This is a genomic window from Pseudomonas sp. AC355, assembly GCF_979258205.1.
Map to the genome: position 1 here is coordinate 3,406,425 of NZ_OZ409843.1, position 115,343 is coordinate 3,521,767.

The window sequence follows — 115,343 nt, forward strand, 5'->3', positions numbered from 1 at the left end:
GCGCGCAACGCCAGTCCGGGAATTTCCAGGCGATAGCGCTGCCCTTCGCCCCCACGGGTCTTGCTGATCGCGCCAAGGGTGAGCATCAGGGCAGAGTCGACAGGGGCACGCGATACAGCGCGTCTCCCGGAGACGCATCGCCGAAACGCACCCAGTTGGCGGTGTCGTTGTGGAAGGTCTCATAGAGCTGGATCTTCGAATCCAGCTCGTCGATGAAATCTTCCTGCTCGGCCACGCTGAGCGACAACCACAGATCCTGGCTCATGTTCAGCACCTTGCTGCGGTAGGGCAAACCATCCAGATACTCACCTAGCACGCCGCTCTGGGCCAGGTTGGCGCCCTTGACCATGGCCGACGGATCGCGACTCATATGGGCACTGGCACTGGCGATTTCCTGGAAGAAATCCTTGGGCGAGCTCTGCGTACGCCGCGCCGCATCGACCACCATGCGCAGCGACTGCTGCAGATCGTTGAGCTGCAGCTTGGTCAGCAGCACGCAGACCTGGAAGGCCGGCAATGCAGGATCGGTGATATCACGATCGCTGGTTCACGCAGTGACTACCTGGGGCGCCCGCGCCTCGGATTGATGGCCGAGGAAGTCCATGTGCATGGCGTAGCCGACCGCAGCGGACTTGTCGGCGATGCTGGCGCCGCCCTTGGGCTCGGGCAGACTGTTGTCGCTGCGCACCTGATGCACCAGATCGGCGAACGCGCTGCCGATCTCCGTCACGCGACTGCCGAAGGCATTCACATCACCGCCGGCCACCGGAACGTAAAGATCGCCGATACGCGGGTTGGGGTCGGCGGTGAGGCTGCGGTACTGCTGCTCGGCGAAGCCGTGATTGCGCTTGCCGGTGGCGGTCTTCAGGTGCAGGGCATAGATCTTGATCTGCTTGCGTAGCGCCGCCTCGCGTACCTCCGCCTCGTTCATTTTGGTCAGCCCCAGCGGATCGCTCTTGCGCAACGCGCCGGCATCGCTGACCAGCAAGATCAGACGACCGCCGTAGCCATTCCAGTCCATGCCGTCGACGGCCTGCATGACGCCGGCGAAGGCGTCTTCGTTGAAGTCATGGCTGGACACGTCGGTGGCTTTGATCTGCTGCGCCAGCTGCAGAAAACGCTCGGGATCACGCCCCTGTTCCAGAGACACGAGTGTCTTGGCGGTGTACTCCAGGCCCGGCGTCTTGGCGGTATTGCTGCGGAAGCCGACCATGCCGAAGCTGACGCTGTCCAAATCGCCACGATTGGCGATCTGGCCCTGTAGTTCGTGGACGACGTCGCGTACGCGGTCGATATAGGGCTGCATCGACACCGAGGTGTCGACCACCAGCACGATGGCCGTTCTGAACCCCTCCGGCATTGCCGCTGGCGCGCTTTCACCCTGGCTCTGCTGGGCATTGCCCGGGTCGATGGAGGCCACATTGAGCAGTTGCAGCGGCTGGCCGTTGGCGTCGAAGGTTTCCTCCGAATCGAAGATCGGCAGCAGGTAGAACTGATCCTGCGGCACCGCACTGCCGCCAGGCTCGACCGCCACCACGTTGTGGCCGGTACCCTTCAGCGCTTCACGCAGCGCCTCGCGAGCGCGGGCCGGCTCGGCCAGCAACTGCTCCAGGGCCGAGGCGTCACGCACGAACATCACCGGAGCGCGACCGGAGCGTTCGGTGAACTTGAGCACCAGACTCTGCTTCCAGTCGCTCACCGCCGTGGCCGGCAACCAGCCATCGCGGCGCCCGTCGCTGGAGGCACCGATCTGCAGCCACGGCTGGCCGTCGATGTCCTGCCGGGCATACACGTAGAACACCGAAAACGCCGGCGTATCCTTGCCGCTGCTGGCACCGGCCGTATCGGCCAGCTTGGCGCCAGGCTTGCTCAGCACGCGCTGGAACAGGGTCTTCTTGCCCGGCATGAGCAGCGGGCGATCGCCACCATCACTGTCCACCACCGCCGAGATCGGCCCGGCCTCGCCACTTGGCTGTGCCTGGGGCTGAGCCGGCTCGCCGGCTACCGGCGGCGAGGCTGGCGGCGTGCTGTCGGAGCCGAACAGCCAGTAACCACAACCGGCCAGCAACAGCATGCCGGCCAGGGAGGCACCGAGGATCAGCGGCCTCCTGCTGGAGCCTACGTTGCCTTCACGTACCGATGACGCCAGCGGCGAGGGCTGTGGGCGCGGCGGCGGCACGGCGGTATCCGCAGCGGGTGCGTGGGTCGGTATTTCCACGGAAACCGCTGCCAGCGGCGGCACGCTGGTGTCGCCCTTGACCTCGGCGACGGGTGGCAGCACCAGCGGCTGGAACAGGGTGGCATCGTCGGCGGCAGCGGCTGGCATCTGCAGGCGATCGAGCGCGGCAATCAACTGCGCCGCATCAGCGAAGCGCTCGTTGGGATCTTTGGCCAGCAGGCGCTCGAGAATCGGCTGGTAGCGGCCATGCACCATGGGCAGCGCCGGCAACGGCTCGGTCAGATGCGCCAGGGCCGTGGACAGCGAATCACTGCCGATGTAAGGCAGCTTGCCGGTGAGTATTTCGTACAACACCACGCCGAGGGCGTAGAGATCGGCACGGCCATCGATATCCAGACCACGTGCCTGTTCCGGGCTCATGTAGCTGGGCGTACCGACGGCGAAACCGGCCTGGGTGAACTGGGTGCGGTCGTCCAGCGCCTTGGCGATCCCGAAGTCGCTGAGTACCGCCGTACCGTCAGCGCGAAACAGGATGTTGGCCGGTTTGACGTCACGGTGAACCATGCCCTGGGCATGAGCGTAACCAAGGGCCGAGGCGATCTGGCGAATCCATACCAGCCCCTGATCGATACTCAGACCCGCGCTGATGCGCTCCTTGAGCGTACCGTTGGGCAGGTATTCCATGGCCATGTAGTAGAGGCTACCGACATTGCCGATGTCGTGAATGGTCACGGTATTCGGGTGCGACAGCCGCGCCAGGGTCTTGCCCTCGCGCAGGAAGCGCTCGCAGAAGGTCGGATCCGCGGCCAGCGAGGCCGCCATGATCTTCAGCGCGACCTTGCGGTCGAGGGAACGCTGTGTAGCCAGGTAGACCACGGCCATCGCACCATCGCCCAGCTCGCGTTCGATGTCGTAACCCGGTATTTGCATGTCCATGCTATTGGTCTTCCGAGGCCATCCCGAGATGATCGGGCGCGGCAGCAATTGAGTATTTGGCAGATCGATGTGCAACAGTTGGCCGCCTAAGCGGCCTTGATCACCACGGCGGTAATATTATCCGGAGCGCCTCGAGTCAAGCCAAGGTGTACCAGGCTGCGCACCATCTGGTACGGATCCTCGTGTCCCAGCACCTCGCGCAGTTCGTAATCCTCGACCGTCTTGTTCAGGCCATCGCTGCAGAGCAGGAAGGTGTCGCCAGGTCGCACGTCCAGGCGTGCGCTTTCCAGTTGCAGGTCATCCTGAACGCCCAGGGCACGGGTGACGATATTGCCCATGGGGTGGCTGCGCGCAGCCTCTTCGTCGAGCAGGCCGCTGTCGACCAGCTCCTGCACGTAGCTGTGATCACGGCTGATCGGTTGCAGGCCACCGTTGCGCAGCCGATACAGGCGGCTGTCCCCGGCCCACAGGCACAGCGCTTCGGCACCCCGTGCGGCGAGCACCACCACGGTGCTGCCCATGGTCGCCCCGCCACGCTTCTCGGCCTCTATACGCACCTGTTGATTGACGTGATCCAGGGTATCGATCAACGCCCCTTCGTAGGTGCTCAGCACGGCACTGGGCGGCAACGCACGCAGGCTGTCGATGATCAGGCTGCTGACGTAGTCACCGCTGGCGTGCCCGCCCATACCGTCGGCGACAGCCCACAGGCCGTTGTCCGGGGCATCCAGGCAGGCATCTTCATTGACCTGGCGCACCATGCCGACATGGGTATGACTGGAAGAGTGGTACCGGGTAACGCTCGACGGACTCATGCCTCGCCTCCAGCGGACTCGCTGAGCAGACGACAGAACGCCTCGGCCGGGGGCAGCCCGGCGAAACGTACCAGGCCGGGCGCGACACGCTCGGAACCGCGCCCCCACCACAAGCTGGCGCCACTGCAGGCCTGCTGCATCAGGGCCAGACCACGATCCCGCGGGTTATCCACAGACCAGATCGCCGCGCCGCTGGCATCCAAACGCTGGGTGCTGCCAGTTGCCAGCAGCGGGCTGCCCAGGGCGCCGACAGCGCGCTCGAAGGCTTCAGCATCGGCATCGGTTTCCAGAGTCGAGAGCAACAGGGCCTCGGCACGTTCGAACCAGTCGTCGCTGTCGCTGAGCAGGTGACCGATATCGGTCTGCGGCGGCAGCGGCAGCGCGATGGTCAGGGGAAAGTAACGACCGACGCGGTCGACGCTGGGCATCATCACCCCGCAAACGGCTTCCTGACCGAGCAGGCCAGGCGCGATCGCAAAGCGCCAGAGCGGGCTGACCAGATAGGAATCCAGCCAGGCTTCGCCCAGGGTCTGCCGACTGGCGGTGAGGCCTGCCGTCAGCCAGTTGTCCCAGGCTTCGATGAAGCCCGGCGCAAGACCGCGATGAATGAAATCGCCACGTACGGCCAGCTTGCCGTAGAAACCCGGGTTACTCACAGACGCTCCGGCAGGCTGAAACCGCTGACGACCTGGCGGCGGAATGGATTGAACGCACTGCTGGCCCGCAGCTCGCTGGAAATGCTGGCGTTGTCGACGCGCATGCGCAGGGTGAATCGGTCAGGTGAATTGCCCTGGGCGAGATCCGACTGATCGAGCAATCGGAACCAGGCCCAAGGCCCTTCCAGGGTGATCCCCGAACGCCCGGTGACCGAGGCCGGTGAAATGTTCAGACGTACCACGCCGGTGCCATTGCTGCTCGGCCACTGCATGGCGACCGGTCGCGCCGGGCCGTGATCGTAGCTGAACTGCTGGCCATCGAGGTCAAGCTGGAACTGCTCGATGCTGGAGTCCATCGCCACCGGTCGCAGCTCGAAACGCACCATCGGCTGGGTACCACCGGAACGGAAGAACGCCTCGCGAATGGTTGCGGCACGCTGGAAGGTCTGCAGCACGCCGCTGCCAATGCCGAGCTTCTGCGCAGCACCCGGCTGCCAGCGCCAGGTGCTCGCCGAGGTATCCACGTACGGCTGCAAGTACTTGCGGAAGTAGCTGTCGAGCACCCCGCCCTGGCCGAAGAAATGACCGAAATCGTCCAGGGTCGCATCCCGGCTGCTGCCACGATCCAGCGGGTAGCGCCCAGCCAGCGACTGGCGGTACACCGACACCACCTCGCTCATCCAGGCGGCATTCAACTGGTTGCGGATGCCGCCCATCATGGTACCGGTGGTCGAGCCGACCACCGACTTGAGGAATCCCTGTACCAGCGGCGGCTGGCGCTCGGCACTCAGGCGCACCTGATCGGCAGCAGCCGTGGTCTGGTTGCGCGACTCGCCCAGCAGTGCCTCGCCGCTGGCGCCACTCATGGCACTGACCTGCACATAGAGTGCATTGAGATCCTGCAGCAGGGCATCGATGGCCGGAGTCTGGCCATCGGCGTCTGCGACCAGACCGTTGAGTTCGGCGAAGTGAGCGGTGATCGGATCCATCTCGGTGGCCAGGGCATTGACCACGCCCTCCTCCGACTGGCCGACCAGGGAACCGAGCTGCTGCTTGAGGCGGTCGACGGTATCGTCGCCACGCTCCTTGAGCTTCTCGGCGACCAGTCGCTCCTCCTTCTGCAGATCGGTCTCCTTGGCGACCGCCTGGAGCAGCTTCTTCAGCGGCGACGCCGGCCCCGACAGCACGCGCAGCACGTCCGCGGCCTGGGCCACACTGGTCACCGGCACGAAGTCGATATCGGCGAGCAGCGCATCCCATTGAGCCATGTAGTCCTGCACATAAAGGCGCCGGACTTCCAGCGCGAGGGCGGCGGCATTCTGTCCATCGTCCAGGCTGCGACCGAGTACCCACTGCTCCTCGGCCAGGGTACCGGCCTGGCTGACGCTGCCGACCAGAAAGGCCTCACGGTAGCCGCGCTGGGTATAGAAGCCGCTGAGCGGCTCGTTCAGCGGTTTGCCACTTTTGCGGGTGAACACCAGCGCGGCATCACGGCCGGCAGCATCGCTGAGGCGGAAGTCCGGGATGCCCTCGGGCAGCTTCTGGCGCTTCACCCGGTCATAGGCGCGCTGCGCCACGGACAGCCGCTGCAGACGCCGGCGCACGTCTTCGACCAGGTTCTCGTCGAGGCGCACCACAGGTGGCTGGCGGTCATACAACGCGACCAGATGCTGATTCAGCGCCTCACGCTGTTCCGGCAGCAGATCCCGCGGCAGGCTGCGATCCCAGTCGAGGGCGATCCAGGCCTTGATGAAGTCCGCATCGTAATGTTCCGACTCGCCAAGCATCAGGTAGGCCTTGAGGCCTTCGTAGAGAAAATCCGAGTTGCCGCCCGTGCGCAACTGTTCTTCCAGACGGGCCAGCACCCGCGGCGCCATGACTGCGATCAGCAGCTTGCGGTAGACACTGGAGGCTTCGCTGTCGAGCATGTCGCCCTGGTAGAGGCCAAAGCCCTCGGCCCAGCCCGGCGCATCGCCACTGACATTGCGGATGGCATTGAGCAGCGGCTGTACCGCCAGAACGTCGCGCTGCGCCGGGCTCAGCGCCTGCAGCTCGCCACGCAGCGGCTGAACGCGGGCATCCACAGCAGCGATATAGGCCTGGTTGGCACGGAAGCTGGCGAACCATACCGCGGCCGTGCCGAGTACCAGAATCACAGTTGCGGCAATCACTCCCCGTGCCAGCCAGCGCTTTTGCCGTTCCACCTTGGGGTTGGCACCGACCAGGCCGCGTTCGCCAAACACCACGTCACGCAGCAGGCGTTCGATGAAGTAGCTGCGCCCGGTACCGGTCTGACGGGCCAGGTGCTGACGGTCGAGGCTCATGCTCTGCGCCATGGCACCGATCAGACGGTCGATCGGGCTGCCTTCCTGGGTGCCGCTGGTCAGATAGACGCCGCGTAGTAACACCCGCTCCTCGTAAGGGTTGGGCTTGAACACGCCGTCGAGGAAGCCGGCCAGCGCCTCACGCAGCGCGGCGAACTGTTGCGGGAAGCCATAGATCAGGTCGCGCCGCGCAGGGTCTCGCTCCTGCTGCAGGCGCTCGACCAGGCGCTCGTTGAGACGCAGTTCCAGCGCATCGAACTCGCTGCGAAATACCTGCAGCGGGCCCTCGGCACTCTTGCCATCGTCGAGGTTGAAGGTCATGCCCCAGACCTGAGCACGCTCTTCCTTGCTCAGGCCGTCGAAGAACTCCATGAAGCCGGGCACCAGATCCAGCTTGGTGAGCATCACGTACACCGGGAAGCGTACGCCGAGCTGGGTATACAGCTCCTGCACACGGGCGCGAATGGCCACGGCATGGGCCGCTCGCTCGCTGTCGCTGCCGAGCAGCAGATCGGACAGGCTGATGGCGACGAAGGCACCATCGATGGGCCGCCGCGAGCGCTGCTTTTTCAGCAGGTCGAGGAAACCCAGCCAGGCGGCCTTGTCGACGGCGGCATGGCTGTCCTGAGTGGTATAACGCCCGGCGGTGTCGAGCAGCACCGCCTCGTCGGCGAACCACCAGTCGCAGTTGCGTGTGCCGCCAACGCCGCGTACCGCCCCGGCGCCCATCTGCTCGGCCAGCGGGAAACGCAGCCCGGAGTTGGCCAGCGCGGTGGTCTTGCCGGAACCGGGCGGGCCGATGATCACGTACCAGGGCAGCTCATAGAGGTTGCGCCGCTCACCGCCACCGAGCTTGGCGCGCTTGAGCAGGCCCAGGGCTTCGTCCATGCGCTGACGCAGGGTGGCCAGTTCTTCCGCGGTGGCCACGCTGGTCGGGTCCGGTGCAACTTCCACCAGGCCCTGCATGACCCTGGCGGCATTACGCCGCGCCTGGATGATGCGCATCACCCGCCAGGCCGCCCACAGGACGAACAGCAGGATGATCAGCGTCCAGCGCACCGTGCTGCTGGCCAGCGGCTCGAAACCGCCGATGGCGATCAGTGGGCCCACGAACCAGATCACCAGGCTCAGCGCCAGCAACCCCAAAACCGGCATGACCCAGCGGGCCATGAAACCGAACAACGCCTTCACTCGACGCCCTCCGCAAAGACTGTGATTTCGACCCGGCGGTTACGCGCGCGGCCCTCCGCCGTATCGTTCGAAGCCTTGGCTTCGGTGTCGCTGCGCCCCTCGGCACGGAACCGCGCGGGCTGGCCCGTCTTGGCCGCCAGCACGTCCATCACCTGTTGGGCACGATCCTGGGAGAGCTTCCAGTTGGACGGATAACGCAGCGTCGCGATGGGCTGGTTGTCGCTGTGCCCGGTCACCAGCACCTGGCCGTTGACCTTGCGAATGGCTTCGGCGATGCGCAGTAGCAGCGGTTGGAAGTCGTCGGCAATCGACGCACTGCCGGAGGCGAACAGCTGATCCCCGCGAATGGTCACCACGGAACGGTCGACAGCGTCTTCCACCGCCACCTTCTGCGCACGAATTTCCTCTGCCAGGAAACCGGCCAGGCGTGGGCGCTCGACGACGCGGGGCTGCTGCGCCGGACGGTCGATGGTCTGAACCGGCACGTCGCCAAGCGCATGCAGGTTACGGAATACCGGTTCAGCTTCGGCGGCCAGCTTCATGCGCAGGCCGAACAGCAGCAAGAGCAGGATCGCCAAGCCAATGGCCACCGCCACCCACGGCGGCAGGAACTGGCGCAGGCGGTCACGGGCGACCACCAGGCCGCGCCAGTGCGGCGACAACTCGCGTTCGATCTCGCCCCGTGTGCTGCGAATGGTCGCACTGACCCGCTCGCGCAGCGCATCGAGCTGGCTGCGGCCATCCTGCATGACCCGGTAACGCCCTTCCAGACCGAGGCTGATGCACAGGTACAACAGCTCCAGCAGATTCAGACGTTGACGGGGGTTCTGCAGGCAGTGGTCGAGCAGCTGGAACACCTTCTCGCCGCCCCAGGCCTCGTTGTGCAGGGTGATCAGCAGACTCTGCTTGCTCCAGTCACTGGCGCTGCCCCAAGGCGTGCTGAGCACCGCCTCGTCCAGCGCGGTGCAGAGCACGTAACGCGCCAGCATTACTTCATCCTGAGCGACGCCGGCGGCACGCGCCTTGTCCTCGAACTGGCGCAGGTAGCCGAGCAGCTGCGCACGCAGGCTGGCCGGCGCGGGATGGGAGATGGTGCTGCGCAAGCGAGTCAGCAGCGCCAGCATCGGCCCGGCGGCGGCCTCGATAGGATTCAGACCAAGCCCCCGTGCAGCCAGTGGCGGTGCACTGGGCATGGCCGGCGGTGGCGAACCGGCGGAGGTCGGCCGCGAGGGCTCGGCGGCGCGGCCACCGGGGCGCGGCATGATCATGGTGCGGTCGTTGCCCGCCTGTTCGTGTCCCTTGCCGGGCTGACCGGGCAAGGCGCCAAATGGATCGTCGATGGTCATCGCGCGTCAGCCTCGGATGGCCCAGAAGGCCAGGTTCAGACCAGGGAACTGGCCAGCGATATGGAAAGCGAAGCCGCCGGAATGGATCAGTTGCTTCCAGTGGTCGCTGCCCCGATCCAGTTCGAAATAATTGGAGCCAGCGTGATACGGCAACTGCCGTGGTGCGACCGGCAGTGGCAGCAGGCCGATGCCCGGCAACTGCAGGTTGACCAGATCGCGGATGTGCTCCACCGAACCAATTTTGGCCTGCTGCGGGAAGTGCCCACGCAGGCTCTCACCCGGAACGTCCGCACGGACCACCAGGATGAAGCTGGCGGAATCGAGCAGTGACTTGTCCGCCAGCATCGCCACGTGCACGCCGAAGGACTTCTCGACGATGGGAATGGGGATCGCGCGACTGTCGATGACCATCGATAGCGCCTGACGCAGCGCCAGCATCACCGGCGCGAAGGTGGTGGTCAGGTCGTCATGCTCATAAACCGGATACTCGCCCGGCCGCCGTTCGCTGGCCGTGAAGGTGGCGAACTCACCGGCCAGCGCCACCAGCTCGCGGTACAGCACTTCCGGATGCAGCGGCGTGATGCGTGCCAGGTGCGCCACCAGCGGCTGGGCCCGGTTGACCAGTTGCAGCAGCAGGAAATCGGCGATTTCCGAGGCACCACCGGCGCCAGACGCGACCACCCGACCCGCCAGGGCCTCGCCACGCTGATGCAGCAGCCCGAGCAGTTCGTTGCGAAACGCCGAGAGCGGACGCGAGGCGCTGACGTCGAGCAGCGGCGGGATGTAGTTGTCGTCCAATAGCAGGCTGCGGTCTTCGCGCTTTTCCACCACGCGCACGACACCGATGGCCGCGTGCTCGTCAAGGCCGTCACGCTCGGTGATCAGGCGCAGGGCCAGGGAGCCGATGGCCACCGGCGCACGGCTCTCCAGTGAGGCATTGTCGTCACGCACCTCGTGCACGCTGCTCTGATAACGGGCCGAGCCCAGGCTCTCGCCGCTTTCCACGGTATCGCGCACACCGGCACGCCGCAGTGGCAGGGCCAGATAGACGATGCCATCACGCAGACTGTCATCAATGTTCAGCGGGGCAGGCGCCGCATCGTTCTCGGGAATGTTGAACGGTGTGCCATCAGGCAACAGGCCACGCGCGGACAGAATCGCCAGTTTGCCCTGAGTCAGCAACGCGCTGTCGATAAGCACGTGCGAAAAGCCCCAGGCGCCAGGCTGCGAGGCATGGTTGCGGCCTTCGACCAGGGTTTCGATATAGCGATCCTGCTGCTGGAAGTGCTGCGGGCGCAGGAACATTCCCTCCGACCAAACCACACGGTTGTTCCAGGACATGAACGGGTCTCCAGTCACTCAAGAGGGGTCAGCGGCGTGGCGCTGATGGCATAGGCGTCCAGCTGCAGGCGCAAGGCGCTTGCCTGATGGGCAGGAATTTCGATGACCTGGCGCCAGATCGAACGGTCGAGGGCGCGATAGGCCACGACCACGCCAAGGTGGCGAGTGGCATCGTCCAGGGTCAGCGACTTGCGCTGGGTTTCGCCAGGGCGCACCACGAAACGGTCATGTTCGATCAGTTCGCTGGCCAGGGTCGCGTCAGCGCGATCGACCAGCGAGAAGAAGTCGGCACGAGAAAAGGTCGAGGCATTGCGCAACTGGTACACGTGCACCCAGACCGGCGCCGCCCCGCCCGCGAGCGCCGGGTTGAGATCGCGGCTGGCCTGAAATTGCAGCTCGACGGTAGTGGGTACCGGCTTTTCCGGGCCGGACGCACAGGCGCCGAGCAACAGAAAAACCAGCAGGGTCAGAATCCTTGGCATAACGCTTCCTCAATGATTGCAGCAGGCCCGCGAGCGCGGGCCAAATGATCTCAACGGCCTCGCAAGCGTGCGATGTGCTCCTCATAGGCACGACTGAACTCACGGCCGAACAGCTCCTGAAAACCGTCTTCGGCCTCCTGGGAAATGGTTGCGTAGAGTTCGGTGAACAGCTCCCAGTAGTGTGCACGACGACCATTGGGCAACAGCGCCGAGAACCCGCTCGGCTTGTTCAGACGTCCTTCCAGCTCGCGCGGTTCAAACCGTGCCAGCAAATATTTGATCGCTGCCTGAACGCCAGCCATCAGCGCCAACTGATGGGCACGCAGGTCATCGAAACTCTCGCCAACCGCCTGATCGGGCGCCATGAAAGCCTGATTGTCGTGACGCAGCAACATCAGCAGCGCCTCATCGACGTTGGGCGCGAACTTCAGCGGATTGTTCTGTACGGGCTGGATCATGGTCTGCGCCATGCGGAACTCGCCCTTGAGGCTGGCACGCGCACGCAACACGTCGATCAGCCCTTCGACCATCAGCCGATAACTGCGCCCGATGGACTCCATCTGTGCGGCCGCCGCCACTCTGTCGAGACGCAGATGCTGCAGACCAGCACCACGCAGGAAAGCCTCCATCAGTTCGCCATCATCAACGGCCGCGGGCGCTGCAGGTGCAGGTGCAGGTGCAGGTGCAGGCTGAGGCGCCGCGACCGGCTCGACAACCGGCAACGGCTGAACCTGCTGCACCGGCGACTCGTTCACGAAGAACGGGGGGATTTCCACTGCCGGCATCGGTGGCGACTCGGCGAACGGATCCGGTACCTCCACGGCTTCGGCACTGGGCAGTTCGGCGAATGGATCGGGAATCAGTTGAGGTGCCGATGCGGCCCGAAGATCGGCGAAAGGATCCCAATCCGCCGGGATCACCGAAGCCGGCGCAGTCACGGGCGCAGCGGTAGCCGCGACTACGGCAGGTGGCGGCTGTGAGGGCCGTGGTGGGCGGAAATCATGCTGCTGGGCCGGCACGTGATCGGAGACCGATGGCGCCACGGCTGCCGGAGGGCTGAGGAAGTCGAACAGATCCGGCTTGGTATCGAATGGCGAATCGCGCCGTGGCGCTGAAGGCGCGGGCGCTGCCTGAGCATTCACCGGCGGCATCTCGAGCGGCTGCGCACTGCGGTTCAGCAACGCCTCGAAGCTGTTGAACGGATCGTCCGTCGCGCCACTGGTCGGTACCGGCGCTGCGGTCAGGGCAATACCGCTGATCTGCACACGGATCTCGTATTCGCCGATCTTCAGCACTTCGCCATCTGCCAGAGGCTCACTGCTGCCGCGGCGCAAACGCGTACCTGCGGCCTGCAGAATCACCCCGTTGGTGCTGGTATCGGTGATGTAGTAGATACCGTCGCGGTACTGGATCACGCAGTGCTGGCTGGACACCAGCCGCTCGGGATCGGGCAGCACCCAATCGTTACCGGCGCTGCGCCCGATTTTCAGCTCACCCCGATCGAGCTCGACCTCGGCCCGTTGCCCGGGCGTCAGTTTGTGATAGGTGGTGATGACCAAACGCAGCGGCATTGCGGCTCCTTGCAGTGCGGTAAAAAAACCATGTTCTTCGAGGGGTGTCGATATGCCAAACGCACTATTTTTTGCCCTTGGCCAATACTGTTCAATGCCCAAGCGGGCATATATTTCCAAGCGGTTGTGAGTCACTGCACAGAAGAAGGAAATACTGTGCCTCACGACAGTTTCTACCGCCTTGCCCTTGCTTGACAATGATCTGAGAGCACTCGGAGAATGATCCGGATTAGCATCGAACCTCGCCTGAATAGTGGCATTGTGCCGCTTTGCGTGATGAATCCAGTCTGACAGGCAGCTCGCCGTCACTGCTTCATTTCAACTTTCAGGCCTGACATGGAGAGCACCTGACGTGGTGGATGTGTCGCACTTGCTCAACGCAGTATCCGACGAAAACCCATGTGGGGAAGACCTCGAATACGATGCCGATTTTCTCGAACTGGAGCGCCTGGCGCTGGGCCAGCCAGAGCGCCAGATGGGCCAGTCGGTCATCGCGGCCGAGCCGCCGGATTGGCGCCAGGTACGCGAACGCGCCAGCGAACTGTTCGCCCGCAGCAAGGATCTGCGTCTCGCCAACCTGTATCTGCAGAGCGCCATCGCCCTCGAAGGCCTGAGCGGCCTGGCACAGAGCCTGACGCTGGTTCGCGAATTGCTCACCCAGTATTGGGACGGTGTGTATCCGCAACTGGATGCTGACGACGATAACGACCCGACCATTCGCATCAACGCGCTCAACGCCCTGAGCGCCGAGCCAGTGATCGTCCTGCTGCGTGAAGCCAGCATCACCCGCTCGCGCGCCTTCGGCTCGGTGAGCATTCGTGCAGCCCTGAACGCCGTGGATCTGCAGCGATTCTCCAGCGAGACGCTCTCCGCCGACCAGCTGCGCGGCGCCTTCCTCGACACCGATGCCGAGCTGCTCGACAGCACCCGCATTGCCCTCGACGAAGCCAGCGCGGCACTGGCCGATATCGAAGGCCTGCTCAGCGAGCGGGTCGGGTCGGCGCAAAGTGCCAACCTCGAAGTGCTCAAGCAGGTGCTGCGCCACACCCGGCAGATTTTCAACGACCAGGCACCAGCCGCAGGCAATGACTCATCGCCTGCCGCCGACACCGACCAGCAGGCCGACGAACAGCCTTCGCAGGGTGCAGCAGAATACACAGCGCGCCAGGCGCCGATAGCGCCGGGACGCATCGCCAGCCGCGACGACGTGCTACGTACGCTCGATCGTCTGCTGGAATATTACGCCCAGCACGAACCTTCCAGTCCGGTGCCGGTCTTACTGACGCGCGCGCAGAAGCTGGTCACCGCAGACTTCGCGGAAATCGTGCGCAACCTGATTCCCGACGGTATGTCGCAGTTCGAAAACCTGCGTGGCCCCGAATACGACTAACGTGCGGTGGATCTTCAGGGAAGCCCCACGCACATCGCTACCGGCCTATGGCCGACGAAGCCAGTGCACATGCACAGGAGGAGCAACATGAGCAGCAATACCAGCAGCCAGAAATTCATCGCGCGCAACCGCGCCCCGCGGGTACAGATCGAATATGACGTAGAGCTGTACGGTGCCGAGAAAAAGGTGCAGTTGCCCTTCGTCATGGGCGTGATGGCCGACTTGGCCGGCAAACCCGCCGAGCCCCAGGCCGCCGTAGCCGACCGCAAGTTCCTGGAAATCGACGCCGACAACTTCGACTCGCGCCTCAAGGCCATGAAGCCGCGCGCGGCGTTCCACGTGCCCAACGCACTGACCGGTGAAGGCAACCTGAGCCTCGACATCACGTTCGAGAGCATGGACGACTTCAGCCCGGCCGCCATCGCCCGCAAGGTCGATTCGCTGAACCAGCTGCTCGAAGCGCGCACCCAACTGGCCAACCTGCTGACCTACATGGACGGCAAGACTGGCGCAGAAGAGCTGATCATCAAGGCGATCAAGGATCCGGCGCTGTTGCAGGCACTGGCTAGCGCGCCCAAGCCCCAAGACAACGAGCCGCAAGCTTAAGAGGATGTCCCGATGGCCCAGTTGATTCAGGATTCCGCGCAAGCGGCCGCCACTACCGAACAGACCAGCGAATTCGCTTCGCTGCTGCTGCAAGAATTCAAACCCAAGACCGAGCGCGCCCGCGAAGCGGTGGAAACCGCCGTACGCACCCTGGCCGAACAGGCACTGGGCAAGACCGACCTGATCTCCGATGACGCGATCAAGTCCATCGAGTCGATCATCGCGGCGATAGATGCCAAGCTGACCGCTCAGGTCAACCTGATCATGCACCACCCGGACTTCCAGCAGCTGGAAAGCGCCTGGCGTGGCCTGCACTACCTGGTCAACAACACCGAGACCGATGAGCAGCTGAAGATTCGCGTGCTCAACATCTCCAAGCCCGAACTGCACAAGACCCTGAAGAAATTCAAGGGTACCGCCTGGGATCAGAGCCCGATCTTCAAGAAGCTCTACGAAGAGGAATATGGTCAGTTCGGCGGCGAGCCTTACGGCTGCCTGGTGGGCGACTACTACTTCGATCAGTCACCACCCGACGTCGAACTGCTCGGCGAAATCGCCAAGATCTCTGCGGCCATGCACTCGCCGTTCATCTCTGCGGCCTCGCCGACGGTCATGGGTATGGGTTCCTGGCAGGAGTTGTCCAACCCGCGCGACCTGACCAAGATCTTCACCACCCCCGAGTACGCCGGCTGGCGCTCGTTGCGTGACTCCGAGGACTCGCGCTATATCGGCCTGACCATGCCGCGCTTCCTGGCTCGCCAGCCGTACGGTGCGAAGACCGATCCCGTCGAAGAATTCGCCTTCGAGGAAGAAACCGACGGCGCCGACAGCAGCAAGTACACCTGGGCCAACTCGGCATACGCCATGGCGGTCAACATCAACCGTTCGTTCAAGCTGTACGGCTGGTGCTCGCGCATCCGCGGTGTGGAATCGGGCGGTGAAGTACCGAACCTGCCGGCGCACACCTTCCCCACCGACGACGGTGGCGTGGACATGAAGTGCCCGACCGAAATCGCCATCTCCGACCGCCGTGAAGCGGAGCTGGCGAAGAACGGTTTCATGCCGCTGCTGCACAAGAAGAACACCGACCTGGCTGCCTTCATCGGTGCCCAGTCGCTGCACAAGCCTGCCGAGTACGACGATCCGGACGCCACCGCCAACGCCAACCTGGCCGCGCGCCTGCCGTACCTGTTCGCCACCTGCCGCTTCGCTCACTACCTGAAGTGCATCGTGCGCGACAAGATCGGCTCGTTCAAAGAGCGCGACGAGATGCAGCGCTGGCTGCAGGATTGGATCCTCAATTACGTCGACGGTGATCCGGCGCACTCCACCGAAACCACCAAGGCCCAGCACCCGCTGGCCGAAGCCGAAGTGGTGGTCGAGGAAATCGAGGGCAACCCCGGTTACTACAGCTCCAAGTTCTATCTGCGCCCGCACTACCAGCTCGAAGGGCTGACCGTGTCGCTGCGCCTGGTATCCAAACTGCCTTCGGCCAAGGGGGCCTGAGGTTCGTCACTGTGGCGTCCGCTCTCGCGGACGCAGTTGAAACAGAGTGGCAAAAGCCACGAAAGGAGGAATGATGGCTGTTGATATGTTCATCAAGATTGGCGACGTCAAGGGCGAGTCCAAGGACAAGACCCATGCCGACGAAGTCGATGTACTGGCCTGGAGCTGGGGCATGAGCCAATCCGGCTCGATGCATGTAGGCGGTGGCGGCGGTGCCGGCAAGGTCAACATTCAGGATCTGTCGCTGACCAAATACGTCGACAAATCCAGCCCCAACCTGATGATGGCCTGCTCCAGCGGCAAGCATTATCCGGAAGCCAAGCTGACCATCCGCAAGGCCGGTGGCGATTCTCAGGTCGAGTACCTGATCATCACCCTGAAGGAAGTTCTGGTGTCTTCCATCAGCACTGGCGGTAGCGGTGGCGAGGATCGCCTCACCGAAAACGTCACCCTGAACTTCGCTCAGGTGCTGGTCGACTATCAGCCGCAGAAAGCCGACGGCGCCAAAGAGGGCGGCCCGGTCAAATACGGCTGGAACATCCGCCAGAACGTCAAGGTATAACCCCCGCCCGAGCTTCGGGCGTACATCAATGCCCGGCACCACGCCGGGCATTGATGGTTTTGACCATAGCGAATTTTCAATGGCCCGCAACGCACCTCGCTCCACGGCGAGCCCCGCGGGCCTGATGGCTAACGCATTGCAGCGGTAGCCGCGCCAGTACAGGGAACGACGATGACTGCCGAAGAACACCTGCGTAACGCACGGCTCGAAGAGGCACTGAAGGCGCTGCAGGATCAGATTCGAGCGCTGCCTGCCAAGGCTGAGCTCCGGGTATTCCTGTTCCAGTTGCTGGCCGTGATGGGCCAGTGGAGCCGCGCCCAGAATCAGCTGAAGGTGGCCGGCGAACTGGATGCAGCCTGCCTCCCCATGGTGCAGACCTACAGCACCGCGCTGAACTGCGAAGCCCTGCGCGAGCAGGTTTTCGCCGGTAAAACCACCCCCGTCGTTCTTGGCGAACCCGCTGAGTGGGTGGCACCGCTGATCCTGGCCCTAGAGCAGGATGCTCAGGGCAACACCGCCGCAGCCCAGAGCCTGCGCGACCAGGCCTTCGAAACCGCCGCAGCGGTACCGGGCAAGCTCGACGACGTCCCCTTCGCCTGGCTGGCCGATGCCGACCCGCGCCTCGGCCCGGTGCTCGAGCTGATCGTCAATGGCCGCTACGTCTGGCTGCCCATGGAAAACATCGCCAGCCTCAACCTGGAAGCACCCAGCGATCTGCGTGACCTGGTCTGGCTGCCGGCTCAGGTGACGCTGACCAATGGCGGCAGCACCGTGGCGCTGATCCCCAGCCGCTATCCCGGCAGCCACACTAGTACCGACGGTGCGCTGCGCCTGGCGCGCAAGACCGAATGGCAGGACAACGGCCTGCCGCTCGGCCAGCGTCTGTTCGCCTTTGATGGGGGCGAACAGGCCCTGTTCGATGTCCGTACGCTGAGCTTCGATCATGGGAATGCAGCGGCATGGCCGACCTGAAACGTCAGGAACGCCTGCAGCCTGCCCTGCTCGATCGCCTGCTCGACGACGACCCGAGCAACCAGGTGGAAAGCGTCGACAAGCGCGTGCTGACCCTCAACCAGTTGCGCGCCTCGGTGCTGCGCGACCTGGCCTGGCTGTTCAACACCGTCGCACCGCTGACCAGCGACAATGAAGCGCAGACCCGAGCCGGCAGCTCGGTGGTCAACTTCGGCCTGCCGCCACTGGCAGGTCACAGTGCCTCGAGTATCGACATCCAGGCGGTGGAACGCCTGCTGACCAAGGCCATCGCCGACTTCGAGCCACGCATCGTGCGCTCCTCGCTGCGCGTGCGCGCGCGTCAGGAAGCCGAAGAGATGAGCCACAACTCCCTGAGCTTCGAGATCGAAGGCGACCTCTGGGCGCACCCCATGCCGCTTCGCCTGCTGCTCACCACCGAGCTGGATCTGGAAACCGGCCACGTTCAGGTACTACCTGCCGACGCATCACGGAGACGACGATGAACCCGCGCCTGCTCGGCTACTACAACCAGGAACTGCAACACATCCGCGAGAGCGCCGAAGAATTCGCTGGCGAATTCCCGAAGATCGCCAGCCGCCTGACGCTGTCGGGCGTGGAATGCGCCGATCCCTATGTGGAACGCCTACTCGAGGGCTTCGCCTACCTGACCGCACGGGTGCAGCTCAAGCTCGACGCCGAGTACCCGACCTTCACCCACAACCTGCTGGAGATCGCCTACCCGCACTACCTGGCACCGACCCCGTCGATGACCGTGGTGCAACTGTGCGCCGATCCCAACGAAGGCTCTCTGAGTAGCGGTTTTACACTCGAACGCGGTGCATCGCTGCGGGGCCTGCTCGGCAGCGAAGCCCAGACCGCCTGCGAATACCGCACTTGCCAGCCAGTCACGCTCTGGCCGCTGGAAGTGACCCAGGCCAGCTATTTCGGCAACCCGACGACGCAGCTCGGCCGCCTCGCCGCCAGCGAGCCCGGCGCCAAGGCCGGCCTGAAACTGCGCCTGCGTACCGGCGCCGGCCTGCCCTTCAATGCCCTGGATCTGGATACCCTGACGTTCTTCCTGCACGGCGCCGACGAGCAGCCCTTCCGTCTATACGAACAACTGCTCGGCAATGCCTGTGCCCTGTTCGTGCGGGCCGTCGATGGTTCATGGGTCGAGCGCCTGCCGCCCGACAGCCTGCGCCCACGCGGCTTCGATGACCAGGACGCGGCGCTGCCGGTGGTGCCCCGCGCATTTCAGGGCTATCGCCTGCTGCAGGAATACTTCGCCCTGCCGAACCGTTTCCTGTTCGTCGAACTGACCGGGCTCAAACGCGCCGTGCAACGCAATACCGGCCAGGAGCTGGAGATCGTGGTGCTGTTCAATCGCCTCGACAAAAGCCTGGAAAACAGCATCGGCGCCGAGCAATTCCGCCTGTTCTGCACCCCGGCGATCAACCTGTTCGCCCGGCGCGCCGACCGCATTCACCTCAGCGACCGCGTTCACGAACACCAGATCATCGCCGACCGCACACGCCCGCAGGACTTCGAGATCCATTCGATCACCGAAGTCAGCGGCCATGGCAGCGGCCCGGAGCAACCGTTCCAGCCGTTCTATGCGGTGCGCGACCCTTCGCGCTACGGCCGAGAACAGGCCTGGTACAGCCTGCGTCGTGAGCCTCGCGTGCTGTCGAGCAAGCAGCGGCGCAACGGCCCACGCTCCACCTACATAGGTAGCGAAACCTTCATCTCCCTGGTCGACACCAACCAGGCGCCTTATCGGCACGATCTGCGCCAGCTGGGCATCGCCGCGCTGTGCACCAATCGCGATCTGCCGCTGTCGATGCCGATCGGCGGAACGCGCAGCGATTTCACCCTGGAGGACAGTGCTCCGGTGGTCGCGGTGCGCTGCCTGGCCGGCCCCAGCCGCCCGCGTGCCAGCCGCGCCCATGACGCCAGTGCCTGGCGCCTGATCAGCCAGCTGTCACTCAATTACCTGTCGCTCAGCGAACAGGGCCAGGGCGCCGCCGCACTGCGTGAGTTGATGCGCCTGTACGGCGACGCTGGCGACAACGCCCTGCAGCTGCAGATCGACGGCCTGCGCCAAGTCAGCAGCAAGGCCTGCACGCGGCGCCTGCCGATGCCCGGGCCGATCGTCTTTGGTCGCGGCCTGGAGATCGGCCTGGAGTTCGACGAGAACGCCTTCCGCGGTACCGGAGTGTTCCTGCTCGGTTCGGTACTGGAACGCTTCCTGACACGTTACGTATCGATCAACAGCTTTACCGAAACGGTGCTGCGCACCACCGAGCGGGGCGAAGTGATGCGCTGGAGGGCCAAGCCCGGATGTCGGCCGACCCTGTAAACACCTTGGCGGCGATGGCCGAAGCGCCCTGGAACTATGACTTCTTCCAGGCCATGCGGCGCATCGAGTGCGAATACCCAGAGCGCCCGCGCCTCGGCCATTCCGTGCGCCTGGTCGACGACCCGCTGCGGCTTGGCCAGAAACCGGACTGCGGCTTTGCGCCCTCGACCCTGGCCAGCGTCATCCACGACAGCACCGGCACGCCGCGCATCGAGCAGTTCTTCTTCGGCCTCACCGGCCCCAACGGCCCGCTACCGCTACACCTGACCGAACATGCCCGCGAGCGCCAGCGGCACCATGGCGACGCCACCTTCAAGCGTTTTCTTGACGTTTTCAATCATCGCCTGCTGACCCTGTTCTACCGCGCCTGGGCCGAAGCACGACCCACCGTCAGCCAGGATCGTGCGGACGATGACTACTGGTCACCGCGTCTCGGCGCCCTGTCCGGCCGCGGCATGCACAGCCTCATGGGCCAGGGCCCGATCGACGACGCCGCACGCTATTACTTCACCGGCCACCTGGCCGCGCAGACCCGCTATCCGGACGGCCTGCAGGCGATCCTCAGCGAGTACTTCGGCGTGCCAGTGGCCCTCGAGGAATATGTCGGCCAATGGCTGCAACTCCCGGAATACAGCCGCCTGGGCGCCTCGACCTGCACACTCGGCGTGGATCTGTGCCTGGGTACCCACGTGTGGGATCGGCAACACAAGTTTCGCCTGCGCATGGGCCCGTTGAGCCTGGCGCAGTACAGGCGGTTTCTGCCCGATCAGCCGCTGCTCGCCGAGCTGGCAGCCTGGGTGGCCGAATACGTCGGCATGGAACTGGACTGGGACACCAACTTGGTGCTCAAACAGGAGGAAGTACCGCAGGCCAACCTGGCCGGTGGTTACCGACTCGGCTTCGACATCTGGCTCGGGCAACCGACTGAGGACGCCGATGGACCTCTACCTCAGCAGTGGCCACTGCACATTCGCGGAAGCGTGCTGATGGCCAATCAGGTCTTTGCCAACAACATGGAAATCTCCTGCAAGTCGGCCAGCGGAAAATCCGTCGCCGCCTTTCCGGACGTTTGCTTCACCCCGCCGCAGGCACCGCCCACACCTATGGGCGTACCGATTCCCTACCCCAATACCGGGCTGGCGAAAGATCCCAGTCGCGGTACGCGCAGCGTGAAGATCACCCGCAAGGAAGTGATGCGCAAGAACAAGAGCTTCTTCAAGACCAGTTACGGTGATGAGCCTGGCTGCGCACCGAAGAAAGGCATTCTTACCGGCAAGATCAAGGGCAAGGTGTACTTCACCAGTTGGTCGATGAACGTCAAGGTCGAAAGCCTCAACGTCGTCCGCCATATGGATCTGACCACTCACAACCATGGCTCCATGCCCGGCAATACGCCGCCCTGGCCGTACATGGATGAAATAGCCATGGCCGTCATGAACTGTGAGGAGGCCCTGGAACGTACACCGGTAAAAAATCATAGCGAGCAACAGAAGCGCTGCCAGGCCATCAAGCAGGAGACTGGAGTGGAATACCAATCCCACCATGTCATCCAGAATTCGCACTTCTGCTATCCGCGCGGCACCACGCTCACGGAAATCTGCCCAGGGTATGACGAAGCGCTGGCGCCCTGTATCGCGCTAGAGGACGGTACCGATCCGAGTACCGACCACGGCCGGGTATCGCAGATGCAGAAGGCGGATGCCAAGCGCTACCGGGATGCCTATAAGCACAAGCAGACCAGCCCGACCTATCAGGACGCACGAGCCGACGCCAAGCGTCAGTTGATCGAGCCGGGGCCCGGCCCGGGTCTCAGCGCAAACGATGCCGAATGCGTGCTGCGTGAGGTCGACAAGCAATTTCACCAGATGTGCAAAAGCAGCATGCAGAAGCCCAAGCAATTCGAGCTGCGAGCGCCCGGCACTCGTGGAGCAGCGTTGCCGCAGAAAGTCATTGCGAAGAAAGCCCAAAAATCAAAGTTGTTCTGATAAGGACGTTTTCAATGAGCGATTCACGTCAAGTCAGCATCGTCGCCATACATGGCAACGGCCAAGGACAGGCCGATGTTCTGTTGAACGTCTACGAACCACCTCTAGAACCCGACGCGATCATTTCCTGCATCCATAGCGTTGCCTATGACGACGAAGGGCTGAGTGCTACCTCGTTATTCGAGGTCGATCACTGGCTGACCCATATGCATCGTCGGGGTGACTGGATCGCCGCCTGCTCCATGGATGGCCATATCCACTATTTCGATGGCATCCACTGGCAGACGCTACAGACCACGGCAGAAGATGGCTTCAACGCCGTGTTCGTCGCCAGCCCGGGGAGCATTTATGCCGCCGCGCTGGACGGTTCCATACGCCTGATCGAGAACCATCACGAGCAGATCGTTTCAGCGGCGGGCGGCAAGCGCCTCAATGCACTGCACGGCTGTGCCAGCGATTGCCTGTATGCCGTCGGCGATGGTGGGCGCGTGGTTCACTTCGACGGCAGTCGCTGGAGCGAAATCGAGCCGTTCACCAACATCAGCCTGCTGGCTGTGCTGTGCATAGCCGACGATCAGGTCGTCATTGCCGGGGCCAAAGGAGGTCTCTGGATCGGCCATGGCGATATCTGGCAGCAACTCGATGCCGCTGACTACACCATCACCAGCCTTGCTGTGCAGCAGGACCAAATCTGGCTTGCAGCAGGAGCCAACGGTGTATTCAAACTGGACGGCGATCAATTGCAGGAAAGCAAACAAGCCCCCCTGTATCGACTGGCGGCCAATGACGCGCACCTGATGGCGGTTGGCGGAGAGATCTTCGCCTGGTGGGACGGACATCAGTGGCAAGGTTGGCGTTATGAAATCGACTGACCGACCTGCCGTCACCGCAAAGACACCAGATGCAGTAAGCAACGGACATAAGTCATTAGGTAAAGGAGCACACCATGAGTGAAATCAGTCGCGCCGCGCTATTCGGCAAATTGAACAGCGTCGCCTACAAGGCCATCGAAGCAGCCACCGTATTCTGCAAGCTGCGTGGCAACCCCTACGTCGAGCTGAGCCACTGGCTGCATCAGATCCTGCAATTGCAGGACTCCGACCTGCACCAGATCGTGCGTCAGTTCAGCATCGAGCCGGGCCGCCTGGCCAAGGACATCACCGAAGCCCTGGATCGCCTGCCGCGCGGCTCCACATCGATCACCGACCTGTCCTCCCACGTCGAGGAAGCGGTCGAGCGCGGCTGGGTCTACGGCAGCCTGATGTTCGGCGAAAACCAGGTACGCACCGGCTATCTGGTGGTCGGCATTCTCAAGACACCGAGCCTGCGCAATGCCTTGTTGGCCATCTCCCGCGAGTTCGACAAGGTCAAGGTCGAGACCCTCACCGAGCGTTTCGACGAGATCGTCGGCGCATCACCGGAGAACGCTCTGAGCGCCACCGACGGTTTCGATGCCGGTGCGGTGCCGGGTGAAGCCAGCGGCGCCATGGCCCCGGCAGCGATGGGCAAGCAGGAAGCGCTCAAGCGCTTCACCGTCGACCTCACCGAACAGGCGCGCAGCGGCAAGCTCGACCCCATCGTCGGGCGCGACGACGAGATTCGCCAGCTGGTCGACATCCTCATGCGTCGCCGTCAGAACAACCCGATCCTCACTGGCGAGGCCGGGGTGGGCAAGACCGCAGTGGTCGAAGGTTTCGCCTTGCGTATCGTCGCCGGCGACGTACCGCCAAGCCTCAAGGACGTCGAGCTGCGTAGCCTGGACGTCGGCCTGCTGCAGGCCGGCGCGAGCATGAAGGGTGAATTCGAACAGCGCCTGCGCCAGGTCATCGAAGACGTACAGAGCTCACCGAAGCCGATCATTCTGTTCATCGACGAAGCCCACACTCTGGTCGGCGCCGGTGGCGCGGCCGGTACCGGTGATGCCGCCAACCTGCTCAAGCCCGCGCTGGCCCGGGGCACCCTGCGTACCGTGGCCGCCACCACCTGGGCGGAATACAAGAAACACATCGAGAAAGACCCTGCGCTAACCCGCCGTTTCCAGGTCGTGCAGGTGGACGAACCCTCCGAGCACCGTGCGATCCTGATGATGCGCGGCGTCGCCTCGACCATGGAAAAACACCATCAGGTGCAGATCCTCGACGAAGCCCTGGAGGCTGCCGTCAAGCTTTCGCACCGCTACATTCCGGCCCGTCAGTTGCCGGACAAGTCGGTCAGCCTGCTCGACACCGCCTGCGCTCGCGTAGCCATCAGCCTGCACGCCGTGCCGGCCGAGGTGGACGACAGCCGTCGACGCATCGAGTCCCTCGAGACCGAGCGAGCGATCATCGGCCGCGAACAAGCCATTGGCGTCACCATCGGCAGCCGCCTGCTGGACGTCGATACCGCGCTGGCCGAAGAACGCCTGCGCCTGGTCACCCTGGAAACCCGCTGGGCCGACGAGAAGGCGCTGGTGGACGAACTGCTGGCTACCCGTGCCCGCTTGCGCGCCGCTGCCGAGCCGGTGGACGACACCAGCCGGGAGTCAGGCGCCGAACAGCCGGCCCTGAACGACGAGCAACGCGCTGCACTGCGCGATGCCCTCGCCGATCTGCAGCAGCGTCTCAGTGCCCTGCAGGGCGAGGCGCCATTGATTCTGCCGACCGTGGATTACCAGGCGGTCGCCTCGGTGGTCGCCGACTGGACGGGCATCCCGGTCGGGCGTATGGCACGCAACGAGCTGGAAACCATCCTCAAGCTCGATCAGCACCTGAAGAAGCGCATCATCGGCCAGGATCACGCCCTGGAGATGATCGCCAAGCGTATCCAGACCTCCCGTGCCGGCCTGGATAACCCCAACAAGCCGATCGGCGTGTTCATGCTCGCGGGCACCTCCGGCGTGGGCAAGACCGAAACCGCCCTGGCCCTGGCCGAAGCCCTCTACGGCGGCGAGCAGAACGTCATCACCATCAACATGAGCGAGTTCCAGGAAGCGCACACCGTTTCCACCCTCAAGGGCGCGCCACCGGGCTACATCGGCTACGGCGAAGGCGGTGTGCTGACCGAAGCGGTACGCCGCAAGCCCTACAGCGTGGTGCTGCTCGACGAGGTGGAGAAAGCTCACCCGGATGTGCACGAGATCTTCTTCCAGGTGTTCGACAAGGGCGTGATGGAAGACGGCGAAGGCCGTCAGATCGACTTCAAGAACACCCTGATCCTGCTCACCACCAACGCCGGTACCGAGATGATCGCCGGGCTGTGCAGCGACCCGGAGCTGATGCCCGAACCCGAAGGCATCGCCAAGGCACTGCGCGAACCCCTGTTGCAGATCTTCCCGCCAGCCCTGCTCGGCCGCCTGGTGACCATCCCCTACTACCCACTTTCCGATGACATGCTCAAGGCCATCACCCGCCTGCAACTCGAGCGCATCAAGAAACGCATCGAAAGCACCCACAAGGTGCCGTTCGATTACGACGACAGCGTGATCGATCTGGTGGTTTCGCGCTGCACCGAGAACGAGAGTGGCGGTCGGCAGATCGACGCCATCCTGACCAACAGTATGCTGCCGGACATGAGTCGCGAGTTCCTGACCCGTCTGCTCGAAGGCAAACCGCTGAGCGGGGTGCAGGTAACGCAGCAGAACAACGAGCTGCATTACAGCTTCGAACAGACGCCGTGAGCCCCACGATGCTGACTGCGACAGAGGACGCTAGATGGCAATAACCCAGAACGCACGCATGGCCGTCGTCACTAGCCCCTTGGGTGGCGATGTGCTGGTGCTGCGAAGAATGGAGGGCCGGGATGAACTCAGCCGCCCCTTCGCCTACGAACTGGCGCTGATTTCCGAAGATCATGCGTTGCCACTCGATGCCCTGCTGGGCAAGCCGATGGGGCTGACCCTGCAGCTGGCCGACGGCAGCGACCGCTACTTCCACGGCATCGCTGCGCGCTGCAGCCAGGCGGCGGGTAGCGGCCAGTTCGCCAGCTACCGGGTCAGCCTCAAGCCCTGGTTATGGCTGCTGTCGCGTACGTCAGACTGCCGCATCTTCCAGAACAAGACGGTGCCGGATATCGTCAAGCAGGTCTTCCGCGACCTGGGTTTCTCCGACTTCGAAGACGCCCTCACCCGCTCCTATCGGGAGTGGGAGTACTGCGTGCAGTACCGCGAAACCAGTCTCGACTTCGTCAGCCGGCTGCTCGAGCAGGAAGGCATCTACTACTACTTCCGCCACGAGCAGGCCCGCCATGTGCTGGTGCTGTGCGACGCCTATGGCGCACACCGGGCGGCCCCTGGCTACGCCAGCGTGCCCTACTTCCCGCTGGAAGATCAGATGCGCGAACGCGACCACATCTACGACTGGCACCTCAACCACGAAGTGCAGTCAGGTTCGCTGGAACTCAACGATTACGACTTTCAACGCCCCAGCGCACGCCTGGAAGTACGCTCGATCGTCTCGCGACCGCATAGCAACGCCGGGCATCCACTGTTCGACTACCCCGGTGAATACGTCCAGAGCAAGGACGGCGAGCAATACGCACGCAATCGCATCGAGGCCATTCATACCCAGTACGAGCGCGTACAGTTGCGCAGCAACGCGCGCGGGATCGGCGCCGGTCACCTGTTCAGCATGACTGGCTACCCACGCGCCGATCAGAACCGCGAATACCTGACGCTCAGCGCCGACTACCAGATCGTGCAGGAAGCCTTCGAGAACAACACCAGCGACGAGCCGCTGCAGTTCGACAGCCGCCTGGAGTGCATCGATGCCAGCCAGGTTTTCCGCCCGCTGCCACTGACCGTGCAGCCGATCGTGCAGGGGCCGCAGACGGCCATGGTGGTCGGCCCGCAAGGCGAGGAAATCTGGACCGACTCGTTCGGCCGGGTGAAGGTGCACTTCTACTGGGATCGTCACGACCAGTCCAACGAGAACAGCTCCTGCTGGATCCGCGTATCGCAGAACTGGGCCGGCAAGAACTGGGGCTCGATCCAGATTCCGCGTATTGGTCAGGAAGTCATCGTTAGTTTTCTGGAAGGCGACCCTGACCGGCCGATCATCACCGGTCGCGTCTACAACGCCGAACAAACCGTGCCTTACGATCTACCTGCCAACGCCACCCAGAGCGGCATCAAAAGCCGCTCCAGCAAGGGTGGCACGCCAGCGCAGTTCAATGAAATCCGCATGGAGGACAAGAAGGGCGAAGAGCAGCTGTACATCCATGCCGAACGTAACCAGGACATCGTCGTCGAGCTGGACGAGACCCACGCCATCGGCCGCGACCGCAGCAAGTCCATCGGCCGCAACGAGACGGTCGATGTCGGCGCCAACCGCACCAAGAAGATCGCCCGCAACGAGCGATACAGTATCGGCCACAACAAGACGGTGAACATCGGACGCTTCAAGGTCGAGAGCATCGGCATGGCCAAGATGACCAACGTCGGCCTGGGCTATAACCGCAACATCGGCATGGCGATGTTCTCGGCAGTGGGCATGAACCGCACCGATTTCGTCGGCAAGACCTGGGCCGTCTCGGCCGGCGACAAGATCGAGTTCAAGGTCGGCAGCTCACAACTGACCCTGACGCCGGATGCCATCTACCTCAGTGCCAAGGACATCCACTTCAAGGCGCAGGAGTATCTGCACGCCGATGCCCCGTCCGATATCCTGCTCAACTCGGGTACCGCGCAGCCAGCGCCAGAACACAGCGGCAAGGCGGAGCCCCGCTCGCAGGTCGGTGCACTCGCAGCGGTCGCCGGCGTCCTGCGCGGCCTCGGTTCGCAGGCCGCACCGAGCGCCCAGGGTAATGACAAGCGCCCGGGCGCCGAAGCACAGGGCAGCCTCTCGTTGAGGAGCAATGCACCCGCGGCGGCCGATACGCCTGCCGCCGTTACCACCGGCCTCGGCAGCGCAGTGGATCGCATTGCCGCCCAGTCACCCGTGCTGCAGGAGGATCTGCGCTCGCTGCAGGAGCAAGGCTGGGATATCGAATACGGCCCTGCAGGCGCAGGGACATACGTGAGTCAGGAAGGTGACGTGAGCCGGATCGTCATCGACGGCGACATGCGTGGCTCGCCCGCCACGGTAACCCAACTGTTGGCTCACGAGGTGGGCCATGCCACCCACCCCTACGAGGAAAACCTTTCCTCCAAGGCTGCCTACGTCAGCGGTGCCCTGCAAGACGAGGGCGCTGCGGTGCTGAACAACATCAAGGTACAGCGAGAGATCATCGCCAACGGCGGCCCGGACATCAGCATCAATGGTTCGGTAGCCAACCATGCGGCCTACAACGCAGCCTACGACCAGCTCGTCAGCAGCGGCGATAACGCTGCAGCCCGCAAGGCCGTCGGGCAGGTGTGGGGCAGCGAAACCTCATCGGTCAAGGTCGACGGCAAGTTCGTCACGTACAACGATTACTACGGCAGCTGGTATGACGATAACGTCGACGATTAAGCGGCCCTTTTTCAGGCTCTTTGCCTACCTGCTTGTAGCGAGCACGGCAGCCTGTTCAACAGCGAACGAGAACCAACGGATGAACCAAGCCTCTTTCACGCTCTGGCAAACCATCGAGCAACTGGCGCAGCAAGGGCCGCTGACCAAGGCCAAGATCGAGCAGACGCTGGGCAGCACCTTGCAGCTGGACAAGCAGGATGAGCACCGCACCCGCTGGATTGGTGGCGAGGTTGTCCTGCAAGGCAACGTGCGCATCGCGCAGACGGGTTTCACGGTGCTCAACAAGGAGCATGCGGCTCGCCAGAGCACCGTCGGCCTGTTTCTGACCGGTGCCTGCATAGGCCGCCATGACATAGAAGCGCAGTATGGTGAACTGCTTCTGGTCTCGGCCCCGCGTGGCCGCTCACCGCACGAGACGAGCGTTTGGGAAAGCGCACGCCCCTGGGGGCAACTGCGCTTCGCGTTCAAGCAGAACAACCCCGAGTGCCTGCACAGCGTGTCGATCATTCCAGCCGCGCAATCAATACCTGGCGAAGCTTGATTCATAGCGAACGGACATAGCGTGCAGATCGATAATCGCAGTGGTTTCCCCCATGCCTGGTTCGAGAAAACCGGCCCAGGCGGCGTCGTTTACGACGTACTGGTGCTGCGCGGCACCTTCGCGCTGACCGGTAGCTATCTTCCACTACCGCGGGCCGATGTGCAGGCACCCATCGTCTATGCCGATGAGTACGATGGCCATCCCGAAGCCAACCCCCTGCAAAGCGTGCTGCGCCGCGAAGGCGACCTGACGCTGCTCAAACCGGCCAGTGATATCTACGTCACGGGTACCGCCCGTAGCGAAGGCGGTGTCGCCCTACCTGGCTGGCTCGCCGGCATTCGCGTCGGCACACGGCGCAAGCTGCTGCAACTGCACGGCCCGCGGCGCTTCGAACGCCACGGGCAGGAGTGGCGCCTGAGCAGCGCTGAACCCGTCAACCAGGTGCCCCTCGACTACCGCTATGCCTTCGGTGGCTGCTACAGCGTGATGGCGAGCGAACAGAGCCCGGTAGAGCGGGTGTACAACCCCGATAATCCCGCCGGGTGCGGCTGGCTGCCCGGCGAGGCTGACCTAACGGCCGTGTCGCCCGAGGCCCAGACGCAGATACGCCAATGGCTGGAGGGCGTAAGCGAGCTGCCGGCGCCACAGATCGAGGACATCGATGCACCCATCACCAGCCCCCATGACGCTCTGCCGCCACAAGGCTTCGCCCCCCTCGCCCGCTGGAGCCAGGAACGCCTGCAATACGCCGGCACCTACGACGAACACTGGCAGCGCGAGCGCTATCCCCTGCTGCCCGATGACTTCGACGAACGCTTCTACCAGGCTGCGCCGCCTGAGCTGATCCAGCCCGGCTACCTGGCCGGCGACGAATTCATCTCCCTGCTCGGCATGCTGCCTGAGGGTCTGACGCATTTCCGTCTGCCCGGAATCCTAGCGCTGGTGTCGCTGACCCCGTTCCACGGCCGTACCCGACAAGGGCCGCTGGTGCTCGACACCGTGGCCATCGACCTGGATGCACGGCACGTCTCGCTGATCTGGCGCGGCACCTTCGAGCGCGGCGAGCCCTGGCGGCGGCTGGCGATCGGCACGCTGGACGTTCCCCTGGTACAGGAGGACGTGCATGGCACTTGAGATAGACATATCGGCAGGCCGGTACCACAACGCCGACCTGTTCCGTAAGAACTTCGGTATCGACAGCGCCGAACAGGCCGCAGGCGCCCTGAACAATCTGGATAGCCTGTATGCCCGTGGCGGCCACCCCTGGGAAGCTTTCACCGCCAACGGCGAATACTTTCCGGGCCAGCGCGAGAGCTTCGACAAGACCGCCAGGCAGGTCAAGGATCTGTACGACAAAGGGGTCTACAAGGATGGCGAGCTGGCGGAGTCAAAACCGACGGAGGACGGCAAGGATCTCGTGGGCAACGCCCGCCACGCCGCCAACGACAGCCATGAATGGAAAGCCGTCTGCTCGGTACCGGACTTCTGCAAGGTCGGCAATGCCGTGGTGCCCTTCGACAGCTTCGCCACCATTGGCAATCAGACCCAGTCCTCATCGGACGTGAAAGCCCAGGGCGTGCCGGTGTATCGAGTCGGCGACCTGCACAAGGGCGTCCAGGGCGATGCCGGTTCCCACGTGGTCGCCGGTACTTCGCTCGGCGGCGGCTACGTCAAGTTTCTCAGCGGCCAGAACGACGTCAAGGTCAACGGTATCCCGCTGGTGCGCCAGGACAGCACCTGCCTGGTCAATTGCAATGGCGCAGGTATCGGCGGTGCGCTGGGCAAGGTCGTCACTACACAGCGCGGCGCAGATACCCAGGCCGAAAAAACCGCCGAGGAGACCAACCCGGAACTGCAGGCGCTGCTCGACGCCGAAGCCGACGAGCGCTCGCTGTGGGAGAAGACCAAAGACTTCGGATCCGGCGCCTGGAGCAGCACCAAACGCATAGCCGAGGCCAGCGTTGACGACCCGCTGGATACCGGCGTTGGTGTACTCAAGGGCATTGGCAACCTGCCTACAGATCTCTGGAACCTCGGGGTGATGGCCAGCAAATACAGCTCGGCGGCGGGCATCCCGCCTATCGCGCTGCGCGCCCAGGCCATGGAAAAGGCAGCCCTTGCCGCCCACCAGGCCGGTGACCTGACCAAGGCCAACGAACTGGCCAGCCAGGCCAGCAAGATGATGAACGCGGGCTACGCCGGGGATCTGTTCGAGCTGACCAGTGATGCACAGACCGGTGGCTCTGTACTGTCGATGTTCATACCCGGCAGCGTGGTGGTGAAGGGAGCGAGTAGAGCTGGCAAGGCAGCACGTGGAGTGCGAGTTCTGGATGAGGCGGCCGACGCCGAGAAAGCCGCAGATGTAGGCAAGAGTTCGGGCCCTGGGGTGCACGTCAAGGCGGCAACAGGCGAGAAGGCGGCACATGAGGCCATGGTAGGTAAAGGATACGAGCCTCTGGGTAAAACGGACGGCAATTACAAGCCCGGGCAGAACGGCATTGATGGTGTCTACAAGAATTCAAACCCGCCTCCCGAGTACATCATCACCGAGGCGAAGTACGGCTCATCGCAGCTCAACAAGAGATTGGCCGATGGCACAAATCAGATGGATGATGCCTGGGTAAGAAACCGATTGGATGCACAAGTTGGTAAAAGGCAGGCTGATGCCATTCGCGCGTCCATGCGCCGCGGAGATGTTCAAAAGTGGGTACTTCGTGTTGGCGAGGATGGCAAGGTAAACGCCAAGCTGGTTGACAGTGCAGGTAACGTAATCAGAGGCAATGCTGGGAAAGTTCCGAATTTTTAAAGGAAATATTTGATGACTCGTGACAACGTGAAAACGACGGCGTATTTCGATGAATGGATTGATTACGATCAAGATGTAATCCAACAAATACGCGACGAACTAGAGTCCAACTCCTTGGCGCCATATGGCAGGGTTCAAGCGGCATATGACCTTGCCAGGAAAATTCTTGATCGCATCATAATGCGCTACTCAAGAGGGGATAGCCTTACCGGTTTTCGCGATGACCTCGAAAGCCTGTTGGCTGCCCGTGAGCAACTGAAGTTACTGTGCGATGCATTGCCATCGGACGAGCAAAAGAACCGTTTCCAATATGAGCGACTGAGTTTCGACAACTACCTGGATTTCTTCTGGTGGCTCTCTCTGGCCGTCTGTCTCGGTATGGACGAAGCACACCTTGAGCGCGTAATCGCGCTGATCAACAACGCAGGCCAGGACGCGCTACTGGACCGTATCGCCGTGAAACTCGGCGCTCATCAGCGTGCCGTATCCAACGAATTGGTGTTCCCCAAGCAATATGCGCTGTTGCTGCAAGCACTGGATGCGCCTTCGCAAGAGCAATCCAATCTGGTCAAGAAATTCCTCGACGGCTGGTACAAAGGCAACAAGAACCTTGCAGCGTGGTACGACAACCATAAGGGCGAAGACACCGGCTACGTTGGTTATTGGTGCTTTGAAGCCGCACTGATAGTGAAGCTATTTGGAATAGACGATTCGTCTTTCAGAACGCATGCGCACTATCCGGCTGACTTAGTTCACAACACCTGATTTCTATAGCATCGCTTCACCCGCAATCGCCTGCACCGATATGGGATGTGAATCAGTGATTCGTATCGGTCAGGCTGCTAATCAGGCACAGGTCTGCTTCGCCACCATCGGCAATCAGACCTAGTCTTCGCTCGACGTCAAACGTCGGCTACCTGCACAAGGGCCTCTAGGGCGATGCCGGTTCCCACGTGGTAGCCGGCACCTCGCTCGGCAGCGGCTACGTCAAGTTCCTCAGCGGCCAGAACGACGTCAAGGTCAACGGTAGTCCCGTGGTGCGCCAGGACAGCACCACCTGCCTGGTCAATTGCAATGGCGCAGGTGTCGGTGGTGCGCTGGGCAAGGCCGTCACCACCCAGCGCGGCGCAGATACCCAGGCCGAAAAAACCGCCGAGGAGACCAACCCGGAACTGCAGGCGCTGCTCGACGCCGAAGCCGACGAGCGCTCGCTGTGGGAGAAGACCAAAGACTTCGGATACGGCGCCTGGAGCAGCACCAAACGCATAGCCGAGGCCAGCGTTGACGACCCGCTGGATACCGGCGGCGTACTCAAGGGCATCGGTAACCTGCCTACGTATCTCTGGAACCTCGGGGTGATGGCCAGCAAATACAGCTCGGCGGCGGGTATCCCGCCTATCGCGCTGCGCGCCCAGGCCATGGAAAAGGCAGCCCTTGCCGCCCACCAAGCCGGCGACCTGACCAAGGCCAACGAACTGGCCAGCCAGGCCAACAAGATGATGAACGCAGGCTACGCCGGGGATTTGTTCCAACTGACCAGCGATGCACAGACCGGTGGCTCTGTACTGTCGATGTTCATACCCGGCAGCGTGGTGGTGAAGGGGGCGAGTAGAGCGGGCAAAGCGGTGCGTGGGGCACATGCGCTGGATTCAGCGGTCGATGCGGGAGCCGCAGGAACAAAAGCCCAACAAGGTGTACATATTGCGCCTCGAAGCACAGCCTGGACGGAGCTTGCGAAAAAAATCAGAGCCTACATCAAAGATGTCGAAGCTCGCACCGGTCGGAAGATCCCTGAAAACCAAAGAAAATTGCTTGAGCAAGACCTACGATCCAATAAGTACCAGCGCTTAGATGTGGAGGCCGCAGCGGCGCACCGGACTGACTTCAATCGAGTGAAAAACGATTTGATTTCAGAGTGGGAAAAAAATACAAATCAGAAATGGCCAAGGTATAGCGAGGATGTACTCTCGAAAAACGGCTCCGTTATTCGACGTGTTGGACAACCCTACGATGCACATCACTTGATTGAATCCAGCTACGGCGGACCCAATAAATGGTGGAATATGCATCCAGCCAGATTCCCAGATCAACATCAGGGCGGAATACATAGATCGGGCAGCCCGGCCCGAGACTTATTCGAAAAGTGAGAGCAAATCATGAGCATGTACCTGGATTATCAAAATGCGAAGGGCAAAGGTTCCTTAATCGACAGGATGATTCCAATTTCGCCAAATGGTGAGGCCGCTATCCGTGCCATTTACCCAGCCATTCCCAATGACTACATTGACTTCCTGTTGGCTGTTGGAGCAGGAGAGATTGGTGATGCCGCATTCGAGCTCTACAGCGGGCCAGTTGAACCTGAAGAAATCTATGGGGATAGCGATGGCGTCGAAAACGTTCTGCTCATAGGCGATGACCTTCAGGGCTACAACGTGGGTTACGACATAGATACATGGAATGTGGTCGAGATCGACCCGACGAATCGCAGCACTCGGAAAGTGGCATCAAATTTTGAGAGTTTCATACGAACACTTGTCATTACTTACTCCTAATCTTAATAATTTGCATCGAGAAAAAACAATAGATATAAAGTCTGCTTAGACTAGAAACAGGCAATGTCATCTTGGTTAAGTATCCCCGTGATTACCACTGCGGGATGGGTTGCTTTCGTTATATGCCTTCACTATGACAGGACGAGCTACAACGATGATCACTTGAAAGCTGTTCAGCAATACGCACTCTCATCAGCATGTAAGAGCTCCCGACATGTCGTCATGCGTTTGGTTCGGCTCACCGCACCTATGTCGCAACGTTAATCGCAGTACGGGCCTGTTCTAGAATCGTCTCCATGAACAAACCACGCTCCAGCCTCCTGACTGCTCTCTCCATCTTCGCCATCACGGCCTATGTCGGCATATTCCTTGATGCCCGTGGTAACCCGGCCTAAAACAAACCGCTGGAGTGGCTGTTCGCCCCGACGAGCGCTCGCTGTGGGAGAAGACCAAAGACTTCGGTTCCGGCGCCTGGAGCAGCACCAAGCGAATCGCAGGAGCGAGTGCAGACAACCCGTTAGATACCGGCGTCGGCGTGCTTAAGGGCATCGGCAACCTGCCCACCGACCTATGGAACCTGGGCGTGATGGCCAGCAAATACAGCTCGGCGGCGGGCATCCCCCCTATCGCGCTGCGTGCCCAGGCCATGGAAAAGGCCGCCCTTGCCGCCCACCAGGCCGCCCACCAGGCCGGCGACCTGACCAAGGCCAACGAACTGGCCAGCCAGGCCAGCAAGATGATGAACGCGGGCTACGCCGGGGATCTGTTCGAACTGAACAGCGATGCGCAACAAGGCGGCTCTTTCCTATCGATGTTGATACCCGGCAGCGTGGTGGTGAAGGGGGCGAGTAGAGCCGGCAAGGCAGCACGTGTACTGGATACTGCAGCGGATGCAACAAGGGGGCCGACGTAGCATCGGATGCGGGTGGTTTGGGGCGGCGCCTGCCGGAGTCCGCCAAGGAAGCAGAAAAAGCCGCGGATGCAGCCGTGACCGGTGTGCATGTAGCCAAATTGTCAAGCGCTCAGCAATACGCAAAGCTAGTGAACTCAAACAAACGCTGGTCATGGGAAAAAGATTTCCCTGGTGGTGAGGACCTCACCCGAGGGCAAAAGGAGGCGATAAAGCGGCAAGCAATAGCGGAGGGTTTGATACCAGATGTGCCTTTCAAACCTGGCACCAAGTTTCCAGATTTCGAGAAAGCAGAATTGGTTAGCCGGGTCGACCACCTCCCTGAGTATTTGTGGAAAACGGGCGACAAAGCGCAGTTCAAATGGCTGGATAGCCAGATACCCGGAGGTCGCCCTAGCGGGCTCACATGGCACCACTCAGAGCTGCCGGGTAGAATGGAACTTGTTCCGTTTGGGCCGCATAACATCATTACTCACTCTGGCGGTCGGTCTACAGGCATGTGGGCGGCAGGCAAGAGATGAACCAGGAGTTTGTTATGGAATTAAAAACAGTAGGCCAGATTTCAGCGCCCCCTATTGAAGCGACCACTTCACTCGAGCGTTACTGCAGAGTAAAACTGCCTCAGGATTTTATTGAGTTCCTCCAATACGGCAATGGTGGAATCCCCGAAAAAAATCTATTTATCCATGAGGGTACGGACAGACTGATTGAACGCTTTCTACCCGTTATGCTAAACCCTAACTCAGAGGATATAGGTGAGTACGACATATCGGTAGTGATGACAGCGTTGGACTCCCGACTCGGCGATGATCCTGACGAGATCGGCTGCAAGCTCATTCCTTTCGCAGCGCTTTTTTCTGGTGACTTTCTCTGCTTAGATTTTCGGAAAAACGCTGAATGCCCCGAGGTAGTACTTTGGGATCACAACCAATCCGATGATTTCGCTCCGCATACGGAGCCAGTTGCACCCTCCTTCGCCGACTTTAAGACCCAGCTATTCACTTGAAAACCGAAAAAGACTCGGGCATATACAACTACTATCAGTAGACTAAATAGCGTCTACAAGAACTCAAACCCGCCCCCCGAATACCTCATCACTGAGGCGAAGTACAACTCATCGCAGCTCAGCAAGAGATTGGCCGATCGCACCAATCAGATGGATGATGCCTGGGTCATGAAGCGCCTCGATAGGCCAAGACTTATCGACAGCTCTGGCAATGTGGTCAGGGGTAACGCCGGAAAGGTTCCGGGATTTTGAGACAGAGGGGCAGATCAATGCCGCGCGATACGCTAAAGAGCAAAGAGTTCTTCGACAAATGGATTTCGTATGACCTGGAGAGAATGCAACAGAAGCAGAACCGTCTCGACTCTGGAGGCATACCGCTGCCCTACGGCAAGGTAACCGCCGCTGCGGATCTCTGCAATAAGGCGCTTGAAGTCATCGTCATGAGCTATTCGCGTGGCGACCGGGTTGCCAATTTGAGCGGCCATATAGTCAGACTGCTCGCTGAGCGTGAGCAACTCAAAGCGCTGTGCGCCGCCCTGCCTAAGGACGAGCAAAAAAAACGCATCCAATATGAGCGACTGAGTTTCGACAACTACCTGGATTTCTTCTGGTGGCTCTCTCTGGCCGTCTGTCTCGGTATGGACGAAGCACACCTTGAGCGCGTAATCGCGCTGATCAACAACGCAGGCCAGGACGCGCTACTGGATCGTATCGCCGTGAAACTCGGCGCTCATCAGCGTGCCGTATCCAACGAATTGGTGTTCCCCAAACAATATGCGCTGTTGCTGCAAGCACTGGATGCGCCTTCGCAAGAGCAATCCAATCTGGTCAAGAAATTCCTCGACGGCTGGTACAAAGGCAACAAGAACCTTGCAGCGTGGTACGACAACCATAAGGGCGAAGACACCGGCTACGTTGGTTATTGGTGCTTTGAAGCCGCACTGATAGTGAAGCTATTTGGAATAGACGATTCGTCTTTCAGAACGCATGTGCACTATCCGGCTGACTTAGTTCACAACACCTGATTTCTATAGCATCGCTTCACCCGCAATCGCCTGCACCGATATGGGATGTGAATCAGTGATTAGTATCTGTCAGGCAGCTAATCAGACACAGCTCTGCTTCGCCACCGTCGGCAATCAAACCTAGTCTTCGCTCGACGTCAAAGCCCAGGGTGTGCATCGGCGACCTGTACAAGGGCGTTCGGGGCGATGCCGGCTACCACGTGGTCGCCGGTACTTCGCTCGGCGGCACTACGTCCAAGCACACGATCATAAACCCTACAGGTCAATGAAATGACACCCGAAATTCAACAGCTGCAGCAAACCATCGCACAAGGTGTGTACGAAGTGCTGCCAGAGGACGGTTGGACAGACGCTACCTATTCGTTCCAGGCCATTACCCGGTTTTTTTCGGAGACCGGCCACTATCTGCTCAATGACGTAAAAACAGTGTCGTTCGTCGCGGAAGATGAAGTAAGCGATGCGTTTCGCGAGCTACGTACCAAAATGGCAGCCCTCCATGAAAACGGGCATGCCTGGTACACCGCTACGTTCACACTTACCCCTGACGGCAACTTCAAATTCGATTTCATCTACGACGAACTACCTGCGTTCGAGATAATTCCATCTCCGGACAAATGGGCTGACGAATTCCGCACCTACCCACGGCCGGAGTTACAGAATTTTGTTCCACAGCAGCCGAAGCTCTAGGGGTGAAACGACCGAAAATGGTCACAAACCAAAACGGACTTCATGACGTGACTAGCACAGTCGTCTGACTGGTGCAGGAAGCCTCCGATAAATCTCATCAATGGATAGCAATTGCTGACATGACTCGCTTCCAGCGTATCCAGGCCAGCGTTCCAGCAGGCGTCGTGCTCCCCGATGCGCTGCGCCGAATCTGCGACTATCTGGATGAAACCGACTACCCCATCAGCGGCTGCATGCGCCTCAGGCCCGACGACTACGGTGGCCTGCTCGCCTGGTTCGATGGCGACGCAGCCATGGCTGCCAACTTCGCCTGCTTCGGCGCCGGCCCGGATGGTTCGCTGGTCGCCTTCTGGCTGCTCGGCGGCACCGATGCACGCCAGGCGCCAGTCGTCCATCTGGGTTCGGAAGGTTGTGACAATCGGGTGCTGGCGAAGAACTTCGAGGACTTCCTGCAACTGTTCGGCATCGGCTACGGCGAGCTGGGCTTCGACGACCTGAACCAGCCACCCGATGATCCAGGCTCGGCAGAAAATCTGCGCGCCTGGCTGCACGTCGAATTAGGCCTGACCTGTCCGGCAACGGGCGCCAGCATCGTCGAAAAGGCCAACCGGGCATGCCCAGACATTCAACATGCCATCGATGCGTGGTTCAGGAATCGGTACGGCGAAGAGACTTGAGCGTCCATCAGCCAATACCGCTCAGGAAGCGAGAGTCCATGCCGTCTATGAATCTGTACGCCCATTTACAAGCGGTACATGACCAGGCCAGTTTTCTGGTGTTTGTCAGGGCTCTGCTGGTAGACCGACGCGCCGCCATTGAACTGGAGCAAGCATGCAGAGAAAGTGACTGGGCCATGCAAACTTTCTAGAGGGCGCCCTGGCATGGGCCGAAGATAGCGAGTTCGGTGATCGCCAGCACTTGGCTGGAGCGAACCCGTGGCAGCGGCGATCACCCTGATCGACACGGCCCTCATTGCCCACCATCGTGGCTTGGCGCGGCCCCTGACGATCCGACTGGCTCCTCACGCCAACCGCCGCCCAGCGCCCGTGCCAGATTGACGCTCGCCTGCAGGTGCAGCATGCGCAGTCGCGCCGCTTCATCTTCCGCACTGTAGAGGCTGCGTTGCGTATCAAGCAGGGTGAGCAGGGTTTCGGCGCCTGCACGGTAGCGGGACTCGGCCAGGCGGAAGGCACGCTCGGCCTGCAGCAGTACCTCGTCCTGCGCCTGCTGCTGCGCAGCACTGCCGCTCAACCCATTGAGCGCCACCTCGACCTCGGCGAAGGCGGTGATCAGCGCACCGCGATAATCGGCCAGCAGCTCCTCACGCTGCGCCATGGCCAGATCACGGTCGGCGCGCAGGCTGCCCGCGTCGAAGATCGGTGCAGTCAGTGCTGTGCCGAGGGAGTACAGCGGATTGGCGAACAGCCGTGATGCGCTGTCGGCACTGCCGCCGAGCGTGGCGCTCAGGCTGAGGCGCGGCAGGAGAGCGGCGCGAGCGGCCTGCAGATTGGCATTCGCAGCCGCCAGGTTGGCTTCGGCACGGGCCAGATCCGGGCGCGCCAGCAGCAGCTCGCTGGGGATACCGGCGCCGATATCGGGCATGGGCAGTTCGAACAAACGCGCCTGGCTCGCCGGCAATTGATCCACACGCCCGCCGAGCAGCACGGCCAGGGTTGCCAGGCTGTCTTCACGTTGCTGGCTAACGAACGCCAGCTCACGCCGTTGCAGCGCCACCACGCCGCGCTGCTGGGCCAGCTCCAGCGACGTGGCCGCACCGGCGCTCTGCCGCGCCTCGACCGTACCCAGCACGCGCTCGGCGTTTTCCAGGTTGAGTCGAGCGATGCGCTGCCGCTCCTGCAAGCCAACAGCGTCCAGCCAGGCCGAAGCCACTGCGGCGCTCAGGGAAATCTGCAGGGCATCGCGGTCGAACTGGCTGGCATCCCGCGCAAAAGCGGCACTGTCGCGACTGGCGCGCAGGCGCCCCCAGAGGTCGACTTCATAACTGGCGGCAACATTGCCGCTATAGGCATTGCCATCGACCTCCGCGTTGCCGCCAAGCCGTGCCTGACGGTCGGCGCCAAGATTGCCGTCGAGGCGCGGCGACCGTTCAGCACCTGCACGCCGCGCGGACGCTTCGGCCTGACGCAGGCGCGCGACGGCGGCGGCCAGATCCTGGTTGTCACGCAGGGCCTGCGTCATGAAGGCGTCGAGCTCGTCGCTGGCAAAGGCTCGCCACCATTGGTCACGAAGCGCCGGGGCAGGTTCGGCGGCTGCGTTGCGCCAGTGTTCAGGAGCGGTGGGCAGGTCTGCCGGCGCATCGGCTGTCTGGGTGCAACCGCCCAGTAGCAGCGCGGCCAGCAGGCCGGAGATCAGGTGAGGCGTCATCGATAATCCTGTCATTGCACGGCCAACGCGACGACCGGGTCGAGCTGCGCCGCGGTCTTGGCGGGCAGGTAGCCGAACACCAGGCCGGTACCTACCGAGCAGGCGAATGCCAGCAGCATGGCCGACAGCGAGAACACCAGCGGCACGTTCCAGGCGATGAGCAGTGCACCGAACAACAACCCGGTGACCACCCCGACACTGCCACCGACCAGCGTCACCAGCACCGACTCGGTGAGAAACTGGCGCAGGATGTCGCGCTGCCGGGCGCCGGTAGCCATGCGAATGCCGATCTCGCGGGTGCGCTCGCGTACCGTCATGAGCATCACGTTCATCACGCCGATACCGCCGACCAGCAGCGATACGGCGGCGATCAGGCCAAGCATCAGGGTCATGCTCTGCCGCGTCTTGGCCTCGGCCTGCAGCTTGGCGGCGGAGTTGTAGACGCGAAAATCCTTGCGCCCGTGACGTTGCAGCATCAGCGCTTCCACTGCGCTCTGCGCCTCGAGCACCAGGGCACTGCTGCGTGCCTCGATGCTCCCGTAACTCTCGTCGCGCAGCTTCGGGAAGACCCTCACCACGCCTGTGCTATGGGGCACCAGCACCTGCTCATCCGGATAGTTGCCGCCCGCATCGCTGCCCTTTTCGCTCATCACGCCGATCACCTCGAACGGCGAGCTGTTGATCAGGATGATCTGTCGCAGCGGATCGCCTCCATCGGGGAAGAGAGTCTGGTAAACCTCGTGACCGAGCACCGCCACCGGAGCGATTTCCTCATTCTCCGCCGCGCTGAAAAAGCGCCCCCGCGCCACTGGCCAGTGGTGGATTGCCGGCATGTGTTCGCCGACGCCGAGCACTTCGGTCTGCAGCGCTTGCTGGCCATGCCGAATCAAGGCCGGATCGCGTAGCACCGGCATCACCCGCGCCACCTCGCGTAACTCACCGATGGCCTCGAAGTCACTCAGGGTCAACACGCCAATCGGCCCGCCACTGCGCGGCACATCACTGGACACGTACATCATGTTGGCACCCATCACACCCATTTCGGCGACCACTTTCTGCTTGGCGCCCTCGCCGACGGCGAGCATGACGATCACCGAAGCTACGCCGATGACGATGCCGAGCAGGGTCAGCGCCGTGCGAAAACGGTTGATCAGCAACACCCGCCAGGCACCACGCAGCATCTCGTCGAGTTCGCCAAAGAAGGACGCGCCATGATCGCGCCCGGCCAGGCTCATGTCCGGCATTGGTAGGGCATTGATCGGCTGCTGCGGGCCACTGTCGCTGATGATCTCGCCATCACGAATCTCGATGACCCGCCGTGCCTGAGCCGCGACGTCGCGGTCATGGGTAATCAGAATGATGGTGTGGCCGGCGTCGGCCAGCTCGTGCAGCAGCGCCATCACGTCCTTGCCGCTGCGGCTGTCCAGCGCGCCGGTCGGCTCGTCGGCGAGGATGATGCGCCCGCCGTTCATCAACGCCCGTGCAATCGAAACGCGTTGCTGCTGGCCGCCGGACAATTGGTTGGGGCGATGTTCCAGGCGCTCGTCCAGCCCCAGCCGACGCAACAGCGCACTGGCCCGCTCGCGGCGCTGCTCGGCGGGCATGCCGGCGTAGATCGCCGGCACCTCGACGTTCTCCCGCGCGGACTCGGTGGCGATCAGGTGATAGCCCTGGAACACGAAGCCAAACGCTTCGCGGCGCAACCAGGCCAATTGATCGGCGTCGAAGGCGGCCACGTCTTCACCGGCGAAGCGGTAGCTGCCGGCGCTGGGGCGATCCAGGCAGCCGAGCAGGTTCATCAGTGTCGATTTGCCAGAGCCCGAGGTGCCGACAATGGCGACGAACTCACCGGCCTGAACGGACAGACTGACGCCCCGCAACACATCCACCGCTGGCGCACCACCCTCGCCACCATAGGTACGCCGAATGCCCTGCAGCTCGATCAGTGGCGTTACCACTGGAACCTCGACATCCCCGCATCGGCCTGGGCCTCGCCCGTTACCAGACGCTCACCTTCCTGCAGGCCATCGAGAATTTCCGCTACCTGGCGATCCCGCGCGCCGACCTTCACCGCGCGCAGCTCCGGCTGATCCTTGGCAAGAATGCGCACCTGATAATGACCCGGCTTGCCCTGCAAGGCATCCAGCGGAGCGGTCAGCACACCCTTCGCCGAGGCGGTGACGAACACCACCTGGGCGGTCATCTGCGGCATCAGCTCGCCGTCGTCATTGTCCACCTCGAACAGCACGGTGTACTGCACCACTTTTTCCGTTTCGCTGCTGGTGCTGCTGGCTTCGCCCTGGCTGTTGGCCGGCACCGGCGGCGCCGGCAATACCTGACGTACCGTGCTGTGCCAGCGCCGCTCGTCACCGCCCAGGGTGGTGAAGTACAGCGGCAGACCGGCCTTGACCCGGCGGATATCGGCCTCGGAGACACGCGTCCAGCCGGTCATGCTGCGCAGATCGGCGATGCGCATCACCGTTGGCGTCTGATAGGTGGCGTTGAGGGTCTGCCCCTCTTTCACGTCGACACCCAGCACCGAGCCGGCGATGGGTGCATAGATACGGGTGTAGCTGAGCTGCGCCTCGTTACGTTTGAGTAGCGCCTGGCTTTCGGCGATCTTCGCGCGCAGGTTGTCGAGCCGCGCCCTGGCCGATGTGTAGCCAGCGGCGGCGCTCTGCACATCTTCTTCACGGGTGGCGTCGAGCTTGGCCAGGTGCAACTGCCGCTCATGCTGTTGGCGCGCCAGCAGCAACTGCGCCTGCTGCTCCTGCAACTGCGCGCGCAGGCCGTCGAGAGCGGCGCGATCCGCCTCCACCGTGGCTTCGTGCAGGCTGGCGTCGATCTCGGCGAGCAACTGGCCCTTTTCCACCTGATCACCCGGCTCAACATGCAAACGCATGATCTGCCCGGACACCTGGGCGCCAACATCCACCGAATAGCGCGGCTGCAGGGTGCCGATGGCGACCACCGTGGCCTCCACGTCGCCTCGGCCAACCACAGCAGTTTCGTAGACAGGCGTCGGCTCGCCGTTGAACCAGGCCAGAGCGATAACCGGCACGAGCGCGACCGCGGCGAGCAGCCAGCGCCGGCGAATGGGGAAAGGGAAAAACGTCATGACGGGCCCGACCTCTGCCTGAGCATCCAATAACCATCCCCGACGTCAACCGAACCTGCGCTCGCACTCAGGCAAACGAAGGCAGCGTGACACGCCAGGGTGAGGTGCAAGGTGAAAGACGCAACGCGCCCGTGCAGGCGCCATGCAACTCGTGGAGAGCGAAAAAATATCCGGCTCTTACCACCCAAGACGGATGAGCCCGGGAAAACCCGGCGCCTCCAGCCCGAACAAATGAAACAAAATGTTTCAACGCTATAACCACACCGGTAGTGACAGGTCTCGGATCAGGAAAATTCAGCCCCATGACCAGTGCGAATACCTCATGGCCGCTCTTGTCTGGCGAACCGTAGAACCATCACAGCAACGCACGCTGCGCCGGTATATCCTGCCGTCATTGAAAGACGTGCCCCGAAAGGAATCCCCCATGCACAGCAACCCTTACGCCATTGCTCAGGTCGACCCCAGCCCCGCGAGCGAGGCCAGACAGCCGTCCGGGCTGCCCATGCGCCTGTTGATCACCGCGATGCTCTGCTGTGCAGCGGGCCAGATGATCTCCTGGGTCATCATGTGGCTGACTCTGGAGCCCGAATACCTGCAAGCCTACCTGGACGATCTTTGGCAACTGGCGACCTACTGGCTCGGCGCGCTGGCAATCGATGGCTGCAGTGCGCTGCTGCTGACCCGCTATTACCTGCAGCGGCACAATCTGGTGAACGTCACCCGCCCAGGTCGGCTCATCGCGCTCTTCGTCGGCTTCTACTTCGTGGCCTTCGTTCTGGTCGGCCTATTCTTCAGGCTGCTGGTGACTCACTTGATTACATGGATCTACGAAGGCGATCACGGGATATCCCCCACTCTACTGCTGCAACCGTTGAACCTCGTTTCCTTCGTACTGGCGACGTTGTTGCCACTGTGGCTGAGCCTGCACCTGATGCGCCGTACGGGCCAGGTCGAAAGCGGACTCGGCCTGGTCAGCCGCGGCGAGACTGCGCTGGCCTTCGGTCTGCTGTTCTGCGTTATCTACATGAAACTGCTCACGCTGCTGCCGGCCGGCGTCATCAACCCCTACGGCATGGAGTGGCTGCAGGCTGCCAGCAGTGCTTCCGGACTCTTGTACGGGCTGGTCGCCCTGCTCGCCGCCCGCGGCGCGCTGCCGCCGCAGTTGCCGCGTCTGGCTGTCGGTCGTCTGCTGGCAAGCGTGCTGCTATGCATGGGGATCTGGTTGGTCGTGGCGACCGTACTTTGCGTCGTGCTGTTGGTGGCTCTGTATGCCGGCTCGGAGTTCGTGGCCCTGGCGCTGGTGCTGCTGTTCGGGCTTGTGCTGCTGGCGCTGCTCTGGCCACTGACGCGCCTGAGCCTGCGCTGGGTCTATCGCCCAACGTCGGCCTGAGTTGCTTGAGCGGCTTGCGTTGCGGGACAATTCGCGCCGATTCAGGCCAGCGGATATCCATACCATGCAGCAGCGCACCGTTCTCTTCGACCTCGACGGCACCCTGACCGACCCGCGCGAGGGCATCACCCGCTCGGTGCAGTACGCCCTGGCGCAACTGGATATCCATGAGCCCGACCTGCAGGCACTGGAGCACTTCATCGGCCCACCGCTGCTGCAGTGCTTCATGCACACCTACAGCCTCAGCGAGGAGCGCGCCTGGGAGGCGGTGAACCATTACCGGGTGCGCTTTCGCGAAGTCGGGCTCTACGAGAATGAGCTGTTCGAGGGCGTCGTCGAGCTACTGCAGCTGCTGCGCGAGCAAGGGCGCACGCTGTATATCGCCACCAGCAAACCCACGGTGTTCGCCACGGAGATCGCCCGCCACTTCGATTTCGGTCGCTACTTCAAGACGATCTATGGCAGCGAGCTGGATGGCACACGTACCAACAAAGTGGAGCTGATCGCCCACCTGCTCGAGCAGGAAGGCCTCGACCCCGCCGATACGCTGATGATCGGCGACCGCAAGCACGACCTGATCGGCGCTCACAGCAACGGCCTCGATGCCGTCGCGGTAGGTTACGGCTTCGGCAGCCTGGAAGAGTTGAGCGGCGAACGGCCGGCCCATCACGTCCAGACGCTGGCGCAGTTGCACCAGGCGTTCGCTGGCTGAGGGCTACATCATCCTCGAACCGGTGAGGTCATTGCGCTGGTAGATCACCTTTCGAGTGCCGTTGTCGCAGGTGCCGATTACCATGCCGTCGTCCTCGACTTCCTCGTTCGGCACGATCTCCAGCGTATAGCTGGCCACGCCCGCAGCCTGGATCTTCACTTCGATCTCCTGCCTGAGCTCCTCGCACGACTTGGGCGCGGCCCAGGCATTGCTGCCCACCAGGCCAAGCACCAGCATCACTGCCGTCCATCCTTTCATCACGACCTTCCTCTGCGTGTTGTTCACTTCTCTCGGACAGCATCTAGCGCTTGCAGTTGTATAAGCCGTTGCGCATCGGGCAAAGCACCCAGTTCCGCCACCCGACGATAGAAGGTTGGCCAGTCGCCCTGCGCCTCGCGGAACAGCCTGGCGAAGGCAGGCACCCAGCGGTCGTAAAGACCGAAGGGCAGCAGTTTGGCATTGTTCAGCGGCCCGTTGATCCAGCCGTCGTAGTAGCCGACGCCCTTCCATTGCGTGGCCCGCAGTTGCCGGTACTCGTCGCGCAGACGGTCGAATTCGGCTTGCTTGCCAGCACGCTTCGCGTCGGCATCGAGGCCGCTGGCGTAGAGGGCTTCCAGGCGCGCGCGACTGGCCAGCACCAGCTCGCTGAACTGCTCGCGCGGCTGTACCGACAATTGCTGCGGAGCCGGCAAGCCACGTGCAGCGCGCCATTGGCGTAGCCCCTCCTGCTCGACGAAGGTGGCGTAGGACTCGTTGAAGGCGGTGTCGCCGGCCAGGTAGTACTGCTGATGCGCCAGTTCGTGGAAGATCACCGCGACCAGGCGTTCGTCGCTCCAGCGCAGCATGGTGTTGAGGATCGGATCATCGAACCAACCCAGGGTCGAGTAAGCCTCCACACCACCCAGGTAGGTGTCGAGTCCCTGCGCATCGAGCAGCGCAGCCGCGCCGCGGGCTCGGTTCTGCTCATAAAAACCGCGATAAGCCACACAGCCGGCGATTGGAAAACAGTGCAGTTGCGGTTGCAGGGAAAACTCCGGCGTGGCGAACAGGTTCCACACCACGAACGGGCGCTGCAGGTCGGCATAAAGGCGATAGCTGCGATTGTCCGGCAGCCCCAGGCGCTCACTGGCGAAGCTTCGTGCCTCTTGGGACAGCACCAGACGTTGGCGCAGTTGCGGCTCGGTCTCTGTGTCTTCGATCAGGGTTTGCACCGGTTGCCGCGCGTGCAGCAACTGCAATTGCCCGCGGGCCAGCTGGCCGTAATAGTCGACCGTGCTACAGCCTGCCAGCAACAGCGCGAACAGGGGAACCGCCGCACGGCGCGACAGGTCGACAAGAAAGGAGGTGCAATGCTCGAGCATGGCTGTCGTCATGTGAAAGTAAGCGCTTCATCCTACCGCGAAGTCGCGGCGGCTTTGCGCGATACTGCAGCATCTTCAGTTCGCGCCCACGGGAGACACCACGATGCGCCAGCCTGTTCTGCTTGCTAGTTTGTTGTTGCTCGGAGCCTGCGCCTCGCCCCTGCCGGCAGCCAATCCAAACATGGCATGGGTCGATCTGCAGGGTGAAGGTATCGATTTGCTGATGGCCGAGCGCCTGGATCGCGAGCGCGTCAATGACGGGCGCTACTTTCAGGTCACTCCAGGCGCTCATGAACTGGACATGCGCTTCCGATTCCAGGTCAGTAGTGGCGGAGGTGCGTCGATGATGTCCGAGCCACAGGAGCTAACGTGCGATATTCGCATTCGCTACGACGACTTCAAGGCCGGTCAGCAATACCGCGTCGAAGCGCGCTCGATTGTGATGCGTGGCCAGGCGATTCTCTATGACGCCGAGCGCAACGTACTGGCGCGCGGCAAGAATCTGCGCTGTGGAAGTTTCTAACGGGACTTTGCGAGGGGAGCCGGCCTCAGCCGCGACTGGTGTCGCGGCTGAGCGCTGGTACTGAGCAGGCGATTACGCCTCCAGCACGACTTCCAGGGTGATTTCCGCGTTGAGCACCTTGGAGACCGGGCACCCGGTCTTGGCTGTTTCGACCGCTTTCTCGAATGCCGCACGGTCAGCGCCCGGCACCTTGGCCTTCAGCGACAGGTGCACGGCGGTGATGGCGAAGCCGCCGTCCTGCTTGTCGAGGGTCACTTCAGCCTTGGTGTCGATGCTCTCGGCAGTCATACCCGCCTCGCCCAACTCCTTGGACAGTGCCATGGAGAAGCAGCCGGCATGTGCAGCACCGATCAGCTCTTCAGGGTTGGTGCCCGACTTGTCTTCAAAACGAGTGTTGAAGCCGTAGGGCTGCTCGGAAAGCGCACCGCTCTGGGTGGAAATGGTGCCTTTGCCGTCTTTGATGCCGCCCTGCCAATGGGCCGATGCTGTCTTCTTCATCTCTATGCTCCTGTTGATGAGGGGTACAGAGTTCAGAGAGACAGCAGCCCGGCAAGTTCGAGTTTTTTGACCAGGCAGCCAATCACGCGATCAGCGCAGCCCGGCGAGAATATCGAAGGCGTGCAGGCGGTCGGCGAAGTCGTAGTGGTCGCAGGTGAAGATCAGCTCGTCGGCCTGGGTCTGCTCCAGCAAGACCTCCAGACGCGCACGGATCTTCTGCGGGCCGCCGATTACCGCCATGCCCAGGAAGCTGCCGACGGCATCGCGCTCGTGGGGCAGCCACAGGCCTTCCATCGACTCCACCGGCGGACGCTGCACCAGGCTCTGGCCACGGATCAGCGAGAGAATGCGCTGGTAGGCGGACGTAGCTAGGTGCTGGGCCTGCTCGTCAGTGTCGGCAGCCATCAGCGGCACGCCGAGCATCACGTAGGGTTTATCGAGGGTTGCGGAGGGCTTGAAGGCATTGCGGTAAACCCGAATGGCCTCGTGCACGTAACGTGGTGCGAAGTGCGAAGCGAAGGCGTAAGGCAAACCGCGCTCGCCGGCCAACTGGGCGCTGAACAGGCTGGAACCGAGTAGCCAGATCGGCACGTTGGTACCGGTGCCTGGCACGGCGAGGACTCGTTGATCCGGCGTGCGCGGGCCCAGGTAACGCTGCAGTTCGGCAACGTCCTGAGGAAAATCGTCGGCACTCCCGGAGCGCTCGCGGCGCAAGGCCTGAGCGGTGAACTGGTCGGCGCCCGGCGCACGTCCAAGGCCCAGTTCGATGCGCCCCGGATAAAGGGTTGCGAGGGTACCGAACTGTTCGGCGATCACCAGCGGCGCGTGGTTGGGCAGCATCACCCCACCGGAGCCCAGGCGGATACGCGAGGTTCCGGCGGCCAGATAGCCAAGCAGTACAGCAGTCGCGGAGCTGGCGATACCGTCCATGTTGTGATGTTCGGCGACCCAGAAACGCTTGAAATCCAGCGACTCGACGTGCCTGGCCAGCGCCAGGGAGTTGTGCAGCGCCTGCTCTGGGCTGCCGGTGTCGCGGATCGGCGCCAGGTCGAGAACGGAGAAGGGAAGTTTCGCGAGTGCAGTCATGAGAAAAAACCTTGGCTGTGGATAAAGCCAAGGCTTTATCCGAGTAAAACAGTAGGTCTTATCCTACGCCTACAGAGGGGCTGAGACCACCTCGTGGCAAATCGCAGGCAGTAAAAAGCCGGCATCGCAGAGGCTGCGAGCCGGCTTTCGACCATCATCATCAGTTGCGCTGGTAGACGATTTCCTTGGTATCGCCACCGCAGGTGCCGACCACTTGACGGTCAGTCACGCTGCCTTTGTCGACAACTTCCAGGGTGTAGGACGCCACGCCATTGGCTTGGATCTTGGCGTCGATCTCACCTTTCAGCTCTTCACAATCTTTAGCTGCGAATGCCGAGCCAGCGAGGGCCATCAGGCCAACTGCAAACAACACTTTTCTCATCACAAACGCTCCCTCGTTACCAGTGAACTACTCCGGGCGCCAAATAAGTGGCCCGTTTCAATAAAGCCGCAGATTGCCGTTATGACAAGTAAACGCGACTGCAGATGCCCGTGGTCAGCTGTTGGCGACGCGGAAGCCGACCTTCAGAGTGACCTGATAATGGGCCACCGCGCCATCGGCGATGTGACCACGGGTTTCGGTGATTTCGAACCACTCCAGATGACGAATGCTCTTGCTGGCCTCGGCCAGGGCATTGCTGATCGCATCTTCGATGCTGGTCGAAGACGAGCCAACCAGCTCGACCTTCTTGTAGGTGTGATGATCTGACATATCCGCCTCCAGGGCTGGTAACTAAAAATGGGCAAGTGGTGCGGCCCTTGTGTATTCAGTCACCGGTGAGCGCGGCAAAGTTCAGGCTTTCGGTTACGCCACAGTGACGGCGATTGCATGCGTCTAGAACCTGTTCACGCTCTCGGCTGATCGTCTCGAGTCGCGTGGGGGTCAACGCACAGGTAAGCCGGCTGCTACTGCGCAGGCTCTTGTCACGCGAGGCTGAAGAAGGTCGCCACAGGGGCAGTCTTGCGCTGCAAGGTTCTTAACTATATCCAGCGCTCCCGATAAATCGTGAGCAGGCTCTAGGCAACCGGATCATGGCGGCTGCGTGACACCTTGGCGTCTGTTCAGGCGGGCAGCAGTGCTTCAAGTGCCGCGATGTCCACGGTGTCTATCTGGCTGGGTTGCATGTGCCGCTGTGCGAAAATGCGCCAGATGTCACTGTGCAGGAAGTAGCGAAACAGCGCAGCGTCGAGGTGGTTGTCTTTGCACATCAGGGCCATGATGCGCAGCGATTCGGACAGGCGCTTGGGCTCTTTATACGGGCGGTCGGCGGCGGTCAGGGCTTCGAACACATCGGCCAGCGTCATGATGCGGTCGGCCGTGGTCAACTCACTGGCGCTTAGCCGGCGCGGGTAGCCGTTGCCGTCGAGTCTTTCATGGTGAGTGGCTGCGATCTCGGGCACCTTAGCGAGGCTCTGCGGCCAGGGCAGGTTACGCAGCATGATGTACGTTTGCACCACATGGTCGTTGATGCGAAAGCGGTCTTCGGCGGTTAGCGTACCGCGCCGAATCGACAGGTTGTGCAGCTCGCCCATGTTTTGCCGATGCGGCGGCAGTTGCATGTCGAAACCATAGTGGTTGGCTGGGTCGTGCTTTTCCACAGGCGGTTTATCAGTGCCCCAGGCAATCGCGTGCTCGGGCCGGTTGGACAGCAGCGACTCCATGACCGGCAGGGCTGGCGCGTCAGGCTGTGTGGCCTCCAATTGACGCAACTCGCCGATGGCCAGCCCCAACCGGTTATCGAAATGCCGCACCCAGCCCTGGGCGCCGATACGCTCGATACGTTCCACGGCCGTATCGGCCAACATTTCACCGCCGATGTTGCATTGGGCCACATAAGCGAAGTCGTCGCTCAGTTCTCGGTGTCGGGCCTGCAGGGTGGCGGTCGATGCATAAATCGGCTGGCCCGCCAGCAGGCGGTCGCGGTGCGCAATTTCAGCGTCACGCCACAGCACCTCGAAGCGCGTGCGCACCTCGTGAATGCGGTTGTAGATGGTTTCTAACTTGGTACCCTTGTCGATGATGTGCTCGGGCGACGTGACCTTGCCGCAGTCATGCAGCCAGGCGCCCAGGTAGAACTCATAGCGCTGCGCCGCATCCATACAAAAACCGCTGTAGGGGCCAGCCGTCTCGCGGTTCATCTGGTCTGCCAGCAGCAGCGCCAACTCGGGCACACGCTGGCAGTGGCCGCCGGTGTAGGGGCTCTTGGCATCGACTGCATCGGCCATGAGCAGTACCACGCCGTCAAGCAAGGTCTTTTGCGCATCGATCAGTTGGCGCGTTTCGATGGAGATGGCCAGCATGCCCGACAGCTGAGCCATAAATACCGAAAAACCTTCGTCGGCATGCGTGGCCATGCCCTGGTGCGCCAGCACCAGCAGCCCCTGCAACTGGCCGCTGCGGTCGCGCAGTTCCAGGTTCACCTGCTCCAGCCGAGGCGCACCGGGCTGGGGGGCCACGCGCGGGGCCTGGGCTGCAAGGTAGCGGAACTGGCTGGGCAGCCGCGCGCAGTGCTCACCTTCGAGGGCGCTACGCTGCATGCTGCCGTCCTGGTACAGGTAGACCGCACCTGACACACACTGTGTGGCATGCACAACCTCGTGCAGCACCGCTTGCAGCATGCGCGACATGTCGGTCTCGGTGGCCAGGTGTTGGCTGATCGTCAGGAAGCAGTTGATCGTATCCGCCATGGCGTCCATATCGCGGGACAGCTCAGCCACTTCGCGCACCACGCTCACAGGGCCTGCATGCTCGTGGGCCTTGAAGTCGAACCGCTTAATGGCCTGTGTGCGCCGAGTTAAGCGATCCAGACTCTGGCCGATCAAACTGCCGCCCCACCAGCCCAGCGGCAGGAAAGCGAGCACCGCGATGACGATGTAGAGGAGCGTGCGACGTTGCATCCGGCTGATGTCCTGCGTCAGCTCCTGGTAAGGGGCTGACATGAGCAGCCGTATGCCTTGGTTTTTCCACGTCGCGATGGGCAACGTCATGCCCAGCCAGCGCTGGCCGGCCGCGTCGAAATCCTGTGCGTCCGAGCCGCCTTGCGGGGTGTTCACCAGATGCAGCAGGCTCGGCGCGCCGAGGGCATCGATCTTGCGAAAGTCGAATGTATCGCCTCCGGGGATCAGGACACGGGACATGTCCGGGTAAGCCAATACCTGGTTGTCGGGTCCCAGCAGGGCCAGTTCAGTGCCTGGAGTCAACTTCAGGTTGTTCAAGTAAGAGGCCAGGTCGCTCAGCGTTACGTCGATACCAATCACCGCGCCGCCGGAGCGGCTGGTCTGGCTAAGCGTCAGGCCGATCTGCTGAGTGGTAAGAAACACGTAGGGCGGGGACAACGCGGGCACGCCGGGGACCTGCATGGCCGCCTGATACCAAGGCCTCATTCGTGGGTCGAATGCGTAGCCAGGCTGAGGGCGACGCTCAAGTATGTCGAGTTGTGCGTTGTAGAAAATGAATTCGCCCAGCGGCGCGCCGCCAGCCGGGTGCGACATCGACTGGATCAGGTAGACGGCATCTGCAGGGGGCAGGAAGCGCCGCTGGGCATCGCTAGCATCCAGACGTCGGGCCAGAAAAAAATCCCCCGAAGCATGACCCACGTAGAGGGCCGTCACCAACGGGTTGGCTTTGAGCTCCTCGATCAGCACAAACGCCCGAGCCAGACGTTCATCGACCTGAGTGTCCGTGGTGAGCGGGTCGAACGAGACCTGGCGCAACGTGGCTTGCACAGGTTCGAGCACGCGGCCCATCTGTTCCGACATGAGGTTGCCGACATCGTGGAACTTGGTGGTCGTCATCGACAGCACGGCCTGGGTAGTTCCGGCCTGCCCCACCAGATACACGATCAGTGCGCCGGTCAGTATGCAGGCCACTCCCATCATGGAAATCACGCTTTTGAACGGCAAGCCAGCCCGGCGCAGCATGGTGAGTCGCGTGATGATGCCCATAGCTACCTGCCGTCCATGTCGAGAGATGAAGCACGACGCGCCTGCCAAACCCGGCGAGGTTTGGAGGTGCAGCAGCGCATAGTTGCCCAGATACATGCGGGTTGTTGACCCTGAAGCATAGCGGCCAAAAGCGTCGCAGGCAGGCGTAATACATGCCGATGCAGAAGCTGGCGGCAATCCACAATCGGCCACCTGCCACGCCGTCTTCGCTGACGCGGGTATAAGCCACACACCGCAACCAACACCAGCCACGTGTGATCAATCCTGTTCCCAAAGCGCAGCCGCCCGCCTACAATTGCGATCAATTCTTATCCGCACTGGCGCACGCCAAGGGAGTTTCGGTGTCCACCGCTCCGACCCCATCGACGCTGCAAAGCGTCGATACGCTCTACCGTGATCATCACGGCTGGCTGCACGGCTGGCTGCGCAAACGCCTGGGCGATCGCGAACAGGCGGCGGATATCGCTCAGGACACCTTCCTGCGTCTGCTGCTCAGCGGCCGTCTGCCGAGCATCGACGAAGGCCGCACCTACCTGACCCAGATCGCACGCAACCTGATCATCGACCAGTGGCGCCGGCAGCGGATCGAACGGGCTTACCTCGAGAGCATCGCTCATCTTGCAGAACCCGAGTCGCCGTCGCTGGAGACCCGCGCCATGGTCATCGAGACTCTGCTGCAGATCGATGCGATGCTCGACGCCATGCCCACCAAGGTACGCGAAGCCTTCTTGTTGTCGCAGTTCGAGGGCCTGAGTTATCCACAGATCGCGGAACGCCTGCAGGTCAGCGTCAGCTCGGTGCAGAAGTACATGCTGCGCGCCATCTCGGCCTGCTATCAGGTGCTCTACGCAGAATGAAGCGCGCCAGCGATGCACCCGTCCCGCCGGCCATCGTCGAACAGGCCAGCCACTGGTTGATGCTGCACTGGGGCGGCGAACTGGATGCCGAGCAACGCCAGCGCTTCGCTGACTGGCAGGCCTGCGACCCCGAACACCAGCGCGCCTGGCAACGCCTAGAGCGCTTGCAGGGTACCTTGGCTGGCGTCCCCGCCCACACCGCTGGCGCCGTGCTGCGCGAGCAGCCTGACGCACGTCGTCGCCAGACCCTCAAGATGCTCGGCCTGGCGCTGCTGGCCGGCGGTAGCGGATACCTGGCCCAGTCGCAGCTACCTTGGCGCGAAGCCATGGCAGACCTGCGCAGCGGCACCGGCGAACGCTTGCAGCGCACCCTCGCCGATGGCAGCCGGCTGGCGCTGAACAGCGACAGCGCGGTGAATGTCCGCTTTAGCGAAACGGAACGACGCATCCGGCTGCTCAAGGGCGAACTGCTGCTGGAGAGCGGCCGTGATGCCGCTCGCCGCCCACTGATCGTCGAGACCGCCGCCGGTGAAATCCAGGCACTCGGCACGCGCTTCTCGGTGTATGAAATCGACGGCGGCAGCCGCGTCGAACTCTACGAAGGCGAACTGGAGCTGCGACCTCGCAATGCGCCGTCCTCACGCCTGCAGGCGGGCCAGCAGCGCTGGTTCAACAGCGAACGGGCCACGGCCATCGGCCAGGCAGACCGCAATGCCATCGCCTGGAACGAGGGCCGGCTGATCGCCGAACGCATGCCGCTGGGCCAGTTCCTCAATGAACTGGCACGTCACCGTCCCGGCGTGCTGCGCTGCGACCCGGCCGTCGCCGAGCTGCCGCTGACCGGCGTATTTCCGCTGGCCGACACTGACCGCGTACTCGCCGCCTTGCAGCAATCGCTGCCTGTGCAAGTACAGCGCGTCACCCGCTACTGGATGACCGTGCGACCGAGAGGCTGACCTCTGCTCGTTCCTCACGCTCCGCGTGGGAATGCCACGTGTGGCGCTCCGCGCCTCAAACCATCGTCGACTACTGAACCTGACGGACGCGGAGCGTCCTGACATGCGTTCCCACGCAGAGCGTGGGAACGATCATCAGAGCAATCAGCAAATAATTTCCACAACCCATTGTCGGTTTCACCCGCTCGCTCGGGATACCTCTTGAACCCAATAAAGACGCATTCTCAGAGGATATCCAGAATGCCGCACCTGCCTACATCCCACCGCTCGACACTGAGCCTGTCGATCACCCGAGTCCTGCTCACCAGCCTGCTGGCCACCAGCCCCTTGCTGATCGTAGCCAGCGTACAGGCGCAATCAGCTGCCACCAAACAGACCCGCACCTATGCCATCCCCGCGGGAGATCTCGACCAGGCGCTGAATCGTTTCGCCAGCGAAGCCGACATTCTGCTTTCGGTGGATTCACGGCTGACCACGGGCAAACGCAGCCCTGGACTAAACGGCAGCTACTCGGTGGATACCGGCCTGGCCCGGTTGCTGGCTGGTACCGGTTTGCGACCGCTCAAGGCCGGAGACAATTACGCACTGGAAGCGTCGCAGGAAGGCGATGGTTCACTGGAGCTGGGCGCGACCAGTATCAACGCCAGTGGTCTGGGTGACACCACCGAGGGCAGCGGCTCCTACACCACGGGTGCGGTGACCATCGGCAAGGGTCAGCATTCGCTGCGGGAAACGCCGCAATCGGTCACGGTGATAACCCGCAAGATGCTCGACGACCAGAACCTCAACACCATCGAACAGGTCATGGAAAAGACCCCGGGCATCACCGTGTACGACTCACCCATGGGCGGCAAGTACTTCTACTCCCGCGGCTTCCGCATGACCGGACAGTATCAATACGACGGCGTGCCACTGGATATTGGCAGCAGCTACGCACAGGCCGACAGTTTTGCCAGCGACATGGCCATTTATGACCGCGTCGAAGTACTTCGCGGTGCGGCAGGCATGATGAAAGGCGCTGGCGGTACAGCGGGAGGCGTCAATTTCGTGCGCAAGCGCGGCCAGTACACGCCACATACCCAACTGTCTCTCGCAGCGGGCACCTGGGACAACTACCGCGCTCAAGTCGACACCGGAGGCCCGCTGAATGAAGCCGGCACCATCCGCGGACGGGCCGTGGCAACCCAGCAAAGCCGCCACTACTTCTATGACGTCGCCGAGCGCCGGGATCAGATCTACTACGGTGCCGTGGATTTCGACCTGAGTGCCGACACCACCTTCGGCCTGGGCCTCGCCTATGAAGACCTCGATGCGACACCCTGCTGGGCCGGCGTGCCGCGCTACGCCGATGGCAAAGACCTGAAGCTCAGCCGTTCGACTTGCCAGAACCCATCCTGGAACAGCCAGCGCAGCAAACGCACCACGCTGTTCGGTGATGTGAAGCATCAGCTCAACGACAACTGGGCGCTGAAGGTAGCGGGCGTCTGGTCGCGAAACACCCAGGAGATGGAGTACGCCTTTCCCAGTGGTTCGGTGCCGGTTGGCGCCAGCAGTTCCAGCACGTTGGTACTTGGCAGCATCTATGACTACGACCAGGTGGACTACGGCCTCGACGCCTACGTGGATGGCAAGTTCGACGCCTTTGGCCAGCAGCACGAGCTGATCGTTGGTGCCAACACCAGTCGCTCCCACAAGGACGATTTCTTCGCAGTGGCGGCCCTGCCGCAACGCCAGAACGTGCTCGATCCTGACCATCATCTACCGCAACCGGACGAGAGCTACTACCTGGCCAATGCCTCGCGCGGCGGCCCGCTGGACATCCGCATCAAGCAGTACGGCGTCTACTCCACCGCGCGCCTGAAACTGGCCGAGCCGCTGACATTCGTAGTCGGCAGCCGCGTCAGCTGGTACAAATCCGAAACCGACTCCGTCGCCTACTTTCGCGGCGTCGGCACCCCAGCCAATTCCGAAACCACCGAAACCGGACAGGTCACGCCGTTCGCCGGCCTGCTGCTCGACCTTAACGACAACCTGACGGCCTACGCCAGCTATACCGATATCTTCACGCCCCAGGGCAACCTCAGAACCATCGATGGCAGCACCCTGAAACCGCTGATCGGCACAAGCTATGAGCTGGGCATCAAGGGCGAGTGGTTCGAGGGTCGTCTGAACAGTTCCTTCAACCTGTTCCGCACCATTCAGGAGGATGCGGCCCAGACCGACCCGAATTGTGCCGACGGCAGCTGTTCGCAGAACTCCGGCAAGGTGCGCGCCCAGGGCTTCGAGGCGGAGCTGAGCGGTGAAGTTATCGACCGCCTGCAACTGCTGGCTGGCTACACCTACACCCAGACCAAGGTGCTCGAGGATGCCAACCCCAACCAGAACGGCGTGTCCTACAATTCGTACGTGCCGCGGCACCTGCTGCGCGTCTGGGGTGATTACAGCCTCAGCGGGCCCCTGGAGCGCTTCACGGTCGGCGCCGGTTTCAACGCCCAGAGCGACAACTACCGCACCTCACCGATCAGCGGCAACAACATTTCCCAGGCGGGTTACACCGTGTGGAACGGCCGCATCGGTTACCGCGTCGATGACACCTGGTCGCTGGCCCTCAACGGCAACAACCTTTTCGACAAGCGCTACTACGCCACCGTGGGCACCGAAGGTTTCGGCAACTTTTATGGCGAGCCGCGCAACTTCATGCTGTCGGTAAAAGCGGACTTCTAGGTCTATTAAGAAACAGCAACGCCCCGCCATGCAGGGGCGTTGCTGCACTCGTCGCGTGCGCTTCCAAGACGCTCGCTACGTGATGGAAGCTCCCTGGATCACCGCCAGTCGCCTAGCGGCTCCTTTGACTGTCAGCCATTCCAATCTGCCATCCCCCAACGTAGAATCGCGACAAATTCTTATTCGCAATATCTCCCAGGAGGCGGGATGTCTACGGTGCATACCGATACGGCGCCCCACGCAGGGCTGGATGTACTCTATCGCGAGCACAGCGGCTGGCTGCGTGGCTGGTTGCGCCAGCGCCTGAACAATTCAGCCGATGCAGCTGATCTCGCCCAGGACACCTTCGTCCGTGTGCTGCTCGCACGCAGCGCAAATAGCCTGCGCGAACCGCGGCACTACCTGACGACCATCGCCCGTGGGCTGGTGGTCGATCTGTACCGCCGTCGCTCGTTGGAGCAGGCCTATCAGGAAGCACTGGCCAACCTGCCGGAGGCGTCGCACCCATCGCTGGAAGAACAGGCGATTCTGTTCGAGGCGCTGGTGGAGATCGACCGCCTGCTCGACGGTTTGGGCAGCAAGGCCAAGCAGACCTTTATCCTCTCCCAGTGCGAAGGGCTGACTTATCCACAGATCGCCGAACGCCTGGGCATTTCCCTGCGCACGGTGAACAACCATATGGCCAGGGCCATGGAGCATTGCTGCCTGATCATGGCCGGCCTGTGAGCGGGCTGAACCAGGGCGCCAGCGAGCGCGAAGCGATTCGTACGGCGTCACAGTGGTACGTGCGCCTGACTGGCGAAACCGTCAGCGAGCAGGAGCGCCTCGCCTGGCAACACTGGCTGAGCGCCGACCCGCTCAATAATCAGGCCTGGCAGCGTATCGAGGCAGTGCGCCAGCAGATGGCACAGGTGCCCGGGCAACTCGCCGCCAGCACACTGCGTACAGCAGGCCACTCTCGGCGTCAGGTGTTGCGCGGCGTGGTGCTGCTGGCATCGGCAGGCAGCCTTGCTGCCCTGGGCTGGCGTAGCGATATGGGCCAGCGGGTGCTGGCGGATTATCGAACCGGCATTGGCGAACGGCGTACCTTCACCCTCGCCGACGGCAGCCAGCTGCAGCTCAACACCAACAGCGCCGTGCAGCTGCATTTCGACGACCAGCAGCGCGTGCTGCAACTACTCGCTGGCGAGCTGATAGTCAGCACCGCGCCCGATCCTCAGGGCCGGCCTTTCAGCGTCATCACTGCCCATGGCCGGGTGCGCGCCCTGGGTACGCGCTTCACCGTGCGCAGTGAGAGCCAGCATAGTGAAGTGGCCGTGCTGGAAAAGGCAGTGGAGGTCTGCGTACCCGGCATGGCCCAGCCACTGCGCCTGGAGGCAGGCCAGCGCAGCCGTTTTACCGGCAACGGCATCGAAGCACCACACGCCACTGACGCCAGCACTGCAGCCTGGCAACAGGGCAGCCTGATCGCCATCGACCAGCCGCTCGGCGAACTGCTCGACGAGCTGAGCCGTTACCGCGCAGGCTGGCTGAATTGCGACCCGCGCCTCGCCAACCTGAAAGTCTCCGGCGCCTTCCCCATCGACGACACCGACCGCGCACTCAGCGCATTGGAACGAAGCTTCCCCGTACAGGTACAACGCCGCACTCGTTATTGGGTAACGGTGAGGCCGCGCAGCTAGGCAAGTGACACGCTTTTCGTAGGGCGGCCGGCACGCGGCGGGTGGGAGCGATCAATTGAGAATATTTTTGCGCCCGTTGCACTTTTCCCATTCCCCATTCGGCTTTCGCTGCATCAGTGGCCCGATTGGCCACACCAATCGGGGAGACACCATGCTGCATCCATTGATCCGCAACCGCCTGGCTGTGCATCTGCAGGCTGCCCTGCTGAGCAGCGCCGCCTTCGCCGTACCTGTTGCCTATGCCGCTGAGCCGGCTCAAGCGGGCAGCAGCGCCAGCGTCCGGCAGTACAACATCGGCGCCGGCTCGCTCACCGAAGTGCTCAGCCGCTTCGCCAGCCAGGCCGGTGTGGCCCTGTCGTTCGATGCCGCGCAAACCAATGGCCTTCAGTCCAAGGGGCTGCAGGGTGCCTATTCGGTGGAGGCGGGATTTGCCACGCTGCTTGCGGGCAGCGGCTTGCAAGCAAGCAATGCCGGCGGCAGTTATGTATTGGGAAAAACAGTCGATAACAGCGATGCACTGGAGCTGGGCGCGACCAGTATCAACGCCAGCGGCCTGGGCGAAACCACCGAGAGTAGCGGCTCCTACACCACGGGTGCCATGCGCACGGCGACCAAGCTGGCGCTGACCACCCGAGAAACCCCGCAGTCGGTCACCGTGGTCACTCGCCAGCGTATGGACGATCAGAACATGATCACCCTCGAGGATGCGCTGAAATCCACCCCGGGCGTCACCGTGCAGAAGTTCAGTGCCGTGCGCCCACTGATCTACTCACGTGGGTTTCAGGTCGAGAACCTGATGTACGACGGCCTGCCCACATCCTATGACGGCGACTTCGTGCCATCGCCGGATCTGGCCATGTACGACCGGGTGGAAATCGTGCGCGGCGCCACTGGCCTGATGCAGGGCGCCGGCACACCCTCGGCGGCGATCAACATGGTGCGCAAACGGCCCACCCGCGACACCAAAGTCAGCCTATCCGGCAGTGCCGGTAGCTGGGACAACTATCGCAGCGAGCTGGACGCCTCCAGCGCACTCAACGATAGCGGCTCGGTGCGCGGGCGTATGGTCGCCAGCTACAACGACAAGGACAGCTTCCGTGACGTCGAGTCCAGCGAGCTGGGCCTGCTCTACGGCATTACCGAGCTCGACCTGAGCGATCGCACGCTTCTGACCCTGGGCGGCTCGTTTCAGAACGACAATAACAACACCACCTGGGGCGGCATCCCGGTCGGCCCGGATGGTGGCGACCTGGGTTTGTCCCGTTCCACCTACTTCGGCAACGACTGGGAGTACTGGGACAAGGACACCAAAGGTGTTTTCGCCGAAATCGAGCATCGCTTCGATAACGATTGGAACCTGCGCCTGGCGGCGGTGAAGAACTGGACGACATCGGACATCCTCGCCTCTTTCGTACGGCCCACCGGCAATACCTGGCAACAGCGCACCGTTCAGCAGAGCTCCACCTACGATCAGACCAGTTATGACGGCTACCTGAGCGGCCCATTCAAGGCGTTGGGGCGCGAGCATGAACTGGTACTGGGCGGCAGCTATCGCGAGTCGAGCAAGGAAACCAGCGGCGGTTACGCGCCCAACTTCGGCATTGCCGACCTCGGCAACTGGGATTCAGGCGCGAGACCCAAGCCGGAGAACGTCACTCATACCTACGGCACGCTTACCGAAACCACGCAGAAGAGCCTGTACGCGACCACCCGGCTCAGTCTGACCGATCCACTCAAGCTGATCCTGGGTGGGCGTCTGGATTGGTACGCCTACGATCAGGATATTCGCAACAACCCCAGCGTCCACTACAACACTGCACGCGAAGTGACTCGCTATGGGGGACTGGTCTATGAGCTGAATCCGCAGCACTCGGTATACATCAGCTACACGGACATCTTTCAACCGCAGACGTCGATCACCATCGACCAGAGCCTGCTCGAACCCATCACCGGCAAGAACTACGAAATGGGCGTCAAGGGGGAATACTTCGGTGGCGCGCTGAATGCCAGCGCAGCACTGTTTCAGATCGATCAGGAAAACCGGGGCCGTCTGGTCAGCGATACCGGCTGTAACGGCATGCCCTGCTATGAAGCATCGGGCAAGGTTCGCAGCCAGGGTATCGACCTGGAGCTCAACGGTACTCTCATGCCCAATTGGGAGGTGGCGGCCGGTTACACCTATACGCAGGCCAAATACAAACAGGACAGCGACCCGAGCAATGTCGGGCGTCTGTTCGATACGGATGTGCCCCGACACCTGTTCAAACTCAGCACCTACTACCGACTCCCTGGTGACCTGAGCCGGTGGAAAATCGGTGGTTCGGTATACCGGCAGAACCGCACTTACAACGTCGGAACCTATACCAATACGGCCACTGGCATCACCCAGCCGTCACTGGTCGAGCAGGATGCCTATACCTTGGTGGATCTGATGGCCAGCTATCAGGTCAACAAGCATTTACTGACCCAACTGAGCGTCAACAATGTGCTCGACAAGACCTACTACGAAGGCCTGGCCAGCCAGCCTTTCGGTGGTCGAAGCGTCTATGGGGCACCTCGCAATTTCACGGTTTCAGCCAAGTACAGCTTCTAAGCCTGGGTCGCCCCTACACCGTTATCTGTGGGAGTGCGCCATGCGCACGAATCGCGGTCATGGCCCGCTCCCACGGCTCGAGCTGCCGCTTGAAGCTTATGGCCTGCAGATACTTCAAGGCCCGAAAGGCCGATCGCCGAGAATCGTCGCACGGTGCATGATGCGCCGTTGCGGGCGGTAGTCGTCGCAGGCGTAGTGCTGGGTCAGGCGGTTGTCCCAGAAGGCCAGGTCGCCCTGGCGCCATTGCCAGCGCACGCTGTACTCCGGTTTGGCGATCTGTACGAAGAGCATCTTCAACAGTGCATCGCTTTCGCCCGGCTCCAGCTCAACGATCCGGGTGGTGAAGGACTCGCTGACGAAAATCCCCTTGCGGCCGGTTTCCGGGTGCACGCGTACCACCGGGTGCGTGACCGGCGGATTCGCCGCCCGAGCGGCGTTCCATTTTTCCAGTGCATCGGGCGTCGTGCCGAAGCGCTCCAGAGGGAACGACAGGGTCAGCTCATGCACGGCGGTCAGGCCGTTGAGCAGGCGGCGGATCGGTGCAGAAAGCCCTTCATAGGCGGCCGAGCAACTGGCCCACAGCGTGTCGCCGCCATGAGCCGGAACGTGCCGCGCACTGAGCAGCGAGCCCAGCGGCGGCGACTGGATGAAGGACACATCGGAGTGCCACAGGGCGTTGTCGCGCAGGTCGTTGAGGTCGGTATCCAGCAGGAGGATTTCCGGCTGATCTTCGATTTTCGGATAGATCGGGTGGATATGCAGATCACCGAACATGGCTGCCGCATCGCGCTGTTGGCGCGGCGTCAGCAACTGATCACGTAGAAACAACACCTGATGCTCCAGCAGCCCCTGGCGCAAGGTCGCGTAGGCCTCGGCATCCAGCGGGCGGCTCAGGTCGACACCGGTAACGCGCGCGCCGAGGGCCTGGCCGATACGTTCGAATACGATGGTCATAGGTCTTTCTCTGTTCAGTCCCGTTCAGCAGTCAGTTCCAGGAGGCAAAGCGCTTTTGCAGCGCGCGCAAACCGAGTTCGATGGTCAAGGCGATGCTGGCGATCAACAGGATGCCGACCACCACCACGTCGGTGGCAAGGAACTGCGCGGCAGACTGCACCATGAAGCCCAGGCCCTGGTTGGCTGCGATCAGCTCCGCAGCGACCAGCGTCGACCAACCGACACCCAGGGCGATGCGCAGGCCGGTGAGGATGTCCGGTAGCGCGCTGGGCAGGATCACGTGGCGCACCACCTGCAAGCGGCTGGCACCCAGGCAGCGCACTGCCTGGATACGTGCCTTGTCGACCCTGCGCACGCCGCCCACGGTGGCGATCAGCAGCGGCGCGAACAGCGCCATGTAGATGAGCAGCACCTTGGACAGCTCGCCGATGCCGAACCAGATCACCATCAACGGCAGGTAGGCCAGCGGCGGGATCGGTCGATAGAACTCCACCAGCGGGTCGAGCGCGGCGTTGAGCGTCGGGTTCAAGCCCATGGCGACTCCCAGCGGAATGGCCGTGACGACCGCAGCCAACAGCGCGACCAGCACGCGCCCCAGGCTGGTACTCAGGTGCTGCCACAGCGTGGCATCCAGATAACCGTCCTGCAGCAGCCCCTTGAGGGCCACCAGCAGTTGTTCGGGGGCAGGCAGGAAGATGGTGTCGACCCAGCCGAGGTGCGTTGCCAGCCACCACAGGCTCGCCAACGCCGCCAAGGTACCGAAGGCTGCCGCCCGGCGACGGTCGAAGCGGATCACGAAACGGCGGTCGCGGTCATTCAGGGTGTTTTTCAGCGCATCAGAAGGCATGGTCGGCGGACTCCTGAAGGAAGAGATCGAGCAGCTCCTGGCGCAGCTCGGCGAAGGCCGGATCGCTCTTGATCGAACGCACCGGCTCACCGGCGATGTAACGGCGAGCGAACGGCAGTTGCCGGCGAATCACCGCACGGGCAGGCGGGCCGTCCAGCACGATAAGGTCGGTGGCGAGAAACAGCGCCTCGTCGACGCTGTGGGTGATCAGGAACAGGCCCTTGCCGGTGCGCTTCCAGACGTCGAGCAGCAGCAACTGCATGCGCTCGCGGGTCAGCGCATCGAGGGCACCGAAGGGTTCGTCGAGCAGCAGAAAGTCCGGATCGACCGCCAGCGCCCTCGCCAGCCCAAGGCGCTGACGCTGACCGCCCGACAGTTCGGAAATCTGATGATGAGCATGGCTGGCCAGACCGACCAGCTCGAGCACCTCACGTGCACGGGCGTGACGTTGCTCTTTGCTCAGGCCACGCAGGCGCAGCCCCAGGGCAACGTTGTCGAGGGCATCGAGCCAGGGCATCAGCGCGTCATCCTGAAACACCACACCGCGATCGCCGCCCGGGCCTTCGAGGGTGCTTCCATCGATATGCACGCGGCCGCTGCCAGGTGGCTGAAAGCCTGCCAGCACGTTGAGCAGGCTGGACTTGCCGCAGCCCGACGGGCCGAGCACGACCACGGACTCGCCCTTTTCGATCTGCAGATCGAAATTATCCAAGATGACCTGCGAATGACCGCGACGCTTGAAGCTCAAGCTGACCCGCTCGGCGCTCAGTCGGCTCATGGTCGACTCCTCAAAGTAAAAAAGCCCCTCCGGAGAGGGGCGAAACGTGGCTTGAACGTAGCTCTGGTTTCACTGCGCCTGGCGGACGTACTCAGCACTTACGTAGGGCGAGTAGTCAGGCAGCACAGCGGGAATGCGTTTCTGTTCCTTGAGGAACTCAGCGGTGCGGGCAATGGCCTTGGCAGTACCGCCACCCAGCAGGTCGGTACTGACTTGCTGCTGAGCAGTCGGGTAGGCGGAGCCGGCGAGCAGTTCGGGGATGTCGGCGGCGTTGGCACCGATCAGCTTGGCGATCTTGCCCGCCTGTTCGGAGTCGGCCGTCCACGTGGCGACGTTGGCCTGGTAGTCGGCGAAGGCATCGAGGGTCACGCCAGCGAACTTGGCCAGCACTTCAGGGTGCTTGTCGGCGAAATCCTTCCGAGCGACCCAGACCTCGAACGTCGGCGCGCCCCATTTACCGACCTCAGCCGCATCGGTCAGCACCTTGCCGCTGCGTTTGATTTCACCCAGTGCAGGCGACCAGACGAAGGCACCGTCGATGTCACCACGCTTCCACGCCGCATTGATTTCGGCCGGGTTGAGGTTGACGATCTTCACCTTGCTGGTGTCGATGTTCCAGTGTTTCAGGGCGCCGAGCAGGCTGTAGTGGGAGGTGGACACGAAGGGTGTGGCGATGGTCTTGCCGACCAGCTGCTCGGGGCTGTCGATACCGCTGCCGTTGCGTACGACCAGCGCCTCGGCAGCATTGATTTCGGCAGCGACCAGGAAGGTCACCAGCGGCAATTTGCGCGACGTGGCGGCGGCCAGGGGACTGGAACCGAGGTTGCCGATCTGTACGTCACCGGAAGCCAGGGCCGTCACCACGTCGGCACCGGAGTTGAAACGACGCCAGTCGAGCTTCTCGCCGATGGCTTTTTCGTAGGTACCGTCAGCCTGCGCGACCTTGGATGGATCCACGCCAGTCTGATAACCGATCACGATGTCGGCGGCGTGGGCCGGGACGGCGGTTGCCGCAGCGACAGCGAGCAGCAGGGCTTTGATGGTTCGTTTCACGTTCGACTCCTCGCAAGTGGCACCGCTGCGGTTGATCCCAGGTGCCGAAGCGCCACCACGGCGCTGATGGAGGAGAATTTATGGTTATAAGAAATAGAAAACCAATAACATTTAACGCTTAGCTTAGAGCAGGTTTGAAGCGCCGCGAGATAGAGCGGCGCGCGCCCTAAACCGCGTGAAACGGCGCCTGAAGCGCAAGCCATGCGCCATGCCTCGAAGCCCTGAAGCGAAACGCGTCATCGCAAGGCAGCCCCGCCTGCGAAAGATTGTCAGGTGGCAAGACGGCGCAGTCATCCATCCCCATGGGCATTGCCTCGGCCAACCCGTAGAATCCGCCGTTTTTTCCAGGCAGCGACCACCATGCAACCAGCCGACCCGAAGCGTGACGAACTGATCTACGGCCTCGAAGACCGCCCGCGCCCGCTGGTGGCGATCCTTGCCGCACTGCAGCATCTACTGGCGATCATCGTGCCGATCGTCACACCCGGCCTGCTGATCTGCCAGGCCCTGGGCGTATCGGCCCGTGACACCAACCTGATCGTGTCCATGAGCCTGGTGATCTCCGGTATCGCCACCTACGTGCAGTGCCGTCGCTTTGGCCCGCTGGGTGCCGGGCTGCTGGTGGTGCAGGGCACCAGCTTCAACTTCGTCGGCCCACTGATTGCCGGTGGCGCGCTGATGGTCAAGCAGGGTACGCCGGTCGAAGCGGTGATGGCGGCGATCTTCGGCGTGGTGATCGCTGGTTCGTTCGTCGAGATCGGCATCTCGCGCATCCTGCCGTTCGTGAAGAAACTGATTACCCCGCTGGTCACCGGCATCGTGGTGCTGATGATCGGCCTGACGCTGATCAAGGTCGGCCTGATCAGCATGGGCGGTGGCTATGGCGCCATGGCCAATGGCACCTTCGCCAATGGCGAGAACCTGATGCTGTCCGGCGTGGTGCTGGCCGTGATCGTGGTGCTCAACCGCATTCCCGTGGTGTGGATGCGCAGCTGCGCGATCGTCATCGCCCTGCTGGTCGGCTATGCGCTGGCCGGTTACCTGGGCCGCCTGGATTTCACCGGCATGCACCAGGCCGAGCTGTTCCAGGTGCCAACGCCCCTGCACTTCGGCCTCGGCTTTTCCTGGAGCCTGTTCATCCCGATGCTGGTGATCTACCTGGTGACCTCGCTGGAGGCCATCGGCGACGTGACCGCCACCAGCAAGGTGTCCAAGCAGCCCGTCGAAGGCCCGCTGTGGATGCAGCGGATCAAGGGCGGCGTGCTGGTCAACGGCGTCAATTCGCTGCTGGCGGGCGTGTTCAACACCTTCCCCAGCTCGATCTTCGCCCAGAACAACGGCGTGATTCAGCTGACCGGTATCGCCAGCCGCCACATCGGCGTGTGGATCGCCCTGATGCTGGTGATTCTCGGCCTGTTCCCGGCAGTGGCCGGGGTCATCCAGGCGGTACCGGAGCCGGTACTCGGCGGTGCGGCTATGGTGATGTTCGGCGCCGTGGCGGCCTCGGGCATCAACATTCTGGCGGGTATCGATCTGGATCGCCGCGCGCTGCTGATCATCGCCGTGTCCCTGGCCCTCGGCCTTGGCGTGTCGCAGGTACCGGAGTTCCTCGCCCATATGCCTGCGGCGCTGCGCAACGTACTCGAATCCGGCGTGGCTACCGGTGGCATCTGCGCCTTGCTGCTCAACTGGTTCCTGCCGGAAAGCCCGGCGAAGGGCGAGCAGAGCGATCACTGATCCAGGCACCGGGCACGTGCACTCGCCATATCTGTAGGAGCCCGCTTGCGGGCGATACGATGCTGGCCGCCCCGCGATGCGCGCCATGGCCGCTAATCGCCGGCAAGCCGGCTCCTACGGAATCGCGTGATTATCCATTCCGGTCATTGGGAAAAACGGTAGCGGCCCTTATGAAGGGCGGTATCGAGAGCAGCATTCGCGCCGGGTCGAGGGTATGGTGATCGTGCATCGGCCACCCCCCAATGAAAAGGGCCGCATAAGCGGCCCTTTTCATATCTGGCAGGCGACTTAGAAGTCGTAGCGCGTGGTCAGCATGACGTTGCGCGGCTCGCCCCAGGAGTAAACGCTGTAGAAGTCCATGATGGTCAGGTACTTCTTGTCCAACAGGTTGTTGACGTTCAGGGTCGCGGACAGGTTATCGGTTACCTGATACTTGGCCATCACGTCCAGTAGCCAGTAGGCGCTCTGGCCAAAGTCCTCATTGCGAGACCGAGGCGCGTTCCACACCGAGCCCCAGCTTCTGCTCTGCCAGCGCGCACCGCCGCCAACGGTCAATGGCTCGAACTGCCCCTTGAGGTTATAGGTGGTGTAAACGCTGAATTGATCTTCCGGTTCGACGGTGGAAAGTTTCTCGCCGTCGACACGAGCGATCTTGTGCGAGTACCCGGCCTGCAGCTGCCAACCCGGCGTGAGCTCACCCGAGACTTCGGCCTCGTAGCCCTTGGTCTTCACACCCTGAACGGCGCGGAAAGCCTGCTCTGCCGTGCCGTTGATGAATCCATCGGCCTCAGGACGGTTGTCCTGGTGGATTTCGAAGTAGGCCAGGCTGGCATTCAGGCGGCCATCGTAGAACTCGCCCTTCAGGCCGATCTCGTAGTTGTCACCTTCTTGCGGCTCGAGGGTTCTATCCTGCCGGTCGCGGCTGCTCTGCGGTTTGAAGATCGTGGTGTAGCTGGTGTAGGCCGAGATAGTGTCCGTCAGGTCATAGATCAGCCCTGCGTAAGGCACGACGACACCGCTCTTCTTGGTGTCTTCGCCCCGATAATTGGCCAGGCGCGCACCGAGGATGAGTTTCAGATCATCCTGCAGATTGAAGCGCGAAGTCGTATAGAGGCCGTTCTCACGAATCGTATCCTTGTCGTTGGTCGGCGCTCCCCAATCCGGCTCGGGGACATCGCCATTCCAGTTGTAGAAGTCATCGACATCCGGGCCAAAGAAGGCATAGCCATCACGATCCGTCTTGCGGCGCGCGATGCTGCCTCCCACGACCAGCTCATGCTCGCGACCAAACAATTGGTACGAGCCGCTCACGTAGCCATCGGCCGCATCCGCTTTCGTCTCGCCAACGTACTTGCCCTGCCACTGGCGAGCACCAGAGCCGTCCGCCGGGTTGGGATTACCCGCACTGGCAGATCCCAGGGTCGCGTCATAGCCATTGATCTGATGGTTGAGCTGCATCTTGGCCAGCCAGCCATTGGCAAAGTTGTGCTCCAGCGTGGCGAATACGGTGCGGGTGTATTGCTCCCAGCCACTCCAGTTGGTGCCCGGATTGAAAGAGCGAGAAACCTTGTTGAAGTTGCCATTGCTATCGAAGATCGGCATCGATCCCCAGCTCGACCCTTCCGGCTTGTTGTCCTGATAGTCGGCACCGACGCTGAGCAGCGTGTCTTCGCTCAGGTCGAACTCCAGAATGCCGTAATAGACGTTGGTCTTGCGCTCATAGTTGTCCTGGAACGAATGCTTGTCCTGGTAGGCAGCGACTGCCCGACCGCGCACGTTGCCAGTAGGGGTCAGCGGGCCACCTACATCGATCTCGGTGCGGTAATCGTCCCACGATCCGATGCCAGCGGAGAGATGTCCTGAGAATTCGTGGGTTGGTTTCTTGCGAATCAGGTTGATGGTCGCACCCGGATCACCGCTCCCCGTCAGCAGGCCGGTAGCGCCCTTGAGCACTTCGATACGGTCATAGATCGCCATATCGCTCAAGGTATTGCCTGCCGAGTAGGCAGAGTCCCGCGACATCGGAATGCCGTCGTACTGGAAGTTGTCGATGGCAAAACCACGGGCGTAGTACTCGGTACGCTCGGTGTCATAGGTGACGATGCTGACACCCGGCGTATGACGCATCACGTCATCGATACTGGTGAGCCCGAAATCATCCATGTGCTTGCGGGTGATCACGCTGATCGACTGCGGCGTTTCGCGCGGCGTCAGTACCAGGCGAGTCGCAGTGGCGATGGAGCCGGGCGTGTAGGACTGGGATTCCTCGGTGATGGTACCGAGCTGGTTGCTAGTAACCGAGGTGGCATCCAGTTCGAGGGCGCCGTCCTGAGACTCCAGTACCACGGTGCTGCCACTATCGCCCTGTGCAGCCTGTTGCGCGTGGGCCATCAGCGGCATCGCGAGGCCAGCCAGGGTGATCGCGACAGCCAGCAGGCTGGGGGCGCAGGGAAGCGGACGTCGGGCACAGCCAGCGCCCGCCATGGCATGGGGATTCATAGGAGTCTCCTGTTGTTTTGAGTTGAGTGATACGCAGACGCCTAAACGATATCACTTCTCATTAACTCCTTAAATCTTATTACTACATATGGCGGCACCAATTTCCGCCCACGACAACCCCTGACGGCAAGGGCCCGCCCTCAGAAAATAGGCGAACGGCATCGCGCCGCGCGGCAGTTGGCAGACCGACAAGAGGGTACCTGCGCAAGGGTCGATGCTCAGGAGCAACCGAGTGCAGCGAGTCGCCTGTCAGCTCACGCCCATGTAACGGCCAGCGCGGTGATTGATGGCCAGCACCATGTTCAGTGCCACGGCACCGAGTACCGACAGCGCGACCTTCTCCGGTGCGACGACGAAGATCGACGCCAGCACGATGGCAGCGTCCACGCCCATCTGCACGGCGCCGGCGCGCCACCCGAAGCGCTCCTGCAGATACAGCGCGAGAATGTTCACGCCGCCCAGGCTGGCGCGGTGACGGAACAGCATCAGCAACCCCAGGCCCATGGCAAAGCCACCGAACAGTGCGGCATACAGTTCGTTTAGCGCCGCGAAAGTGATCCAGTGCGGCGTCAGCTCGGCCAGCACTGAAACCAGGCCGACCGCACAGATCGTACGCAAGGTGAACGCCCAGCCCATGCGCCAGATAGCCAGTACGTAAAAGGGCACGTTGAGCAGGAAGAACACCACGCCAAACGGCCAGCCGGCCAGGTACTTGATTAGAAAAGCCAGCCCCACCGTTCCGCCAGTCAGCAGGCCCGCATGGCTGTAGAGGGTGATGCCCAGGGCAACCATGGCGGTGCCGAGGATCAGCGCCAGCGCATCCTCCCAGAGTGGATGACGGACGAAGAAGTCGGCAATCGTCTCTCGCTCGCCGGCGTCAGGGGTGTGGTTCATGGCGTTACTGTCTCTCTGGGCGCACACGGTAAAACGCCACCGGATCAGGGTGGCGAATCAGAATGTATAAAGGGGCGGACTAGAGGCGAGTCCAGGTCTCATAACTGTGTGCGGGCGCTGCATCGGTAGCCGGCTGGTCGTCGTGCTCCGTGCGCTGCCACTGCGCCTCGTCGAACGCCGGGAACCAGGCGTCGCCCTCGGGCTGCAACGCCACGCGGGTCAGGTACAGGCGGTCGGCAATAGTCAGCGCCTGTTCGTACAGCTGGGCGCCGCCGATCAGCATCACTTCGTCGACGCCCTGCTCGCGGGCCCAGACCTCGGCCCGTTGATGAGCGGCCGCGACGGTCGCGAACACCTCGGCGCCTTCCAGCTTGAGGCCGGACTGGCGGCTGACCACCAGATTGAGCCGCCCTGGCAGCGGACGGCCGAGAGAATCCCAGGTCTTGCGACCCATGATGATCGGCTTGCCAAGAGTCTTGGCCTTGAAGTGCTTGAGGTCGGCCGGCAGGTGCCAGGGCAATTGGTTGTCGCGGCCGATCACGCGGTTTTCCGCGAGGGCGGCGATCAGGCAGAGAGGGAGTCGAGTCGTCATGGCGGCGAGCATAGCAGAGGGCCGCATCACGCCGCATGACTTGCTGCACTGTCATCGCCACGCCATCTTTTTCAGTGCAGGCTGTTGGCAAACCACCGGCCAATGCCGCTCAGGAGAGATGCCCGATGCCCCTACGCCAGCCCCGCCTGTTACTGCTCAGCGCCCTGCTCGCCCTGCCCTTCACGGCGCACGCAGAAACCCCGGCGGCACCCGCCGCCAAACGCGCCGACGACGGCAAACCGCTGATCATCGCGCACCGTGGCGCCAGCGGTTACCTGCCCGAACATACCCTCGCTGCCTATGCGGTCGCCGTGCTGCAAGGTGCTGACTACGTCGAACCGGATCTGGTGATGAGCAAGGACGGCCAACTTTTCGCCCGCCACGACAACGAACTGGGCCTGACCACCGACGTAGCCAGGCACCCGGAGTTCGCCGACCGCAAGCGCAAGGCCAGTATCGATGGCGTCGAGCTCGATGGCTGGTTCAGCGAAGACTTCACCGCGGCCGAACTCAAGCGCCTGCGTGCCATCGAGCGGATCCCCGATATCCGCCCGGGCAACACTCGCCTCGATGGTCAGTTCGAAATCCCGACCCTGCAGGAAATCATCGACCTGGTGAAGGCGTTGCAGGTCAGCCAGGGGCGTGAGATCGGCCTTTACATCGAGACCAAGCATCCCCAGCACTTCAGCCAACTTGGCCTGAGCATGGACAAGCCGCTGGTCGAGACCCTCGCCCGCAATGGCTATCGCGACGCCGCCGCGCCGGTGTACGTCCAGTCCTTCGAGGTGAGCAACCTGAAAGCACTGCGTCAGTTGAGCTCACTGCGCTTGGTGCAGCTGTACGGCAAGGGCCAGCCCCATGACCAAGTCGTGCAGGGTAATCCGCTGACTTATGCACAGATGGCCACGCGTGCCGGGCTGCGGGCAGTCGCCGAATACGCCAATGGCGTAGGCCCGGACAAGAGTTACGTCATCCCTCGCCAGCCGGATGGCAGCCTCGGCGAGCCGACAAGATTCGTCGCCGATGCCCATGCCGCCGGGCTGCTGGTGCACCCCTATACCTTCCGAGCCGAGAACCAGTTCCTACCCACAGAGCTGAAGCGGGGTAGCAGCCCGGCAGAGCGCGGCGATATCGACGCGGAGGTGCGTGCCTTCCTGGCCACCGGCATCGACGGCCTGTTCATCGACCAACCGGATATTGCCGTGCGACTACGCCAGCAACAGGCCCGTTAAACGCGAGTTTTTGCCAATCGCCTCACAGCGGTTATGCTCCCCGTGGATTTCAACTGCCGGGAGATCGCGTGGCCTTACCCAAGCTGCAACGCCTATGGCTCTGCGAAGCCGTACGCTTGCGAGAAGAACATGCCGGGCTGCTCGAGGACAGCGAAGCCAACCGCCGTGCTCAGGTGGCCGGCGGTGACCTGGCTACGCGTATCGAAAACCGCGCCCTGCTGCTTGCAGAACGCGATGGCCAGCAGCAGGCGCAACGCCATTGGCTGCAAGGCGCACGCCTGGCCCTGCTGCTCCTCGGCCTGCTGGCCTTGGCCAGCGGCGCAGGCCTGGCGGTAGCGGCACTGGGCGACGGGCAAACGCCGGTTAACGTGTTCTGGGCACTGGGTAGCCTGCTCGGCCTGCACCTGCTGATGTTGCTTGGCTGGCTGATCGGCCTGCTGTTTGGCGGCGGCCATGGCGCGGTGCTCGGGCGCCTCTGGCTGTGGCTCAGCGAAAAGCTCGCTCGCGACTCCAGCGCGCTGCACACCGGCCCTGCCCTGGTTCTGCTGCTGCGCCGCCAGCGTCTCAATCGCTGGTTGATCGGCATGGCCGTGCACGGGCTCTGGCTGGTGGCGCTGACCACCGCGCTGCTGATGCTGCTGGCGCTACTGTCCACCCGCCGTTACGGCTTCGTCTGGGAAACCACCCTATTGGGCGGCGATACCTTCGTCGCCCTGACCCAGGCCCTCGGCGCCCTACCCGGCCTGCTGGGCTTTCCAGTGCCCGATGCCGCCACCGTGCGCGCCAGCGGCGACAGCCCGCTGCCGCTGGAGTCGGCCCGGCATGCCTGGGCCGGCTGGCTGATCGGCGTGGTCGTGCTCTACGGCCTGCTACCACGCCTGCTGCTCGGGCTGATCTGCCTGTGGCGCTGGCGTAGCGGCGTGGCACACCTGCAACTGGACGTCGACCTGCCCGGTTACGGCCTGCTGCGCGAGCGCCTGCAACCCAACAGCGAACGCCTGGGCGTGTGCGATGCCGAGCCGGCGCAGCTCTATCAGGTGCAGCCCGGCGCCGGCGTCGACGCCAGCCAGGGTGCGCTGCTGGTGGCTATCGAGCTGGATGACCGGCGTCCCTGGCCACCGGTGCTGCCCAAGTCGGTGGCCGACGCCGGGATCATCGACAGCCGCGAGCAGCGCCGCCAATTACTAGACCAGCTCACGCGCTTTCCGCCCGCTCGCCTGGCCATCGCCTGCGACCCTCGGCGTTCGCCGGATCGCGGCAGCCTGGCACTGCTCGCCGAACTGGCACGCTGCGCCGGCACCACGCGCATCTGGCTGCTGCAGCCTCCACCGGGCGAAACCCTGGACAGCGAGCGCCTCGGCGACTGGCACAAGGCACTCGATCAACTGCACTTGGCCCACCAAGGCAGCTCGCCGCTGACCTGGCTGGAGACTGGCCATGACTGATCACCTCCCTGCAGGAGCCGGCTTGCCGGCGAGCAGGAACACAACCGATACCGGTGTGTTTTCAACGTTCGCATCGCCCGCAAGCGGGCTCCTACGCAACCCGCACCAAGGGCTACGCTCATGAGCCAGGCACTGAAGCTCGCCGTGGTCGGCCACACCAACGTCGGCAAGACCTCGCTGTTGCGTACCCTGACCCGCGACATCGGTTTCGGCGAGGTGTCGCATCGCCCCAGCACCACTCGCCACGTCGAGGGCGCACGCCTGTCGGTGGACGGCGAAGCGCTGCTGGAACTCTACGACACACCCGGCCTGGAAGATGCCATCGCCCTGCTCGACTACCTCGACCAGTTGGATCGTCCCGGCGAGCGCCTCGACGGCCCGGCCCGCCTGGCGCGCTTCATGGAAGGTAGCGAGGCGCGCCAGCGTTTCGAACAGGAAGCCAAGGTGCTGCGCCAGCTACAGGCATCGGACGCCGGTCTTTACGTGATCGACGCACGCGAGCCGGTACTGGCCAAGTACCGGGACGAGCTGAACGTGCTGGCCATGTGCGGCCGGCCACTGCTGCCCGTCCTGAATTTCGTGGCCAGCGCCAATCATCGCGAAGACGACTGGCGCGAAGCGTTGGCACGCCTGGGGCTGCATGCCCTGGTTCGCTTCGACAGCGTGGCGCCGCCGCTCGATGGCGAGCGCCGGCTGTACGAAAGCCTGGCGCTGATGCACGAGAAGTCGCGCCCGCAGCTGCAACGTCTGATCGACGACCACGAGGCCCAGCGGGTGGCCCGCCACCGCAGCGCCAAGCGCCTGATTGCCGAACTGCTGATCGACTGCGCCGCCTGCCGGCGCAGCGTCGCCAACGAAAGCGAACTGGAAAAGACCGCCATCGGCGAACTGCGCAAAGAGGTTCGCCAGCGCGAACAACGCTGCGTGGAAGCCTTGCTGCGCCTGTATGCCTTCCGCCGCGAAGATGCCCGCGCCGACGATCTGCCATTGCTGGACGGCCGCTGGGGCGACGATCTGTTCAACCCGGAAACCATCAAGCAATTGGGCATTCGCCTGGGAGGCGGCGCAGCCGCGGGTGCCGCAGCCGGGGCCGGCGTGGACCTGCTGGTCGGCGGCCTGACCCTGGGAACCGCTGCCCTGGCCGGCGCATTGCTCGGCGGTGGCGCCCAGACCCTGCGTAATTATGGTTCCCGCCTCAAGGGCAAGCTCCAGGGCCAGCGTGAGCTGACCGTCGACGATGCCGTGCTGCGCCTGCTCGCGCTACGCCAGCAGCACCTGCTGCAGGCCCTCGATAATCGCGGCCATGCGGCGGTGGAAGCGGTGCGCCTCGACGCCCTGCAGGACAGCCAGTGGCGCGAGGGCAAGCTACCGACCGCGCTGCGCATTGCCCGCGCACGACCGGAGTGGTCGTCCCTGAACCCCGGCGCCCGCCTGGATCAGGTCGAGCGATTGGAACAGGTCGAGCGCCTGGCCAAGGAAATCGACGCGGCGCCGACTGCGAAATGAGCCTGTGTCGAGAGTTGGCCGCCATCCTCGAGCGCGAGCTGAGTTTGGGCAACAGCCTCGGCCAGGCGCCCCATCGCGCCGGCTGGCCGCAGCCGGAGTCGCTGTTCGCCGCCCTGCACCAGGACTTCAAGAGCGACCTGAGCCAGCTGCCGCCGGCGGTGCAACATGGCCATTGCAACGACCCGCATTACGGCTGGTACGAAGAGCTCTATTGCCGTGAACACCACCATCTACTGGTCGCCGGCACGCCCAAACCCGGTCGCCGCTGATCCCTGACTGCGAGCCTCGAACATGCCTGTTGCCAACCTGTTCCACGACAGCCAGCCACCCGCTCAGGGCGAGCGCTTCGAAACCCTGCTGAGCCATCGCGACTTGGTGATCGAACGCATCGTCAGCTCGTCACGTATCGAGTCGGTGGACTATGTGCAGGAGCAGGATGAATGGGTGCTGCTGGCCCGCGGCGAAGCGCGCATGACGGTTGCCGGAGAAGCTATCGAGCTGACTGCCGGCGATCACCTGTTCCTGGCAGCCGGCACGCCGCACCGGGTGGAACGTACCAGCGAAGGCGCGCTATGGCTGGCGATTCATTTGCACCCCAGCAACCCGTAGCCCGGGCTGAGCACAGCGATACCCGGGATTTGTGAAACCCTTGCCACCGTCCCGGGTTACGCCTTCGGCTAACCCAGGCTACGAAACTGGCAATTGCAGTTAACCGTGGGAGCGCGCCATGCGCGCGAAAATTCGCGGGCATGGCCCGCTCCCACATACACGCACGACTTTAGCCGTAGGGTGGAAGACGCTTCACCCTTCCACCATGGCATCGCCACGATGCCCTTCAACGCCTGAGCAAGCTCGTCCACAGCGTCGCCGCCACGATCAGCAAGCCGCCGATCCACGCCTGCACACTCAGTTCCTCACTGAGCCACAGCACCGCGAATAGCGCCCCAAACAACGGCTCGCTGCCCATCAACAGGGACACCCGCGTGGGGCTGCTGCGGCGCAGTGCGTAGTTCTGCACGAAGAACGCGAACAGCGTGGCGAACAGCACCAGATACAGGGTGCCGATCCAGAACGCCGGCTCCACCGGCAGCGCGGGCAACCCGCCTGGCAGGAAGATCGCTCCCAGTAACAAACAGCCGAGACCGATCACCCCGGTCTGCACCGCCGTCAGCGCCAGTGCGGGAACCTGAGTGTGGGCAGTCAGCTTGCCGGTCAGGCAGACCAGTACGGCGCGCAGCAGCGCCGCTACCAGCATCAGGCCATCACCGAGGTTGAATTGCAGGTCGACCCCGCCGCTGAGCAGCCAGGTGCCGAACAGCGACAGCGCAACCGCGGGCAGCAGGCGCGAATCAGGCCTGCGGTCGAACATCAGCCACTCGACGAAGGGCGTGATGACCACGCACAGGCTGATCAGAAACGCTGCGTTGCTGGCCGAGGTGTGCAGCACGCCATAGGTTTCGCACAGGAAGATGGCCAGCATCACGCCACCGAGCGGAATGCCCGGCGCCCAGGCCTGGCGGCCCTCGCCGCGCAACTGCGGCAGCAGAATCAGAAAGGTCAGGCAGAAACGCACGGCGAGAAAGCCGAGCACGGGATAGAACACCAGCGCCTGCTTGGCCACGCCGTAACTGGTACCCCAGACCAGCGCGACCAGCAGTAGCAGCAGATCGCTGGCCTGCAACAGGCGTGAAGGAGAACGGCTGATCAGCGTGGACATGGCGGTGTTTCCTGGAAATCGGCGAGAAGCGCATTGTCCATTGCGTCCCTCAGCGTGATAATCCATCCATCTTGAACAACACCTATTCCCCATGCGCACGAATCTCACCCCGCAATTACTTCCCTACCTGGCCATCTTCGTGCGTGTCGTCGAGGCGGGCAGCTTCACGGCGGCAGCCCGTCAGCAGGGCAGTACAGCGTCGGCGGTGAGCCGACAGATCGCCCACCTCGAGCAGACCCTCGGTGTGCGCTTGCTGGAGCGCACCACCCGCCGCCTGCGCCTGAGCGAAGCGGGCAGCGAAGTGTTCGAGCGCTGCAAGGACATGCTCGACGCCGCCCAGGCAGCCCTGGATGTGGGCGAGCGACTGATGAGCCAACCACGCGGCCGAGTCCGGCTGAGCGTGCCCAAGGCCTTTGGCCGCTTTCTGGTCACGCCGCTGATCTATGACTTTCTGCAGCGCTACCCCGAGGTGGACGTCAGCCTCAACCTCAGCGACCGCAGCCCGGATCTGATCAGCGAGCAGTTCGACCTGCTGGTGAGCATCACGGATCAGCCGCCGCTCACCCTGGCCGGTCGGCCGCTGTGCAATGTCCAACAACTGCTGTGCGCGAGCCCCACCTATCTGCAGCGCCACGGCATGCCTCAGCACCCCAGCGAACTGGTGCGCCACGCCTGCCTGTATCTGGACGAAACCGCAGACGACCACCGCTGGCATTTCAGCAACGGGCCGGAACAATGCGTGGTGGCGGTGAGCAGCCGCTTCGCCAGCAACCACAGCGAAGTACGCCTGAACGCTGCGCTCGAGCATCTGGGCATCACCTGCCTGCCGCACTTCACTGCCGCGGCGTCACTGGCCAGTGGAGAGCTGGTGCGCGTGCTGCCCCAGTGGCGCTACACCGGCTCCTACCAGGGCACCGCGTGGATTCTCTACCACCCGACTCGCCACCTGCCGCCCAAGCTGCGGGTGCTGATCGACCACCTCGCCGAGGGGCTCGGTAAGGGGCCGTCGATATGACGAAGGCGATAAGAAGACTTCGCCAGTGGCTGGAAAGGCGGTGGCTCGAGCGGCAGCCGGTGTGCACGGCAGATCACGTCACCCTGGAGAATATCGAAACCGAGGTCGGCAACCGGATGCTCGAAAGCCTCAAGGCCGAGGGTTGGCGGCAGGTCGCGCAGTACAGTCCAATGGCGTTCGACAAGGGTATCGATTACGACAGTTACAGGCTGCGCCGTGGCCTGGATGAGCTGAGGCTGGAGTGGGATAACTGGTTCGAGTGGAAACTCAGCGGCCCGAGCGAGCTCGTCGAAGAGATCGCCGAGCGTTTTTCGTTACGCACGTGAGCGTGCCATCTGCCGGGCGACTTAGGCGTAGGGTGGGCTTCAGCCCACCGCACACCAGCCAAGCCACTCTCACTATCGCCTTGAACCCGAAGACCCAAGCTACATCGGGAAGCGATCATTCCAGACCGACAATCCTTGCATGCATCGTCGGATGGGCGGGCATTGGTGGGCTGAAGCGGATCGCCGCCCGGCCCACCCTACGGGTGACCGCCTGAGTCAGACCGCGACCGGCGCCTTGATGTGCGGGTGCGCTTCGTAGCCGACCAGTTCGAAATCCTCGAAACGGAAGGCAAACAGATCCTTCACCTCGGGATTGAGCTTCATGGTTGGCAGCGGCAGCGGCTCGCGGGTCAGTTGCAGATCCGTCTGTTCCAGGTGGTTGGCGTACAAGTGGCAGTCGCCGCCCGTCCAGATGAACTCGCCCGGCTGCAGGCCGCACACCTGGGCCACCATCAGCGTCAGCAGCGCATAGCTGGCGATGTTGAAGGGCACGCCCAGGAAAATGTCCGCCGAGCGCTGGTACAGCTGGCAACTGAGCTTGCCGTCGGCGACGTAGAACTGGAACAGCGCGTGGCACGGCGGCAGGGCCATCTGCTCGACCAGCGCCGGGTTCCAGGCGGAGACGATCAGGCGGCGCGAGTCCGGGTTCTTTTTGATCATCTCGATCAGCTTGCTGATCTGGTCGATCGACTCGCCGTTCGGCGCCGGCCAATTGCGCCACTGGTAGCCGTATACCGGGCCGAGGTCGCCGTTTTCGTCAGCCCACTCGTCCCAGATGCGTACGCCGTTGTCCTTCAGGTACTTGATGTTGGTGTCGCCCTGCAGAAACCACAGCAACTCGTGAATGATCGAGCGCAGGTGGCACTTCTTGGTGGTCACCAGGGGAAAGCCGTCGGCCAGGTCGAAACGCATCTGGTGGGCGAACACGCTGTAGGTGCCGGTGCCGGTGCGGTCTGCCTTGAAAGTGCCGTTCTCACGCACGTGACGCATCAGGTCGAGGTACTGTTTCATTGCGCGACCTCCTGGGCAGCCTGGCGTTTGTAGGCGTAGGCCATCACGCCCAGGCCGGCGAGGATCATCGGGATGCACAGCACCTGGCCCATGGTCAGCCAGCCCCATGCGAGGTAGCCGAGCTGAGCGTCCGGTACGCGGACGAGTTCGACGATGAAGCGGAAGATGCCGTAACACACCGCGAACAGACCGGAGACCGCCATGGTCGGCCGCGGTTTGCGCGAGTAGATCCAGAGGATCACGAACAGCGCCACACCCTCCAGCGCGAACTGGTACAGCTGCGAAGGATGACGCGGCTCGGGCCCGCCAGTCGGGAAGACCATGGCCCACGGCACGTCGGTGACCTTGCCCCACAGCTCGCCGTTTATGAAGTTGCCGATACGCCCGGCGCCCAGGCCGATCGGCACCAGCGGGGCGATGAAGTCCATCAGTTCGAAGAAGCTCTTGCCGTTGCGCTTGGCGAACCACAGGGTGGCCAGCATCACGCCGATCAGGCCACCGTGGAACGACATGCCGCCCTTCCACACTTCGAGGATCAGCAGCGGGTTGGCGATATAGGCCGGCAGATCGTAGAACAGCACATAGCCAAGACGGCCACCGAGAATCACGCCCATGGCCACCCAGAACACCAGGTCGGAGAGTTTCTCCTTGCTCCAGGTCGGATCGAAGGCGTTCAGGCGCCGCGAGGCAAGGAACCAGGCACCGCCGATGCCAACCAGGTACATCAGGCCGTACCAGTGGATCTGCAGAAAGCCCAGGTCGAGGGCGACCGGATCAATATTCGGGTAGGGCAGCATCAGGATTCCTCACAACAGAAAATTCAGGCCGACGATGAACAACAGCAAGGCGAACAGGCGCTTGAGCACCCGCGGCGATAAACGATGGGCCAGGCGTGCACCGGTTCGCGCGAAAAACACGCTGGTCAACGCGATGCCCAGCAGCGCAGGCAAATAAACATAACCCAGGCTCCAGCCAGGCAGACGCGCGTCGCCCCACCCCAGCCACAGATAACTCAGGGCACCGGCAGCCGCGATGGGCCAGCCGCATGCCGAAGACGTCGCCACCGCCTGCTGCACGGACACGCCGCGCCAGGTCAGGAACGGCACGGTCAGCGATCCACCACCGATACCGATGATCGCCGAAGCCCAGCCGATCACGCCACCGGCAACGCCCAGGCCAGCCTTGCCGGGCACATCACGGCTGGCCTTGGGTTTGAAATCCAGAGCCAGTTGCAGCGCGACGCACAGGGCGAATACGCCGATGATCTTTTGCAGCACCTGGCCATCGATGGAATCGGCGGTCAACGCACCAAGCGCCGAGCCCAGCACAATGCCCACGGTCAGCCAGACGAACAGCCGCCAGCGTACGGCACCACGGCTGTGATGCTCGCGCACGGCATTGATCGAAGTAAAGAGGATGGTAGCCAGCGAAGTACCTACTGCCATGTGGGTCAACACGGACGTATCGAAGCCCTGAGCAGTGAAGCTGAAGATCAGCACCGGCACGATGATCATGCCGCCACCCACGCCAAACAGCCCAGCCAACAGGCCTGCCGCGGCACCGAGCAGTATGTAGAGTAGGAAGACCATGATGTCACCGCAAAGCAATGCGGCATGGTAACGGAAGCCAGCGATGCACTCTACTTCACGACGATTGGTGGCGTTGCGTACAGTGGTGCTTTATTCGATGAGATAGCCGCTGTGCCCAACGTCCTCGTCCAGCCTATCACCTGCAATATGACGCATGAGGGGCGCCTATGTGCCTGATCGTCCTCGCCTGGCGCCCCGGTCACGCCCTGCCGCTGCTGGTCGCCGCCAACCGTGATGAATTCTACGCTCGCCCTACCGCTGCCCTGGCCGAGTGGCCGGAGGCACCGGGACTAATCGCCGGGCGCGATCTAGAGGCTGGCGGCACCTGGCTGGGTATCGGCCCTCGCGGGCGCTTCGCTGCCCTCACCAACATTCGTGATCCGCGCGCGCCTCAGGGCTCACGCTCGCGAGGCGAACTGCCGCTGCGCTTTCTGCGGAGAAATCAAGGGCCAGAGGCTTTTCTGAACGAGCTGCGTCGCGATGCAGATGAATACAGCGGCTTCAACCTGCTGGTCGGCGACCGCGAGCAGCTGTGCCACTTCAATTCCCAGAGCGGGCGGATAGAGACGCTGCAGCCAGGTATCCATGGCGTTTCCAATGCCGATCTGGATACGCCATGGCCAAAGCTGCAACGAGCCAAGGCGGCGCTTGCCGACGCCCTCGAGACGCTCGATGAGGAAGCGCTGTTCGCCCTTCTGGCCGATACCGCGAAGCCTGCAGACACGGCACTGCCTGACACGGGCGTCGGCCCCGATACCGAACGACTGCTCGCCAGCGTATTCATCGCCAGCGCCAACTATGGCACCCGTGCCAGCACCCTGCTGTTCAGCCATGCAGACGGAACACGGCAGTTGATCGAACGCAGCTTCGGGGCCGAAGGGGTGGCTATCGGTGAAGTGAGGTTTGAGACAGGAAACCAATGGGTGGGCTGAAGCGCAGCGCCGCCCGACCCACCCTACCGCTGGATGTTGGCATTCAACACCGGACGCAAAGCGTCCGAGAGGCATTCCCACGCGGAGCGTGAGGAACGATCTCGGGGGAACTCGAAGGTCCGCTATGCCTTGCTAGGAGCGTTAAGCCTGAATATCCGACGCCGGGTTGATCATCCGGCCCAGGCCGAGGTTGCGCAGGGCCAGTTGCAGGGTGCTGTGGATAACCTGCGGGTTGTCGATGCGCATCACCTGGCCGAGCAGATCCTTGGCCTTGGCCATGCTGATCTGGCGCAGCAGCCATTTCACTTTGGGCAGGTTGGTGGCGTTCATCGACAGGCTGTCGAAGCCCATGGCCATTAGCAATACCGCAGCAGTCGGGTCACCGGCCATTTCGCCGCAAATGCTCACCGGTTTGCCTTCGGCATGGGCGTCTTCGACCACCTTGGTCAACGCCTGCAAAACCGCCGGGTGAAGGAAGTCGTAGAGGTCAGCGACCCGTGGGTTGTTGCGATCCACGGCCAGCAGGTACTGAGTCAGGTCGTTGGAGCCGACCGACAGGAAGTCCACCTGGCGAGCAAGGTCGCGGGTCTGGTAGACGGCAGCGGGAATCTCGATCATCACGCCGATCGGTGGCAGCGGCACATCGGTGCCTTCGTCGCGCACTTCGCCCCAGGCGCGGTGAATCAGGTGTAGCGACTCCTCCAGCTCCTGGATACCGGAAATCATCGGCAGCAGGATGCGCAGGTTGTCCAGACCCTCGCTGGCCTTGAGCATGGCGCGCACCTGCACCAGGAAGATTTCCGGGTGGTCGAGGGTTACACGGATACCGCGCCAGCCGAGGAAGGGATTCTCTTCCTTGATCGGAAAATAGCTCAGTGCTTTATCGCCACCGACATCCAGCGTGCGCATGGTCACGGGTAACGGATGGAAAGCGGCCAGTTGTTCACGGTAGATCGCCAGCTGTTCTTTCTCGCTGGGAAAACGATCCTTCATCATGAACGGCACTTCGGTGCGATACAGGCCAACGCCTTCGGCGCCACGCTCCTGAGCCCGTACCACATCGGCAAGCAGGCCAGTGTTGACCCACAACGGCATGTGGTGGCCGTCTAGGGTCTCGCAGGGCAGTGCACGCAGGGCGTCGAGGCCCTTGGTGAGCTGGCGGTCTTCCTCGACCACATCGACATACTGCTTGCGCAGGATCTCGCTGGGGTTGGTGAACACCTCGCCGTGATAACCGTCGACGATCAGCTGAATGCCATCGATCTTCGAATACGGCAGCTCGACCGCGCCCATGACCGTGGGAATGCCCATGGCGCGGGCGAAGATCGCCACATGGGAGTTGCCCGAGCCCTGTACCGACACCAGGCCGACCAGCTTGCCTTCCGGTACTTCGCCAAGCATGGCGGGCGACAGTTCTTCGGCGACCAGAATGCAGTTGTCCGGATACACCAGCGTCTGTTGCCGCGCCTGCTGCAGATAGGCGAGCAAGCGCCGGCCAAGGTCACGTACGTCCGATGCACGCTCGCGCAGGTAGGCGTCGTCCATCAGCTCGAAGCGGTTGATGTGCTCGCTGACCACCTGGCGCAGCGCGCCCTGAGCCCACTGGCCGGTCTTGATGATCTTGACCACTTCGTTACCGAGAGCGGCGTCTTCGAGCATCATCAGGTATACGTCAAACAGCGCGCGCTCTTCCGGGCGCAACTGAGTAGCCATGCGCTCCGAGAGGCTGCGCATGTCGCCACGCACGCCTTCCAGCGCATTATTGAACAGCTTCAGCTCGGCATCGATATCGGTGACGACCCTGTCGGGTACCACTTCCAGATCGGCCGGCGGCAGTACCACCACAGCGGTACCGACAGCAGCACCGGGCGAGCCCGGTACACCGACGAACTTGGCTTCCTGAATGCCCTTGCCCTGCTTGCCAAGGCCGCGGATCGATCCGGTCGCCTCGGCGTGGGCGATAACCCCGGCGAGCTGCGCGCTCATGGTCACCAGGAAGGCTTCCTCACCCTCGTCGAACTGACGGCGCTCCTTCTGCTGCACAACCAGCACGCCCATCACTCGACGGTGGTGGATGATCGGTGAGCCGAGGAAAGAGGCATAGCGCTCCTCACCCGTCTCGGCGAAGTAGCGGTAGCGAGGGTGTTCGGAGGCGTTTTCGAGGTTCAGCGGCTCTTCACGGGTACCAACCAGGCCGACCAGGCCTTCGTTGGGCGCCATGCTGACCTTGCCGATCGAGCGCTTGTTGAGGCCATCGGTGGCCATCAGCACGAAGCGCTTGCTCTCCGGGTCGAGCAGGTAAACCGAGCACACCTGGGTGCCCATGGCTTCTTTGACACGCTGCACGATAATGCCCAGCGCCGCCTTGAGATCCTTGGCAGCGTTGACTTCCTGGACAATCCTGCGCAGCGTGTTGAGCATGCCTGACCCTGCCTAGTCCCGTGCCAGCAGGCGCGGTGCGAGTTCCTTGAGCGCGCGACGGTAAACCTCGCGCTTGAATGTAACCACCTGCCCCAACGGATACCAGTAACTGACCCAGCGCCAGCCATCGAACTCGGGCTTGCCGGTCAGATCCATGCGCACCCGCTGCTCATCGGCGGTCAGGCGCAACAGGAACCACTTTTGCTTCTGGCCGATACACAGCGGTTGGCTGTGCGTGCGCACCAGGCGCTGCGGCAGACGATACCTCAACCAGCCCCGGGTACAGGCGAGAATTTTCACATCCTGCTGCTCGAGACCGACTTCTTCGTTCAGTTCGCGGTACAACGCCTCTTCCGGCGACTCGTGGTCATTGATGCCACCTTGCGGGAACTGCCAGGCATCCTGGTTAATTCGACGCGCCCAGAGCACCTGGCCGACATCATTGGTGAGAATGATGCCGACGTTGGGGCGAAAACCATCAGGATCGATCACGGCACACAACCTCGTAAACGCATATTCCAGCATTGTTCCACAAAGCTCGGGACAGCGGCAACGCGCCCGCACGGGACTTCGCAATAGGCCGGTCGCGACACCCGATCAGGTTTTCCCCAGCCAGGCAAAGCCGCTATTCTGGCGCCTTCCATGGCTCTGTATAAAAGAGGTGGCTCTGTGCGTTTGGCTTTATTCGATCTCGACAACACCCTGCTCGGCGGCGACAGCGACCACGCCTGGGGCGACTGGCTGTGCGAGCGCGGCATTCTCGATGGCGCGACCTACAAGGCCCGCAACGATGCCTTCTACCAGGATTACCTGGCCGGGCGCCTGAACATCACCGACTACCTGAACTTCACCCTGGATATCTTCGGCCGTACCGAAATGGCGCAGCTCAATGCCTGGCATGAGCAGTTCATGGCCGAATGCATCGAGCCGATCATTCTGCCCAAGGGCCTGGCGCTGCTCGACGAACACCGTGCGGCTGGCGACAAGCTGGTGATCATCACCGCCACCAACCGCTTCGTCACCGCGCCGATCGCCGCCCGCCTGGGCGTCGACACGCTGCTGGCGACCGAGTGCGAGATGATCGACGGCCGCTACACCGGACGTACCACCGATGTGCCGTGCTTCAAGGAAGGCAAGGTCACCCGCCTCAATCGCTGGATGCAGGAAAACGGCTTTACCCTGGATGGTGCCAGCTTCTACAGCGACTCGATGAACGACCTGCCATTGCTGGAGTGCGTCAGCCGCCCAGTGGCCGTCGACCCGGATCCGAACCTGCTGGCCGAAGCGCAGAAGCGTGGCTGGCCGGTGCTGTCGCTGCGCTAGAACGCATTTCGCGTGCAATGAAAAAACCGGCGCTCCACAGGGCCGTGTGAAAACGTAGCGAGCGAAGGTCAGGCAAGGCAAAAACCAGCGAAAAAGCGCAGTTTACGAGTTGTAAATGAGCATTTTGACTGGGCTGGCATTCCAGCTGGTTTTTAACGCCGCATGACCGAGCGCAGTAGTTTTCACACAGCCTGTCCAGGCGCCGGTTTTGGGTGAAGCGATACCCCGTTACAGCTGCTTAGCCACTTCGCTCGGCACCTTTTCCGGCATCGCCGAAGAGTGGTGGTTGAGGATCTTCCATTGGCCGTCGACACGGGTGTAGAGGAAGGTGTAGCGCGCCTGTACATCCTGCGTCTTGCCTTTGGCATCGGTCAGGCGGAAGGTATAGACGCCGCTGTCCAGTGCAGTGTTCAGGCCCAGACGACGGATTTCCCGGTAATTGATGTGGCCGACCGGTTTGAGCGCCAGGAAGTGGTCGAAGTAGTCAGTGATTTCCGCAGACGTTGCCCGCACATGGTTGGAAACGGTTGGCTGCAACACCGCATCCTTGCTGTACAGAGCAACGACCTTGGACGAATCACCGGTCTGCAGCGCTTTGTTCCACTGATCGAAAAGAGCAGCTACGTCACGATCGGCGGAATCGGTCGGCGCCTCGGCGATACTGCTGTAGTTGTAAGGCTTCTGCTCGACGGCAGCGAACAGCGAGGAGCTGGCGGTAAGCAACAGAGCGGTGGCGATGGCATGTACTTTCATGGTCTTTCCTGTCTCGTTGGTTGATGCCGGTACTTTGCCCCGCCTGCCCGACGCCGCCATCGGCCGGTTGGCGACAACGGCCTATGCCGATCGGCGGATGGGCGACAGCGGTATGAAGTCGATTTAATGGGATCATTGCGCCACCAATCGGCGCTGCCCCGCTGGAGAGACACCCATGCACAATGAAAACGGCAGTGCCCTGGCCCTACGCAGCCAGTACCGGCAATGGGAAAGCCGCGCGGCGCGTCTGAGTCTGCTGGTCGATACCGGGCGCGAGCTGGGCGCCCTGGCGCCGAGTGAGATGGGCGAGCGCGTGCTGCAACGCGCCTGCGCTTTCTGTGCAATGGACAGCGGCCTGGTAATCCGTGAGCTGAACGGTGAAAACCAGGTGCTCGCCAGCCATGGCGCCCACTCCAACGAACAGCGCGTGGCACTCTTGGCACTGGCCGAAAACGACTCCCCTCTGGCCCAGTGTCTGGCCATCGAGAAGAGCGTGCTGCAACTGGTCATCCGACTGCCCTTGTCGACCGCTCAGGGCCGTCCGTTCGGCAGCGTATTGCTGGCCAGCGCAGCGAAGATCAATCCGCCGGATGACGAAGACCTCGAGTCCCTGCAACTGCTCGCCACCCTGCTTGCCGCGCACCTGGAGAACCAGCGCCTACACGGCGACCTGCAGGCCCGCGAGCGCACCATGTCGGAGCTGGTACATCAGCTGCTCAGTGCCCAGGAAGATGAGCGCAGGCGCGTCGCCTATGACCTGCACGACGGCCTCGCGCAGACCCTGGCAGGCCTGCATCAGCGACTGCAGGGCTTCGCCAGCCAATGCACGGGGCTGCCCGACGCCCAGCAGCAAGAACTGAGCACCATCCTCGACCTGGCCCAGCGCTGCGTGCGCGAAGGCCGACAGGCCATCGGTGGGCTGCGGCCGCAACTGCTCGATGACTTCGGCCTGCTGCAGGCGCTCGACAAGGAAGCCGACCGCCTGCGCGAAGCCGGCTACCGGGTGCAATGGCTGCAGCGCAGCGATGCGCGGCTGCCAGCCAATGTGGAAATCACCCTGTTTCGTATCGCCCAGGAAGGCATCAACAACATCCTCAAGCATGCCGGCCACTGCAGCGTGCGCATCGGCCTGAGCAGCACAGAGCAAAGCGCCGAGCTGCGGGTCGAGGATGATGGTCGCGGCTTCGACACGACACCCGACCGGGCGGTGACGGGCAGCGGCGGCCTCGGCCTTGCCGCCATGCACGAGCGGGCCAGCCTGGTGAGCGGCCACCTGCGTTGCAGCAGCGAGCCGGGGCGCGGCACTCGGTTGCTGGCTCAGGTACCCAGCGTCGGGGGGAACACCCCATGACCACACCCTTGCGCCTGGTGCTGGCCGATGACCATGAAGTGACCCGCGCCGGCTTCGTCGCCATGCTGGCGAGCTGCGACGAATTCGAGGTGGTCGGTCAGGCAGCCGACGGTGATAGCGCGCTGCAACTGTGCGAGCGCCTGCAGCCGGACATCGCCATCCTCGACATCCGCATGCCCGGGCTGAATGGGCTGGGCGCCGCGCGCCTGCTGCAGCAGCGTCTGCCACGCCTGAAGGTGGTGATGTTCACCATGTACGACAGCCCCGAGCACCTGGAAGCAGCCATCGCCGCGGGCGCCGTGGGCTACCTGCTGAAGGACGCCACGCGCGATGAAGTGATCGCGAGCCTGCGCCGCGTCGCTGCGGGTGAGGAAGCACTCAACAGCTCAGTGAGCGCGCGCCTGCTGCGACGCATCGCCGACCGCAGCAACACAGGCGCCCCACCCACCGACGCCCTGACCAACCGCGAGCGGCAGGTACTCGGCCTGGTCGCCGGAGGCTTCAGCAATCGCGAAATCGGCGAGAAACTGGGGATTGCCGCCGGCACCGTGAAGACCCACGTCGAGCGGGTGATCGCCAAGCTAGGCGTGGCCGACCGTACCCAGGCGGCCGTACGCGGCATCGCCCTGGGTTTGGTGGCGCAGCCGGCGACAGACTGGTTCGGCCCGCCCACATGATGCGCCGCATCGATGGTTTCTGGGCTGACCTGCCCCTGCGCGGCAAGGCGCTAGTCGGTATCTCGTTGCCATTGGTGATTCTGCTGCTATCACTGGTACTGATCTACATCACCGAGCGCCGCACCGCCGAGGCCGAGGAGGACGTGCGCCGGGTGCTGCAGGTGCAAGGCGATATCCAGGCCGTACAGACGCTATTGGCCGAGGGCGCCTCCAGCGTGCGGGGCTACCTGTTGACCCGCCGTGAGAATTTCCTGCCCACCTACTTGCAGATCGAACCGCGTATCGACGCAGCCCTGGCACGCCTCGATGCCAACATCCGCGATACCGAGGTGCGCCAGCGCCTGGATCGCATCAAGCCGCTGATCAGCACCAAGCTGCAGGGGCTAGATGTGCTGCGCAACGTCGACATGCGCCAGGACAGCGAGCAGATCATCGACATCCTGGTCGAGAACAAGCGCATGCTCGATACCCTCCGCCAGGAGATCGACGCAATGCGCGTGCGCGAAGACGCCCTGCTCGCCGACCGCACGGCGAATGCCGCGGACAATCGCCAGCGCATGCTGCTAGCCACGCTGCTGGCTGCCGGCTGCGGCCTGTTCGGCGCGATCATCGCCGTGCTGTTGTTGTCCAGCGGCATCGTCACCCGCGTTCAGCGCGTGCAACGCAGCGCTCGCCACCTGGCCCTCGGCAAGCCGCTGAAAACCCGTCACCATGAACGCGACGAAATCGGCCGCCTGGGCGCCAGCCTCGAGGAAGCCAGCCAGTTGCTGGCCCAGCGCGAGCGCGCCTTGCGTGACAACGAGGAACGCCTGCGCCTGATCATCGAAGGCGTACGCGACTACGGCATCTTCGCCCTCGACCCGCAGGGCCACGTCACCACCTGGAACGCCGGCGCCGAACGGATCAAGGGCTACAGCGAAACGGAAATCATCGGCCGCCACTTTTCACTGTTCTACCCGACCGAGCAGCGCCCGCATCATCCGCTGCACGCACTGCAGGTGGCGGCCGAAAAAGGCCGCTACGAGGAAGAAGCCTGGCGCCAGCGACGTGATGGCTCGCGCTTCTGGGCCAGCGTAGTGATCACCGCCCAGCACGATGCCAGCGGCACCCTGCGCGGTTTTTCCAAGGTCACCCGCGACATCACCGACCGTCGCGCCGCTGACATCGCCTTGCGCGACGCTCGCGAGGAAGCCGAGAACGCCAGCCAGGCGAAAAGCGAATTTCTCTCGCGCATGAGCCATGAGCTGCGCACACCGCTCAATTCCATTCTGGGCTTCGCTCAGCTGCTCGATCTGGAATCGCCCAGGCCACAGGTCACCCATATCCTGCGCGCTGGCCAGCACCTACTGACGCTGATCAACGAAGTGCTCGATATCGCCCGCATCGAAGCTGGCCGGCTGCCCATGAGCCCGGAAGCCATCGACCTGCACGGCGTGGTGCAAGAGGCGATGACGCTGATCTCGCCGCTGGCCGACGAGGCAGGCATCCGCCTTCGACCCTTGCCGCCGAGCACCTCGTCGGCAGGGGTGATGGCCGACCGGCAGCGCCTGATCCAGGTGCTGCTCAACCTGCTGTCCAACGCCGTGAAGTACAACCGCCCGGGTGGCGAAGTGCATCTGGATATCGAATTGCAGGGCGAACGCCTGGCCTTGGCCGTCAATGACAGCGGAGCGGGCATCGCCGCGGACGATCTGGAGCGACTGTTCCGGCCCTTCGAACGCCTGGGCGCCGATCAACACAGTGAAGGCACCGGCCTGGGCCTGGCCCTGAGTCGCAACCTGCTGGAGGCAATGGACGGCACGCTGGAGGTGATCAGCGTGGTGGGCACCGGCAGCCGCTTCGTGCTGACACTGCCCACGGCGCAGGTCGAAACCCTGGCAAGCGCTGAAGACCCCTGGCGCCAGCCGCCCTCCCCGGCCCCCGCCGGTATGCAGGAAAGCGGCAACCTGACCCGCGTGCTGTGCATCGAGGACAACCTGTCCAGCCAGGCGCTGATCGAAACCCTGCTGCAGCGGCGCCCCGGCGTGCAACTGCTGTCGAGCATGCAAGGTCAGCTCGGTCTCGATCTGGCGCGCCAGCATCTGCCTCGAGTGGTTCTGCTGGATATCAACCTGCCGGACATGACCGGCATCGACGTACTGAAACGGCTGCGCGCCGACCCGGCCACGGCCGGCATCGCCGTACTGATGATCACCGCCGACGCCACCAGCGCCTCACGGCGCGCCATGCAGCAGGCGGGAGCAACGGCGATCCTCACCAAACCTATCCACGTACCGACCTTTCTGGCCTTTCTCGACCAGCACCTGCCGGAGCCCGCATGAGCGACGACTATCGCATCCTGATCATCGACGATCAGCGTCCCAACCTGGATCTGATGGAACAACTGCTGGCCCGCGAAGGTCTGCACAACGTGCTCAGCAGCACCCAGCCGACCCGGGCGCTGGAGCTCTACAACAGCTTCGAGCCGGACTTGGTGATTCTCGATCTGCATATGCCGGACTTCGACGGCTTCGCCCTGATGGAACAACTCAACCGACGCATCCCGCAGAACGATTACGTGCCGCTGCTGGTACTGACCGCCGACGTAACCCGCGCCACGCGCCTGCGCGCCCTGGCACTGGGCGCACGGGATTTCATCAGCAAGCCGCTGGACGCTCTGGAAACCATGCTACGGGTCTGGAACCTGCTGGAAACCCGCGCGCTCTACAAAGCCCTGCGCGCGACCCTGAGCGAGCCGCAGCTGGCCGCCCTGCTGCAACCGTTGGTGGCGCAGCGTCAGGCCAGACGTTAAACGGGTTCTTAGACGGGCTTGGCGCCCATCACCGCCATGATCACCACCAGCAGCACCACGATCAGCGCGGCATAGGCCATCACGAAACGCAGCGACCTGGCTGATACCGTGCCGCCGGCCTGAGCCTGCCAGGCACCGAGACGACCGAGCAGCAGCAGGCCGACGATCATTAGCACCGCGAAGAGAATGCTACCCAGCAGCAGCCAGGTCTGACTCAGCGGCCAACCGGCCAGGTTGACCATCCACCAGCCGGTCACCGGCAGGCTCAGCGCCAGCACGGCGAACACCGGCAGGCTGATGGTACGGGTGCGCTGCAGCTTGCGTTGCAGGACGGCACTGTCGCCATTGCGCCAGGCCTTCCAGAGCATGAAGGCATGGGCCAGCACGCCGAGCAGCAGCAAGATGCCAGGCACGCTGTGGAGGATGCGCAGCAGCAGGTAATGTTCCATCACGGGTTCCTTCAGCGTTTATAGATATAGGCCCCGGGTATCGCTGCGCTCAACGCCAGGCTACCGGTAGGAACTTCCGTAGCCTGGGTGGAGCAGCGCAATACCCGGGAAAATCGTCTGCGCCTGTTCTGGCTGAAGCAACTAGCCAAGAAACAGCTTATAGGCCGGATTGTCGCTTTCATCCCAATACGGATAGCCGATCGCATCCAGCGCCGGCGCGAGCAGATGGCGCTCGTCTTCCGGCACCTGCAGGGCAGCCAGCACGCGACCGTCGGCGGCGCCATGGTTGCGGTAATGGAACAGCGTGATGTTCCAGCGCCCACCCAGCTTGTTGAGGAAGTTGAACAGCGCACCCGGCCGCTCCGGGAACTCGAAACGGAACACGCATTCGTCCGGCACGGCTGCGGCATGCCCGCCGACGGTGTGGCGGATGTGCAGTTTGGCCAGTTCGTTGTCGGTCAGATCGAGCACCGGGAAGCCCTGGCCACGCAGATTCTCCACCAGCGCTGCACGGGGGTCGTTCTCCGGATGGGTCTGCACGCCGACGAAGATGTGCGCCTCGCCATCCTGGTGGTAGCGATAGTTGAATTCGGTGATCTGCCGTTTGCCGATCGCTTCGCAGAAGGCCTTGAAGCTGCCCGGCTTCTCCGGAATGGTCACGGCGATGATCGCTTCGCGTTTTTCACCCAGCTCTGCCCGTTCCGCCACATGGCGCAGGCGGTCGAAGTTGACGTTGGCGCCGGAATCGATGCCCACCAGCACCTGGCCGGTGGCGTTTTCACGCTCGACGTACTTCTTGATCCCGGCCACTGCCAGGGCGCCGGCGGGCTCGGTGATTGAGCGGGTGTCGTCGTAGATGTCCTTGATCGCCGCACAGATCTCGTCGGTGCTGACAGTGATCACTTCATCGACGCACAGCTTGCAGATATCGAAGGTGTGCTGACCGATCTGCGCCACCGCCACGCCGTCGGCGAACAGCCCGACTTGCGGCAGAACAACGCGTTCGCCTGCGGCCAGTGCCTGCTGCAGACAGTTGGAGTCATCCGGCTCGACGCCAATCACCTTGGTCTCCGGACGCAGGTATTTGACGTAGGCGGCGATGCCGGCGATCAGACCACCACCGCCAACCGGAACGAAGATCGCATGCAGCGGGCCCTGATGCTGACGGAGGATCTCCATCGCCACGGTGCCCTGGCCGGCGATCACGTGGGGATCGTCGTAGGGGTGCACGTATACCAGGCCCTTTTCCTCGACCAGCTTCAGCGAATGCGCCAAGGCTTCGGGAAAGGCGTCGCCGTGCAGCACGACCTTGCCGCCACGGGAACGCACACCCTGCACCTTGAGCTCAGGCGTAGTGCGCGGCATGACGATGGTCGCCTTCACGCCCATGTGCTTGGCGGCCAGCGCCAGGCCCTGGGCGTGGTTACCGGCCGACGCGGTCACCACGCCGCGGGCCAGCTCTTCAGGGGTGAGCTGCGCCAGTTTGTTGTAGGCGCCACGAATCTTGAACGAGTAAACCGGCTGCAGATCCTCGCGCTTGAGCAGAATCTGATTGCCCAGGCGTTCGGAGAGTTGGCGAGCGGGTTGCAGCGGGGTTTCCACGGCAACGTCATAGACACGGGAGGTCAGGGTCTTCTTGACGTACTGTTCGAGCATGGCAGGCATCGCAGGCGGCTTCATGGGGAACCCCGGAGTCTAACGCAGCCATCCGCCGAGCGACCATACGAATTCCGGGGTTTTGCCGGCTATAATCAGCGCCTCGTTTCCTTCTCTCTTGTGGAACCCGCATGACCCAGGATCAGCTCAAACAAGCCGTGGCTCAGGCCGCCGTCGACTTCATCCTTCCCAAGCTCGACGCCAAGAGCGTCGTTGGGGTCGGCACCGGCTCCACGGCCAACTGCTTCATCGACGCCCTGGCCAAGCACAAACTGGACTTCGACGGCGCCGTAGCCAGCTCCGAATCCACTGCCGCGCGCCTCAAGGGCCATGGCATTCCGGTGTACGAACTCAATACCGTCAGCGACCTGGAGTTCTACGTCGACGGCGCTGACGAGAGTGACGAGCGCCTGAACCTGATCAAGGGCGGCGGCGCAGCGCTGACCCGCGAGAAGATCGTCGCCGCCGTGGCGCGCACCTTCATCTGCATCGCCGATGGCAGCAAGCTGGTGCAGGTGCTCGGCGCCTTCCCACTGCCGGTGGAAGTGATCCCCATGGCGCGCAGCCACGTGGCCCGTGAGCTGGTCAAACTGGGCGGCGATCCGGTTTACCGCGAAGGCGTGCTGACCGACAACGGCAATGTAATCCTCGATGTGCACAACATGAGCATCACCGACCCGGTGAAACTGGAAGCGGACATCAACGCCATCGTCGGCGTGGTCACCAACGGCCTGTTCGCCGCGCGCCCGGCCGACCTGCTGCTGCTCGGCACCGCCGAAGGCGTGAAATCGCTGCAGCGCTGATTATCGCAGGCGCTACCGAAAAGGCCGGGTGAGCAGTCACTCGGCCTTTTTGCTGAAGGTGTAGAAGAGATTGGGCTCGCTGATCATGTAGATCACGCCATGCTCGTCCATCGCGATACCCTCGGCCTGAGGCACGGACTCCTTGAGCCCCTGCTGCCCACCGATCAGCGACAGGCTGCTGACCGGTTCGCCCTTGGTATTCATCTCCACCAGCAAGCGCGAATCATCGGAGAGCGCCAGCAGGTGCCCGCTACCGGCTACGTATTGCAGGCTGGACAGATCGCGTACGAACAGCCCCTCGTCACGCTCGAGATCATCGATGATGCGGATCGCCGACGGCTTGCTCGGGTCGAGATGCGGAAAACCATGCACCTCGTAGATGCGCAGCGGATCGCGCTCCTTGGCGACGAACAGGCGCTTGCCGCTCAGATCATAAGCCAGACCTTCGAAGCCCTTGTTCTTGGCTTCCATCTCCAGGCCCAGCGACAGCTGCTGACCACCGGCAGCGTCGACACGGGTGGTGCTGTCGTCGATGCGCACCTCGACCAAGCGCTGCGGGCGCTCGTCGGCGATCACGAAGATCCCCGGTGCGACATATTCCACCGCCTCCGGGTCGCCGAAGCCGACCAGCTCGATCTCTCGCAACACCTTGCCGTCCAGCGAAAGCTCGATCAGCCGGGCGTTCTGGTTGGTAACGGTGAACAGACTCTTGCGCAGCGGATCGTAGGTCAATGCCGACACATCATCGTCCAGACCGTCGATCACCTGCGCTTCCCGAGTTACCTGATAACCATCGAGCCACAGCGCGTTGGCCGGTGCGTCGGCGGGCTGCTGCACATTGAACCAGGCCCGTTCGAAGACCCGGAACTCCTGCCCCCAGACAGCCAGCAGCAATGCTGCGATGAGTACGGACAACACCAGCAATGCCTTGAGGGAAAACAGACGACGCATATCGGTTCACTTGTCCATCGGCGGGAAGACTGGGCTGCCTCCGGGAAATACGCGGAGGCGACCATTTGAGATCGGCGAAGCTAACAGCCCTCGCCCCACTTCACCAGCGTGGCGAGTCCTGCAGCGTTATAGCACCCTGGCCGACCCTCCCCGTACTACACCTGGCTCAGTCGCTCTTGCCATCCTTGCTGAAGACGTAGAAGAGATTGGGCTCGCTGGTCAGGTAGAGCACACCGTGATCATCCATGGTAATGCCTTCCGCCTGCGGCACCGATTTCTTGAGGCCATGCTGCCCCTGCAACAGCGACAGGCTGCTGATCGGCTTGCCGTCTTCGTCCAGTTCGACGACCAGCCGCGACTCATCCGACAACGCCAGCAAGTGGCCGGTGAGGCTGTCGTAATGAAGGCTGGAGAGGTCACGCACGAAGATGCCCGCATCACGCTTGCGGTCATCACGGATCTGCACCGGGTCGGGCGTGTCCGGATCGAGGTTGGGAAAGCCATGCACCTCATAGATGCGCATGGGGTCACGCTCCTTGGCCACGAACAAGCGCTTGCCCGGCAGATCGTAGGCCAGGCCCTCGAAGCCCTTGTTCTTGCTGCCCATCTCCAGGCCCAGCGACATCTGCTGACCGTCGGCGGCGTCGATGGAGGTGGTGGTGTCGTCGACGCGGATCTTGACCAGCCGCTGCGTGCGCTCGTCGGCGATCACGAAACGCCCGGGCGCCACGTATTCCACAGCTTCGGGATCACCGAAACCGACCAGCTCGATCTGCCGCAGCACCCTACCGTCGAGGGACAGCTCGATCAGCTTGGGGTGCTGGTTGGTCACGGTGAACAGGCTCTGGCGATCCGGGTCGTAGGTAAGCGCCGAAACGTCGTCCTCCAGTCCCTCGATGCGCTGCGCCTCGATCACCACCTTGTAGTCGCTCAGCCACAGTGAATGCGAGGGCGCCTCAGCGGGCTGGCTGACATTGAACCAGGCCCGTTCAAACAGGCGAAATTGCTGGCTCGTGATGGCCAGCGCGGCCAGCACAACGAGCATCAACAGCAGGAATAATCCTTTGATCGAAATCAGACGACGCATGGTGGCTCACATATCCATCAGCAAAAAAGACAACGCCGCCCCTCGATAGTCCGAGAGGCGGCCATTCAGTGCGGTAGTGGACGCTAACAGCGCGTGCCTTATTTCACCAGTTCAACGATATCGACGTCGATTTCGCGGCTGGTCAGATCTTTGTCGACTTCACCAGTCAGCTTGACGTTGGCCTTCTCGGAGATGGCTTGCGGCGGCCAGTCTTCGTCGTCGATTTCAACGTGGATGGTGCCGGTGGCGTCCTTGAACTCATAGAGTTCGTCTTGCAGACGCTTGACAATTTGGCCCTGCAGTACCACCGGGGTGTCGTCGCTGGCTTTCAGCGCCTGCTCGACAGTGGTGACCTGAGCGACCTGACCTGAACCGGTGTAGCCGGCGGCCATGGCAGCGGAAGAGAACAGTGGAACGAGCAGCAGTGCGAGTGCGGGAGCTTTCATGGGTGTGACCCTCTATCTGTAGATGACGGGGTCAGGTTAAGTCGACTAGCTGAAGCCAGGCTTAAAGCCGGCTTAAGCGAAGCTTAAAGAGCAGCGACAAGCTTCAAGCTGAAACCCAACACAAGCGTGCTCTTTCAGATCGTTCCTCACGCTGGAGCGTGGGAATGCCGCCTGGAAGGTGGATAGGGAACGCGACCAGTTGGTGGGCTGAAGCCCACCCTGCAGCCCCATGGCGCTCTGTCGTAGGGTGGGTTTCAGCCCACCAAATCGAACGACAGGCACCACATTCAAGGCAATCGCCGTATCAGATGACCCGGCTGGCGAAGCTGGAGTGGCCGACCAGATCCAGTACCAGCTCATCGCCCTTATGCAGCGGGCCGACGCCAGCGGGGGTGCCCGTGAGGATCACGTCGCCAGGCTGCAGGTTGAAGTGGCCAGCCATTTCCTGGATCACCGGCAGGATCGCGAAGATCATGTCGCCGCTGATGCCATCCTGGCGCACTTCGCCGTTGATGGTCAGGCGGATGCCGATAGCAGCCAGGTCTTCGACCGCGTCACCCGGCACGAAAGGCGCCAGCACGCAGGCGCCATCGAACGACTTGGCCGGCTCCCACGGATGGCCCTGGCCCTTGAGCTTGTTCTGCACGTCGCGCAGGGTCAGATCCAGAGCGGGGGCGAAACCAGAGATGGCGTCCAGCACTTCCTCGTCACTCGGTTTACGCGACAGCGGTTTGCCGATCAGCACGGCGATTTCCACTTCGTAGTGCACCGAACCGCGGTCTTCCGGGATGCTGAAGCCACCTTCGAGCGGCACCACGCAGCTGCCGGGCTTGATGAACAGCATCGGCTCGGTCGGCAGCGGGTTATTGAGTTCCTTGGCATGTTCGGCGTAATTGCGGCCTACACACACCACTTTGCCCAGCGGAAAGTGGATTCGGGTGCCATCGATATACTGGTGTTGGTAGCTCATGGTCGCTCCTTTTGTTATGCCTGGGATCAGTTGAAGATCTTGCCCGGGTTCATGATGCCGTTGGGGTCGAAGACCGCCTTGACCGCTCGCATGTAAGCGATTTCTGCCGGCGAGCGGCTGTACTCCAGGTAATCGCGCTTGGTCATGCCCACGCCGTGCTCGGCGGAGATAGAGCCGTTGTACTTCTCGACGGTCTCGAACACCCACTTGTTGACGGTCGCGCACTTGGCGAAGAAGTCTTCCTTGCTCAGTGCGTCGGGCTTGAGGATGTTCAGGTGCAGGTTGCCGTCGCCAATGTGGCCGTACCAGAGCACTTCGAAATCGGGGTAGCTGCCGGACACAATGGTGTCGATATCGGCGAGGAACGCTGGCACCTGGCTGACCGTCACCGAGATGTCGTTCTTGTACGGCGTCCAGTGGCTGATGGTCTCGGAGATGTACTCGCGCAGTTTCCACAGGTTCTGCAACTGCTGCTCGCTCTGGCTCATCACGCCATCGAGCACCCAGCCCTGTTCGACGCAATGTTCGAAGGTCGCCAGGGCGGCGTTGGCCACGTCTTCATTGACGGCTTCGAATTCCAGCAAGGCGTAGAACGGCGTGCGGCTTTCGAAAGGAGCCGGAATGTCGCCACGGCCGAGGATCTTGTCCAGGCACTTGTCGGAGAAGAACTCAAAGGCGGTGAGGTCGAGCTTGCCGTGGAAGGCGTGCAAAACCGGCATGATCGAATCGAAATCCGGCGTGCCGAGCACCATGGCGGTGAGGTTGCGCGGCGCACGATCCAGACGCATGGTCGCCTCGACCACGAAGCCCAGGGTGCCTTCGGCGCCGATGAACAGCTGGCGAAGGTCATAGCCGGTGGCGTTCTTTATCAGGTCTTTGTTCAGTTCGAGCAACTCACCGGTGCCGGTGACCACTTTCAGGCCAGCCACCCAGTTGCGGGTCAGGCCGTAGCGGATCACCTTGATGCCACCGGCATTGGTGCCGATGTTGCCGCCAATCTGGCTGGAGCCGGCGGAGGCGAAATCCACCGGGTAATAAAGGCCCTTGTCCTCGGCGAACTGCTGCAGCGCGCCGGTGACCACACCCGGCTGGCAGACCACGGTGCGGTTGGCCTCGTTGAAGTCGAGGATCTGGTTCATGTAGTCGAACGACACCACCACTTCGCCATTGGCTGCGACCGCCGCTGCCGACAGGCCGGTACGGCCGCCCGAGGGCACCAGGGCGATCTTGTGGGCGTTGGCCCAGCGCACGATGGCCTGCACCTGCTCGATGGTCTTGGGGAAGACGATCGCGCTCGGGGCTGGCGCGTAATGCTTGGTCCAGTCCTTGCCGTAGGTTTCCAGGGAGGCAGCGTCGGTCAGCACCTTACCGGGCTCGACCAGGGTTTTGAGTTCTTCAATCGGCAGGTGATCGGTCATTTCAACTCTCGAAACATTCATGGTCGCCCTGAGAACCGTTCAGGTCGCAACCGAGCAAGGAAAAGGGAAGCCATGCTAGCATATGCCCCCCGCAAATCATGCTTTGCCGCGATCTGCAGGCCCATTGGCGCTAGCGCCGATACTTCTCCTGACACTTAATTTAGTGGGACAACAGGTACTCCGATGAGCACGACCTCTCTCGACAAGAGCAAGATCAAGTTCCTTCTTCTCGAAGGTGTCCACCAGAACGCAGTGGATACCCTGAAGGCGTCCGGTTACACCAACATCGAGTACCTCAAAACCGCGCTGTCCGGCGAGGAGTTGAAGGCCAAGATCGCCGACGCGCACTTCATCGGCATCCGCTCGCGCACCCAGCTAACCGAAGAAATCTTCGACTGCGCGAAGAAACTGGTCGCCGTCGGCTGCTTCTGCATCGGCACCAACCAGGTCGACCTGAACGCCGCCCGCGAGCGCGGTATCGCCGTTTTCAACGCGCCGTACTCCAACACCCGCTCGGTCGCCGAGCTGGTGCTGGCCCAGGCCATCCTGCTGCTGCGCGGCATCCCCGAGAAGAACGCCTCCTGCCACCGTGGCGGCTGGATCAAGTCGGCAGCCAACTCCTTCGAAATCCGCGGAAAGAAGCTGGGCATCGTCGGTTACGGCTCCATCGGCACCCAGCTCTCGGTACTCGCCGAAGCCCTGGGCATGCAGGTGTTCTTCTACGACGTGGTGACCAAGCTGCCGCTGGGTAACGCCACGCAGATCGGCAAACTGCATGACTTGCTGGGCATGTGCGACATCGTTTCGCTGCACGTCCCTGAACTGGCGTCCACCCAGTGGATGATCGGCGAGAAGGAAATTCGCGCCATCAAGAAGGGCGGCATCCTGATCAACGCCGCACGCGGCACCGTGGTCGAACTCGATCACCTGGCTGACGCGATCAAGGACGAGCACCTGATCGGCGCGGCCATCGACGTGTTCCCGGTTGAGCCGAAGTCCAACGACGACGTATTCGAGAGCCCGCTGCGTGGCCTGGATCGCGTGATCCTGACGCCGCACATCGGCGGCTCCACCGCCGAAGCCCAGGCCAACATCGGCCTGGAAGTGGCTGAGAAGCTGGTCAAGTACAGCGACAACGGTACCTCGGTATCCTCGGTCAACTTCCCGGAAGTGGCCCTGCCGGCGCACGCGGGCAAGCACCGTCTGCTGCACATCCACGCCAACGTTCCAGGCGTGATGAGCGAGATCAACAAGGTGTTCGCCGACAACGGCATCAACATCTCTGGTCAGTACCTGCAGACCAACGAGAAGGTCGGTTACGTGGTCATCGACGTCGACGCCGAGTACTCGGATCTGGCGCTGGAGAAGCTGCAGCACGTCAACGGCACCATCCGTAGCCGCGTTCTGTTCTAAGCACACTGCCGCAACAGAAAAGGGAGGCCTCGGCCTCCCTTCTTCATTATTGGCTGCTACTCCCTATAGGGTGAACCGGGGCACGCAGCCAACGCTCTTTTTGTCCACCTTGGCTGGCGGCAAGGCACCTGACCTGATTGGTGCAGAGACTTAGAGCACACCCTCGCCGCGACGGCGAAACCAGCCAGTCAGCGACAGTCGATCACGGCTGGCGGGCAGCACTTCGTGGGGTACATCGGCAGACAGGAAGACGACCAGTGCGCCGGCCTGAGGCCAGACATCACGCACCTCACCATCGGCCAGGTATAGTCGCAACGCACCGCCCTCCTCCGGCAACCAGTCGTCGTTGAGATAAAGCACGGCAGAAACCGCTCGACGATCCTCGTCGAGAAAACGATCCAGGTGCTTGAGGTAGAAAGCCCCAGGTGGGTAGAAGGCGAAGTGACTCTCGTAGTCCACCAACCCGAGATAAAGGCTCTGGTTGAGTACACCACGCAGTTCGTCGAGCAACTGCAAGTAACCATCACAGGCCGGCGACTGCCCAGCTTCGAGCCACTGAATGTGATCACCCCGGGTGCCTTCCCGTACCGCCACGGCGTTACCACGACCGGTACCAGCAGGCGCCAGCGTTCCCAGCGCTATACGCTGACGGCACTCGTCGGCCAGTTGCTGAGTCAAAGCAGGGGAGGCGAACTGCGCTTGCAACGACCAACCGAACTCGGCAAGGTCATCGATGATGCGGTTCAGCAGCGAGTCGGTGATTTCGGTCGTCATGAGCGGATTCTACCCTGTGTCGACTACACCTCGACAAGTGCCACCCAGCTGCCGAAAATAGCCGCCCCAGACAGGAGTCCTTATGCGTGCGTTGTGTTGTTTCTTGCTGTTGCTCCTGAGCCTTCCCGCTCTGGCCGAGCCCCATGCCGAGCTGTATGAGAAAGCCGGCTGGCCGCAGCAACGTGCGCATTTCAGCGATGCCCTGAGCGCCGCCCAGGCCCGCTACAGCAAGAGCCTGCCACCTGCGGTTTATCAAGCGCTGGTGAACAACAGCAACCAGCGCTTCGCGGCCGGTGCCATGGATCAGCGCGCAGAAAGCAGCCTGCGCGAGAACCTGGCTGACCCAATGCCTGCGCTGCGCTTCTTCGAATCACCACTGGGCCGCAAGATCGTCGAGGCAGAGCTGCTCGCCACCCGCCCGGATCAGCTAGCCAAGTACGCCGACGGGCTGCCGCTCAGCGAAGCGGATGCCACCCGCCGCCTGCTGATTCGCCACCTCGCCCAGGCCCTGCCGGCCAGCGAGTCGGGCGCGGAAATCAGCCTGGCCCTGGCCGGTGTCGCTGCCGACAGCCTAAGCCAGATGATTCCAGGGCTGCTTGGCGCAGGCGCCGCACAAGGTCTACTCGACGGCCAACGTCAGCGTCTGATGGCGCAGATCGACAAGGATCTGGATAACACGCTGCTACACGTCTACCGCGGGCTTTCAGACCCAGAGTTGGAAGAGTTCGTCACGTTCGCCCAATCCAGTGAAGGCGCGGCCTACTACAAGGCCGCGCTAGCGGCAATTCGCGCAGGCCTGGCGGTTGGTCAGTAAGCGTTCAACTGCTCGCCCAGATAATCGAAGTAGCGCTGACGTAGCGGCGCCGCCTCATTGGCAAGGTGGTGTCGGGCCTCAGGCAGGCGCAGGATGCGCGGCGCCCTGAACTTGTTCTCCAGCACACCGAGGTTGTGCCGCCAGTCCACCGTCATGTCCGCCTCGCCCTGAATGATCAGCGGGCTGCGCGTACTGCGCGGCGCCTGCTCGATGCGCGGCACCCACTGGCTCAGCGCGCCGACCCAGACCGTTGGCACCACCTTGGGCTGCAGGGGATCGCGGTTGCGCAGAAAGTCGAGAAACTCTAGGTCACTGGAGTTCTCGCTGAAGCGCCGTGGAATCTCCTGGACGAACCGGCGCAGCAGGCGATAGCTGAGTTGCGACCAGTTCCAGCGGCGCGGCCGTACCAGCGGCGCCAGCAGGATGGTCTCGCCCACCGCAGCCAGCGGCTTGCCGTTGAGCAGGTAGTCGATCAGGATCGCCCCGCCGGTGCTTTGCCCGCACAGGTGCCAGGGCTCCGGCAGCCCCAGCGCGTCGGCCTGTTGCAGTGCCGCGCGCAGCACCGCCTGATATTCAGCGAAATCATTGATGCTGGCGCGCAGCCCGCTGGACAACCCATGCCCAGGCAAGTCCACGGCAAGCACGGCAAAGCCCATCTCCAGGCCCCACTGAATCACGTGGCGATACAGCCCGCTGTGATCGTAATAGCCGTGCAGGAGCAGCAAGGTTGCGCGCGGCGCGACGGGTTTCCAGACCTGCGCTGCGATGCGATAGCCGCCCACCTCGAACCAGCCCAGCCGCGTTTCGACCGCGTCCTGCGGCACGAAGCCGTAGAACTGCCGATAGACGAGCTCCGCTGGCGACAGCGGCGCCGCGCTGGCCAGAGGACGCAGGCTGGCGACCAGGGATTCGGGCTGAAAGGTATCGGACATCAGGCTCATGACTCTTTTGATTCACAGCAGCGTCGCCCCAGCGGGCAACAGGTACAGTAGCGATATTCTGCTGCCGAGGGCTTCATGGCAAGCCGCCCTCGGCAGTTGCAGGCTTCAAGCACTGTGCGACTCGAAGCTGCCTCCACACCTAACAGAAGCTGTCATATGGTCCGTTCCCGCCGCACCATCCTGCTCGCCTGCCTGGTCGCCGTGATCTGGCTGGTCGCCATGGTTGTCGCCTTTTGGTGGTTCGAGGCGCGCTACCTGCGGCCGTTCAGTGATCGCACCACGTTGTTCACAGGCGCAGAGCTGCGCCTGCCTGCAGAGCTGGCCGGATCAGGTGAAGTTCGCTTGGTGCATTTCTGGGATCCGGCCTGCCCCTGCAATGTCGGCAATCAGCAGCATCTCGCCGAGCTCACGGAACGTTACTCTGCGCGTGGCGTGAGCTTTCACGCTGTACAGAAGGCGGGCACCGACGGACAGTTACCCGCCAGTCTGAGTGCCCTGCAACCGCTCAGCGGATTGATCGGCAGCGACCACCTGCCTGCCAGCCCGGCCGTAGCGATCTGGGATCAGCACGGCGAACTGGCTTATTTCGGCCCCTACAGCAGCGGCTTTACCTGCACCTCGGGCAACAGCTTCGTCGAGCCCGTACTCGACGCGCTGCTCGCTGGCCGGACAGTCCTTGCAAACAACAACCTGGCCAGCGGCTGCTTCTGCGATTGGGCAGAACTGCGCTGAACGGCCATTAAATAGAGCCGATGTTGCGCTTTTCCTCGTGTTCTGCCACAACTTCTGGGCGCAGCAGCAACCGGAAGGGACACCATGCACAACAATTTCTATCGCCAGGCCGACCGCCTGATGCTTTGCGTAGTCTGGCTGATGACCCTGTACGCGCTCGGGCTGGCGTTCTGGCACGCGACCTGGGCGGCGGCACTGATCATCGGCGGCGGTACGGCCATCGCGCTCAGTGCGCTGTACGCCATGATCGGCGGCACCCGGCCCTATCGCTGCCTGATCGCGGTGGCATTCATGGTGCTGGCCGCGCTGCATATCCAGCAGAGTCATGGCATGGTCGAGATGCATTTCAGCGTATTCGTCCTGCTGGCGTTCCTGGTCTATTACCGCGACTGGCTGCCAATCCTGCTGGCTGCCGGCACCATCGCCGTGCATCACCTGAGCTTCTTCGCCCTGCAGCAAAATGGCAACGGCGTGTTCCTCCTGCAAGCCGGCGCTGGCTGGCCCGTGGTGTTCATCCACGCCGCCTATGTGATCGCCGAGACCATCATTCTGCTCGTGCTGGCTCGCCACAGCGCCCGTGAAGCGGCGGCAGGCGAAGACCTGCAACGCACCTCCGCGCACCTGCTGCGCGATGGCGAACCTGTCGACCTGGCGTACCGCAGCACCTCCAGCGACCGCCTGGCGCAACGCTTCAATCGCTTTCTGGCACTGCTCGACAACCTGGTCAGCCGGGTCGTCGGCGCAGGCGATGAGCTGCGTAGCACCAGCCAGCATCTCAGCCAGTCCACCCACGAGCTGAACAAGTGCGCCGAGGATCTGCTCAGCGCTACGGCACAGATGGGTGGCGCCATCGAGCAGATGACCCTGGCCGTGGGCGAAGTGTCCAACAGCGCTGAACAAGCTGCCCAGACCGCACGCCTGGCCGATCGCGATGCCGCAGCGGGCGCCTCGGCGATCACCGATACACAGAGCGAGATCCAGAGCCTGGCCCGGCAGATCGATGGCAGCAGCAGCGTGGTTCAGGAACTGGCCGAGGAAGCCAGAGCCATCGACAAGGTGCTGGAGGTGATTCGCTCGGTGGCCGAGCAGACCAACCTGCTGGCCCTCAACGCCGCCATCGAAGCCGCCCGCGCTGGCGAGCAGGGCCGCGGCTTCGCGGTAGTGGCCGATGAAGTGCGCCAATTGGCGCAACGTACCCAGCAGGCCACCGGCGAGATCCAGGGCATGATCGCCCGCCTGCAACAGGGCTCCACGAACGCGGTGAATGCGATGGCCGAAAGCCACGCCGGCGTGGCCCGCTGCGTCGGCCACACCCAGCGCACCGTGGCCCTGCTGGACAACGTGCACCGCTCCATCGAGGCGATTAAGGCGATTGGCGTTTCCACCCGCGAGCAGCTGGCGGCTACCGCCGAAGTGGCACGGCTGATCGAACAGGTGCGCCAGGTGGCCGGAGAGACGGCGCGCGACGCCGGCGAGGTGGCCGGCGACAGTCAGCGGCTGGCCTCGCTGGCCGAGCACCTGAATGGTCTTTGTGACCAGTTTCACGTCAGCCAGAACCGCGTGACGTCCTAGTTGCGGCCGGCGCCGATTGCTCGCAGCATGAGCGCCCTCGTAACAAGGATGTGAGCATGAAACGCCTCTTTATCACCCTGGCTGCACTCATGCTGGCAGTGACTGGCGCAGGAGCCTGGTACCTGCACAGCAAGCAGCCACTGCGTGACGGCCAACTGACGCTGCAGCGCTTGAGCGCGCCGGTCGAGGTGCGCTACGACGAGCGCGGCGTGCCGCATATCGAGGCGCAGAACGAGTCCGACCTGTACCGCACTCTGGGCTTCGTGCAGGCTCAGGATCGTCTGTTCCAGATGGAAATGCTGCGCCGCTTGGCACGCGGCGAACTGGCGGAAATTCTCGGCGCCAAACTGCTGCCCACCGACCGCCTGTTCCGTAGCCTGGAAATCCGCACAAGGGCCGACCAGCAGGCCGCCCTGCTGGATGCCGACAGCCCCCACGCCAAGGCACTCGCAGCCTATCTCGATGGCATCAACCAATATCAGGACAGCCGCCCGGCGCCCTTGGAGTTCGACCTGCTGGGCATCGAGAAGCGCCCTTTCACGGCCGCCGACACCCTGTCCATAGCCGGTTACCTGGCCTACAGCTTCGCCGCGGCGCTGCGCAGCGAGCCGCTGCTGACCCATATTCGCGACAGGCTAGGCAGCGACTACCTGACTATCTTCGATCTCGACTGGCACCCCGAAGGCGTGATCGACGCCTCCCTCGGGAAAAACGATTGGCAGATGCTCGACCGCCTCGCCCAGCTCAGCCAGCAGGCCCTGATCGACAGCGGTCTGCCGCAGTTCGAGGGCAGCAATGCCTGGGCGGTATCGGGCTCGCGCACCGCCAGCGGCAAGCCCCTGCTGGCCGGCGATCCGCACATTCGCTTCTCCGCACCGTCGGTATGGTACGAGGCGCACCTCAAGTACCCGGGCTTCGAGTTGTACGGCCATCACCAGCCGGCGACCCCGGTGGCGTTTCTCGGCCACAACCGCGACTTCGCCTGGAGCCTGACCATGTTCCAGAACGACGACATGGATCTGATCGCCGAACGGGTCAACCCGGACAATCCCGGGCAGGTCTGGTACCAGGGCCACTGGGTCGATCTGCAGCGTCGCCAGGAGACCATTCAGGTCAAGGACGCCGAGCCGGTAACCCTGGAGCTGCGCCGCTCCCCTCACGGCCCGATCATCAACGATGCCCTGGGCGACGCCAACGGCACGACACCGATCGCCATGTGGTGGGCCTTTCTGGAAACCGAAAACCCGCTGCTCGATGCTTTCTACCGCCTGAACCGTGCCGACACCCTGGAAAAAGGCCGCGCCGCTGCAGAGCGTATCCACGCTCCAGGTCTGAACCTGGTCTGGGCCAACGCCAGCGGTGACATCGCCTGGTGGGCCGCGGCGAAACTGCCTGAACGACCTGTCGGGGTGAATCCGGCGTTCATTCTCGACGGCGGCAGCAACGCGGCAGACAAACCCGGCTTCCACCCCTTCAGCGCCAATCCTCAGGAGGAGAACCCGGCGCGCGGCTATATCGTTTCAGCCAACTTCCAGCCGCTGTCGACCAGTGGCCTGAAGATTCCCGGCTACTACAACCCGCCGGAACGCGGCCAGCGCCTGAATCGGCACCTGGCCGACCCGGCTATACGCTGGGATCTGCACAACAGCCAGGCCCTGCAGCTGGAGACCGGCACCGATTACGGTCCGCGGCTGCTGGTACCGATCCTCGACGACTTGCGCGCAGCGGCGGCGGACGAGCCCGAGCAGGAACTGGTCAAAACCCTGGCCACCTGGACGGGCGATCATCCGCTGGATTCAGTGGCCGCCACTCTGTTCAACCAGTTCATCTTCGAGCTGAGCCGCGTAGTCATGGCCGAGAGGCTGGGCCAGGCGTCCTTCGAACAGTTGCTATCGACGCGCATGATCGACAGTGCGTTGCCGCGCCTCACCGCAGACCCGCAATCGCCCTGGTGGGCACCCCGCAGCCGTGCAAACGCAGTGGCCGAGGCCTGGCGCGCGACCCTGCAGCACCTGCGCGCGACCCTCGGCGAGAATCCCGAGCAATGGCACTGGGGGCCGGCGCACACGCTCACCCATCAGCATCCGCTCGGCGTGCAATGGCCACTGAACACGCTACTCAACGTCGGCCCACTGGCAGCGCCTGGTGGTCATGAAACACCGAACAACCTGTCGCACCGCATCGCCAGCGCACCCTGGGAGGTGGGCCACGGCCCCTCCACACGACGCCTGATCGATATGGCCGATGCCAGCCGCAGCCTGGGCATCAACCCGCTCGGCCAGAGCGGCGTGCCGTTCGACCGCCACTACCACGATCAGGCGCAGCGCTTCATCGATGGCGCATACGTGCCACAGCACCTGAGCACCGCGGATGTCATCGCCAACACCCGTAGCACGCTGACCTTGCAGCCGGCCCCCTGACAGGCTGCCGAGGTGAATCGCGGGCATGAAAAAGCCCGCCATGAGGCGGGCTTTTCAACAACAGGGTCGCCGATCAATTACTTGATCTTGGCTTCCTTGTAGTTCACGTGCTTACGTACGACAGGATCGAATTTCTTGATTTCGAGCTTGTCGGGGGTGGTGCGTTTGTTCTTGTCGGTGGTGTAGAAGTGGCCGGTACCGGCACTGGACACCAAACGGATCAGTTCGCGCATGATAGCTCCTTAAACCTTTTCGCCACGAGCACGAAGCTCGGCCAGGACAACGTCAATACCACGTTTGTCGATGATGCGCATACCTTTAGCAGTAAGGCGCAGACGCACGAAGCGATTCTCAGTCTCGACCCAGAAGCGATGATGCTGCAGGTTCGGCAGGAAACGACGACGGGTTTTATTGTTAGCGTGGGAAATGTTATTCCCGCTTACCGGACGCTTACCGGTAACTTGACAGACTCTCGACATACCTCAGCCCTCTAAAACCACATGCCCAACCCGGCATGGGTTGGCCGCTTAATCTCTGTTTTTCGGCGCTGGGCGCCGCGTTTCTTCAGGGTCTTACCGGTGATAGATAGCAATCAAGCAACCGGGCCCCTAGAAAAGAGCGCTGCTTTATACCAGAAAGACCTTGGTGCAACAAGCATGAACACACGCTAAAACGCAGTTCATCTGCGCTTTAGCCCGGCCCTGCGGGCGTGCCCAGCAACGACCATTGGTCGCCAGGATACGTTGTCCCCCTCCGACTTATCGCTTAGTGTCTGTTCACGCGTCAACGCGACCCACCCCAGTCAGCGTTTTCCATTCGACGGCCCGCCGGATGCGCGCCGCCCCGTTCAGGAGTTCACCATGCGTCTCGCCCTTTTGCCGCTACTCATCGCCCCGCTGTTCGCCCAGGCCGCCACCCTCAGCGTCTGTACCGAAGCCAGCCCGGACGGGTTCGACGTGGTGCAGTACAACTCCCTGACCACCACCAACGCCTCGGCCGACGTGCTGATGAACCGCCTGGTCGATTTCGATGCCGCCAGCGGCAAGCTGGTACCGAGCCTGGCCAGCAAATGGGAGGTTTCCCAGGACGGCCTCGCCTACACCTTTACCCTGCGCCCCGACGTGCAGTTCCACCGCACCGACTACTTCAAGCCCAGCCGCCCACTGGAAGCCGACGACGTGCTGTTCAGCTTCCAGCGCATGCTCGACCCTGCCCAGCCTTGGCATAAGGTGGCCACCAGCGGCTATCCCCATGCCCAATCCATGCAATGGCCTGAGCTGGTCAAGGCGGTCGAGAAAGTCGATGCCCATCAGGTACGCATCACCCTCAACAAACCGGACGCGACCTTCCTCGCCACCCTGAGCATGGGCTTCGCCTCCATCTACTCGGCCGAATACGCGGATCAGTTGTTCAAGGCCGAGACGCCCGAGAAGCTCAACAGCCAGCCCATCGGCACCGGGCCTTTCGTGTTCAGGCGCTTCCAGAAGGACGCCGCCGTCCGCTATGTCGCCAACGCGGACTACTTCGCCGGCAAGCCGAACGTCGACGCGCTGGTGTTTGCCATCACCCCGGATGCCAACGTGCGCCTGCAGAAGCTGCGCCGCGGTGAATGCCATATCGCCCTGTCGCCCAAGCCGCTGGACGTCGAGGCCGCCGCCAAGGACGCCAACCTCAGCAGCGTGAAAACCGCGGCCTTCATGACCGCCTTCGTCGGCATCAACAGCCAGCACCCACCACTGGACAAGCCCGCCGTGCGCCAGGCCATCAACCTGGCGTTCGACAAAACTAGCTACCTGAAAGCGGTATTCGAGAACAGTGCAGAGCCCGCCAACGGCCCTTACCCGCCCAACACCTGGGGCTACGCCAGTGAACTGCCGGGCTACGCCCATGATCCGCAGAAAGCCCGTGAACTGTTGAAAGAAGCCGGGCTGGCCGACGGTTTCAGTACCACCATCTGGACGCGCCCGTCGGGCAGCCTGCTCAACCCCAACCCCAGCCTGGGCGCACAACTGCTGCAGGCCGACCTAGCCAAGGTCGGCATCAAGGCCGAAATCCGCGTGATTGAGTGGGGCGAACTGATCCGCCGCGCCAAAGCGGGCGAGCACGACTTGCTGTTCATGGGCTGGGCCGGCGACAACGGTGACCCGGACAACTTCCTGACCCCACAATTTTCCTGCGCCTCGGTGGAGTCCGGCCTGAACTTCGCCCGTTACTGCGACGCCAAGCTCGACAAGCTGATCGCCGACGGCAAGGCGATCAGCGATCAGGCAAAACGCGCTGCGCTATATAAAGATGCTCAGGCGATCATCCAGCAGCAGGCGCTGTGGCTGCCTCTGGCGCACCCAACGGCCTACGCCCTCATCCGCAAGGATGTCGAGGGCTACAGCGTCAGCCCGTTCGGCCGCCAGGACTTCTCCAAGGTCAGCGTGAAGCCCTGAAACCCCGCGCCCTGTCTGCTGCCTGCCCGCTCTAGCTGCGTGCAGGTGGCAGGTAGTTGTCACAGCCATGACACACGCCTGCCCCACCCTGTCCGTTCTCTACAGACGGGGATCGTTCGGCCATGCGCTTCAATGCCAGTGTTTGCAAACTGCTAGCCACCACGCTCTGCTGCGTGCCGCTCATCGCCCATGGGCAGAACACAGCCAGCGCCTACCCGGCGATACTGGCGGGCCACGCCGTGCTGCCGGCGGCCAGTTTCGTGACCCCACCGGCGGATGCACCGGCCGATTTCGCGGTCAGCGGCAAATTCTCCAATGGCCAGCGCAGCGAAAAAATCGGCAGCGTGGAAGGCATGTCGGCCAATCGCCCCACGGGCATGTCGCTGCCCTTCCAAGGTCAGCCGCTGCAGGGCCATTCCGGCATCAAGCACATGCCTGATGGCAGTTTCTGGGTGCTGACCGACAATGGCTTTGGCACCAAGGCCAACTCCGCCGACGCGATGCTCTACCTCAACCACTACGACGTCGACTTCCAGTCAGGCGAACTCAAGCGGCTGGCGACGGTATTTCTCAGCGACCCGGACAAGAAGGTACCGTTTCGAATCGTTCATGAGGGCTCGAAAGCGCGCTACCTGTCAGGCGCCGACTTTGACCCCGAGAGTTTCCAGTTCGCGGGTGACGCCATCTGGATCGGTGACGAGTTCGGGCCGTATGTGATCAAGACCGACCTGCAGGGCCGGGTGCAGAAGGTGTTCGACGTGGAGGTAGCGGGCAAACCGGTGCGCTCGCCCGACAACCCCGCGGTCAAGCTGCCTGGCTGGCCTGCCGAGCCGATGAATGTCGAGGTGCGTCGTTCCAAGGGCCTGGAAGGCATGGCGGCCTCCAGCGACGGCAGCAAGCTCTATGCACTGCTCGAAGGCCCCTTGTGGGACGCAGCCAGCAACGGCGCCGAACAACAGGATGGCAAGAGCGTGCTGCGTATGGTCGAATTCGATGTGCAGCGCGAGGCCTGGACGGGTCGCCACTGGCTGTACCCCCTGGAGCAGCCCGGCCACGCCATCGGCGACTTCAATATGATCGATGCTGCCAGCGGGCTGATCATCGAACGCGACAATGGCGAAGGCACACCCGACAAGGCCTGCCCTGCAGGTGAGACGGGCAGCACCTGTTTCTCCGATCTCGCCCGCTTCAAGCGCGTCTACAAAGTGGCGTTCGACAACAGCAACCTTGGCCAATCCGTGCGCAAGGTCGGCTACATCGACCTGCTCGCCATCCAGGATCCACAAGGCCTGGCGCGCAAGCCGCTGAACGACGGCGTGCTGACCTTCCCGTTCTTCACCATAGAGAACGTCGACATCGTCGATGACACGCACATCGTTGTCGGCAACGATAACAACCTGCCGTTCTCCAGCAGCCGCGAGCCCAACCAGGCCGATGACAACGAACTGGTTCTGCTCGAGGTGGGCGAACTGCTGCGCGCTCAATGATCGGCGATGGCCGCGCCGGCTACATCCAGCCGTGCTCGGCCATCGACAACGGCTCGCCATCGCCGACGATGAAATGGTCGAGGATGCGGACTTCGACCAAGGCCAGCGCCTCCTTCAATCGCTGGGTCAGCACTTTGTCGGCCTGGCTCGGCTCCGCGACGCCTGACGGATGATTGTGCGTGAGGATCAGCGCGGCGGCGTTGTGCGCCAGGGCGCGCTTGACCACCTGGCGCGGGTAAACGCTGGCGCTGTCGATGGAGCCCTGGAACAGCGCCTCGAACGCCAGCACGCGATGCTTGGCATCGAGAAACAGGCAGCCGAACACTTCATGGGGTTCGTGACGCAGCAGCGCCTTGAGGTAATCGCGCACGGCCTGGGGGCTTTCCAGCGCTGAGTCACGGCGCAGTTGCTCGGCCAAATGTCGTCGAGCCATTTCCAGCACCGCCTGCAACTGGGCGAACTTGGCCGGGCCAAGCCCAAGACGCTGCGTGAAGGACGGCAGGTCGGCCTGCAGCAGCGCGCGCAGGCTGCCGAAGTCGGCGAGCAGATGGCGCGACAGATCCACCGCACTCTGCCCCGCTACACCGGTGCGCAGGAAGATCGCCAGCAACTCGGCGTCGGTCAGGCTCGCCGCGCCCTGGGCCAGCAACTTCTCCCGCGGGCGCTCTGCCGCGGGCCACTCACGAATACTCATAAGACACTCCTTGTCCATCCACTTGATTAGCGTGTGCCGTCGGCGATTCGCTCGCCGCGCGCGCCGCTGCTCCCCTGCTGCCGCTGTGCTATCGTAGCCCGGTTTTTCGCGTGGTGCCGGGCCTGGGGAGGATCGGTCATCTGCGTCTGTAACTACACACGACAAAGGCAGAGTTATGCAGCGGCTGTATCGCAAACGCATCATCCTCGGCGTGGGTGGCGGCATCGCGGCGTACAAGAGCGCCGAGCTGGTACGCCGACTCAAGGATCAGGGCGCCGAAGTGCGCGTGGTCATGACTAAGGGCGGTCGCGAGTTCATCACGCCGCTGACCCTGCAGGCGCTATCCGGTCACCCGGTGCATCAGGATCTGCTCGACCCGGCGGCCGAAGCCGCCATGGGCCATATCGAACTGGCGCGCTGGGCCGACCTGGTATTGATCGCGCCGGCGACCGCCGATCTTATGGCGCGCCTGGCACAGGGCGTGGCCGATGACCTGCTGACCACACTGGTACTCGCCACCGATGCCCCCGTAGCCCTGGCGCCCGCAATGAACCAGGCGATGTGGCGCGACCCGGCAACTCAAGCCAATACCGAGTTGCTGCGCGCCCGCGGTCTGCGCCTGTTTGGCCCGGCATCCGGCAGCCAGGCCTGTGGCGACGTCGGCCTGGGGCGCATGCTCGAGGCCGATGACCTGGCGCACCTAGCTGCCGACTGCTTCGAGCATCTCGCGCTGACCGGCAAGCACGTGCTGATTACCGCCGGGCCGACCCAGGAAAACATCGACCCGGTGCGTTACATCACCAACCACAGCTCCGGCAAGATGGGCTTCACCCTCGCCGAGGCTGCGGTGGAAGCCGGTGCCAAGGTCACCCTGATCAGCGGCCCGGTGCACCTGGCGACGCCGGATCGGGTCAACCGCATCGACGTGGTCAGTGCCCGTGACATGCTCGCCGCCTGCGAAGCGGCTATGCCCTGTGACATCCTCATCGCCGCAGCCGCGGTCGCCGACTACCGCCCGGAAGTTGTCGCCCAGCACAAATTGAAGAAAGACCCCAACAGCGGTGACGGCCTGCTGTTGCAGATGGTGCGCAACCCGGACATTCTCGCCACCCTGGCGCACCGTGACGATCGCCCCTTCAGCGTCGGTTTCGCCGCCGAAACCGAGAATCTGCTGGAGTACGCCTCGCGCAAGCTCAAGGACAAGAACCTCGATCTGATCGTCGCCAACGACGTGGCCAACCCCAGCATCGGTTTCAACAGTGAAGACAACGCGATCACCATCATCGATCGCGAGCTACAGCAGAGCAGCTTCGCGCAGACCAGCAAGGGCAAGATCGCCCGACAACTGGTGAGTTTCATCGCCGCGCACCAACCGAAACCCTGACATTCACCAGCACGGAAACCTTGATCGCCCCATGCACGCCCTACAAGCCAAGATTCTCGACCCCCGCCTCGGTAACGACTTCCCCATGCCGGCTTATGCCACGCCGGGTTCGGCAGGCCTCGATCTACGTGCCATGCTCAAGGAAGACCTGATCCTGGAGCCGGGTCAGACCGTATTGATCCCCACCGGCCTGGCCATCCATGTTGCCGACCCGGGTCTGGCGGCGCTGATCCTGCCGCGTTCGGGCCTGGGCCACAAACACGGCATCGTGCTCGGCAATCTGGTCGGCCTGATCGACTCCGACTACCAGGGTGAACTGATGGTGTCGTGCTGGAACCGCGGCAACAGCGCCTTCAAGATGGCGATTGGCGAGCGCATCGCTCAGCTGGTGCTGGTGCCCGTCGTCCAAGCTCGTTTCGAAGTGGTCGAGGAATTCGACGACAGCGAGCGCGGCACCGGTGGTTTCGGCCACTCCGGCAGCCACTGAAACAGACCCAATCGCCAGGAGACGTCTGATGAAAGGCTTCAAACGCGCGCCCAAGGAAGAACGCTCCGGCGATTCGCAAGACAACTCCCGGCCCAAGCAGAAGGCCAGTGCCGACCTGCTACCCGGCGCCTTGGCAGCCGCCCTGGGCGTGGTACTTGCTGGCGCGCTGCTGTGGATCACCGCAGTCAGCCCCGCCCAGCAATTGCAGCAGCAACAACTCACCCAGGCCTGGGGCAACAGCCAGGCGGCCAGCCTGCAGCAGGCGCTCAAGCAGCTCAGCGCCGACACTATCGCAGCCGCACGCAACCCGGCGCTGTCGCAAGCACTGCTGAGCGGTGACGAGCAGCAACTGCGCAGCGCCGAAAACGGCCTGCGCTACTGGAGCGGCGTGGCCGATGCCCAGCTCAATCTCACCGGCCAGGCTGTGCCGGACAGCAGCCGCACAGCGCCGATGAACTTCGCCGCACTGGACATGCTGCGTCGTCTCGAAGGTGGTCAGGCACCGGCAGTGGAAGCCTACCGGGTCGACGATCGCTGGCTGGCCTATAGCGTCGCTCCTGTCCGTCAGGACGATGCCCAACCTATGCTCGGCACCCTGCTGCTGGCCGTCGATATCAATCGCGTGCTCGCCAACCTGCCGCCGCTACCGGCCGATGTCGGGCAGATCCAACTGGTGCAACGCTTCGATGGCGGCGCCCCGCAGGTTCTCATCCAGCGCGGCCAGGCCGATGGCAACGCCCAGGCGTTCGCGACCGGTAACCCACACTGGACGTTGAACTTCACACCGGCCTCCAGCCTGGGGGCGAACGGGATGTCGCCGACGCTGCTGGCACTTGCACTGCTGGTCGCGCTGGCCGGTGCTCTGGTGGGGCTCTACCTGGTCAACCGGCGCCTGCAGCAGCGCCTGGACAGCGACACTTCGCAATTGACCCAGCTGGTTAAAGAACTCTCCGCGGGCAAA

General features: G+C 62.9%; 98 protein-coding genes and 4 pseudogenes (1 of these 102 only partly in view). 57 read left to right on the forward strand and 45 right to left on the reverse strand.

Features of this window, described 5'->3' with window-relative positions; translation table 11 throughout:
• From ACZ0AI_RS16110 to tagH, 9 genes and pseudogenes are all read right to left on the reverse strand, one after another.
• Nucleotides 1–86, reverse strand: partial view of an ABC transporter ATP-binding protein gene (locus ACZ0AI_RS16110; RefSeq protein WP_463562739.1) — the 5' portion only. Its footprint begins 631 nt before the window's first position; 86 of the gene's 717 nt are visible here — the first part of the coding sequence; it begins with the start codon at nucleotides 84–86; the stop codon falls past the left edge of the window.
• Nucleotides 86–3,115: pseudogene (locus ACZ0AI_RS16115) on the reverse strand (serine/threonine-protein kinase). The gene ACZ0AI_RS16110 and the pseudogene ACZ0AI_RS16115 overlap by 1 nt, the downstream one beginning before the upstream one ends.
• An 86-nt stretch (nucleotides 3,116–3,201) precedes the next feature.
• Complete coding sequence (locus ACZ0AI_RS16120) at nucleotides 3,202–3,930, reverse strand: PP2C family protein-serine/threonine phosphatase (RefSeq protein ID WP_463562740.1); 729 nt, start codon at nucleotides 3,928–3,930, stop codon at nucleotides 3,202–3,204.
• Nucleotides 3,927–4,586: a type VI secretion system-associated protein TagF gene (gene tagF, locus ACZ0AI_RS16125; RefSeq protein ID WP_463566158.1), complete on the reverse strand. Its 660-nt coding sequence runs from the start codon at nucleotides 4,584–4,586 to the stop codon at nucleotides 3,927–3,929. Before tagF ends, ACZ0AI_RS16120 begins: the two co-directional genes overlap by 4 nt.
• Entirely contained in the window at nucleotides 4,583–8,101 is a 3,519-nt protein-coding gene (gene tssM / locus ACZ0AI_RS16130; RefSeq protein WP_463562742.1) for a type VI secretion system membrane subunit TssM, read from the reverse strand. The genes tagF and tssM overlap by 4 nt, the downstream gene beginning before the upstream one ends.
• Nucleotides 8,098–9,447, reverse strand: a complete 1,350-nt coding sequence (locus ACZ0AI_RS16135; RefSeq protein ID WP_463562743.1) for a DotU family type VI secretion system protein — start codon at nucleotides 9,445–9,447, stop codon at nucleotides 8,098–8,100. Before ACZ0AI_RS16135 ends, tssM begins: the two co-directional genes overlap by 4 nt.
• 6 nt (nucleotides 9,448–9,453) lie before the next feature.
• Nucleotides 9,454–10,788, reverse strand: coding sequence for a type VI secretion system baseplate subunit TssK (tssK, locus tag ACZ0AI_RS16140; RefSeq protein ID WP_463562744.1), 1,335 nt, complete (start codon nucleotides 10,786–10,788; stop codon nucleotides 9,454–9,456).
• A 14-nt stretch (nucleotides 10,789–10,802) separates the two neighbouring features.
• A complete protein-coding gene (gene tssJ, locus ACZ0AI_RS16145; protein WP_463562745.1) occupies nucleotides 10,803–11,270 on the reverse strand; it encodes a type VI secretion system lipoprotein TssJ in 468 nt (155 codons plus the stop codon).
• Nucleotides 11,271–11,320: 50 nt separating this feature from the next.
• On the reverse strand, nucleotides 11,321–12,841 hold the full coding sequence (tagH, locus tag ACZ0AI_RS16150) for a type VI secretion system-associated FHA domain protein TagH (RefSeq protein WP_463562746.1): 1,521 nt from the start codon (nucleotides 12,839–12,841) through the stop codon (nucleotides 11,321–11,323).
• Between the two features lie 352 nt (nucleotides 12,842–13,193).
• On the opposite strand from tagH, the gene tssA reads away from it, so the two are divergent.
• The 24 genes and pseudogenes from tssA (at nucleotide 13,194) to ACZ0AI_RS16270 (ending at nucleotide 38,850) form a co-directional block, all read left to right on the forward strand.
• Nucleotides 13,194–14,231 (forward strand): type VI secretion system protein TssA, encoded by a 1,038-nt coding sequence (gene tssA, locus ACZ0AI_RS16155; protein ID WP_463562747.1) that lies wholly within the window; start codon nucleotides 13,194–13,196, stop codon nucleotides 14,229–14,231.
• 87 nt (nucleotides 14,232–14,318) lie between these two features.
• Complete coding sequence (tssB, locus tag ACZ0AI_RS16160; protein ID WP_042553512.1) at nucleotides 14,319–14,837, forward strand: type VI secretion system contractile sheath small subunit; 519 nt, start codon at nucleotides 14,319–14,321, stop codon at nucleotides 14,835–14,837.
• A gap of 12 nt (nucleotides 14,838–14,849) precedes the next feature.
• Nucleotides 14,850–16,343: a type VI secretion system contractile sheath large subunit gene (tssC, locus tag ACZ0AI_RS16165; RefSeq protein WP_225837344.1), complete on the forward strand. Its 1,494-nt coding sequence runs from the start codon at nucleotides 14,850–14,852 to the stop codon at nucleotides 16,341–16,343.
• Between the two features lie 73 nt (nucleotides 16,344–16,416).
• Nucleotides 16,417–16,905: an Hcp family type VI secretion system effector gene (locus ACZ0AI_RS16170; protein ID WP_131179927.1), complete on the forward strand. Its 489-nt coding sequence runs from the start codon at nucleotides 16,417–16,419 to the stop codon at nucleotides 16,903–16,905.
• 171 nt (nucleotides 16,906–17,076) lie between these two features.
• Nucleotides 17,077–17,877: a type VI secretion system accessory protein TagJ gene (locus tag ACZ0AI_RS16175; RefSeq protein WP_463562748.1), complete on the forward strand. Its 801-nt coding sequence runs from the start codon at nucleotides 17,077–17,079 to the stop codon at nucleotides 17,875–17,877.
• Complete coding sequence (gene tssE / locus ACZ0AI_RS16180; RefSeq protein WP_463562749.1) at nucleotides 17,865–18,380, forward strand: type VI secretion system baseplate subunit TssE; 516 nt, start codon at nucleotides 17,865–17,867, stop codon at nucleotides 18,378–18,380. Before ACZ0AI_RS16175 ends, tssE begins: the two co-directional genes overlap by 13 nt.
• Nucleotides 18,377–20,236: a type VI secretion system baseplate subunit TssF gene (gene tssF / locus ACZ0AI_RS16185; RefSeq protein ID WP_463562750.1), complete on the forward strand. Its 1,860-nt coding sequence runs from the start codon at nucleotides 18,377–18,379 to the stop codon at nucleotides 20,234–20,236. The genes tssE and tssF overlap by 4 nt, the downstream gene beginning before the upstream one ends.
• Nucleotides 20,218–21,171: pseudogene (tssG, locus tag ACZ0AI_RS16190) on the forward strand (type VI secretion system baseplate subunit TssG); the annotation flags it as partial. The gene tssF and the pseudogene tssG, both read left to right, overlap by 19 nt.
• A gap of 51 nt (nucleotides 21,172–21,222) precedes the next feature.
• Nucleotides 21,223–21,654: pseudogene (locus ACZ0AI_RS16195) on the forward strand (DUF4150 domain-containing protein); the annotation flags it as partial.
• A 581-nt stretch (nucleotides 21,655–22,235) separates the two neighbouring features.
• Entirely contained in the window at nucleotides 22,236–23,093 is an 858-nt protein-coding gene (locus ACZ0AI_RS16200; RefSeq protein WP_463562752.1) for a beta propeller repeat protein, read from the forward strand.
• Between the two features lie 74 nt (nucleotides 23,094–23,167).
• Entirely contained in the window at nucleotides 23,168–25,876 is a 2,709-nt protein-coding gene (gene tssH / locus ACZ0AI_RS16205; protein WP_463562753.1) for a type VI secretion system ATPase TssH, read from the forward strand.
• 34 nt (nucleotides 25,877–25,910) lie between these two features.
• A pseudogene (locus ACZ0AI_RS16210) lies at nucleotides 25,911–27,758 on the forward strand (type VI secretion system Vgr family protein); the annotation flags it as partial.
• 967 nt (nucleotides 27,759–28,725) lie between these two features.
• Nucleotides 28,726–29,187, forward strand: a complete 462-nt coding sequence (locus ACZ0AI_RS16215) for a hypothetical protein (protein ID WP_463562754.1) — start codon at nucleotides 28,726–28,728, stop codon at nucleotides 29,185–29,187.
• Between the two features lie 21 nt (nucleotides 29,188–29,208).
• Entirely contained in the window at nucleotides 29,209–30,321 is a 1,113-nt protein-coding gene (locus ACZ0AI_RS16220) for a DUF2169 family type VI secretion system accessory protein (RefSeq protein WP_463562755.1), read from the forward strand.
• A complete protein-coding gene (locus tag ACZ0AI_RS16225; RefSeq protein ID WP_463562756.1) occupies nucleotides 30,311–31,993 on the forward strand; it encodes a hypothetical protein in 1,683 nt (560 codons plus the stop codon). The genes ACZ0AI_RS16220 and ACZ0AI_RS16225 overlap by 11 nt, the downstream gene beginning before the upstream one ends.
• A gap of 12 nt (nucleotides 31,994–32,005) precedes the next feature.
• Nucleotides 32,006–32,758: a PoNi-like cognate immunity protein gene (locus ACZ0AI_RS16230; RefSeq protein ID WP_463562757.1), complete on the forward strand. Its 753-nt coding sequence runs from the start codon at nucleotides 32,006–32,008 to the stop codon at nucleotides 32,756–32,758.
• Between the two features lie 188 nt (nucleotides 32,759–32,946).
• Nucleotides 32,947–34,140, forward strand: coding sequence for a hypothetical protein (locus ACZ0AI_RS16235; RefSeq protein WP_463562758.1), 1,194 nt, complete (start codon nucleotides 32,947–32,949; stop codon nucleotides 34,138–34,140).
• Nucleotides 34,141–34,149: 9 nt separating this feature from the next.
• A complete protein-coding gene (locus ACZ0AI_RS16240) occupies nucleotides 34,150–34,545 on the forward strand; it encodes an SMI1/KNR4 family protein (RefSeq protein ID WP_463562759.1) in 396 nt (131 codons plus the stop codon).
• A 409-nt stretch (nucleotides 34,546–34,954) separates the two neighbouring features.
• Nucleotides 34,955–35,458, forward strand: a complete 504-nt coding sequence (locus ACZ0AI_RS16245; protein ID WP_463562760.1) for a hypothetical protein — start codon at nucleotides 34,955–34,957, stop codon at nucleotides 35,456–35,458.
• 245 nt (nucleotides 35,459–35,703) lie between these two features.
• The gene (locus ACZ0AI_RS16250; protein WP_463565954.1) at nucleotides 35,704–35,976 is read left to right on the forward strand and encodes an HNH endonuclease signature motif containing protein; all 273 of its coding nucleotides are present in this window, start codon (nucleotides 35,704–35,706) and stop codon (nucleotides 35,974–35,976) included.
• A 14-nt stretch (nucleotides 35,977–35,990) separates the two neighbouring features.
• The gene (locus ACZ0AI_RS16255; protein ID WP_463562761.1) at nucleotides 35,991–36,461 is read left to right on the forward strand and encodes an SMI1/KNR4 family protein; all 471 of its coding nucleotides are present in this window, start codon (nucleotides 35,991–35,993) and stop codon (nucleotides 36,459–36,461) included.
• 269 nt (nucleotides 36,462–36,730) lie between these two features.
• Complete coding sequence (locus ACZ0AI_RS16260; protein WP_463562762.1) at nucleotides 36,731–37,486, forward strand: PoNi-like cognate immunity protein; 756 nt, start codon at nucleotides 36,731–36,733, stop codon at nucleotides 37,484–37,486.
• Between the two features lie 270 nt (nucleotides 37,487–37,756).
• Nucleotides 37,757–38,173 (forward strand): immunity protein YezG family protein, encoded by a 417-nt coding sequence (locus ACZ0AI_RS16265; protein ID WP_463562763.1) that lies wholly within the window; start codon nucleotides 37,757–37,759, stop codon nucleotides 38,171–38,173.
• A 119-nt stretch (nucleotides 38,174–38,292) separates the two neighbouring features.
• Entirely contained in the window at nucleotides 38,293–38,850 is a 558-nt protein-coding gene (locus ACZ0AI_RS16270) for a hypothetical protein (protein ID WP_463562764.1), read from the forward strand.
• A 292-nt stretch (nucleotides 38,851–39,142) separates the two neighbouring features.
• Here the strand turns inward: ACZ0AI_RS16270 and ACZ0AI_RS16275 are convergent, their stop codons facing one another.
• The 3 genes from ACZ0AI_RS16275 to ACZ0AI_RS16285 are packed head-to-tail and all read right to left on the reverse strand — an operon-like array spanning nucleotide 39,143 to nucleotide 43,676.
• Nucleotides 39,143–40,558, reverse strand: a complete 1,416-nt coding sequence (locus ACZ0AI_RS16275; protein ID WP_463562765.1) for an efflux transporter outer membrane subunit — start codon at nucleotides 40,556–40,558, stop codon at nucleotides 39,143–39,145.
• Nucleotides 40,559–40,569: 11 nt separating this feature from the next.
• Complete coding sequence (locus tag ACZ0AI_RS16280) at nucleotides 40,570–42,516, reverse strand: ABC transporter permease (RefSeq protein ID WP_463562766.1); 1,947 nt, start codon at nucleotides 42,514–42,516, stop codon at nucleotides 40,570–40,572.
• Nucleotides 42,510–43,676 (reverse strand): efflux RND transporter periplasmic adaptor subunit, encoded by a 1,167-nt coding sequence (locus ACZ0AI_RS16285; RefSeq protein ID WP_463562767.1) that lies wholly within the window; start codon nucleotides 43,674–43,676, stop codon nucleotides 42,510–42,512. The genes ACZ0AI_RS16280 and ACZ0AI_RS16285 overlap by 7 nt, the downstream gene beginning before the upstream one ends.
• A 424-nt stretch (nucleotides 43,677–44,100) precedes the next feature.
• Here ACZ0AI_RS16285 and ACZ0AI_RS16290 point away from each other — a divergent pair, with 424 nt between their 5' ends.
• On the forward strand, nucleotides 44,101–45,066 hold the full coding sequence (locus ACZ0AI_RS16290) for a hypothetical protein (RefSeq protein ID WP_463562768.1): 966 nt from the start codon (nucleotides 44,101–44,103) through the stop codon (nucleotides 45,064–45,066).
• 64 nt (nucleotides 45,067–45,130) lie between these two features.
• Nucleotides 45,131–45,778 carry an HAD family hydrolase gene (locus ACZ0AI_RS16295; protein ID WP_463562769.1) on the forward strand — a complete coding sequence of 216 codons (648 nt, stop codon included), beginning with the start codon at nucleotides 45,131–45,133 and terminating at the stop codon, nucleotides 45,776–45,778.
• Between the two features lie 3 nt (nucleotides 45,779–45,781).
• Here ACZ0AI_RS16295 and ACZ0AI_RS16300 read toward each other — a convergent pair whose 3' ends face one another.
• Both ACZ0AI_RS16300 and ACZ0AI_RS16305 read right to left on the reverse strand, forming a co-directional pair.
• On the reverse strand, nucleotides 45,782–46,036 hold the full coding sequence (locus ACZ0AI_RS16300; RefSeq protein ID WP_463562770.1) for a DUF1161 domain-containing protein: 255 nt from the start codon (nucleotides 46,034–46,036) through the stop codon (nucleotides 45,782–45,784).
• 23 nt (nucleotides 46,037–46,059) lie between these two features.
• Nucleotides 46,060–47,139, reverse strand: a complete 1,080-nt coding sequence (locus ACZ0AI_RS16305) for an aminopeptidase (protein WP_463562771.1) — start codon at nucleotides 47,137–47,139, stop codon at nucleotides 46,060–46,062.
• 103 nt (nucleotides 47,140–47,242) lie between these two features.
• Between ACZ0AI_RS16305 and ACZ0AI_RS16310 the strand changes: the two genes are divergently transcribed.
• Nucleotides 47,243–47,662, forward strand: a complete 420-nt coding sequence (locus tag ACZ0AI_RS16310) for a PA0061/PA0062 family lipoprotein (RefSeq protein ID WP_463562772.1) — start codon at nucleotides 47,243–47,245, stop codon at nucleotides 47,660–47,662.
• Between the two features lie 72 nt (nucleotides 47,663–47,734).
• Here the strand turns inward: ACZ0AI_RS16310 and ACZ0AI_RS16315 are convergent, their stop codons facing one another.
• The 5 genes from ACZ0AI_RS16315 to ACZ0AI_RS16335 all read right to left on the reverse strand — a co-directional run bounded on the left by ACZ0AI_RS16315 (nucleotide 47,735) and on the right by ACZ0AI_RS16335 (nucleotide 53,443).
• On the reverse strand, nucleotides 47,735–48,160 hold the full coding sequence (locus ACZ0AI_RS16315) for an OsmC family protein (protein WP_463562773.1): 426 nt from the start codon (nucleotides 48,158–48,160) through the stop codon (nucleotides 47,735–47,737).
• A gap of 90 nt (nucleotides 48,161–48,250) precedes the next feature.
• Entirely contained in the window at nucleotides 48,251–49,246 is a 996-nt protein-coding gene (locus tag ACZ0AI_RS16320; protein ID WP_463562774.1) for an LLM class flavin-dependent oxidoreductase, read from the reverse strand.
• A gap of 160 nt (nucleotides 49,247–49,406) precedes the next feature.
• Nucleotides 49,407–49,628 carry a DUF1161 domain-containing protein gene (locus ACZ0AI_RS16325; RefSeq protein ID WP_225837301.1) on the reverse strand — a complete coding sequence of 74 codons (222 nt, stop codon included), beginning with the start codon at nucleotides 49,626–49,628 and terminating at the stop codon, nucleotides 49,407–49,409.
• 114 nt (nucleotides 49,629–49,742) lie between these two features.
• The gene (locus ACZ0AI_RS16330) at nucleotides 49,743–49,958 is read right to left on the reverse strand and encodes a dodecin (RefSeq protein ID WP_042553536.1); all 216 of its coding nucleotides are present in this window, start codon (nucleotides 49,956–49,958) and stop codon (nucleotides 49,743–49,745) included.
• A 350-nt stretch (nucleotides 49,959–50,308) separates the two neighbouring features.
• Nucleotides 50,309–53,443 carry an HD domain-containing phosphohydrolase gene (locus ACZ0AI_RS16335; protein WP_463562775.1) on the reverse strand — a complete coding sequence of 1,045 codons (3,135 nt, stop codon included), beginning with the start codon at nucleotides 53,441–53,443 and terminating at the stop codon, nucleotides 50,309–50,311.
• A gap of 89 nt (nucleotides 53,444–53,532) precedes the next feature.
• Here ACZ0AI_RS16335 and ACZ0AI_RS16340 point away from each other — a divergent pair, with 89 nt between their 5' ends.
• The 6 genes from ACZ0AI_RS16340 (at nucleotide 53,533) to ACZ0AI_RS16365 (ending at nucleotide 62,003) form a co-directional block, all read left to right on the forward strand.
• Nucleotides 53,533–54,048 (forward strand): sigma-70 family RNA polymerase sigma factor, encoded by a 516-nt coding sequence (locus ACZ0AI_RS16340; protein ID WP_463562776.1) that lies wholly within the window; start codon nucleotides 53,533–53,535, stop codon nucleotides 54,046–54,048.
• Nucleotides 54,045–55,004 (forward strand): FecR domain-containing protein, encoded by a 960-nt coding sequence (locus ACZ0AI_RS16345; RefSeq protein WP_463562777.1) that lies wholly within the window; start codon nucleotides 54,045–54,047, stop codon nucleotides 55,002–55,004. Before ACZ0AI_RS16340 ends, ACZ0AI_RS16345 begins: the two co-directional genes overlap by 4 nt.
• Nucleotides 55,005–55,244: 240 nt before the next feature.
• Nucleotides 55,245–57,728 carry a TonB-dependent siderophore receptor gene (locus ACZ0AI_RS16350; protein WP_463562778.1) on the forward strand — a complete coding sequence of 828 codons (2,484 nt, stop codon included), beginning with the start codon at nucleotides 55,245–55,247 and terminating at the stop codon, nucleotides 57,726–57,728.
• A gap of 207 nt (nucleotides 57,729–57,935) precedes the next feature.
• Entirely contained in the window at nucleotides 57,936–58,454 is a 519-nt protein-coding gene (locus ACZ0AI_RS16355; RefSeq protein WP_225837291.1) for a sigma-70 family RNA polymerase sigma factor, read from the forward strand.
• Nucleotides 58,455–58,459: 5 nt separating this feature from the next.
• Nucleotides 58,460–59,410 (forward strand): FecR domain-containing protein, encoded by a 951-nt coding sequence (locus ACZ0AI_RS16360; RefSeq protein ID WP_463565955.1) that lies wholly within the window; start codon nucleotides 58,460–58,462, stop codon nucleotides 59,408–59,410.
• Between the two features lie 151 nt (nucleotides 59,411–59,561).
• Nucleotides 59,562–62,003 (forward strand): TonB-dependent siderophore receptor, encoded by a 2,442-nt coding sequence (locus ACZ0AI_RS16365; protein WP_463562779.1) that lies wholly within the window; start codon nucleotides 59,562–59,564, stop codon nucleotides 62,001–62,003.
• A 114-nt stretch (nucleotides 62,004–62,117) separates the two neighbouring features.
• On the opposite strand, the gene tauD is transcribed toward ACZ0AI_RS16365, so the two are convergent.
• From tauD to tauA, 4 genes are all read right to left on the reverse strand, one after another.
• On the reverse strand, nucleotides 62,118–62,957 hold the full coding sequence (gene tauD / locus ACZ0AI_RS16370; protein WP_463562780.1) for a taurine dioxygenase: 840 nt from the start codon (nucleotides 62,955–62,957) through the stop codon (nucleotides 62,118–62,120).
• 31 nt (nucleotides 62,958–62,988) lie between these two features.
• Nucleotides 62,989–63,804, reverse strand: a complete 816-nt coding sequence (tauC, locus tag ACZ0AI_RS16375; protein WP_463562781.1) for a taurine ABC transporter permease TauC — start codon at nucleotides 63,802–63,804, stop codon at nucleotides 62,989–62,991.
• On the reverse strand, nucleotides 63,794–64,582 hold the full coding sequence (locus tag ACZ0AI_RS16380; RefSeq protein ID WP_463562782.1) for a taurine ABC transporter ATP-binding protein: 789 nt from the start codon (nucleotides 64,580–64,582) through the stop codon (nucleotides 63,794–63,796). Before ACZ0AI_RS16380 ends, tauC begins: the two co-directional genes overlap by 11 nt.
• Nucleotides 64,583–64,651: 69 nt before the next feature.
• Nucleotides 64,652–65,635 carry a taurine ABC transporter substrate-binding protein gene (gene tauA / locus ACZ0AI_RS16385; RefSeq protein WP_463562783.1) on the reverse strand — a complete coding sequence of 328 codons (984 nt, stop codon included), beginning with the start codon at nucleotides 65,633–65,635 and terminating at the stop codon, nucleotides 64,652–64,654.
• Nucleotides 65,636–65,995: 360 nt separating this feature from the next.
• Between tauA and ACZ0AI_RS16390 the strand changes: the two genes are divergently transcribed.
• A complete protein-coding gene (locus tag ACZ0AI_RS16390) occupies nucleotides 65,996–67,372 on the forward strand; it encodes a uracil-xanthine permease family protein (protein ID WP_463562784.1) in 1,377 nt (458 codons plus the stop codon).
• Between the two features lie 288 nt (nucleotides 67,373–67,660).
• On the opposite strand, the gene ACZ0AI_RS16395 is transcribed toward ACZ0AI_RS16390, so the two are convergent.
• From ACZ0AI_RS16395 to ACZ0AI_RS16405, 3 genes are all read right to left on the reverse strand, one after another.
• On the reverse strand, nucleotides 67,661–69,772 hold the full coding sequence (locus ACZ0AI_RS16395) for a TonB-dependent siderophore receptor (protein WP_463565956.1): 2,112 nt from the start codon (nucleotides 69,770–69,772) through the stop codon (nucleotides 67,661–67,663).
• Nucleotides 69,773–70,120: 348 nt separating this feature from the next.
• Nucleotides 70,121–70,765, reverse strand: coding sequence for a YitT family protein (locus ACZ0AI_RS16400; RefSeq protein WP_463562785.1), 645 nt, complete (start codon nucleotides 70,763–70,765; stop codon nucleotides 70,121–70,123).
• 79 nt (nucleotides 70,766–70,844) lie between these two features.
• Nucleotides 70,845–71,384, reverse strand: a complete 540-nt coding sequence (locus tag ACZ0AI_RS16405; RefSeq protein ID WP_463562786.1) for a dihydrofolate reductase — start codon at nucleotides 71,382–71,384, stop codon at nucleotides 70,845–70,847.
• 98 nt (nucleotides 71,385–71,482) lie between these two features.
• Between ACZ0AI_RS16405 and ACZ0AI_RS16410 the strand changes: the two genes are divergently transcribed.
• From ACZ0AI_RS16410 to ACZ0AI_RS16430, 5 genes are all read left to right on the forward strand, one after another.
• Nucleotides 71,483–72,589 (forward strand): glycerophosphodiester phosphodiesterase, encoded by a 1,107-nt coding sequence (locus ACZ0AI_RS16410; RefSeq protein WP_463562787.1) that lies wholly within the window; start codon nucleotides 71,483–71,485, stop codon nucleotides 72,587–72,589.
• A 68-nt stretch (nucleotides 72,590–72,657) separates the two neighbouring features.
• Nucleotides 72,658–74,034 (forward strand): DUF2868 domain-containing protein, encoded by a 1,377-nt coding sequence (locus tag ACZ0AI_RS16415; RefSeq protein WP_463562788.1) that lies wholly within the window; start codon nucleotides 72,658–72,660, stop codon nucleotides 74,032–74,034.
• Nucleotides 74,035–74,154: 120 nt separating this feature from the next.
• Complete coding sequence (locus tag ACZ0AI_RS16420) at nucleotides 74,155–75,540, forward strand: GTPase/DUF3482 domain-containing protein (RefSeq protein ID WP_463562789.1); 1,386 nt, start codon at nucleotides 74,155–74,157, stop codon at nucleotides 75,538–75,540.
• Nucleotides 75,537–75,809, forward strand: coding sequence for a hypothetical protein (locus ACZ0AI_RS16425; RefSeq protein ID WP_225837262.1), 273 nt, complete (start codon nucleotides 75,537–75,539; stop codon nucleotides 75,807–75,809). Before ACZ0AI_RS16420 ends, ACZ0AI_RS16425 begins: the two co-directional genes overlap by 4 nt.
• 22 nt (nucleotides 75,810–75,831) lie before the next feature.
• Complete coding sequence (locus tag ACZ0AI_RS16430; RefSeq protein WP_463562790.1) at nucleotides 75,832–76,149, forward strand: cupin domain-containing protein; 318 nt, start codon at nucleotides 75,832–75,834, stop codon at nucleotides 76,147–76,149.
• A gap of 226 nt (nucleotides 76,150–76,375) precedes the next feature.
• Here the strand turns inward: ACZ0AI_RS16430 and ACZ0AI_RS16435 are convergent, their stop codons facing one another.
• Complete coding sequence (locus ACZ0AI_RS16435; protein WP_225837258.1) at nucleotides 76,376–77,257, reverse strand: DMT family transporter; 882 nt, start codon at nucleotides 77,255–77,257, stop codon at nucleotides 76,376–76,378.
• A 91-nt stretch (nucleotides 77,258–77,348) separates the two neighbouring features.
• Here ACZ0AI_RS16435 and ACZ0AI_RS16440 point away from each other — a divergent pair, with 91 nt between their 5' ends.
• Together ACZ0AI_RS16440 and ACZ0AI_RS16445 are read left to right on the forward strand one after the other, a co-directional pair.
• The gene (locus tag ACZ0AI_RS16440) at nucleotides 77,349–78,272 is read left to right on the forward strand and encodes a LysR family transcriptional regulator (protein ID WP_463562791.1); all 924 of its coding nucleotides are present in this window, start codon (nucleotides 77,349–77,351) and stop codon (nucleotides 78,270–78,272) included.
• A complete protein-coding gene (locus tag ACZ0AI_RS16445) occupies nucleotides 78,269–78,598 on the forward strand; it encodes a hypothetical protein (protein WP_463562792.1) in 330 nt (109 codons plus the stop codon). The genes ACZ0AI_RS16440 and ACZ0AI_RS16445 overlap by 4 nt, the downstream gene beginning before the upstream one ends.
• Nucleotides 78,599–78,814: 216 nt before the next feature.
• Here the strand turns inward: ACZ0AI_RS16445 and ACZ0AI_RS16450 are convergent, their stop codons facing one another.
• Genes ACZ0AI_RS16450 through ACZ0AI_RS16460 form a run of 3 tightly spaced genes read right to left on the reverse strand, consistent with a single transcriptional unit; the run spans nucleotide 78,815 to nucleotide 81,198 of the window.
• Nucleotides 78,815–79,609, reverse strand: a complete 795-nt coding sequence (locus ACZ0AI_RS16450; protein ID WP_463562793.1) for a thymidylate synthase — start codon at nucleotides 79,607–79,609, stop codon at nucleotides 78,815–78,817.
• Nucleotides 79,606–80,406 carry a prolipoprotein diacylglyceryl transferase gene (gene lgt, locus ACZ0AI_RS16455; protein WP_463562794.1) on the reverse strand — a complete coding sequence of 267 codons (801 nt, stop codon included), beginning with the start codon at nucleotides 80,404–80,406 and terminating at the stop codon, nucleotides 79,606–79,608. Before lgt ends, ACZ0AI_RS16450 begins: the two co-directional genes overlap by 4 nt.
• Before the next feature lie 9 nt (nucleotides 80,407–80,415).
• Entirely contained in the window at nucleotides 80,416–81,198 is a 783-nt protein-coding gene (locus ACZ0AI_RS16460) for a sulfite exporter TauE/SafE family protein (RefSeq protein WP_463562795.1), read from the reverse strand.
• A gap of 167 nt (nucleotides 81,199–81,365) precedes the next feature.
• On the opposite strand from ACZ0AI_RS16460, the gene ACZ0AI_RS16465 reads away from it, so the two are divergent.
• Nucleotides 81,366–82,130 (forward strand): NRDE family protein, encoded by a 765-nt coding sequence (locus ACZ0AI_RS16465; RefSeq protein WP_463562796.1) that lies wholly within the window; start codon nucleotides 81,366–81,368, stop codon nucleotides 82,128–82,130.
• Nucleotides 82,131–82,271: 141 nt separating this feature from the next.
• Here the strand turns inward: ACZ0AI_RS16465 and ptsP are convergent, their stop codons facing one another.
• Both ptsP and ACZ0AI_RS16475 read right to left on the reverse strand, forming a co-directional pair.
• Nucleotides 82,272–84,551 carry a phosphoenolpyruvate--protein phosphotransferase gene (gene ptsP, locus ACZ0AI_RS16470; protein ID WP_225837248.1) on the reverse strand — a complete coding sequence of 760 codons (2,280 nt, stop codon included), beginning with the start codon at nucleotides 84,549–84,551 and terminating at the stop codon, nucleotides 82,272–82,274.
• Nucleotides 84,552–84,563: 12 nt separating this feature from the next.
• Nucleotides 84,564–85,043, reverse strand: coding sequence for an RNA pyrophosphohydrolase (locus ACZ0AI_RS16475; RefSeq protein ID WP_225837237.1), 480 nt, complete (start codon nucleotides 85,041–85,043; stop codon nucleotides 84,564–84,566).
• Between the two features lie 177 nt (nucleotides 85,044–85,220).
• Between ACZ0AI_RS16475 and ACZ0AI_RS16480 the strand changes: the two genes are divergently transcribed.
• Nucleotides 85,221–85,874: a histidinol-phosphatase gene (locus ACZ0AI_RS16480; protein ID WP_225837236.1), complete on the forward strand. Its 654-nt coding sequence runs from the start codon at nucleotides 85,221–85,223 to the stop codon at nucleotides 85,872–85,874.
• 228 nt (nucleotides 85,875–86,102) lie between these two features.
• Here the strand turns inward: ACZ0AI_RS16480 and ACZ0AI_RS16485 are convergent, their stop codons facing one another.
• Nucleotides 86,103–86,627 (reverse strand): SgcJ/EcaC family oxidoreductase, encoded by a 525-nt coding sequence (locus ACZ0AI_RS16485; RefSeq protein WP_463562797.1) that lies wholly within the window; start codon nucleotides 86,625–86,627, stop codon nucleotides 86,103–86,105.
• Between the two features lie 175 nt (nucleotides 86,628–86,802).
• Here ACZ0AI_RS16485 and ACZ0AI_RS16490 point away from each other — a divergent pair, with 175 nt between their 5' ends.
• From ACZ0AI_RS16490 to ACZ0AI_RS16505, 4 genes are read left to right on the forward strand one after another with little or no spacing between them, the layout of a single operon-like run.
• On the forward strand, nucleotides 86,803–87,978 hold the full coding sequence (locus tag ACZ0AI_RS16490) for a sensor histidine kinase (RefSeq protein ID WP_463562798.1): 1,176 nt from the start codon (nucleotides 86,803–86,805) through the stop codon (nucleotides 87,976–87,978).
• On the forward strand, nucleotides 87,975–88,655 hold the full coding sequence (locus tag ACZ0AI_RS16495; RefSeq protein WP_463562799.1) for a response regulator: 681 nt from the start codon (nucleotides 87,975–87,977) through the stop codon (nucleotides 88,653–88,655). The genes ACZ0AI_RS16490 and ACZ0AI_RS16495 overlap by 4 nt, the downstream gene beginning before the upstream one ends.
• Nucleotides 88,652–90,976: an ATP-binding protein gene (locus ACZ0AI_RS16500; RefSeq protein ID WP_463562800.1), complete on the forward strand. Its 2,325-nt coding sequence runs from the start codon at nucleotides 88,652–88,654 to the stop codon at nucleotides 90,974–90,976. The genes ACZ0AI_RS16495 and ACZ0AI_RS16500 overlap by 4 nt, the downstream gene beginning before the upstream one ends.
• A complete protein-coding gene (locus ACZ0AI_RS16505; RefSeq protein WP_463562801.1) occupies nucleotides 90,973–91,446 on the forward strand; it encodes a response regulator in 474 nt (157 codons plus the stop codon). The genes ACZ0AI_RS16500 and ACZ0AI_RS16505 overlap by 4 nt, the downstream gene beginning before the upstream one ends.
• A gap of 8 nt (nucleotides 91,447–91,454) precedes the next feature.
• On the opposite strand, the gene ACZ0AI_RS16510 is transcribed toward ACZ0AI_RS16505, so the two are convergent.
• Nucleotides 91,455–91,895: a DUF2269 family protein gene (locus ACZ0AI_RS16510; RefSeq protein WP_463562802.1), complete on the reverse strand. Its 441-nt coding sequence runs from the start codon at nucleotides 91,893–91,895 to the stop codon at nucleotides 91,455–91,457.
• 141 nt (nucleotides 91,896–92,036) lie between these two features.
• Nucleotides 92,037–93,551 carry a threonine ammonia-lyase, biosynthetic gene (ilvA, locus tag ACZ0AI_RS16515; protein ID WP_463565957.1) on the reverse strand — a complete coding sequence of 505 codons (1,515 nt, stop codon included), beginning with the start codon at nucleotides 93,549–93,551 and terminating at the stop codon, nucleotides 92,037–92,039.
• Nucleotides 93,552–93,682: 131 nt separating this feature from the next.
• On the opposite strand from ilvA, the gene rpiA reads away from it, so the two are divergent.
• On the forward strand, nucleotides 93,683–94,354 hold the full coding sequence (rpiA, locus tag ACZ0AI_RS16520; protein ID WP_463562803.1) for a ribose-5-phosphate isomerase RpiA: 672 nt from the start codon (nucleotides 93,683–93,685) through the stop codon (nucleotides 94,352–94,354).
• Between the two features lie 36 nt (nucleotides 94,355–94,390).
• Here rpiA and ACZ0AI_RS16525 read toward each other — a convergent pair whose 3' ends face one another.
• The 5 genes from ACZ0AI_RS16525 to ACZ0AI_RS16545 form a co-directional block, all read right to left on the reverse strand.
• Nucleotides 94,391–95,305 carry an SdiA-regulated domain-containing protein gene (locus tag ACZ0AI_RS16525; protein WP_463562804.1) on the reverse strand — a complete coding sequence of 305 codons (915 nt, stop codon included), beginning with the start codon at nucleotides 95,303–95,305 and terminating at the stop codon, nucleotides 94,391–94,393.
• Between the two features lie 166 nt (nucleotides 95,306–95,471).
• A complete protein-coding gene (locus ACZ0AI_RS16530) occupies nucleotides 95,472–96,392 on the reverse strand; it encodes an SdiA-regulated domain-containing protein (RefSeq protein ID WP_463562805.1) in 921 nt (306 codons plus the stop codon).
• Nucleotides 96,393–96,490: 98 nt separating this feature from the next.
• Nucleotides 96,491–96,838 (reverse strand): NirD/YgiW/YdeI family stress tolerance protein, encoded by a 348-nt coding sequence (locus ACZ0AI_RS16535; RefSeq protein WP_463562806.1) that lies wholly within the window; start codon nucleotides 96,836–96,838, stop codon nucleotides 96,491–96,493.
• Between the two features lie 304 nt (nucleotides 96,839–97,142).
• Entirely contained in the window at nucleotides 97,143–97,808 is a 666-nt protein-coding gene (locus ACZ0AI_RS16540) for a fumarylacetoacetate hydrolase family protein (RefSeq protein WP_463562807.1), read from the reverse strand.
• Between the two features lie 26 nt (nucleotides 97,809–97,834).
• On the reverse strand, nucleotides 97,835–99,226 hold the full coding sequence (locus ACZ0AI_RS16545) for an FAD-binding oxidoreductase (protein ID WP_463562808.1): 1,392 nt from the start codon (nucleotides 99,224–99,226) through the stop codon (nucleotides 97,835–97,837).
• A gap of 183 nt (nucleotides 99,227–99,409) precedes the next feature.
• Here ACZ0AI_RS16545 and serA point away from each other — a divergent pair, with 183 nt between their 5' ends.
• Entirely contained in the window at nucleotides 99,410–100,639 is a 1,230-nt protein-coding gene (gene serA, locus ACZ0AI_RS16550; RefSeq protein ID WP_463562809.1) for a phosphoglycerate dehydrogenase, read from the forward strand.
• A gap of 150 nt (nucleotides 100,640–100,789) precedes the next feature.
• On the opposite strand, the gene ACZ0AI_RS16555 is transcribed toward serA, so the two are convergent.
• Nucleotides 100,790–101,413: a 2OG-Fe(II) oxygenase gene (locus tag ACZ0AI_RS16555; RefSeq protein WP_463562810.1), complete on the reverse strand. Its 624-nt coding sequence runs from the start codon at nucleotides 101,411–101,413 to the stop codon at nucleotides 100,790–100,792.
• A gap of 82 nt (nucleotides 101,414–101,495) precedes the next feature.
• Here ACZ0AI_RS16555 and ACZ0AI_RS16560 point away from each other — a divergent pair, with 82 nt between their 5' ends.
• Nucleotides 101,496–102,227: a hypothetical protein gene (locus tag ACZ0AI_RS16560; RefSeq protein ID WP_463562811.1), complete on the forward strand. Its 732-nt coding sequence runs from the start codon at nucleotides 101,496–101,498 to the stop codon at nucleotides 102,225–102,227.
• Here the strand turns inward: ACZ0AI_RS16560 and bipL are convergent.
• Complete coding sequence (gene bipL, locus ACZ0AI_RS16565) at nucleotides 102,221–103,159, reverse strand: phospholipase BipL (protein ID WP_463562812.1); 939 nt, start codon at nucleotides 103,157–103,159, stop codon at nucleotides 102,221–102,223. The genes ACZ0AI_RS16560 and bipL overlap by 7 nt on opposite strands.
• A gap of 165 nt (nucleotides 103,160–103,324) precedes the next feature.
• Here bipL and ACZ0AI_RS16570 point away from each other — a divergent pair, with 165 nt between their 5' ends.
• The 3 genes from ACZ0AI_RS16570 (at nucleotide 103,325) to ACZ0AI_RS16580 (ending at nucleotide 107,892) form a co-directional block, all read left to right on the forward strand.
• Nucleotides 103,325–103,900 carry a DUF6436 domain-containing protein gene (locus tag ACZ0AI_RS16570; protein ID WP_463562813.1) on the forward strand — a complete coding sequence of 192 codons (576 nt, stop codon included), beginning with the start codon at nucleotides 103,325–103,327 and terminating at the stop codon, nucleotides 103,898–103,900.
• A gap of 858 nt (nucleotides 103,901–104,758) precedes the next feature.
• A complete protein-coding gene (locus ACZ0AI_RS16575; RefSeq protein ID WP_463565958.1) occupies nucleotides 104,759–105,472 on the forward strand; it encodes a methyl-accepting chemotaxis protein in 714 nt (237 codons plus the stop codon).
• A 56-nt stretch (nucleotides 105,473–105,528) separates the two neighbouring features.
• Nucleotides 105,529–107,892 carry a penicillin acylase family protein gene (locus ACZ0AI_RS16580; protein WP_463562814.1) on the forward strand — a complete coding sequence of 788 codons (2,364 nt, stop codon included), beginning with the start codon at nucleotides 105,529–105,531 and terminating at the stop codon, nucleotides 107,890–107,892.
• 77 nt (nucleotides 107,893–107,969) lie between these two features.
• Here the strand turns inward: ACZ0AI_RS16580 and rpmG are convergent, their stop codons facing one another.
• A complete protein-coding gene (gene rpmG / locus ACZ0AI_RS16585; RefSeq protein ID WP_079203857.1) occupies nucleotides 107,970–108,125 on the reverse strand; it encodes a 50S ribosomal protein L33 in 156 nt (51 codons plus the stop codon).
• A 9-nt stretch (nucleotides 108,126–108,134) separates the two neighbouring features.
• The gene (gene rpmB / locus ACZ0AI_RS16590) at nucleotides 108,135–108,371 is read right to left on the reverse strand and encodes a 50S ribosomal protein L28 (RefSeq protein ID WP_225837198.1); all 237 of its coding nucleotides are present in this window, start codon (nucleotides 108,369–108,371) and stop codon (nucleotides 108,135–108,137) included.
• 381 nt (nucleotides 108,372–108,752) lie between these two features.
• Between rpmB and ACZ0AI_RS16595 the strand changes: the two genes are divergently transcribed.
• Together ACZ0AI_RS16595 and ACZ0AI_RS16600 are read left to right on the forward strand one after the other, a co-directional pair.
• The gene (locus tag ACZ0AI_RS16595) at nucleotides 108,753–110,330 is read left to right on the forward strand and encodes an ABC transporter substrate-binding protein (RefSeq protein WP_463562815.1); all 1,578 of its coding nucleotides are present in this window, start codon (nucleotides 108,753–108,755) and stop codon (nucleotides 110,328–110,330) included.
• Between the two features lie 122 nt (nucleotides 110,331–110,452).
• Nucleotides 110,453–111,817 carry an esterase-like activity of phytase family protein gene (locus ACZ0AI_RS16600; protein WP_463562816.1) on the forward strand — a complete coding sequence of 455 codons (1,365 nt, stop codon included), beginning with the start codon at nucleotides 110,453–110,455 and terminating at the stop codon, nucleotides 111,815–111,817.
• A gap of 19 nt (nucleotides 111,818–111,836) precedes the next feature.
• Here the strand turns inward: ACZ0AI_RS16600 and radC are convergent, their stop codons facing one another.
• Nucleotides 111,837–112,511 (reverse strand): RadC family protein, encoded by a 675-nt coding sequence (gene radC / locus ACZ0AI_RS16605; protein WP_463562817.1) that lies wholly within the window; start codon nucleotides 112,509–112,511, stop codon nucleotides 111,837–111,839.
• Nucleotides 112,512–112,686: 175 nt separating this feature from the next.
• On the opposite strand from radC, the gene coaBC reads away from it, so the two are divergent.
• Entirely contained in the window at nucleotides 112,687–113,895 is a 1,209-nt protein-coding gene (coaBC, locus tag ACZ0AI_RS16610; protein ID WP_463562818.1) for a bifunctional phosphopantothenoylcysteine decarboxylase/phosphopantothenate--cysteine ligase CoaBC, read from the forward strand.
• A 31-nt stretch (nucleotides 113,896–113,926) separates the two neighbouring features.
• Nucleotides 113,927–114,382: a dUTP diphosphatase gene (dut, locus tag ACZ0AI_RS16615; RefSeq protein WP_463562819.1), complete on the forward strand. Its 456-nt coding sequence runs from the start codon at nucleotides 113,927–113,929 to the stop codon at nucleotides 114,380–114,382.
• Nucleotides 114,383–115,343 lie beyond the last annotated feature (961 nt).

Coding starts and splice junctions, on each gene's coding strand:
- ACZ0AI_RS16120 (WP_463562740.1), bottom strand. CDS start 3,930: ATGAGTCCGTCGAGCGTTACCCGGTACCACTCTTCCAGTCATACCCAT.
- ACZ0AI_RS16135 (WP_463562743.1), bottom strand. CDS start 9,447: ATGACCATCGACGATCCATTTGGCGCCTTGCCCGGTCAGCCCGGCAAG.
- tssK (WP_463562744.1), bottom strand. CDS start 10,788: ATGTCCTGGAACAACCGTGTGGTTTGGTCGGAGGGAATGTTCCTGCGC.
- tssJ (WP_463562745.1), bottom strand. CDS start 11,270: ATGCCAAGGATTCTGACCCTGCTGGTTTTTCTGTTGCTCGGCGCCTGT.
- tagH (WP_463562746.1), bottom strand. CDS start 12,841: ATGCCGCTGCGTTTGGTCATCACCACCTATCACAAACTGACGCCCGGG.
- tssB (WP_042553512.1), top strand. CDS start 14,319: ATGAGCAGCAATACCAGCAGCCAGAAATTCATCGCGCGCAACCGCGCC.
- tssC (WP_225837344.1), top strand. CDS start 14,850: ATGGCCCAGTTGATTCAGGATTCCGCGCAAGCGGCCGCCACTACCGAA.
- ACZ0AI_RS16170 (WP_131179927.1), top strand. CDS start 16,417: ATGGCTGTTGATATGTTCATCAAGATTGGCGACGTCAAGGGCGAGTCC.
- ACZ0AI_RS16175 (WP_463562748.1), top strand. CDS start 17,077: ATGACTGCCGAAGAACACCTGCGTAACGCACGGCTCGAAGAGGCACTG.
- tssE (WP_463562749.1), top strand. CDS start 17,865: ATGGCCGACCTGAAACGTCAGGAACGCCTGCAGCCTGCCCTGCTCGAT.
- tssF (WP_463562750.1), top strand. CDS start 18,377: ATGAACCCGCGCCTGCTCGGCTACTACAACCAGGAACTGCAACACATC.
- ACZ0AI_RS16200 (WP_463562752.1), top strand. CDS start 22,236: ATGAGCGATTCACGTCAAGTCAGCATCGTCGCCATACATGGCAACGGC.
- tssH (WP_463562753.1), top strand. CDS start 23,168: ATGAGTGAAATCAGTCGCGCCGCGCTATTCGGCAAATTGAACAGCGTC.
- ACZ0AI_RS16215 (WP_463562754.1), top strand. CDS start 28,726: ATGAACCAAGCCTCTTTCACGCTCTGGCAAACCATCGAGCAACTGGCG.
- ACZ0AI_RS16225 (WP_463562756.1), top strand. CDS start 30,311: ATGGCACTTGAGATAGACATATCGGCAGGCCGGTACCACAACGCCGAC.
- ACZ0AI_RS16230 (WP_463562757.1), top strand. CDS start 32,006: ATGACTCGTGACAACGTGAAAACGACGGCGTATTTCGATGAATGGATT.
- ACZ0AI_RS16240 (WP_463562759.1), top strand. CDS start 34,150: ATGAGCATGTACCTGGATTATCAAAATGCGAAGGGCAAAGGTTCCTTA.
- ACZ0AI_RS16255 (WP_463562761.1), top strand. CDS start 35,991: ATGGAATTAAAAACAGTAGGCCAGATTTCAGCGCCCCCTATTGAAGCG.
- ACZ0AI_RS16260 (WP_463562762.1), top strand. CDS start 36,731: ATGCCGCGCGATACGCTAAAGAGCAAAGAGTTCTTCGACAAATGGATT.
- ACZ0AI_RS16265 (WP_463562763.1), top strand. CDS start 37,757: ATGACACCCGAAATTCAACAGCTGCAGCAAACCATCGCACAAGGTGTG.
- ACZ0AI_RS16270 (WP_463562764.1), top strand. CDS start 38,293: ATGACTCGCTTCCAGCGTATCCAGGCCAGCGTTCCAGCAGGCGTCGTG.
- ACZ0AI_RS16275 (WP_463562765.1), bottom strand. CDS start 40,558: ATGACGCCTCACCTGATCTCCGGCCTGCTGGCCGCGCTGCTACTGGGC.
- ACZ0AI_RS16285 (WP_463562767.1), bottom strand. CDS start 43,676: ATGACGTTTTTCCCTTTCCCCATTCGCCGGCGCTGGCTGCTCGCCGCG.
- ACZ0AI_RS16290 (WP_463562768.1), top strand. CDS start 44,101: ATGCACAGCAACCCTTACGCCATTGCTCAGGTCGACCCCAGCCCCGCG.
- ACZ0AI_RS16295 (WP_463562769.1), top strand. CDS start 45,131: ATGCAGCAGCGCACCGTTCTCTTCGACCTCGACGGCACCCTGACCGAC.
- ACZ0AI_RS16300 (WP_463562770.1), bottom strand. CDS start 46,036: ATGAAAGGATGGACGGCAGTGATGCTGGTGCTTGGCCTGGTGGGCAGC.
- ACZ0AI_RS16305 (WP_463562771.1), bottom strand. CDS start 47,139: ATGCTCGAGCATTGCACCTCCTTTCTTGTCGACCTGTCGCGCCGTGCG.
- ACZ0AI_RS16310 (WP_463562772.1), top strand. CDS start 47,243: ATGCGCCAGCCTGTTCTGCTTGCTAGTTTGTTGTTGCTCGGAGCCTGC.
- ACZ0AI_RS16315 (WP_463562773.1), bottom strand. CDS start 48,160: ATGAAGAAGACAGCATCGGCCCATTGGCAGGGCGGCATCAAAGACGGC.
- ACZ0AI_RS16320 (WP_463562774.1), bottom strand. CDS start 49,246: ATGACTGCACTCGCGAAACTTCCCTTCTCCGTTCTCGACCTGGCGCCG.
- ACZ0AI_RS16325 (WP_225837301.1), bottom strand. CDS start 49,628: ATGAGAAAAGTGTTGTTTGCAGTTGGCCTGATGGCCCTCGCTGGCTCG.
- ACZ0AI_RS16330 (WP_042553536.1), bottom strand. CDS start 49,958: ATGTCAGATCATCACACCTACAAGAAGGTCGAGCTGGTTGGCTCGTCT.
- ACZ0AI_RS16345 (WP_463562777.1), top strand. CDS start 54,045: ATGAAGCGCGCCAGCGATGCACCCGTCCCGCCGGCCATCGTCGAACAG.
- ACZ0AI_RS16350 (WP_463562778.1), top strand. CDS start 55,245: ATGCCGCACCTGCCTACATCCCACCGCTCGACACTGAGCCTGTCGATC.
- ACZ0AI_RS16355 (WP_225837291.1), top strand. CDS start 57,936: ATGTCTACGGTGCATACCGATACGGCGCCCCACGCAGGGCTGGATGTA.
- ACZ0AI_RS16365 (WP_463562779.1), top strand. CDS start 59,562: ATGCTGCATCCATTGATCCGCAACCGCCTGGCTGTGCATCTGCAGGCT.
- tauD (WP_463562780.1), bottom strand. CDS start 62,957: ATGACCATCGTATTCGAACGTATCGGCCAGGCCCTCGGCGCGCGCGTT.
- tauC (WP_463562781.1), bottom strand. CDS start 63,804: ATGCCTTCTGATGCGCTGAAAAACACCCTGAATGACCGCGACCGCCGT.
- ACZ0AI_RS16380 (WP_463562782.1), bottom strand. CDS start 64,582: ATGAGCCGACTGAGCGCCGAGCGGGTCAGCTTGAGCTTCAAGCGTCGC.
- ACZ0AI_RS16390 (WP_463562784.1), top strand. CDS start 65,996: ATGCAACCAGCCGACCCGAAGCGTGACGAACTGATCTACGGCCTCGAA.
- ACZ0AI_RS16395 (WP_463565956.1), bottom strand. CDS start 69,772: ATGCCGCTGATGGCCCACGCGCAACAGGCTGCACAGGGCGATAGTGGC.
- ACZ0AI_RS16400 (WP_463562785.1), bottom strand. CDS start 70,765: ATGAACCACACCCCTGACGCCGGCGAGCGAGAGACGATTGCCGACTTC.
- ACZ0AI_RS16405 (WP_463562786.1), bottom strand. CDS start 71,384: ATGCGGCCCTCTGCTATGCTCGCCGCCATGACGACTCGACTCCCTCTC.
- ACZ0AI_RS16410 (WP_463562787.1), top strand. CDS start 71,483: ATGCCCCTACGCCAGCCCCGCCTGTTACTGCTCAGCGCCCTGCTCGCC.
- ACZ0AI_RS16420 (WP_463562789.1), top strand. CDS start 74,155: ATGAGCCAGGCACTGAAGCTCGCCGTGGTCGGCCACACCAACGTCGGC.
- ACZ0AI_RS16425 (WP_225837262.1), top strand. CDS start 75,537: ATGAGCCTGTGTCGAGAGTTGGCCGCCATCCTCGAGCGCGAGCTGAGT.
- ACZ0AI_RS16430 (WP_463562790.1), top strand. CDS start 75,832: ATGCCTGTTGCCAACCTGTTCCACGACAGCCAGCCACCCGCTCAGGGC.
- ACZ0AI_RS16435 (WP_225837258.1), bottom strand. CDS start 77,257: ATGTCCACGCTGATCAGCCGTTCTCCTTCACGCCTGTTGCAGGCCAGC.
- ACZ0AI_RS16440 (WP_463562791.1), top strand. CDS start 77,349: ATGCGCACGAATCTCACCCCGCAATTACTTCCCTACCTGGCCATCTTC.
- ACZ0AI_RS16445 (WP_463562792.1), top strand. CDS start 78,269: ATGACGAAGGCGATAAGAAGACTTCGCCAGTGGCTGGAAAGGCGGTGG.
- ACZ0AI_RS16450 (WP_463562793.1), bottom strand. CDS start 79,609: ATGAAACAGTACCTCGACCTGATGCGTCACGTGCGTGAGAACGGCACT.
- lgt (WP_463562794.1), bottom strand. CDS start 80,406: ATGCTGCCCTACCCGAATATTGATCCGGTCGCCCTCGACCTGGGCTTT.
- ACZ0AI_RS16460 (WP_463562795.1), bottom strand. CDS start 81,198: ATGGTCTTCCTACTCTACATACTGCTCGGTGCCGCGGCAGGCCTGTTG.
- ACZ0AI_RS16465 (WP_463562796.1), top strand. CDS start 81,366: ATGTGCCTGATCGTCCTCGCCTGGCGCCCCGGTCACGCCCTGCCGCTG.
- ptsP (WP_225837248.1), bottom strand. CDS start 84,551: ATGCTCAACACGCTGCGCAGGATTGTCCAGGAAGTCAACGCTGCCAAG.
- ACZ0AI_RS16485 (WP_463562797.1), bottom strand. CDS start 86,627: ATGAAAGTACATGCCATCGCCACCGCTCTGTTGCTTACCGCCAGCTCC.
- ACZ0AI_RS16490 (WP_463562798.1), top strand. CDS start 86,803: ATGCACAATGAAAACGGCAGTGCCCTGGCCCTACGCAGCCAGTACCGG.
- ACZ0AI_RS16495 (WP_463562799.1), top strand. CDS start 87,975: ATGACCACACCCTTGCGCCTGGTGCTGGCCGATGACCATGAAGTGACC.
- ACZ0AI_RS16500 (WP_463562800.1), top strand. CDS start 88,652: ATGATGCGCCGCATCGATGGTTTCTGGGCTGACCTGCCCCTGCGCGGC.
- ACZ0AI_RS16505 (WP_463562801.1), top strand. CDS start 90,973: ATGAGCGACGACTATCGCATCCTGATCATCGACGATCAGCGTCCCAAC.
- ACZ0AI_RS16510 (WP_463562802.1), bottom strand. CDS start 91,895: ATGGAACATTACCTGCTGCTGCGCATCCTCCACAGCGTGCCTGGCATC.
- ilvA (WP_463565957.1), bottom strand. CDS start 93,551: ATGCTCGAACAGTACGTCAAGAAGACCCTGACCTCCCGTGTCTATGAC.
- rpiA (WP_463562803.1), top strand. CDS start 93,683: ATGACCCAGGATCAGCTCAAACAAGCCGTGGCTCAGGCCGCCGTCGAC.
- ACZ0AI_RS16525 (WP_463562804.1), bottom strand. CDS start 95,305: ATGCGTCGTCTGTTTTCCCTCAAGGCATTGCTGGTGTTGTCCGTACTC.
- ACZ0AI_RS16530 (WP_463562805.1), bottom strand. CDS start 96,392: ATGCGTCGTCTGATTTCGATCAAAGGATTATTCCTGCTGTTGATGCTC.
- ACZ0AI_RS16535 (WP_463562806.1), bottom strand. CDS start 96,838: ATGAAAGCTCCCGCACTCGCACTGCTGCTCGTTCCACTGTTCTCTTCC.
- ACZ0AI_RS16540 (WP_463562807.1), bottom strand. CDS start 97,808: ATGAGCTACCAACACCAGTATATCGATGGCACCCGAATCCACTTTCCG.
- ACZ0AI_RS16545 (WP_463562808.1), bottom strand. CDS start 99,226: ATGACCGATCACCTGCCGATTGAAGAACTCAAAACCCTGGTCGAGCCC.
- serA (WP_463562809.1), top strand. CDS start 99,410: ATGAGCACGACCTCTCTCGACAAGAGCAAGATCAAGTTCCTTCTTCTC.
- ACZ0AI_RS16555 (WP_463562810.1), bottom strand. CDS start 101,413: ATGACGACCGAAATCACCGACTCGCTGCTGAACCGCATCATCGATGAC.
- ACZ0AI_RS16560 (WP_463562811.1), top strand. CDS start 101,496: ATGCGTGCGTTGTGTTGTTTCTTGCTGTTGCTCCTGAGCCTTCCCGCT.
- bipL (WP_463562812.1), bottom strand. CDS start 103,159: ATGTCCGATACCTTTCAGCCCGAATCCCTGGTCGCCAGCCTGCGTCCT.
- ACZ0AI_RS16570 (WP_463562813.1), top strand. CDS start 103,325: ATGGTCCGTTCCCGCCGCACCATCCTGCTCGCCTGCCTGGTCGCCGTG.
- ACZ0AI_RS16575 (WP_463565958.1), top strand. CDS start 104,759: ATGACCCTGGCCGTGGGCGAAGTGTCCAACAGCGCTGAACAAGCTGCC.
- ACZ0AI_RS16580 (WP_463562814.1), top strand. CDS start 105,529: ATGAAACGCCTCTTTATCACCCTGGCTGCACTCATGCTGGCAGTGACT.
- rpmG (WP_079203857.1), bottom strand. CDS start 108,125: ATGCGCGAACTGATCCGTTTGGTGTCCAGTGCCGGTACCGGCCACTTC.
- rpmB (WP_225837198.1), bottom strand. CDS start 108,371: ATGTCGAGAGTCTGTCAAGTTACCGGTAAGCGTCCGGTAAGCGGGAAT.
- ACZ0AI_RS16595 (WP_463562815.1), top strand. CDS start 108,753: ATGCGTCTCGCCCTTTTGCCGCTACTCATCGCCCCGCTGTTCGCCCAG.
- ACZ0AI_RS16600 (WP_463562816.1), top strand. CDS start 110,453: ATGCGCTTCAATGCCAGTGTTTGCAAACTGCTAGCCACCACGCTCTGC.
- radC (WP_463562817.1), bottom strand. CDS start 112,511: ATGAGTATTCGTGAGTGGCCCGCGGCAGAGCGCCCGCGGGAGAAGTTG.
- coaBC (WP_463562818.1), top strand. CDS start 112,687: ATGCAGCGGCTGTATCGCAAACGCATCATCCTCGGCGTGGGTGGCGGC.
- dut (WP_463562819.1), top strand. CDS start 113,927: ATGCACGCCCTACAAGCCAAGATTCTCGACCCCCGCCTCGGTAACGAC.